The organism is Rheinheimera oceanensis, assembly GCF_018831085.1.
In the GTDB taxonomy this organism is placed as follows: domain Bacteria; phylum Pseudomonadota; class Gammaproteobacteria; order Enterobacterales; family Alteromonadaceae; genus Alishewanella; species Alishewanella oceanensis.
On record NZ_JAGPNM010000002.1, the window covers coordinates 1 to 115,343 of the forward strand.

A 115,343-nucleotide genomic window follows, 5' to 3' on the forward strand; every position below is an offset into this window, starting at 1 on the left:
AACCGATAAATTTCATTTTTGTGAAATCCATCATAAGTGCCCACACAGATGATTGATTGCGTATTGTTAAAGAGCGTGCTTTGAACTCTCAAAGCGGGAGGCGTATATTACCCTTCCCAGTTTTTAAGTCAAGCGTGACGATGATTCTTAATGCAAAAACACATCGTCACACCAGACTTTTTATCTCATTTCACCGTGTTAACCACCACCGTGAAGCGAGGGCGCCATTTTAGTGATTTAACAGAGGCTGTCAAGCGTCTTTTTAAAAGATTTTTGCGGCCCGTTTTAACTCACCCGAAGCACCGCATCAGCGCTACCCCGTGGCATGGCGCGCATTATAGGGCCTTTTGGGATACCTGCAAGCGGTTATTTGAGAAAACTTATGTTTTTAAGATCGTTCGCAGAAAAACCGTACAAAGTGGTAAAAAAGCAAACAAAACACGCTACTTTTTAGCCTCTCGAATAACTACAGCAGCCTTAAGCCGGTTTTTGCCATAACTAAAAGCTTTCATAAACACGCTGTGCTCTACCGGGATGTACTGCCGCTCTGCTGCAGACAGCCAGGGGATATCTTCAGTATCTGGATCATTAATATAGACAAAATGTTCATCTACTGCGCATACCACCACCCAATGCGGCGCTTTGCTTTTATCAAACTGCCAGGTGCTTATTAATACCAGCAACAAAGCACCATCCTGTAGTAACTGTTTTATCTTGCTGATACCGGGCTCAGAGCGATGCAACACAATGCCACTTTGTTCAACCTTTTGCCGGTATGAATCGTGTACCCGTAGCAAAATAGCTTTCTTTACTTCGCTGCGCACAGTGTCAGTAAATAAAGGCCCCTCTTTATTTAGGAAAATCTCCACCGCGAACCCACGGCTATGGGCAGCTAAAGCCAGGCCTCTGGGCCCACAACCGCCATGACCCGAGGTCATAAAAATAGTTGTAGCCTCGCGCCAGATGTCTATTTCCAACGCAGCAGGATCGAACTTACCGGGCTGAAAGTAATTAAAAGCCATTAGTAAGCAAGCCGGGCCGCAAGTAAAAGGCGTAGTTTGCGGGATATAGGGTACTTGTCGGCTTAGAGAGGCACTATCAAACTGAATAATTTGTTTTTGCATGCAAATAGCATCAGAGTGATCTTCGTAGAAGTCATGCTTAATAGCAAATTCATGATAATTCAGTTTCTGGTACAGTTTAATTGCAGCAGTGTTATCGTAGCGTACCTCTAAACGCAGTAAGACGCAGCGCCTGGCAGCTGCAGTTTTTTCTGCATTTAGCATAAGAAATTCAGCCACCCCCTGCTTACGATAAACAGGATCTACCGCCAGAGAATAAAGCCGCGCCAGGCTGGTGCCTCTTCTATATATAAGCAGAAAGTAACCCGCTAACTGGCCAGCCTGTTCGGCGATCAGCAAGTCATTGCGGTTATCAGCGATAAAACGCCTGAAACTGCGTAAACTAATACGATCAGTTGTGAAGCACTTCTGCTCTAACGTCATTAGTGCTGAAATATCTCCGGCAGTTGCATATCTGCATGTCAGACCGGATGAATCGCTGTTTAATACTGTTGTTAAAGTCATTATTGCCTTTGGCTGATTTTTAACTAAGTTTAGGATAACAACAGCTAAACGAATGAAAAGCAAACAAGAAATTTAACTGTTGTGGTGCAATTTTCTTCACTGTCTTTTTATCTGGCATCACGACATGCTTTAGCAAAATTATAGGAGTGGCAATGGCCAAACTGATTATCGTAGTTGACAAAGCTCAGGATTGGGCACCTTTTCATCAGTATGATGGCGTAATGACATTGCCAGCCTATCTGAAATGGTCGGCTAAAAATAAACAACGTACCCGGGTTATTAACTTATGCCGCCAGGCGCAATACCTGGGAAGCGGCTACTACTGTTCATTACTGGCAGAAGCGCGCGGCCACCATGTGGTACCTTCTGTCCGGGCCTTTAATAAATTTAACCGCCACGAAATAGCCGATATTGCCGAAGAAATCCCAGGCACTATTCTGACACAGCTAAACAAAGCCTTAGTTGATGAAAGCAGCACGCAGCTTATTTTTAATATTTACTTTGGTGAAACTGAGCATAAAGCACTGAAAAAGGTGGCCCGCTATCTGTTTGACGCCTTTTCAGTACCTATATTGCGCGTTGAACTGCAAAAGAAAGTTAACTGGCAGGTAAAAACGCTGAAGATAGGCAGCGTGCATAAGCTGAACGAACAGGAGCAGAGCTTATTTGGCAACACCTTAGAACGCTACAGCCATAAGATCTGGCGGGTAGAGCCGACTAACCGTAAATATAAATATGATTTGGCAGTGTTGGTTGATCCGAAAGAGAAGTTTCCGCCGTGTACACCTAGATCGTTGGAGTTGTTTAGTAAGGCGGCTAAAAAGGCTGCTATGGACACCGAGCAAATTGGCGCCAGAGATATACACCGGCTGGCAGAGTTCGACGGCTTATTTATTCGCGAAACTACCGCCGTCAATCATCATACCTTTCATATGGCATTAAAAGCTGAACGTGAAGGCCTGGCGGTAATTGATGATCCAAATTCAATATTACGTTGTGGTAATAAAGTCTATTTACAAACGTTGTTCGAACAGCATAAGGTGCCTATGCCCGATGGCATTATGCTGTTTAAGCAGGACGAAGATAACTTAGAGCGTGCAGCCGATACTTTGGGCTTACCACTGGTGCTGAAAATTCCTGATGGCAGTTTTTCCCGTGGGGTGGTAAAAGTAAAAACCCTGACCGAACTACGTTCGCAGCTTACAGCCCTGTTTGAACAAAGCGCAATTATTCTGGCTCAGCGTTATACCTTTACCGAGTACGATTGGCGTATAGGGATACTGAACGGTACGCCTATTTTTGCCTGCAAATATTTTATGGCACGCAACCACTGGCAAATCTATAAACATGGCAAAGCCAAAACGGAAAGTGGCGGCTTTAGTACCTGTGCTATTACAGAAGTGCCTGCACATGTGCTGGATGCCGCTATCCGTGCCTGCGCGCCTATCGGCGATAGTTTATATGGCGTAGATGTAAAACAAGACGGTGACAAAGTTTACGTTATAGAAGTAAACGACAACCCTAATATTGATGATGGTGTAGAGGATTTATATTTGGGTAATAAACTCTATGACATGCTGGTGGATGACTTTATCCGCCGTATAGAACTAAAACGATAGAATCTAAAGCTGGCCTGCGCAGCAGGTTTTTACCAGGAATGATAAAAACACAAAAGCGCCAGGAGCGCTTTTGGACAGCCGAAGGCTGGTCCCGAAGGGATGCCTGCATGGATTGCAGGCACAAAAAAACCGGCCTTAGCCGGTTTATTTGGTGCAGATGGAGAGACTCGAACTCTCACGCCTTGTGGGCACAAACACCTGAAGCTTGCGTGTCTACCAATTCCACCACATCTGCGTTATGTCTTCGCTACTGCGTTAACATGGCGTGCAGTATAGCGACTTTATCAAACCAGTCAACTGTGAAAATGCACATTTTGTGTCGTTTTATATCGTTCGGGCAAATACTAAGCAAGATGCCTAGTATTTAGCCTTTTTCAGCAAACCAATCTCTTCTAAACGCTGCATTAAGTAGTCGTTAGAGTTAATCGGCTCCGGGTAGCGATTAGGCCTGTCGGCACTGATACAGCTATCCAGAGTTTTTATTACGTAATCCGGGTTCGGATGCATAAAAAACGGAATTGAATAACGTGGCTCACCTGCGGCTGCACCAGCCGGGTTAACCACCCGATGCGTTGTCGATGGCAATACATGGTTGGTCAGACGTTGCAGCATATCACCGATATTCACCACTATAGTGCCTTCAATCGTAGTAACCGGCAGCCAGCTGCCATCGCGGCGCAAAATTTCCAGACCGGCCTCATTCGACCCCACCAACAGGGTGATAAGGTTAATATCTTCGTGCTGGCCCGCACGAATAGACTGGGTGCTGGTGTCTTTAATCGGTGGATAATGAATAGGCCGCAAAATAGAGTTACCGTAATTCACCTTATCGGCAAAGTAACTTTGCTCCTGCCCCAGAAACAGGGCTAACGCTTCCAGCACACGATTACCTAACTTTTCCAGTTCAGCATAGAGAGCATAAGTGGCCTGCTGAAAACCCGGCACTTCGGTTGGCCAGACATTAGGGTACAAACTCGGATGTGGCGCCGGGCCATTCAGTTCACGGCCAACATGCCAGAACTCTTTTAAATCCGGATGATTAGAGTCTTTGGCTTTTTCTACACCAAAACCGGTGTAACCACGCGCACCGCCCTGGCCAGGTTTATGGTATTTCGCTTTAACCTCATTTGGTAAAGCGAAAAATTGCTTAATCGCTTTGTAAGTATTTGCTACCACTTCATCTGAAATACCATGGCCGCTAATGCCGCAGAATCCAAACTCAGTGTAGGCCTTGCCAATTTCGGCAACAAAGTTATCTTTGTCGGTGGCAAACCGTCTTATATCTAACGTTGGAACTTGCTGTGTCATATAAAAGACCTGTTTTTAGCCTAAGGAAAAAAAGAACCCTGCAATAGCAGCGCTCATTAAGTTAGCCAATGTTGCTGCAAGCAGGGCTTTTAAACCCAGTTCAGCAATATCAGCCCGGCGCCCTGGAGCCATACCGCCCAGACCACCTAATAAAATAGCAATTGAAGAAAAGTTAGCAAAACCACACAGGGCAATAGTTACTATCACCTGCGTATGAGCGCTTAACTGCTCTTTCACCTGCACAAAATCGAGGTATGCGACAAATTCATTGATTACCAGCTTCTGACCGATAAAACTACCGGCAAGCCGTGCTTCATCCCAGGATACGCCGAGGATAAATGCCAGCGGCTGGAACACATAACCAAAAATCAGCTGCAGCGTTAAATCATCTTTACCAAACCAACCACCTATACCACCTACTAAGCCGTTAACTAATGCAATTAAACCGACAAAGGCCAGCAACATAGCACCGACATTCAGCGCCAGTTGCATACCACTGGAGGCACCCGCAGCGGCGGCATCAATAACATTAGTATGTGGCTTGTCAGCGCTGATTTCAGTTAACTCGTTTTTAGGTTGCTCTGTTTCCGGCAAAATTAACTTTGCCATTAAAAAGCCGCCCGGTGCAGCCATAAAGCTGGCTGCAATCAGATACTTTAATTCAATACCTAAACCAGCATAACCAGCCAGTACTGAGCCTGCAACAGACGCTAAACCACCAACCATCACGGCAAAGAGTTCAGAGCGGGTCATAGTAGGAATAAAAGGCCGTACTATTAACGGCGCCTCAGTTTGACCAACAAAGATATTGGCCGCCGCCGACATAGACTCCGGCCGGCTGGTACCCAGCAACTTTTGTAAGCCGCCACCAATAATGCGGATAACCCAGGTCATAATGCCAATGTGATACAGTACAGCAATTAATGACGAGAAGAAGATAATGATAGTCAGTACATGGATAGCGAAAATAAAGCCTTGCGAGAACCTGCCTAAATCACCAAACAGGAATTGAATACCGGCGTTGGCATAACCAATCACATTGGCCACTACCTGCGAAATGTTATACAGCACGTCCTGACCAAAAGGCACATACAATACAAAGGCACCTATTGCCAACTGAATAGCAAAAGCACCGCCCACGGTACGCCAGTTAATACGGTTACGATTGGCAGAAGCCGCATACGCCACCAGTAACAGGGCTACAATGCCCACTAATCCCATCATACGTTATTCCCTGATTATTATTCAGCCAGCAACTGGCGGATTTTTGCTTTTATTATATCGATAGCAATCTGATTTTTACCGCCACGGGTAACCACTAAATCGGCATGCTGCTTGGAAGGTGCAATAAATTCGAAGAACGCCGGGCGCACAGAGTTTTCATATTGCTCGGTTACCGAGCTTAAACTGCGGCCACGATCTTCTAAATCACGTTTTATACGCCGTAACAGGCAAACATCCAGCGGCGTATCCATAAATACTGTAATATCAAACTGCTCTCTTAACTGCTCATCAGTTAGCAGCAAAATACCTTCAACCAAAATCACTTTTGCAGGCTGTACTGTTATAGTTTCTTCAGTACGGGTATGGTTTTTATAACTGTATTGCGGCATTTGTATTGCTTTACCGGCACGTAGTGCGCGCAAATGTGCTGCGAGCAACTCGTGCTCAAAGGCTGCCGGGTGGTCATAATTGGTTAACGTGCGCTGCTCAAACGACAAATGGCTCTGATCGCGGTAGTAGGCATCTTCCGACAAAATTGCGATACGCTCACCGCCCAGTTCAGCCACCAGTTCCTGGTATACCGTTGAAGCAAAAAGGCTTTTGCCTGATGCAGAAGCACCGGCAATTGCGATAATAGTATTTTTTCCCACTGACACGTTCACTTTTGCAGAAATAAGCTGCTGATTATCGCTAAAAAGCGCTGATTAAGGAATAAAAAAATGCCAGTCGGGCGACTGGCATTTTAACTTTACTATTTATTAAACAGATCAGAATTTATAGTTTAAACCAACCCGAACTTCCCACAGGGAAGGTTCAATACGGCGGTTTTCAGCTGTTGGCTGGTTAAAGGTGTATACATATTGACCATTAGCGTTAATGCTGGTGGTAACAGCTGATGTCTGTGAACTACCTTCTTTGACAATACCCCAATCATCATTCAGGAAATTACCAACGTTCTCCATCACGAAGTAAACACTACCTTTATGCTCTGGAGTAAAGCCTGGGAACTGTTGCTCAACACGAATATCAAACTTATTCCACCAGCTGCCGCTAAGAGCATTTCGTGGCATTATGCTTCCGCGGTAACCTTCAAGACCTTGCTCAGCGACCCAGTTATTAAAATTGGTTTCATGTTCCGCTGAAGCAAATACTACCTTGCTATCATTTAATGTTGGAACATAAAGCAACTGACGGCTAGCATCGTTAAAACCTAGACCTGAACTTGAGCGGTCAAAGGTATAGCCATATGAATTGCTTTTCACAACCTGACCGAACAAGCTGAAACGAGTTTCGTAACCTGCAAAAAACTCATGCGCATAGGTCAGATTCAGAGTAAAACGATGTGGAATCTCATAGTCAGATGTTGCTAAAGCTAAATTTTCAGTGTCCGAAGTAGAGACAAAGTGGTAATTAGAAAATGCCACAGAACTGTTCATCGGATGCACATCTTTAGCGTCTGTGTAAGCATAGGCTAACGCAACATCTACGCCGTTATCAAAAGACTTAGAACCTGACAATGAGAACACCGTAGAACGGGCATCGTTACCTTTGCGGTTCGTCAACAGGAAATCATTATTTGAACCACGTCTGGACGTATATACTGGACGGCCATCTGGCGCAGTACCGGTTTGATCTAGCGACAGGTCTTTGATAATTGCAGAGTTTTTCTTTCTGCTATGTAATAGATCTGCTGACACTACATAACCGCTATCAAAGCTGTATGTACCGCCTAAAGCATATTTCCACTCAGATGGTATCTTGAAATCCGGGTCAGTTACGTTAGTAGTAGAGTCAGCTGTTCCGGAACCAACTGCATCATACAACGCTTGAGGTATATCATACCCAGGACGACCTTCACCAATCAGGGCAACAGCATCAGGGCCTAACAGTTGCATATTTGTCCGGTTAACCTGAATATTCCGAATACCGTCATTTGAGTAACTATTTGATATCCAAACGTTCGGATTACCACCAGAGTAAAGGCCCGCGCCACCACGAACTTCTAATTGCTCCGTGGCTACCCAGTTAATGCCTAAACGAGGCTGTAATAAACTTTTTCCATCCAGGTTTTGCTGGTTAGAATAACCGTAGCGGTTTTCAAAATTAGCATTATAGGTAGGTACGCTGTCACTGGTATACCAGTCATAGCGTAAACCCGCTGTAACAGTTACGTCTGCATTAGGTAAACGATATTTATCCTGAGCATAAACTGTATGAATGTTATATTTAAATTCACCAGCAGCATCATTCGGATTATGCGATGAAGCATTACCGTAATAGGCTCTTGCTAAACCATTTCTGAATGCGTCGATACCAGCAAAACGGTACTGACCAACACTGTTTTGAACGAATAAGTTGAAAACATCTAAGTTCTCATATTCATAACCAAAATACAGTTCATGATCGTCTAGATAATAGGTACCAGCCAGTTTGAAAGACAGGTTATCGTAATTTAAAACGTTAGACTGACGCGAATCATCCGGCCCCAGATATATAGTGGTGCCATTCACACCAAGGATTTGCACTTCACCAAAGCCACTTGCAGCATCTATTGATACCTGACGATTACGCAACTCTGAGTAGCCAATACGTACTTCGGTAGAAAAATCAGGTGTCCAGTCTGAATACAAAGACGTTACATAAGCATTAAGCTCAGCTCCACGCTCGTAAAAGTGATTGGATAAAGACAGACGATCAGAGCCCGCATCAGACTGGGCTATAGAATAACCATCATTATAGTTATAAGTGAAGTTGGCACGATGCAGGTCATTGATGTTCCAATCAACTTTCAACAGTATTTTTTCGTCTTTAACTGGCATGCTTGGAATCGCATAACCAGGATCATAATTATAAATATCTTTTGAAATTGAAATAATTTCATCTATCTGGGCTTGTGTTACACGGCCGTTCGCTAACGGTGCATAATCGAATATTTCTGAGCCCTCTAATTTTTCATAGGCAAAAAAAGCAAACAACTTATCTTGCACTATCGGGAAGCCAACATTAACACCGTAGCGCTTTTCGTTGTAAGACCCCAAGTCCTGCTTATCACCCTCTAACTTATCACCTTTCATCGAGTCATTGGTGTAATCAACAAAAACGCTACCACTAACTTTATTTGAACCCGACTTTGTAACTGCATTGATATTACAGGCGGTGAAACCACCATACTTAACATCAAACGGAGCAAGCTCAACCGCAACCTGGTCTATAGCATCAAACGAAAATGGAATACGCTCTGTTGGGTAACCACTGCTATTTAAACCAAAGTTGTCGTTCATACGAACGCCATCGACAGTCAAACTGTTAGAACGTGGACTGCCGCCAGCACATTGCACAGAGCTGGCGTTTGTCTCATTAATATAAATGCGAGGGTCAATACGGATTACATCTTTAATATCACGGTTAACTGAAGGTGCAACTTCAAGAGCATAGCTATCAAACCGCACCGCTGGACCAGTGTCACCCGTTAAACTGGAAATGGCAGTACCTGCGACCTGAATTCTTTCAATATTCGATGCTTCTAACTGGCGCTGGAATTGGAAAGTCTCACCTAATGTCAGGTATACATCATTAATTACAGTATCAGCATACACATCTGAATCGACGATAATCTGGTAAGGACCGCCGACTCTCAACCCTGAAGCATTAAAAACGCCACTGTCGTTTACAACAGCCTGACGGCTGGTACCTGATGGTACGTGTAAAATTGTTATTTTGGTACCAGCAGCAGGAGAGCCTTGCGGGCTGTTAATCACACCGCGGATTGCCGATGATGTATCAGCAAACGCAACGTTTGCCATGCCCATAGAGAGCGCGACAGCCAAAGCTATATTTTTAATTTTCATATCGTTTTTTCACCTGGTAGTTGTAGGTATTTATCTAAATCCATTTGAATACAGATGCTGCTTTCAATTTGGGAGACAATGGTAACTAAACCATATTACACTTTTCTTACGCCAATCCGATTTATGGGAACTTTTAGCTCCTCTCATTGTCTTAGGCGGTTGCCATATAAGTGTAACATAGCTGGTCTGAGTTGCGCACTATGCTGGCCGAAATTGGCTAAAAAACCGACTTACTCAGTGTTTTCATCCATTTACTGGTTTTTGTTGCGCCAGCACTTTATGCTATCAGCCTGTCTGATTTACTTACTTTCATCTAATGAAAAAACTTTTATCCTCGCTCAGTTTTAGTGCTTTAATCAGCCTTGGAGTGTCTTTAAATATGCACGCCACCGAAGTTACCTTCGCTACTTTTAATGTCAGTATGGAAGCGCAAAATTACCTGCCTGAAGGCCAGAATGGCGGCCCGGCTATATTGGCAGAATTACTGCAAACCGATAGCCAGCCGCAAATTCGTAATATTGCTAACATTATCCAGTTGGTGCGTCCGGATGTGCTGTTACTGAATGAATTTGACTACATCGCCGATAGTAATAAAGGTATTCAAGCTTTTATCAAAAACTACCTGAACAAACCGCAAGGCACAGCTGAGGCGATTAACTATCCTTACTTTTACTACAATACAGTAAATACCGGCCAACCCAGCCCTTATGATTTAGACAACGATGGCAAAACAACAGGCATAGGTGCAGACGCCTGGGGCTATGGTTTTTATCCTGGTCAGTACGGTATGGTGCTGTTATCGAAATACCCGATAGATACCGCCAGGGTCCGTACTTTTCAGCAGTTTAAATGGAAAGATATGCCGGGTTTTATGCCAACCAAAAAAGCCGATGGCAGCCCCTGGTACAGCAAAGAAGCCTGGGCCGAGTTTCCGCTTTCTTCTAAAAGCCACTGGGATATTCCGCTTAATATAAATGGCAAAACGGTGCATGTATTAGCCAGCCATCCCACACCACCGGTATTTGACGGTGAGGAAAACCGCAATGGCATTCGTAACCATGACGAAATCCGTTTATGGGCCGATTATTTAACGCCAGAAAAAGCGGGCTATATTTACGATGACAACGGCAAAAAGGGTGGACTAGCAGCAAACGCCAGCTTTGTGTTGCTGGGAGATCAAAACGCTTCGGCCGATAATGAAGGCCATGCCTTAAACAGCGGTATTAACATGCTATATCGTCACCCGCGTATCAACAATAGTATGCCACCAGCCAGCAAAGGCGGCGCAGAACATACACCAAATAACCCCAAAGCAGCCTATCACACGGCCGATTGGCGGATGCGGGCCGACTACGTATTGCCCTCCAAAGCCGGTTTTGTGTTAAAAGACAGCGGCGTATTCTGGCCGGTAAAAGCAGACCCGCTTTACCCGCTTATTGGTTCACGCGGTGCCAGTTCAGACCACCGGCTGGTATGGGTAACAGCAGAATTAAGCGCTGACTAATTCAGCGCTGCTTGTTCTGCTCAACATGGTAAAACCCGGCGCGCAAGCTTATTAGAAACGCTGCACCAGATTTTGTATGTGCACGGTAACTTCTTCCCTATCGTGGTATAAGTGCTTCACCTGCAGCCGGTATTTGATGCTGGCTTCTATCAACCGCTGTTCAAGTTGCTGCAAAATGTCTGTTACCGTCTCATAGCGCTTTTTCATTGGCAGTTTAAGGTTGAAAATGGTTTCCTGACACCAACCGTTAATTAACCAGTCGGCAATGCGCTCTGCCACTCTTTGTGGTTGCTCTATCATGTCGCATACCAGCCAGTAGTTATTCTTTTTCTGTGGCTCGTATTTAAAACCGTCCACCGTTAAATGCCGTACCTGGCCAGTTTCCATTAACGACTCAGCCATAGGGCCGTTATCAATTGCGGTTACCATCATGCTGCGTTTAACCAGCTGATAAGTCCAGCCTCCAGGGCTGGCGCCAAGATCTACCGCATTCATGCCACCAGACAAACGCTTGTCCCACTCATGTTTGGGAATAAACTGAATAAAGGCTTCTTCAAGTTTTAACGTGCTGCGACTTGGTGCTTCATTGGGGAATTTCAGCCGCATAATGCCATTTTCCAGCGGGCTGTTGTTTTCCGGATACGACAAACCGACATACCCCTGCTGACCGGTTAATAAAAACAAGTGCAGCACGGGGGCGCGTTTTAGCTCTTTAGGCAACAACACCCCGGCCTGGCGTAATGACTGGCGCAGTGGCACCGTAAGTTTACGCGCCAGAGTTGATAGTGTTTTTCCGTCATTTGTTTCCGGGTATTCCACTCTTATTTCACCACAACCGCTTAGTTCAGCACCAAGTGCGGCAGCTATTACCGGCGCTATCCGATCTGCCGGCGGCAGCTCAAGCAGGTCGGCAAGCAGCAGGCTCCACTGGCGGATAAAGATAAACTGCTCAAACGGATAATCACGATAAAACTGCGCTAAGCTGTCCGCATCATAAGCTTCAAAAATAACGTAGGCGCTGTCCGCAGTTAACTTGCAGTAACCAAATACATTATGCAAAGCGGCTGTATGCTGAATTTCAGCTGCGCACTCTTTTTCGAAACCAGCGCGGCAGTACAGTAATAGTTGTTTCATGTTAACTCCGCCGCCAGGCACTTACAGCAAATAACAGCCAGGCAGCAATAAGCAACTGGCCACCAATGGGCGCCAGCTGTGAATAATAAAACGGCAGAGCAAACACCCCTGCCAGTATAGTCCAGACAAAAAACCACAACCCCAGATGCCAGACAACAGCAACCAGCTTTACCAATTTGACATCGGTGCGCTGCAGCCCCAGCACCAGCAGCGCTAAGGCATGAAACGCCAGCATAGCTAAAGCGCTTATTAGCCTGGCGATAGCCTCAGCAGTTAACTGCCCTTGCCATAAATGCATCAGCACAGCACTTAAGCCCACTACTGCGCCGCCATACAAAGCGCTGACGCTATTACTTAGCTGCCAAAAGTATTTCATCAATGCTCCTGTTACAAAATTGCGCGGCAGCAGCAATAAGTTGCTGCTGCGTCAGGCCGCTTTTTACTCTGGGTTTAAAATCATGATCGCCATCTGCCAGCCAGTGCATGGTCACTTCAGGCCATTGCATGGCTGCTACCTCGTCTTTTGTACCAAAAACATCACGCTCGCCCTGAGCAATAAATAACGGGCTGACCAGAGTAGCAAAGTGCTCAGTACGCCAGTTAAGTTTTTTCGGTGCATGAAACGGATAGCCAAAAGCAAATATCGCCTTTACGTTACGATGCTGGCCTAGCATACTGGCTACACGCCCCCCCATCGATTTACCACCAATAAACAACGGTAAATCAGTTGGGCTGTTATTTATCTGCTGGCTGAATTCTGCCTGCAATAACGGCATTTTCGCCGGTAAGCTACGTTTGCCGGTGTCGATAAAACGCTGCATATAAGCAAAATTAAAGCGCCATACTTCTATATTAAGCTCTGCCAGTTGCTCGGCCAGCTGTTGCATAAAGCCACTGTCAGCGCCGGCGCCGGCACCATGAGCCAGCAATAAACGGGCTTTAGCCGCAGCAGCGGTATTAATTAGTACCTTAGTCAAGGGCAACGGCATTCGTGAATTGCTGCTCAGCAAAAGCGGCTTGTTCTGCTTCTACCATCGATACCATCCACTGGCGAAAAGCGGTAATTTTACCAAGCTCAGTCTGGCTTTCCCGGCACACCAAATAATAGGCATCTTTGGAGATCAGCACATGATTAAATGGCACTATTAAGCGGCCAGAGTTTATATCTGGCCGCGCTAACACATTATGCGCCAGTGCTACGCCCTGGCCATGAATGGCGGCTTGCAATACCATTGATGAGTGGCTGAAAATAGGCCCCTGATTAACATTAAAATGTTTAAAGCCCTGCGTGGTAAACCAGGCTTTCCAGGCACGGCGTGAGCCGTCATGCAATAAATTGTGGTATTGCAAATCCGTGGGTTCTGACAATGGCTTAGAGCTGTTTAACAGCAATGGCGAACACACCGGCAGTAAATATTCGGTGTGCAGTTTATCTGCATGCAAATTACGCCAGGTGCCCCGGCCATAATATATCGCCACATCAACGTCATCGGTCAGTGAGCCTTCGTCCAGATCAACAGCTTTAATGCGTACATCTATATCCGGGTGCTGTTCACTAAACTGGTTTAACCTTGGCACTAACCACTGAATAGCAAAACTCGGCTGCAGGCTTACAGTTAATGAACCTTTGGCCCCGCGCGCCAGCAGTTTTTCAGTAGATTCATGCAGTTGCAAAAAAATCTCTTTAATATCCAGAAAATAACTCTGGCCTTCTTCTGTCAGCAGCAAAGAGCGGTTTTTCCGCATAAACAGTTTCAGGCCAAGATGATCTTCCAGTGCTTTAATCTGATGGCTGATAGCAGCCTGGGTAACGTACATCTCTTCTGCAGCCTTGGTAAAACTTAAGTGCCTGGCGGCAGTTTCAAAGGCTTTTAATGCGTTAAGCGGGGGCAGGCGACGCGCCATAATGTCTCTTAGATTATTAATATCTGATGATTAAAATTTCTAATCCGAATTATAACGCTGTCGTTGTCACGACGCCAGCAGGCTGCCAAGCTAAGTTCACTTCTCTACCGGCTTGTAGCCTTCAATTTCAACGTCTTCGCCTTTAAACAAGAAGGCTTCCATTTGTGCCTCCAGAAACTGGCGATGTTCCGGATTCATCATATTCAGCTTTTTTTCATTAATAAGCATAATTTGCTTTGCCTGCCACAGTGCAAAAGCTTCTTTGCTGATACTGTTAAAAATTCTTTTACCCAAATCGCCTGGATACAGCTGAAAATCCAGCCCGGGTGCTTCTTTGTTTAAATACTCACAAAATACGGTACGGCTCATAGTGGTTTGTCCTTTTTGTCCGGAATTGCAGCTAATAACTGCTGAAACAGTTGTTTTGCCGGTGCCGACAAGCCAACCTGCGGAATGGCATGTATTGTAAACCAAGTCGGTGCAGATTGCTCCTGCACCGCAGCGGGAGCATGTTTTAGTTTTACCCGCAGTGGCTGGATCCATAAATGAAAATGGCTGAACGTATGGCGAAAGCCTGCCAGTTCCTCCCTGCTTTCAACAGCCAGTGCATTTAGCGCCAGGTATTGCTCGCGCTCTGCTGCAGATGCAAACTCAATAAAACCAAACAAGCCGCCCCAAAGGCCGGATGCCGGGCGCTGCGACAACAACACCTTATCGTCGTGCTGCAATAACAACCAGAAACTCTGTTTTTCCGGCAGAGTTTTTTTGGCTTTTTTGCCAGGGTACAAAGCCTGCTCACCGGCCAGTGCAGCTTTGCATCTTAATTTAAGCGGGCACTCTACACAGCGCGGTTTGCTGCGGCTGCACAAAGTAGCACCAAGATCCATCATTGCCTGATTAAACGCCGCTACTGTATCTTCAGGCGTTAGCTGCTCTGCCAGTTGCCATAGCTGCTGCTCAACCTTTTTATCTCCGGGCCAGCCTGATATAGCCGCAAAACGCGCAAGCACCCGCTTGCAGTTACCATCTAAAATAGCATGGTGCTGCTCCAAAGCTAAAGATAACACTGCACCGGCCGTTGAACGCCCCACGCCGGGCAATGCCAGCACCTGTGCAAACTCAGTAGGGAATTTTCCGCCATGCTGCGTGGCAACTATTTGCGCGGCTTTATGCAGGTTACGCGCTCTGGCGTAATAACCCAACCCGGTCCATAAATGCAGTACTTCATCAAGCGGCGCCTGTGCCAGGGCATTAATATCGGCAAAGCGTGCGGTAAAACGCTGAAAATAAGGAATGACAGTAGCCACCTGGGTTTGCTGCAACATAACTTCACTAAGCCAGGTTTTATACGGGCTTTTATTAAGCTGCCAAGGCAATGTTTTGCGCCCGTGCTGCTGATACCAGCTAACCAGCTGATTTGAAAACCAAACTGCATCCTGTTGCGCTAACATAAAGTCCCCTGTGTTGAAGATTGCGCGCAGTATAAGCAGCCCTGTTTGCCTTGCCAACCATAATCACGGTTGAGCAAAGCCACTAATACAAGGATAATACGCGCCGTTAATGATTATGCGGAGCAACAGATGACAGACAGTACCGGCCAGCAGCAAGACGATCAGGCTGAAAATACCACCTACATGCGCAGGATCCGTTCCTTTGTTTTGCGTGAAGGCCGGCTGACCAAAGGCCAGCAGCATGCGCTGGATACTTACTGGGCAGATTACGGTTTAAGCTATCAGCCAGATCCATTGCCATTAGCAGAAATATTTGGCCGCGATAACCACAAGGTGCTGGAAATTGGCTTTGGTATGGGTAAATCGCTGGTGCAGATGGCAAAAGAAGCACCACAAAAAGATTTTATCGGCATTGAAGTACACCGCCCCGGCGTTGGCGCCTGTTTATCTGAGGCAGTGGCACAACAGGTTAAAAACCTCAAAGTATTTGAACACGATGCAGTAGAAGTACTGGAACACAGTATTGCTGATAACAGTCTGGACACGGTGCAGCTGTTTTTTCCTGATCCCTGGCATAAAAAACGCCACCACAAACGCCGTATAGTACAAAGCGACTTTGTACAGCTGCTACGGCGTAAATTAAAACCTGGCGGCGTATTTCATATGGCCACCGATTGGGAAAACTATGCTGAGCATATGCTCGAAGTTATGCTGGCAGCAGAAGGCTTTACTAATCTATCTGCCGATAATAGCTATGTTGAGCGGCCAGAGCAGCGGCCGCTGACAAAGTTTGAACAACGTGGCCAGCGTTTGGGCCATGGCGTCTGGGATCTGATGTTTAAAAAGGAAAGCTAAATGCTAGCAACAGCCAGTCAACTGGTATTACGTAACATCAGTGATCTTAAAGGCAAGGTATTAATAGTTGAACCCATGGCTGACAGCCTGGCAACAGAGCTACGCTACCTGGCACCAGAGCTTGAGTTAAGCTGCTACAGCACCGATGCGGCAGCAGCAGCCTGTTGGGCTCATGGCAATGTAACGCTTTATACCGATGTCAGCCCGCAGTTTAGCGGCACTTTTGATACGATTGTACTGTTTTACCCGAAAAGCAAAGAGCAACTGGCTTTTACACTGGCTCAGCTGAAAAGCGTTATCAGTGCAAAAACCGAAATTTTTGTTTGCGGTGACAACAAAGGCGGCATTAAAAGCCTGACCAGCCATGCCGAAAAACTGGGGCTGGGCGCCAATAAACTGGACAATGCCAAACACTGTTTATGGTTTTCACTATTTGGTGATTTCAGCCGCTTAGCCACCGTAGCGGCCAGTAGTTTTACCATTAACGCCGCAGGTGAAACCCTTACGCTTCATTCACTGCCCGGCGTATTTAACCATGGCAAACTGGATATCGGCACTGCCTTATTGCTGGATAACCTGCCAGACATAAGCCAGGGCAAGGTGCTCGATTTTGCCTGTGGTTGTGGTGTTATTGGTGCAATGTTAAAACGTAAACATCCTGAAATAGAGCTTTTTAGTTCTGATATCAGTAGCTTAGCCGTTAAAGCAACAGAGCTCACACTGGCAGCAAATAAGCTTAGCGGCACCGTGATAGCTGCTGACGGTTTGCCTGAGTCACCAAAACAGTTCGATTGTATTGTCAGCAACCCGCCGTTTCACACAGGTATTAAAACCGACTACAGTATTGTTGATACTTTTATCCGCCAAAGCTCAGCCAGGCTTAGCGGCAATGGCAGCCTGACAATAGTAGCTAACAGCCATCTGGCGTATATGGAATTACTACAACAGGCGTTTAAAAAGGTTACGCTAAAAGCCAAAGCCAACGGTTTTGCAGTGTACCGGGCAACGAATCAAAGTTAGAGGAAGTATTATGCGCAAACTGGCTGCTGTGTTATTACTGTTCTGGTTAACACCAACAATAGCAGCAGACAGTGCGCCCTGTATTCAAAACCCGAACCGGGTAAAAGCCTGTCCTAATCTGTTGTACCGTGTAGCGCAATTACCGCAAATGTCTGTGCCTGGTGTGGTATGTATATGTGCAACAGACTTTGCGCCGCTGCTGCTGCACCCCGCTGACGATACAGAAAAAATAAGGCAAAATATGACCAGGCGTCAGATGGAGGTGATACACGGCGAGAAGCTGCAGGCTGTATTGGATATATTACAGCGACGTAATAACTAAGCAGTAAATTACTAATCAGGTAACAGCACTAAACGCTCACTAAAAGCGCCCAGGCTCTCTTCATGCTGCGGCATTAACACCGGCACCAGAAATAACTCCCCCTGCTCTACCCAGTAAATTGCATTTTGCTCAAACTGCAGCGCCAGTTGTAATGCAGTGCTTTTATCGCATAACACTATCCAGCTTTTTTCCTGAAAACTTAAATCAGGTGCACTGCCTATTACAGAGCGATAGGGTAAACGTTGCAAATTCAGACAGGCTTGTAACTCTTTGTCGCGGCGTAAATTAAGATAAGGATGTTCAGCGTTCCCGGCGGGGTTTTGTGCGCTGATAATAGCGAAGTCAACATCACATTTCAGTGCCTGATGACACAGAAAAATACTCGTTTTATAACTTTCCCACAGGCTCATAACCAGACCTAAAAGTAACAAGTGCTTCTACTATAAACGGCTTTACTAAATTTACCAGCGCAGTTTGCTAAATTCCGTTAATGTGCATAACATCAATGCAGACGTTGCTCTGCAAACTAACGCTAAATTGGTCGAGATAACTGAATGATTGCAATAGATAAAACCACTTCAATTAAAAATGCATTGATTTGGGTCATTATGCTGATTTGCAGTCTTACACTGTGCCTGGCCATGATTATCTCTGCCACCCAGGATGTAAAATTACAACGCAAAAAACTGGTATCGCAGTTGGAGGGTTATATCAGCATTATTGCGTTTAATGCCAGCAGCAGTATTTTGCAGGACAATGCGGATATTGAAGAAAACCGCTTAAGCTCTTTTGCTGCGGTTAATATTTTGCATAATGTGCATATTTATAAAAAACAGCCCGACAATCATGAACTAAGTTTTTTTGCCAGCTACAACCGGCGCGATATAGGCCCTTACCCGGTGCAATTTGATCGCATACAACAGTTTTTAACACCGGTGATCAGTAGCAACTATATAGAAATAACCAAACCAATCAGCCATCAAGGCAACTTGCTTGGCTATGTTTATATCCGTGCCAGCCAGGAAGAACTCAGTTCCTATATTCAAACCAGGGTTCTGCTTGATATTCTGATCGCACTTGCTGCCCTGATCAGCGCTTTTTTTATCAGCTCCCGCTTACAGCGCCGCTTTACCGCACCGATAGAAACCTTACTCAGTGTGGTGCAAAAAGTAGCCAAAGAGAAAAACTATCAGATCCGTGCGCCGGTGGCACCAATCAAAGAATACAATATGCTCAGCCGCGCTTTTAATACCATGCTGGACAGAATTGAACAGCAAATCAGCAAACTGCAACAGGCTGAGCAGGAGAACCGCCAGTTGACACTAAGCCTGGAGCAAAAAATCAGCCAGCGCACTGAAGCTTTAAAAACATCAAACCAGGAACTGCTAAATACTCTGGCAACATTGCATCAGTATCAGAATCAGATTGTTGAAACCGAAAAAATGGCCAGCCTTGGCCAGATGGTGGCGGGTGTTGCGCATGAAGTAAATACTCCCATTGGTTTGGGTGTTACAGCATCAACCCTGTTACAGGACAAGCTGAGCGATATTCAAAAAGCCTTTGATGAAAAAAAGCTTACCTCATCACAGCTGGCCAGATTTTTGTCTGAAAGCAAAGAAAACCTGGGCATTATTTACCGCAATATGGAGCGGGCAGCCAGCCTGATCTCCAGCTTTAAACGTGTTGCTGTCGATCAGTCCAACGAAAACCGCCGCCAGTTCAATATGCTGCAACTTATTAATGAAGTATTGCTGTCACTGCGGCCAAACCTGAAAAAAACACAACATCAGGTGCTGGTAGATTGCCCGGCAGAACTCGAACTGGATAGTAAACCCGGCCCGATCAATCAGATCCTGATTAACCTGATTATGAACAGCCTGATCCATGCATTCGAACATATAGAACAAGGCGAAATGCATATTTCGGTTCAGGTAAAAGATAACCGTTGTTTTCTCAGCTACAGTGATAATGGCGCAGGTGTGCCCGAATCAATTAAAAAGCGTATTTTCGATCCCTTTGTCACCACTAAACGCGGCGAAGGTGGTAGTGGGTTGGGTTTGCATTTGGTTTATAATCTGGTTACCCAGGCCCTTAACGGCAAAATTCAGTTAGAAAGCACCTTGGGGGCTGGTATTCAAATTCAGATAAACTTCCCCGTGATTGTAAAAAGTGCACACCCGGCGTAGGAATAAACAATAATAACTGATGCTACTTTGGTCGAATGGAACATTAGCTGCGACTAATTGTTAACAAAAGAACTTGTTAACAATTGGACAGATGGTTATAATTGCGTATTATTTGACAAATCGACGTCATCTATAACACGCTTAGGTATTATAAATTTCACAAAATTCACATAAGGTTTAACTCCAATGCAAACACCTGTGATTCTCATAGTTGAAGACGAAGAAGTAACCCGCTTAAATCTGGTTAGCCTGTTTCAGGGAGAAGGCTATGATGTTATCGAGGCGGTAAATGGCGAGGAGATGAACCAGAAGCTTACTGAAAATCAGGTAAATCTGGTCGTCATGGACATTAACCTGCCAGGTAAAAATGGTCTGATCCTGGCCCGTGAACTGCGTCAGCGCGAAAACATCGGTTTAATTTTCCTGACCGGCCGCGACAGTGAAGTAGATCGCATTCTGGGCCTTGAAATTGGTGCAGACGATTACCTGACCAAGCCATTTAACCCACGCGAGCTAACTATCCGTGCCCGTAACCTGTTAAGCCGTACTGTGGCTCAGCCGGTGGTTGAAGAGCATAAAAGCATCGTTAAATTCAATGGCTGGACCCTGGACGAAAACAGCCGCAACCTGACATCACCAAAAGGCGTTGCCCGCCGTTTGCCAAAAGGCGAATATCGTGCACTGCGTTTAATGCTGGATACACCGGGTAAAATTTTCACCCGCGAGCAGTTAATCCGCCATATGACAGGCCGTGATTTACGCCCGAATGACCGTACTGTAGATGTAACTATCCGCCGTATCCGTAAGCATTTCGAATCTGATATTGAAAGCCCTGAGTTAATCAGCACCATCCACGGTGAAGGCTACCGCTTCGTTGGCAAACTGGAAAAGTAAGCCGCTAAGCGTTTTCAATATACTCAGACAGAGCAGCCAGGTGCTGCTCTGTTTTTAGGTGGAAATCTACCAGTTGCCGCTCTAACCCCTGCCAGTTAATGTGTTCCTGTTCCATCCGTTTTGCCTGTTGCTGCACCCATAACAAACCAACCGATGCAGCGGCGCCTTTTAACTTATGTGCCGCTTCCTGAAAATCTTTTTCCTGCCGCTGTACTGCGGTTTCCATCAGTTTATTCATATAACCGGGCAATAATTGGGCAAATAGCTGGGCACTGCGTTTCATGGCATCTTTGCCCAGGGACTGAATATAATCATTCAGCGTGCCGACATCCAGTATCTGATTTTCACTACTTACACTGGCCGGTTTTACCTGCTGCAATCGTACTGCACTGGGTGAAAACAGCCGCGCCAGCATTGAATCCAGCTTGCTGGTGTTGATAGGTTTGGCCAGCGCACCATCCACCTGTACACCATCCAGTTGTTGTTCAGCTTTACGCACATTGGCACTTAGCACCACTATAGGTAAGGCTGATAAATGTTCCTCGTCGCGGATATAGCGGGCTATTTGCTCGCCGCCCATATCGGGCAGTTGCATGTCCAGCAATACCAAATCAATATCATCTTCGGTTTCCAGCAAGGCAATAGCATCCTCACCGGTTTCAGCATGAATAACGCTATGGCCACGTTGCTCCAGCAGCCCTATCGCAATTTCGGCATTCAGCGGCACATCTTCTATCAGCAGTATGGTTAGCTCGGGACAGCTTATAGCCTGTTGTTGCTCTTGTTGCAGCAGTTCTGTAGGTAATAGCACGGTAAAACTGCTGCCTTTACCCACTTCGCTGCTAACACTGATATTCCCCTGCATTGCCTCAACCAGGGCCCGCGAAACAGACAGGCCTATGCCAGAGCCAATAATACTCAGGCGGCGGCCATCATTAGATTTGTAGTACATATCAAAGATACGCTCCTGCTCCTGAGCAGCAATACCAATACCCGTGTCTTCAATAGTAAAATGCAGCCGGTTATTTAGTGCATCGAGTTTGCAATACAGGCTTACAGAGCCCGTAGCGGTAAATTTCACTGCATTATTAAGCAGGTTCCATAACACCTGACGTAACCGGGTTGGATCAATCCTTAAATAAACATCCAGCTCGCCTTCACAACTTAGTTTGAACTGCAGCCCTTTTTGCTGGCACAACAGCTCGGCAAAATTTGCGATGTCATTGATAAACTGGCGTAACGATACGCTGTGGTAAACAATGTCGAGATCCTGCCGGTCAATTTTGTCCAGATCGATAATATCGTTAAAAATATTGCCCAATGTTTCCGCACTACTGAAAATGGTATTGGCCCAGCCATATTGCTGCTTACTGAGTTTGCTTTCCAACAAGCGCCGGCTTAAACCTACAATACCGTTTAGCGGCGTTCTGAGTTCATGGCTTAACGTAGCAATAAACTTGCCTTTATCCAGATAGGCTTTTTCCAGCGCCTGCTCGGCCAGCTTACGTGAGGTAATATCCCGGCCAAAACCCAGCAAACCGATATAACGGCCATAGCGGTCATAAAACGGCACTTTGCGCATTTCAAACCACAGCACCTGACCATCATCTTTAACAAATTCAACATCTAATGTCAGTTCAGATGGCTGCCCCATCTGCCCCTCATGCTCAGTAAGAATAGCAGCATGAGCACTGTCATCTGTGTATATTTCTGCCGGGGAACGGCCAATAAGCTCACGGGCTGTTTTGCCCATAATAGCTTCAAACATTTTATTACAACTGGCAAAACGGCCGGTCTCATCGCGGTAGTAGAATAAGTCGGGCGAGCTGTCAACAATAGAGCGGATCAGCAGGCTTTGCTCTTCCAGCTCTATCTGGGCTTTTTTACGTTCAGCAATTTCTTTACGCAGCTCATCAATTGCACGGCGTTTTGCCTGAAAGGCTTTTTTACGTTCTTCAATCTCAAAATTCAGTTGGCGGATATTGTCCTGCATCCCCTCATTGAGTAAACGTTCCTGATGGGCAGAATCAATCAGATAAGACAGGGCGGCATCAAGGTGCAGTACCAGATAGAAAATAAAACTGATAAACACCGGCCCCACTGCTAAGGTAAATAACAGAGCGCCGTTTAGCAGGGTAAAATCTATTTGATTATGCAGTACCAGCTCAAGGCAAATACTAAATAACGCCGCAAGAATAAGCAGTAGCAACTGGCAAAATAATGCCAATTGCAGCTTACCCCATTTACGGATCCAGGCAGCAATAATCCTGACGTGTGGATGAACCGGACCTTGCATCAGGCTGTTACCTCATATGATGTGTTACTGCACCGGTTGAATATCAACCCTGAAATTGCGATACGAGCAGTACTGCACTTCTTTACCCTGTAGCGGGTAAATGCCCTGACGGGCGTATGACAAATGATCTTTATACAGGCTGATATGCTGGCCCTGGCCAACCTTTACCGCTTTACCTTCAGCCTGACGGCTTTGGGTTAAGCACAGTAAATGCGCCAGTTGCTTATAGTTGTCACGCTCAAATAAGTCGCCAGATGCCAACATAGGCGCTTGCATATTACTTGGCGCAAACTTCCAGGCGGCAAAACGGGTGCGTAAAACGCCGTCTTTTATCTCAATCGCATCGCCTCTGGTCAGATAATGTGTGCTGACTTGTTTTATCACTGTTGCTTTACCCTCGCCGGTGCTTTGCAGGGCCTGAGTATCCACAACAAAAACACCTGCTGCCCCCAGTACCGACATTTTCACTTGTGGCGCATTTTCAGCATCAGTAAAACCAACCAGTAATGCTGTAGCTTCGTCAATACCAAAGCCAAAACGGGTTTGGGTATCGTTCAGTAAACGGATTAACCGCCCCTGCCGCCCCTGCTCTGAAAGATGCGTATCAATGGTGCCCCAGTTAAATAACCCTAAGCCACCTTTAGCGCTAAAAGTAAGATGCTTTTCTGCCAGGCCATTACTGCAGCTTTGATCTTTATCGCAACCCGGTTGGGGTGCAGGTAAATCAAAAGCACCAAACTGCATAGCGCTGTAACTGTCGCCGTTTGAGATCATTGGAATACGTTTGCCCAAGAAGCTGCCTCCGGCCATGGCGGCAGCTCCCGCACCGGTGCCGGCAACAATTATCTGCCCTGCCGACAGCATCCGCTCAATTTGTTTTAACTCTTCAGATGCAGAACCATCCTCCAGCCGGAAAGCTTTTAACATCAGGCTTTGATCATCACCATTAAAGAAAATAGCATCCGCTTTGCGGATCTGCTCAACAGCGGCTGCAGTACCAGCCTGACAAAAACGCTGCAACTGCTGCATTAAATCCGGATACACTCGGCTGCGCTGATAAGTGCGATGCTCTGTAGCTAAATATTGTGGTAAAGCATCACACGAAGATTTATTACCGCTTTTAGCCTGCTGAGCACTCTGGTATGCCGCATTAACCGGCAGCCAGCTCACCTCAGCACCGGCCTCTGTAAACAAGTTAGTATAAAAATCTACCTCAGCAAACGGATCTCTTGCAGACGCTGTAACAACGAGCAGCCGGGGCTTACGTTGGCTACCTGCAACCTGCTGCGCCAGCTCAACTATTTTGCGGTAAATCTCTACGCTGAACTCACCTTTGGTTTTCGCCAGATCGGCAAATTCTTTTAGCCGGGTATTAGTACGCCTGCTATTTTTTACCTGCTCTGCCGTTACCATTACCTGTAACTGATCACGCACAAAATTAAGCTCACGCTCGGTAAGTTCATTGTAATTTACCCGGCCAGACACCCAAATACCGTCCATTTCTGTTTCGGCAGAGCGCCATAACCGCGCCAGTTCACGCTCTGATATCAGTTCGCTGTCAAGGCGGCTGCGGATAAATTCAAGCAATGCAAGTGTACGTTGTTGTTCAATAACCCGCTCGGCCCCCCAAAACTCGGCATTGGCAATGTTTGCGATATTTTCTGACGACAATGCAAACAAATCTGCTGATTTCGCTGCAGCAGAAAAGGTGTCAGCAACAGAACAATACCGCGTATTGACAGAACTGCAAGCTTGCAGCCCGCCACCTATCAGCAACATGGAATATTCCGGCAAGCTGGTTTCGCGCCCGGTATTTGCTGCCGATACTGAGCAAGCCAGCAAAGTGGCTGATAGATAAAAACCAAATGATTTCATTATTCTCTTTCTTATATTAAACGCAGAGGTTTTAAGCTGCCGGGGCAGTAACCAGAATAAGGCTTAATTAATCATAAATCTGGCTTACCATAGATTATCCTTTATTGACTTCTTTGCCAATTAGCCTTACCGCCATTGGTTCTTTTTATTCACAGCCATATGCATTTTTTGTTACCTAAACAAACACATGAAAGCCGCATAAATATGGCGTCTTTACAGGCAAGTTTTACCAAAAAAATAGGCCTTATACGGCTGTTACCCCCACCCCTGGCAGACATAAGTGGCAAAAATATCGCCAATTCATGTAATTAATTTTCAGTTTTACAGGGGGACTTTCTGCGCCGGACGGCTAGCATTGCACTACAAAGTTAACTTGCAATTTGCCATATTTCACGGTATACCTGTAGCCGCTTTACACGTTTAGATGGCTAAACATTTTTAGAGCAAATACACTACAACGCATTGACCTCTGAAAGAGTAACCGTTATTTTCTTTCAGCAGCAGCAAAAACCAAAAACAAGAATAATAATTCAAAAATAATAAATATTTATTTAAATATCAGGACAAGTGTGGAGGTTAGTCATGGCGTTGTATCAGCACAGTCAGGCAAGAGAGAACTGTGGCTTCGGTCTGATCGCACATCTGGAGGGCGCGGCCAGCCACCGGATCGTCAGAACCGCAATAAACGGCCTTGACCGTATGCAGCACCGCGGCGGTATTTCTGCCGACGGTAAAACCGGCGATGGGTGTGGTTTATTAATGCAAAAACCAGACAGTTTCTTCCGTGCTATTGCCGAAGAAAACGGCTGGAACCTGGCAAAGAAATACGGCGTCGGCATGATTTTTTTCAGCCAGGACCCGGTAAAAGCCGCTTTAGCAAAAAAAATTATCGAGCAGGAAATTGCCCGCGAAACGCTAACCTTAGTGGCCTGGCGCACCGTGCCGGTAGACAGCAGCGTACTGGGCCCGTTAGCACTAAGCTCAATGCCCGGTATTGAGCAGGTTATTGTTAATGCGCCGCACGGCTGGGGCGATCATGACTTAGAGCGCCGGCTGTATATGCTGCGCCGGCGTATTGAAAAACAACTAAGCGACGATGCCGATTTTTATATCCCCAGCTTCTCGTCGCTGGTTACCGTATTTAAAGGCCTGATGATGCCGGCAGACTTGCCGCGTTATTATCTGGATTTAGCCGATATTCGCATGGAAACCGCCATTTGCGTGTTCCACCAGCGTTTTTCTACCAATACCATGCCACGCTGGCAGTTGGCACAGCCGTTTCGCTTTTTAGCCCATAACGGCGAGATTAATACCATTACCGGTAACCGCCAGTGGGCGCGTGCGCGCCAGTACAAGTTTGCTTCGCCTTTATTGCCGGATCTGCAAGACGCCGCGCCCTTTGTTAGCCAAAGCGGCTCCGACTCCAGCTCACTGGATAATATGCTGGAGCTGCTATTAGCCGGTGGCATGGACTTATTCCGTGCCATGCGTTTATTGGTGCCGCCAGCCTGGCAAGGCAACCGGGTAATGGATGACAACCTAAAAGCCTTCTACGAATTTAACTCTATGCATATGGAACCGTGGGACGGCCCGGCCGGTATCGTAATGACCAATGGCCAGCACGTAGCCTGTAACCTGGATCGCAACGGCCTGCGCCCTGCCCGCTTTGTTATTACCCGCGATAAATTAATTACACTGGCCTCTGAAGTGGGTATTTGGGATTACACCCCTGATGAAGTGGTAGAAAAAGGCCGTGTTGGCCCCGGCGAAATGCTGGCGGTAGATACCACCACCGGCAAAATCTGGCGCTCCAACGAAATAGACAGCGATTTAATGGCGCGTCATACCTACCGTGACTGGTTAAATGCCAACGTGCAGCGGCTGGTGCCGTACGAGAAATACGAAACCGATTTAATCGGCAAGCGGGTATTTTCTGATGATGACATGCTGGTGTATCACAAGCTGTTTAACTATAGCTATGAAGAAATCGATCAGGTAATGACAGTACTGGCCAAAGACGGCCAGGAAGCGGTCGGCTCTATGGGTGATGATACGCCGATGGCGGTATTATCGCGCAAGCCGCGCACCTTATACGATTACTTCCGCCAGCAGTTTGCTCAGGTCACCAATCCGCCCATCGATCCGCTGCGTGAATCCCATGTAATGTCGCTGGCCACCAGTATCGGCCGCGAGCATAACGTATTTAAAGAAACCGCCGGCTATGCGCGGCGCATTCAGTTTGAATCGCCGGTAATGATGTACTCCGACTTAAAGCAGTTAAAACAAGCGGATGAGAAGTACTACAAGCACCAGATATTTTCGCTGAACTTCGACCCGGCACAGCACAGCCTGCAACAAGCGGTAGAGCAATTGTGCGCCGACGTGATCAGCGCCGTGCGCGATAACAACGTCGTGCTGGTAATGCTCACCGACCGGCGTATTGAGCAAGGTAAACTGCCGATCCCTGCCGCTATGGCGGTAGGCGCGGTGCAACATGCCTTAGTTAATGCGCAGCTGCGCTGCGACTCCAACATTATTGTTGAAACCGCCTCAGCGCGTGACTCACACCATTTCGCGGTACTCATTGGTTTAGGTGCCACCGGCATTTACCCCTTTATGGCCTATGAAACGGTAGAGCAGTTGGTGGAAAAAGGCGTGATTAACTTAACTGCCCGCCAGGCGGTGCTGAACTATCGTAAAGGCATTAATAAAGGCCTGTACAAAATCATGTCGAAAATGGGCATTTCAACAGTGGCCAGCTATCGCTGCTCTAACCTGTTTGAAGCCGTCGGCATTGATAAAACCGTAATGCAGCTGTGTTTTGCCGATATCCCGTCACGTTTGGGCGGTGCCGGCTTTAGCGACTTTGAACAGGATGTACAGCAACTGGCCAAAATAGCCTGGTTAAAACGTAAACCGCTAAACCACGGTGGTTTATTAAAGTATGTGCACGATGGCGAATACCACGCCTACAACCCGGATGTAGTGCAAACCCTGCAAAAAGCCGTGCGCTCCGGTAAGTATGAAGATTACCGGCAGTACAGCAGCATAGTGAACCTGCGGCCGGTGGCGCATTTGCGCGATCTATTTAAACTGGCCGACAGCACACCGGTGCCACTGGAGCAGGTAGAGAGCGAGCAAAACCTGTATCCGCGCTTTGACAGCGCCGCTATGTCAATCGGTGCCTTAAGCCCGGAAGCGCATGAGGCGTTGGCCATAGCAATGAACCGCTTAGGCGGACGGTCTAACTCGGGTGAAGGCGGCGAAGATCCGCGCCGCTTTGGCACCGAGAAAAACTCGAAAATTAAGCAGGTTGCCTCCGGCCGCTTTGGTGTCACGCCGCATTACCTGGTAAATGCCGAAGTTATTCAAATCAAGGTAGCCCAGGGCGCTAAGCCTGGCGAAGGTGGCCAGTTACCCGGTGAAAAAGTGACTGCCGAAATTGCCCGGCTGCGCTACTCGGTGCCCGGCGTAACGCTGATATCACCACCGCCGCACCATGATATTTACTCGATTGAAGATTTAGCCCAGCTGATTTTCGATTTAAAGCAGGTGAATCCGCAGGCGCTGATTTCAGTGAAATTAGTGTCTGAGCCCGGCATCGGTACCATCGCCGCCGGCGTGGCCAAAGCCTATGCTGACCTGATCACCGTATCCGGTTATGACGGCGGCACCGGCGCCAGCCCGTTAACCTCGGTGAAATACGCCGGTAGCCCGTGGGAGTTAGGTCTGGCCGAAGTGCACCAGGCCTTAGTGGAAAACGGCCTGCGTGACCGTGTACGGCTGCAGGTAGACGGCGGCTTAAAAACCGGCTTAGACGTAATTAAAGCCGCTATTTTAGGCGCCGAAAGCTTTGGCTTTGGTACCGGCCCTATGGTGGCGCTGGGCTGTAAGTTTTTACGTATTTGCCATTTAAACAACTGTGCCACCGGCGTTGCCACGCAAGATGCCACGCTACGCCGTGATCACTTTACCGGCTTGCCGGAAATGGTAATGAACTACTTTAAGTTCTTAGCCTATGAAGTGCGCGAGCTGATGGCACAACTGGGTGTAACAGAACTGACGCAACTGATTGGCCGCACTGATTTACTGGCCATAAAAGACAGCGAAACGCAAAAACAAGCCAAACTGGATTTAACACCTATACTGCAGGCCAGCGGTGTTAAATCAGACAAGGCACTGTTTTGTGTGCAAAACAATACACCGTTTGATGAAGGCAGGTTAAATCAGGAACTGGTAAAACGTTGCGAACAAATGGTACTGCATAAAAGCGGCGGCCGGTTAAACCTGAGTATCCGCAATACTGACCGCTCAGTCGGCGCGGCCTTGTCGGGTTTTATCGCCCGCCAGCATGGTAATCAGGGTATGGCAACCGACCCTATCCGCATCCGCTTTACCGGTACCGCCGGCCAGAGCTTTGGCGTATGGAATGCCGGAGGCCTGCATATGTCACTGCAGGGCGATGCCAACGATTACGTTGGTAAAGGCATGACCGGCGGCCAGTTGGCTATTTTCCCGGCCAAGGGCGCCAGCTTTGCCAAAAACGGCTTTACCATTGCCGGTAATACCTGCCTGTACGGCGCTACCGGCGGCCGGCTGTATGCCGCAGGCCAGGTCGGCGAGCGTTTTGCTGTACGAAATTCGGGCGCGTTAGCGGTGGTTGAAGGCACCGGCGATAACTGCTGCGAATATATGACCGGCGGCGTAGTGGTAGTGCTGGGCTGCACCGGGGTGAACTTTGGTGCCGGTATGACAGGCGGCTTTGCTTATTTACTTGATGAGCAAAACGATTTGGAGCTTAGGTTAAACCCCGAGCTGGTAGAGGCGCTGGAAGTTAGCACGCCAATACTGCAGGAGCACCTGCGCAGCCTGTTGCACCAGCATGTGGAAGAAACCGGCAGCGACAAAGCACAGAAAATCTTAAACGACTTTAACCGTTATTTAAGCCAATTTAAGCTGGTTAAACCAAAAACCAGCGATGTAAACACCTTGCTGGGACACCGCGCACGCTCGTCAGCCGAGCTGCGGGTTCAGGCGATGTAGGGAGGCGTTATGGCACAGAATGTATACCAGTTTATTGACGTAAAACGGATTGATCCGCCAAAACGCTCACACCACGAACGCACTATAGAGTTCGTCGAAATTTATCAGCCAATGACCAACACTCAGGTGGAAGGCCAGGCTGATCGCTGCCTCGATTGTGGCAACCCCTACTGCGAATGGAAGTGCCCGGTGCACAACTATATTCCGCAGTGGTTAAAGCTGGCCAACGAAGGCAAAATTATTGAAGCCGCCGAGCTGGCGCACAAAACCAACAGCCTGCCGGAAGTATGCGGCCGGGTGTGCCCGCAGGATCGCTTATGCGAAGGCGCCTGTACGCTAAATGAAGGTTTTGGCGCCGTTACCATCGGCAGTATTGAAAAATACATTACCGATAAAGCCTTTGAGATGGGCTGGCGGCCGGATCTTTCTGCCGTGGTTAAAACCGAACGCCGCGTGGCAGTAATAGGCGCAGGCCCGGCCGGTTTAGCCTGTGCCGATGTGCTGGTGCGTAACGGCGTAACGCCAGTGGTATTTGACCGTTACCCGGAGATCGGCGGCCTGCTTACCTTTGGTATTCCGCCGTTTAAACTGGAAAAAGACGTACTAAAACTACGCCGGCAAATCTTCAGTGAGATGGGTATTGAGTTTCGCTTAAACACCAATGTCGGTGTTGACGTTAGCTTCGACAGCCTGTTAAACGAATACGACGCAGTGTTTTTAGCACTGGGCACTTATACACCAATGAAAGGCGGCCTGGTAAATGAAGATGCGCCCGGCGTTTTTGAGGCGCTGCCGTTTTTAATTGGTAATATCAATAACCTGATGGGCTGGCAAACTGAGCACCCGTATGTCAGCTTAAAAGATAAAACCGTGGTGGTATTAGGCGGTGGCGACACGGCGATGGACTGCGTACGCACCTCTATCCGCCAGGGCGCAACCAGGGTAAGCTGTGCCTACCGGCGCGACGAAGCCAATATGCCAGGCTCACGTAAAGAAGTACAAAACGCGCGCGAAGAAGGTGTGGAGTTTTTGTTTAACCTGCAACCACTGGGCATTGAAGTAGACAGCAACGGCAAGGTCTGTGGCGTTAAAGTAGTGACTACCGAGATGGGCGCCCCCGATGCCAAAGGCCGCAGAAGCCCACAGCCGGTAGCAGGCTCCGAGCAAATACTGCCGGCCGATGCCGTGGTGATCGCTTTTGGTTTTCAGCCCAGCCCGCCGCAGTGGTTAGTGGATATGGGTGTAGAGCTGGACAACAAAGGCCGCGTTATCGCCAGCGAACAAAGTACCTATGCTATGCAAACCAATCAGCAGAAAATTTTTGCCGGTGGCGATATGGTATTAGGCTCAGATCTGGTAGTAACCGCTATTGCCCAGGGCCGTAAGGCTGCCGAGGGTATACTGGACTATTTACAGGTGTAATAAGCCAAAGCAGCAGGTGTATTGGCCTGCTGCTTTAAAAGCTATTTTGCGGTTAAAAAATATAGTCCCAGCTTTTGGTGGTAAAGGCGTTGATATCAAAATACTCACCGCCCCAGGCCTGAAACTTTAAGGTGCCATTAAAATCGGGATAAACCGTCTGCTGTTCATTCAGCAGCCACAGCTGTACATTTTCAATCGGCTTTGACGTCACCGTTAAATGACCTGATACCGGCGCCATATGTGGCAAAGAGTACACAGCTCGCTTTAACTGGCCACGATAGCGATAAATCATTGGGCTACGGTAGTCTTGTGTTTTTGGCCGGAAGTATTGGTTATAACCAACAATACTGACTTCATTGCCACTAAAACTAACAAACATAAAGTTTGGTGTATCGCTGTTAATCAGGCTGTTATCTGCCAGCATTTTTTGCGCATCTTCGCGGCTTAACAGGCTGTTATCCCGCGTATCGACACCGGTGTAAACATGAAAGCCATGCAAATCTGTCATGGCTTTTAGCAGCAGTTCCTTTGATGGCGTCGGGTGCTTCCAGCGTACTTGCCGGGAACAGCCACAAACCACCAACAACACCATCAGGCAAACAACTAACCGGCCAGCACCGGTGGTTAAATATGACAGCTTTAGCAAAGCACCAGCCCCCGTTGCTGCAGTTGCAGATTCAGTTGTTCAATTCTGGCGTTATCAGCTGTGACACAGATAAAACGTGGGTTTTCATGCAAATAAATTTTCCCATCACGCTGCAGTATGCCAACTTCCAGCAGCTTTAATCCCACCTGCTGTAGTTGTTGCTGTAATACCGGCAGGAAAAAACTGCCAGCATCATACATAAATGCTTCATGGCTGATGCTCTGAACAGGTAAGCCCTGTTCATCATAAAGGCTGTCTGTCGATAAGGTAACTCCAGCCTGTTTAACCGGAACTAATGCATTTAATCCATCCACTCCCCACGGGTCAAACTCCTTCCATTCCACATAACAGAGGAAGTTTTCTCCCAATAACTGATCCAGCCAATAGATATGTTTATACTCTCCCTGCCGTTCATCTACAGCGGGCGCAGCAATCTCTTTTGCCGAAAACCCTGGTACGGCTTGCTCCAGTGCAGCAAAAAGTGCTTCATTACTCATGTTTTATCCTTTTTAGCAAATTATCTTATGTAGAAACCCAGTTTTGATTTTTTAAACTGCGCAGGCATTGTGGCGGAGTAACCAGCTCAACTGCCAGATAAGGCCTGGGCGTTAACTTAAAGCCATGATACCGGCCAACGCAAAGGCTGGTTTCATTGTGTAAATCTGAAACTGCCCTATCCAGCGCCCAAAGCAGCGACTCCTGCTCTACAGACAGCAGCCGGTACCCCCGGCTCAATTCAACCAGATACCAGGGTGTTAACATAACTTGCTGTACAGCAGCCGTATCATGCCACTGGCTTTCAGGCAGCGGGAACTGGATCAGGCGGAAAAAAGCTTCACGTTCATTTGCCTGCATTCTTAACGGAAAGCTGAGCAATAACGGTACATCCAGGCCGTAATTTTGATAGTTATTTTGCTGCAAAGTCAGCAGCTCATAAATATCCAAACTTAATGGCAAGCTAAAATCAATATGGCCACCGGCACGCAGGTACTCCAACAGCAGCCGTTTAGGGTTCAGGCTGTCCAGCAAAAGCTGCGGGCTGTTTTCACCATAGTCAGCCAGCAGCTTCTGCCGCAGTAAATCCAGATAATAGCCGCTTTCAACCAGATCATAACTGTCGGTTTTAATCCGGTAAGCACGATACAGCACCGCCTGCGGTACCGCTTCACCTGCAGCATGCGCTTTAATCACTATAGTGCTGGCAGCCCAATTAATTGTCCACCAATTGGTATCACCGGCATATGTATGCTGCCGGAAGGTGTAACGTTCTCCCGCCAGATAACCGATAGCAGCGGATAAGTCCTGTTTCTCAATAATATCGTGCTTTGCCCGCATATGGCTGCCAATACTGCCAAGGGTGGCGGGCGCCTCTATCGTTGCCTTGCTCACCGTTGCCAGGGCCGTGCAACCCGCCAGTATTACGGCACCGGCAACAACGGCTATTATGCCGGGTATCACAGCAGTAAATCGCTGCCTCATCTTAATTAGCCTTATCGTTTCAGTTTTTGCAATATAAGGGGCATAGACAACTTGTCAGCCCGGCATCGTGCAGTTCGTCCGGTGTGAGAAATTGGCTCTTCGCATAAGGCCAAAAGCAAAAATAACTTGCTCATCAGCGCGGCAAAGTTTTCATATTTAGCCGGTTCCAGTCTGGTGTTGGTTGCTTTTGCAGGTGACGCAGGAAAAAGTCAAACTGGCGGCGCTGCACATAGCGGATTGGGCCGCTGGAGCGGCCAACAGAATGTTCACCACCGGGTACTACCAGCAAGTCAAAATCTTTATCAGCTTTGATCAGGGCATTAACCAGCTGCATGGTTGATGCCGGATCGACATTGCTGTCTTGTTCGCCGTTAATAATAAGCAATTGTCCCTGCAATAACGCAGCATGTTCAGTTACCGACGACGCAGCATATTGCTCACCAACCGGATAGCCCATCCATTGCTCATTCCAGCTGATTTTATCCATACGGTTATCGTAACAACCGGCAAAGGCCACCCCTACCCGGTATATTTCCGGGTGAAACAGTAATGCCGCCACGGTACTTTGCCCACCGGCAGAGGCACCATAAATGCCGACACCATTGCTGATATCATACCAGCGGAAGCGCTTGGCAGCAGCCTTATGCCACAGAATACGGTCCGGAAAACCGGAGTCAGCCAAATTCTGCCAGGCAACATCATGAAACGCCTTAGAACGGTTGGCAGTACCCATGCCATCTATTTGCACCACAATAAAACCAAGATCGGCCAGCGCCTGCATACCAATAACTTTATCGCCGCCGGAATGAAAACCAAACGGCCAGAAACTTTTAGGCACAAAGCTGTCATGCGGCCCGGCATAGATATTTTCGATAACAGGGTAACGTTTTTTTGCGTCATAGTTGCGTGGTGTAACAATAAGCCCCCAGATATCGGTTTTACCATCACGGCCTTTGGCAACAAAAGGTTCAGGGGATTTAAAGCCTGCTTTACTCAGGCGGCTGATATCGGCCTGCGCCAGTTTACGTACCAGCTTGCCGTCACTGCTGCGACGCAACTCCGCCACGTTGGGTAAATTTACTCTGGAATACAGATCTATGTAGTACTGCATATCTGCCGAAAAGCTAACCTGATGCTGTGCATCTGCGCTGGTTAGTGCGGTTAAGCCGCTGCCATCAAAGTTAATGCGGTAGTAATGCTCAAAATACGGGTCTTGTCCGGCGTTGATGCCGCTGGCGGCAAACCAAAGCTGTTTGTTGGCTTCATCAATATGCACTACCCGGCGTACCCGCCAGTCGCCTTTGGTGATCTGGTTTTTCAGTGTGCCATCGGCAGCGTACAGGTAAAGATGCGCCCAGCCATCGCGCTCAGATAACCAGATAAAACCTTCGCCGGTACCTTGTAATGGCTGAAAAAACGCGCCCCACTGGTTAATAAAGGTTTCGGTACGCTCTGTCAGTAAGGCGTTGGCTTTAGCCGTTTTGGCATTTACTGCAATAATCCGTACCAGTTGGTGCCCGCGCTCAGTATAACGAAACACAAAACCGCTGCTGTCTGGCTGCCAGCGCACACTGTCCAGCATATATGGCTGGCTGAACAGCTGGTTATCGATGACATGGGCCTGGGCGGTATCAAGCTGCACAAGTACCGGCTGGTCAATATCAACAGCGTCACCGGGTTTTGGGTAAAGCTGGGTAAGGGTTTTGGGTTCTAACTGATCATCCGGCGCTGCCAGTACCCGATTTACCAAACGTGCTTCACCCGGTATCACTTTCATTACCAGCAACGCCGAACTATCCGGTGCCCACTGCACCGATTCGGGGTCGTAAAAATGCTCTGCTTTGCCATCGCGGGTATGAAAATACAGCTTGCCACTAGCATCGGTAATGATCAGATTATGCTCAACAACCTGCACGGTGTAACGGCCATCCGGTGATTTACGTTCAGGGTTATAGGCATCAACCCGTAAGTCTCTTACCACGCCAAAGGCTTTAGGCCGTGTATTACGCGCTAAAGCTTCACATAACCGGCCATCGGTCTGGCATTGCCAGCGCTCACCGTTATAAAAAAAGCGGATCTGCTGTTCGTTTTCGCTGTAACTAAAACTATCAAAGGGTAATTGCAGCGCGCTATATGTGTGGCCGGTAGCCTGGCTTAATGCAGCGCTAATACGCTGATGATCAAACGCAGCTTCAGGGCTGGCGGCTTCAACGCTGTCTTTAAAAAACATAAAGCCGCCTTCTACACTTAGTTTGTAATGGAAGCTGTGCCCCTGCGCTGCCCATTGCGGCTCCAGCATCAGGTCACGGGTAAGGTGCATCCAGTTATCACGTAACGACAATGATTGCTCAATCAGTTCCGGCTTAACTGCAGCCTGCAGGCCTACGTTTGCCAGTAGTAGCAAACCACTGCAATAACCACTTAATTTCATAGAGGGTAAGTCCTTTGCCATAATGGAAGTTACTGTAAGCTATAGAAAAAGCACGGTAAAGAAAAAGGTTCGCGGGGTTAAAGCCGACTAAGGCCGGTAAATACACTCCCCCGGCCAGTTGGTTTATGTGGGTAGTAATGGGGTTTGAGTGGTGGCTAAAGCCCTGCTGTAATCTTAAAGTTCAATTCTGGCTAACTATACTTTCAGCAAAAAGTTGGCAAACCGATTCCGCTTGCACATTTGTCTCTTGGTAGCCCCCTGAAAATGCGTTTTTATGCACAAAAATCAGACTTTTTCCCCGTGATACCCGTGAAATAACTTGAGGATTGTCGCACGCTACATACCCTGCGTTGTCCAACCGATGTTGCATTACAAGCGGAATACAAAACGCCAGTGCCAAGGTGGTAATAAACCAACCAACGACAAGCTGGTTTGCATAACGCCGAAGCCACAAGAGTTTGCTTGTTGCCCCGGAATACTCAATTGCACTAAACAGAAAAAAAACCGACATCAGCAACATATAACTGGTGCCGGTGACATACCTTACTGTTGGTTGCAGATGCTCTATAGCAGTGTTAACCGCTATCAGGTCATAGACAACGTATCCAACCACCATTACGGCAATAAGATTAAACGCAATAAATGCCCATAGTTTGGCAGTGTTAGACATTAGTAGCCTTGAACGCCGAAACAAGGCCCGAACAGACAGCGAATTAAGTGCGGGTTCCGTTCCAGATAATTTAAGTTCTTACTGGTTTCATGCTTAATTTCATCCAGTCGGATACCGATCTTTTTGTAAGCTCTGATTAAAGCCTGAGTTGCTCCAAGCCTCTCATCTATTTCATCAAGCACTAAGCCTGTAATAACACCTACAGCTATAGCTGCAATAAATGGTGCTGCAGCGACTGTACCTATCGTTACCATGGAACCAACGACCAAACCTGCTACTGCCCCTGCAATACTGCTCAAGCCAATCTTAATAAGATCTGTCGTTATTACGCCCAACAATTCAGATAACAAGGCAGTATCTCTTATCACATAGTCAAAAATATCTATGCTTACGGATAACACAGCTGTGAGAACAAAACCGCCTTTGGCTGACTTAACAATGCCCTTCGGCCCCACCGCCATCCTGACAACCGTAGGGTTATCTGCCAGATATTTAGTACCTTTCAGCACGCGCCTCTCACCAGCCATGCCTTTGAAAATAACATACTGCTTATTGCCATACCTTTTTACGACAACTTGATCAGGTTTAAAACCACCAACTTCGTGTATTAACTTTGCTGCTTTTATGGCATCTAACGCAGGAGCAATTTGCTGAGCTGCAAACTTAATATTTGCCTTTAATTCAAAGTATTCCTTTTGCAGATCTTCTGATGACACTACGTGCACTACATGTTCGTTGTGTTGTAATTCGCGTACCAGATCCTGTTGTCTGTTTGTCATAGTAAATATCCTTATTAATCACAAGATGTTGAATAACCGCTGGCCTCTACCCAAGCGTTGGCCTGTTCCGGATTGCGCGGTACGGCAATGCCGCGACAATAAAAGTAGCTGACAAGTTGAGCCGCTTTAACGTGCCCGTCTTTGGCTGCGCTAAGGTACCAGTTAAACGCCTGCGGCAAATTTGCTGCAATGACTACTCCGGTATCATAAATTTTCGCCAGTGCAAACTTTGCATCAGTGCGTCCGCTCTGTGCTTGCTGAGTTAAATACTCAAGGTACTGCGACACTGACACTTCATTCAGCTCACCGGTGTGATCGTTAACATAGAAGCTATCCGGCACTACAGTGCCGCCGGCCAATTCTGATTTTCGAAACCAATCCAGCGCAATAAACTGATTTTGTTCAACCCCTTCACCATTTTCGTATAACACACCCAACTCCCACATGGCCTGAGCATGATTAAGCTGTGCCGCATTGGTGAAGTGAGACTTAGCAGCCAGGTAATCAGCACTGTCTACGTCATTTTTTGCTATCAAGCCTAAAAAATACTCTGCCTCAGCAGAGCCTTGTTCTGCGGCCTGCAAAAAAACTGTCTTGGCAGTTCTATAATCGCCACTGTAAAAAGCTTGCTGCGCGGCACTAAACTTCTCACCATCCTCAGCTACTGCTAAGTTAGCTATAAACAGGCTCAAGATAAAAAAGACAGATCTAATCATTAGTTTTTGCCTAAACATACCCAACCCAAAAAATTAAACTAATTATAAACATATTTTTACCTTAAAAAGTATAAAAACTCATCTTAGTGAAGATTGCTTCGCCTGCTAAATGTTTTGAAGATAACTCCAAAGTTAAATAACTGGTAGCAACACTGGGCAATGGTAAGGTGATGGTGATAGACGGTGTGGAGCCGAGCGTAACTTTTTCCGGAGTAAATTTTATCCCCGGCCAGTTGGTTTATGTGGGTAATAATGGGGTTTTGTTGGAGCCCCCCCCCGGCACAGCATCAAGCGCGCAAACTGTCGCAAATTTACAATACTGTACTGCTTTAAGCGGCTATGTTCTGCTAAACCCATTTCAGGAGAGGCCTTAATGCGCAACTTTTATTTTACCCTGCTACTGGCATGTGCTGCGCTGGCGCCGCTGTATTCAGCAAGTGCCGCAGCAAATAACACTATTAATTATCAACAGGTTAACTTAACCAGCTTCCCGACGCTTACCCCTACTTCGTTGGCAAACCTGGATGCCGATAAACCGCTGTATGTAAAAATGTGGGCCAGTTGGTGCCAGCCCTGTATGGAGCAAATGCCGCATTTTCAGGCGCTGTATCAACAGTATGGCGACAAGGTGAACTTTGTTGCAGTAAACATTGATATTAATGAAAAAAGTGAGGAAATAGCAGCAGTGATATCGCGCTTTAAGCTAAGCATGCCGGTATGGCTGGACGTTGAAGGCAAGCTGGCAGTAGCTCTGGGCCTGGTAGGTACACCCTACTCTGTACTTATTAACAGTAACGGTGCACAAGTATATAGCAGCCATGAATCTGATGCGGTGTTAGATGGCTTTTTACAGCGTTTAGCGAAAGGCCAGCAGTTACCTGCGGCTAACACCAGCGCGATAACCGCAGCGGCGCAGCAGCAACTGCTACAGCCGTATTTAACCTGCGAACACTCACTGTTTTTTACTGCTACCTGGTGCGACTGGTATCTGGCCGACTCGCGCCCTGAAATGTCTAAAGCCTGCAGCGATGCACAAAAAGGTTTAAACCAGCTGGCCGCAAAACTCCCCGGGCCGCCGCTTAAGGTTATTGTTAATCACTTATGGACCGACGATAAAGCGGTAACCGAGTTTAAAGATAAGTACCAGCTTAACCTGCCGGTAAGTATTGACGAGCATGGCGTACTGTTTCACCAGTTTAATGTGCGCAGCTTACCGATATTGCTGCAGATTAAAGACGGCAAAGTACTGACAACAGTTACCGATTTCAAGCAATAAAGTGCCGTCGGAAATTAGCCGGGGTGGATTTTATTCCCGGCCAGTTTGTTTATATGGGTAATAATGGCGTATTGGTAACAACTAAGCAGTTGGTGTAGGCAGCAGGTTTATTTTTAAAGCGATTCTAGAATGGCTGGCTCGGTGTGCCTTGGTGAAAAACCATCTGCCATTCTCCACCATCAGAACGCCAGATTGAACTGCGCACTGAGTAACTTGGGCTTTGGTTTTCTGCACGCTGTATCGTGGCGCGGTAAGTCAGCTGCGCCAGTCCTACAGCTAAAACTCTGCAGTCAAAATCTTGCTGGGTAATCACCGGCGGGGTTTCAGTCGGCAGGCGCTCAAGCACATCGGCTTTACCAAAACAGCGGCCGGTAGCGGCAATCTCATAAAAATCATCGGCCAGATGGCGGTTTAGCAGTTCAACTGACAACCGGGTAGCAGGTTGTACCAGTAGTTGTTCAAGTTCAATTAAATGCTGTGTAAGTAGCTTGCAGTCCATGGTATTCCCGAATCTATGGGTCAAAAAAATAATTAACACGGACTATAGATATAAAAGAGGCCGCGTTTGGCTTTCTCATACAACTATAGGAATTCTAATATATACGACGACCTTACTCTGCTAACGATACATCTTTCCACCGCTATCGCGCACGCAATGGCCGAATATTTTAAACTGAAGCAGCTACACAAAGGTTAGTTAACACTGGGCCTACTGATTTCGCCGGGGTAATTTTATCCCCGGCCTTCTTACTTTTGAGGTTTATCACGCAAACCCACACGCAAAGGTTGAAAAAATATTTACCTTGTTTATATTTGGTTAACTTAAAAATTAAGGAACCAATAATATGGATATTAAACGCGCGGAGCTGAAAGTAACAATAGCCAAGTTAATCGAGTTGGCATATTCAACAGACAATGAGCTTACTGTGAAACTGATGGCTAAATCAGGCAATACCAAGCTAACCGTAGATCAGAACGGCAAAGCTACGTTATCGGGTGCAGCAGGCAATCTGACATTTAGTGGCTCACCAGCGCTCGAGCAGATTGGTGCAAAAATTAAACGGGTAAGCATAAGTTTCACGCGTGGCAACGACAATAACGTTAAATACACCGCTACATTCAGCCTGGAAATTATAAGCATGTCAGTATCAGGCGAATTTGATATAGAGGCGCTTATTTTATCCTGCTCAGGCTTGCTGTGCCGTGCAGCAAGGGCAATGAAAGGCCGAAACCAAGCTCTTGAGCACCAGTACCAGCAAATAATGGGGAACTAGGGATGAGATATATTGTTAGTGCCGCAGCCCTATTGGCTTTGATCGGTTGCGCGGCGACAAAGCCGGTTTCTTTGTATAAAACCTACACTGATTACAGCAGCCAGATGAATTCCGAAAACGTTGAACAACTGGCACCGGTTTATTTTAGTTCCAACCTGTTACCCCAGTCTTTTAGCGACACTAGCGTCACACAGCAATTGCTGTTTAAAAACATGATGGCTAAGCCATTACAGCATCAAGAGTTAATCACTGGGAACAGTGGCTGTGTGGCTGTAGTCGGCCAGGACAATGAACAACAGCCACTGCAGTTTAACTTGGCGTACCGTGCTGAGAACGACAGCTGGTTAATTGATCAGGTTCATGTGGTGTTTCTGGAACAATTCACTGAGCTTAAGCCGATAACCAATTGCGCAGAGTTATTTCCCGGCTAATTTGAGCAATCAAAGCGCCGTTGCCATGCTCTAGTCAGGTTATATACAACGGCCAGGTTTGTGATTACCGCTGAACAAATCAAACAGCTTTCTACTGCCGAAAAACTGCAGGTGATGGAAACCTTGTGGCAAGAGCTAACCGCTGAAGGTGCCGACAAACTGGCCTCCCGCCTGGCATCAACAGGCGTTACAGCAGACCGAGTATGCCGCCAGAGAAGGTGATGAAGTCACCCATGATTGGGAGCTGGCGAAGCAGAGTTTGCATAATAAATTCCGATGAAAATGCAGTTTCTTACTTCGGCAGTAGACGATCTGGAAAACGGTCATCTACTGTGTCAGTACCCAGAAGAGTCAATAAAAGACAGCTGAGAACTATAAATCCCAACCCAACAGATAGCACAAAATGCCTGACTTAAAGGGAGGCAATTATAATGTGCCAACTATCTAACAAAATCGAGCTTTCTAATCAAAGCGAAACCAACAATAATGAACATTACCAGCAAAGCGGACTGAGTAATAATAAGCACGGGTGCCGATTGCGTTGGTGCAACGGCGTGAAGGACCGGCACTTTTAAGAAAGCTTGCACGACTCCGACAAAAGCATTGAAGTAAAAGCCTGATAAAGCAGTCACTGCATAAACAATGCGCCAAACACCATATCTACCTTTAACATACCAACTGAAGATTGAGATTAATAACGAGATTGTGGTAATCCCTCCAATGATATGTGATGGCAGCACTCTGTCTGCCGGAAGGATAAAACCGGTCAGCGCAGAGGCTAAAGTTGAGAACAAAAATATTACAGTCAGATGCTTAGCTTGCTTTGCAGACAACATGGTCAATACCATGAAAAAACCGGCAAAAATGCCAACTAAGCTTAGTGTTACATGTAGTGATAGCATTACATTTATTGCTGCCTCCGATTAAAGGCCGGTAGCAGCCGGCCTGTTACTATTAGTTATGTTTCACCAGATTCAGTGCAGGTAAGGGCCCACCCGGAAATTGTGCTAGCCGGCCTTGCTCCAAATTGCCAAGGTCAATACCGAAGAACCCCAACTGCTCTATTAACGCCGCCACTGTCTGCTTGGCAGCCTGGTGCTCACTTGAGTAAAACAGCACCCTTTTGCCACCTTCTGCTGCCGGATTGGCCAGCAACGACGGAGGTAAATGGTTGAACGCCTTAACCAGTTGTGCGCCCGGCAGCATATCCGCCACTACCTGACTGGATGCTTTGCCCGCCAAGTCAAAAGGCTTGAACAACGGCGCTTCTATCGGATTGTTCGTGTCTACCACAATCCGCCCCTGCCAGGGCGCCAATGTGGCCACAGCCTGCGGTAGCTTTGACCAGTTCACCGCCAGAAAGACGATGTCGGCGCGGCTCGCTTCCTGCACAGTTACAGCCCTGGCATTTTCCCCTAAGGCGACGACCAGCGCGGCCAGACTTTCCGGCCCGCGGCGGTTGGCAATGCCAACCTTAATACCGTTTTGCGTCAACAGTTTTGCAATGGCTGACCCGATAGCACCGGCGCCGATAATACCGATATTCATCATCAGCTCCTTAAGCGGTAAAGCCGCCATCCACCATCAGTTCAGCACCGGAGATAAAACCCGCTTCCGCACTAGCCAGGTAGGCAACAGCGCTGGCAATATCTTTGCCTTCGCCATAGCGGCCTACTGCAATTTTCGGCCTTACGAAATCAGCTACCGGGCCATCCGCCGGGTTCATATCACTGTCTGTAGGGCCTGGATGTACAGTATTAACAGTAATACCGCGCGGACCTAAATCGCGTACCAGCCCACGGGTAAAACCGGTCACCGCGCCTTTAGTTAACGTATAAGCCGACGCTGTGCCAAAAGCTGCGTGTTGCACCATTGAGCTACCAATATGAATAATACGGCCGCCTTCACTCATGTGCTTCAAGGCTTCTTGCGTAGCAACAAAAACACCGGTGACGTTAACAGCCAGAATACGTTCAAAATCGGCAAAGGCGATTTCTTCCGGCTGGCCCAGCACACTGATACCTGCGTTGTTTACCAGAATATCGACTTTGCCAAAACTGCCAGCGACCTGCTTGATAGCATTGCGTACTGCCTGCGGGTTACCCGCATCAGCCTGGATGGCCAGAGCCTTACCACCTGCAGCCTGAATTTCAGCAACCAAGGCTTCTGCCCGCTCGGGGGAAGCATTGTAAGTTAAGGCTACAGTAGCGCCATCTGCGGCCAGGCGGCGAACAATAGCGGCACCTATACTGCGTGAGCCGCCGGTAACAACGGCAATTTTATTGCTCAGTGATTTAGTGTGTGACATGGTTATTTCCTCATTTCGGGTTAAGTTCAACGTCGTTTTCTATCTGGCATACAGCCTAAGATTCGTGCTAACTATAGAGCGCACGACTTTGCCCCGGTAGCTGGTAATAGCTATAATCACTTTCAACTAAACATTGAAAATAGCCCTATGGAAACCTTGTCGAATATTGAGTCTTTTGTCCGCAGCGCCGAGCAGGGCAGCTTTTCTGCAGCCGCCCGGCAGCTGGCGCTGACACCGGCTGCTGTATCACGCAATGTAGCGCAACTGGAACGTAACCTAGGTGTGCTATTATTTCAGCGCAGTACCCGTAAGCTCACACTGACTGAAGCCGGCGAGCAGTTTCTTGCCGGTGTGGCAGAACATCTGAATACCATTCAAGCAGCTATTTCTGATGTTACGCAAAACGCCGGTCAGCCGGCCGGAAGCTTGCGCATGAGCCTGAGCCCGGCTTTTGGTGTTGAGCATATCTTGCCGTTAATGCCCGGTTTTTTGCAGCGTTATCCGGCCGTAACACTGGACTGGCAGTTATCTAACCGGCAGGTGAACCTGATTGCCGACGGTTTTGATGTAGCCATTGGTGGTGGTATTGAGCTCACGCCCGGCGTAGTTGCCAGGCGGCTGGCGCCAGTGCATATGATCGTGGTCGCAGCGCCGCAGTTGCTGGCAGGCAGAGGTAAACTGCAACACCCCAACCAACTGCGCGATTTACCGGGCATAGTGATGCGCTCGCCGCAAAGCGGCAAGCTGCATCATTATCATTTCCGCGGGCCTGACGGTGAAGATTGTGCGCCGGACTTTAGCACCCGCTTTATCGCTGATGACCCTGACGCGCTGACCCGTGCTGCAGTTATGGGCATGGGGGTTGCCGCAGTAGCGATGCCGCACGCAAAAGTACATTTACACAGCGGCGCTTTAGTGCGGTTATTACCGCAATGGTATGCTGATCTTGGCAATATCAATTTGTATTTTGCCAGCAACCGGCTGATGCCGGCGAAAACACGGGCTTTAATCGACTACCTCACATCAGAATTCGATTCCAAACAGTTGGCAATGAAATTTAACGCGAAGCAAGCACTATGACATTAGTTCAATAGGAACTGAAATATGTTGCAAATCCACTCACCTTACTTAACTGCCACCAAACCCGCCAGAAAACTATTTTCTTGATTGCTCAACACACCTTAAAAAGTTACTATTTTTTAACTTTTATTTACAAAAATGAAGCATGAAACAAGCAAGCCACCAACGTGCAGACCGCACATATGCCCAGTTAAGAGAGCAAAGCCGGATATTGATTACTGAGGAATTACCGGTGCGGTATCGCGACTCGGTTACTTTTGATGACATTAACGGCCGCGCTATGGCGCAGTTATCCCGTTGGGAAGCGCATCCTGATCGCCGGGTAATGTGGTCGTGGCCCGCATGGGCAAGCCGTTACGCCGCGATTTACCCTAAGCGGTTTGAACTGACAATTTGGTTTCATAGTAAGTTGTGTAGCGTATCTTTAGGACGACCAACCTGGGGCGCAGGTAAATTGCGACTAGATATGATTGAATCTTCGCCGGAGAGAACCCCTCTAAGCGGAAATACCGTAAACTTAACGGTCACAGCGGCACGAGCCTATGCTCGTATGATTGGTGCAAGCCAAATCAGAATTATGAACCCGATTAACAGCAAAGTGCGTTCACATTATGAGTCACTGGGATTTACTTATGTTGGTGGCAAAAGTGATTATTGCACTATGGATTTAGTATGAAAAAACATACCGACAGACCAAAGCCGGGGACGCCGGAATTTGATCTATGGCTGCGTGAAAAAATACGCGAAGACTTCAAAAAAATGGATAATGCGCCTGAACTTGATCAATTGGGCGTATCGTCTGGCAGACCGGAAAATCTAACCCAAACCGATGCTGAAGCTTTTCCTGATGAACCGGAAGAGTATAAGCCGCATGAACGGGTTAAAATTGTGGTCGACAACACCGGTAAAAAGAAGTCTTAACAGACATTGTTAAAAAAACTATAACTTTCAAAACTTTAAAAGTTAGCCTTACGCTCACAGCTAAGATGAGAAAAAGGGGCGATAAGCCCCTTTCGAGTACCTAATCGCTGTAATTTAAGCCACTGATTTGGCAATATTCTGCGCCACAACATAGGCTTTGTACTGGGCGTCAATTTTAAAAAACACCTCTACCGGCGCGTAATACACCCGCTTTATCTTGGTTACCAGGTCAATGCTTAACTCACTTTCGCCATTGATAAAATGGGTGATGGTAGATTTGGCGACGTTAAGATCACGGGCAGCATCGGCTGCTGTCAGGTTTTTACGCTGCAGGTAGCGTTTAAAATGCGCACCAGCGGCTTTTGGTGGGCCAATCAGGCCCATCTCACGCAGGTTTTCACTGCTTAGCAATTCAGTATTGTTTGTCATTTTATCTATTACCTTAACGTTGAAACGCGCGTTAAAATTGCACGGCGAACCTTATGTCAATGCAGCTTAGTCCTTGAGCCAACTGTTGAAAAGCGTTGACGCCAGCGCCTTGCCAAACAGCTAACCTCTGGCCTCAAACAATTCCGTTTGCTGTAGCCCGAATCAAAAGGGTCAGGTTCGTTTGATTTTAGGCTTTTCGCAAAAAATAGGATCACACTGCCCCTTTTGATTCCGTAACTACGACACTAAGGTACTGGTATCTGCCGATGCTCAAGCGCAATCAAATACTTATCTAAATAGACTAACTGCCCTTCAACAGCTTACCTATTTCCGTGAGACCTTTGTCTAATGCGCTTTTGAAACCGATCAGTCTATTATTTTTGCCATGACACATTAATTACCAAACCTCGCACAGGCATTGCGCCTGAAGCCGCTGCACCACACTGCTTTAGCTGGGAGACACTTATGTTTAAAGGCATATTAATTGAAAAAGACGACAGCGGTTATCGAGCCGCGCTTAACGATTTAGACGACTCGGTGCTGATGGACGGCGACACTCTGGTGAGCGTGGCATACAGCACGCTGAATTATAAAGATGCGCTGGCCATTACCGGAAAATCCCCCGTGGTGCGTAAATTCCCGCTGATCCCAGGCATTGATTTGGTAGGCAGCGTGATCAGCTGTACGTCGGGTAAATTTAAAGCCGGTGATCAGGTGCTGCTAAACGGCTTTGGTGTCGGCGAAACACACTGCGGCGGGTTAGCGCAAAAAGCACAGCTTAATAGTGACTGGTTAATCGCACTTCCAAAAGCGTTATCAGCCAAACAGGCAATGGCAATTGGTACCGCAGGCTACACCGCCATGCTGTGCATAATGGCGCTGGAAAAACATGGTGTAATGCCCAATTGCGGCGAAATACTGGTGACTGGTGCTAATGGCGGCGTGGGCAGCTACGCTATCGCGCTTCTGGCTAAACTAGGCTACAAAGTTGTCGCGGCCACCGGCCGGGTTGCAGAAGCTGAGTACTTAAAAGCACTTGGCGCCAGCGAGATTATTGACCGGCATACACTTTCTGAACCCGGACGGGCGCTGGCGAAAGAGCGCTGGGCAGGCGTGATTGACTCCGTCGGCAGCCATACACTGGTCAATGCCTGTGCCAGCACTAAGTATGGTGGTATTGTAGCCGCTTGTGGCTTAGCACAGGGTATGGATCTACCGGGTAGCGTAGCACCCTTTATCTTGCGCGGTATTACCCTGGCCGGCATAGATAGTGTCATGCGCCCCGTAAAAGACCGCACTGAGGCCTGGGATAGATTGGCTAAGCTACTTGATAGCAAAACGCTGGAAGATGTAGCCACCGAGATAGGCTTAGCGCAGGTGTGTGATACTGCACAACATTTACTCGACGGCAAAGTGCGCGGCCGCATCGTGGTAAATGTTAATCAGCTTTAAAACGAATATTCAGCAAAGGCGATAATGACTTAACCAAAAGGTGCATTTGCACTGCACCGGCAATATCGAAATCTTAGTACTTTGCCGACTTTAATATCAGCAGCAACTGATGTAGCTTCTGCTGGTACCCCACTTTATTAAATGCCTTAGACGCCGGGTTCATAAACCCATGCCCATACGGCGTGCTAATGGCACTCACACCCTGCTGCTGTAACTGCTGGCAGATATCGGCCACCGCAAAATGTGGCTCGCTATGGCCAAAAATAATCTGGGTGGGTACTTGCGGCTTCAGCGCTAAATGCTGATGGATCTGGCCGGGGTAAAATAGTATCGCCTGCTTAAGCCGGCTACTATTAATCTGTGCCAGCACCCGCCATAAGGCAGTGGCGCCGGCACTAAAACCAAGAGCAAGATCAAATTGCTGTGTGGTGCTGGCAAATACCTGTGCGGCAATAGCCGCATAAGCATCATGGCCGCAGCGCTCAATGTAAGCCGCATAAGCTTCTGGCTCATCAGCAAACTGCTGCTGTACGCCCTGATAGGGGTCTGCAAGCTGCACTACAGCGCCGCCCAGACGTAAATTAGCCAGCAGGGGCTCAAGGCCGGGGCAGCGGCCAAAAATATCAGTTAACACTAAAACAGCTGGGCTGTTAGACGTTAAGGTCAACACGTTACTCCCCCGGGTACTGCAGTTGCCGCTGCGAACTGGCGCCCGGCTATCACTTGCAGCGATCGTTGCATTTGGACATTCATCCTCAGCATTAATCAAACTGCTTAAAATTCGTTCATATCGCTGTAACTTTGTTACGCCACGATGCTGCTAGTTTAACAACGCGAGCATCAACATGAAAACCAAAACCTATAATATCACCGTTACCCTGACAGCACTGCTGTTTGCCGCTGCAGCTAACGCTGCTAATTGTGTTTATAGCTGCCCAACCGGTAAAACCGGCCAGACTATTGAAAGACCTATTTACACGCTGCATAACAACAGCAGCACTAAATTTGCCAATTGGGTAGCCTACAAAGTCACCCAAAATACCATTGATGGTCCAAGCCGCACCCGGACGTGGAAAGCAGACCCCAATATTAACTCTGCCCATACGCTTGAACCGGCAGACTATACCGATGCCTCTGCCGTGCTTGGCACAGACCGTGGCCATCAGGTGCCATTGGCTGCGTTTAGCAACACGGCGTATTGGGAGATGACAAACTATTTATCCAATATCACACCACAAACAGCTAACCTGAATCAGGGAGCCTGGGCACAGTTGGAAACTGCCGTTCGTAATTTGGCTCGCACCGGCCAGGATGTTTATGTCGTAACCGGCCCACTTTATGAATGGTACTTTGGTACTTTGCCCCGCGCCGACGAAAGCCATACTATCCCGTCTGGCTATTTTAAAGTGGTGATTACTGATAACGCCGGTTGGGTTGAAGCGTCGGCTTACATTATGGAACAAAACCTTAGCCGCTCAGCCAGTTTTTGCCCGCGTGAGGTCACCATTAATGAGGTAGAAAACCGCAGTGGCCTTAATATCATGCCATCTCTGCCTTCTTACAAAGAGAGCGCAGTTGAAGGCCAGGTTGGTGGGCTAAAAACAAGGTTAGGTTGTTAACATGCAACGCCCGGTGTTACACCGGGCCACAGCCAAAGCCAAAAACGTAACTGCCCCGAGCCTACGCTTATTACGCTTCAGGCCAGGAGTCATTGCAGGTGTCTGTGCGGTATAACACCTTGTGCTTTAGCTCCGCTATCCGCTAAGCTGCTTTACACCCTTTCACCACTGCCGGACAGACCATGCGTATGTTGCTTACGCTAACAGGCTATGTACTGGCGGGCTATGGCCTGCTGTGTTTATTGCTGTATCTGCTGCAGCGGCAGTTAATTTATTTCCCGGTGGCAGCGCAATTACCGCCAACCAATCCGCTGACTTTGCAGCAAGCCAATGCCACTGTGCTGGTAAGCAGTAAAGCGCGCGAAACTAGCCGGGCGCTGCTGTATTTTGGCGGCAATGCCGAGGATGTTAGTGTGTATTTGCCGGAGTTTGCTGCGGCTTTTCCCAACCATGCCATTTATCTTATGCACTATCGCGGTTATGGCGGTAGTTCCGGCAATCCTTCCGAGCAGGCATTGGTAGCCGATGCGCTGGCGCTGTTTGATCAGCTGCAAACTAAACATAGTGACATTACCGTGCTGGGGCGTAGCTTAGGCTCCGGTGTAGCGGTGCAACTGGCGGCACAGCGTAAGGTAGCGCAACTGGTGCTGATAACGCCGTTTGACAGCCTGAGCGCGCTGGCCCGACAGCAGTTTCCGTTCTTTCCGGTTAAGTGGTTGCTAAAAGATACTTACAACTCTGTTGCCTATGCGCCAGCCATTAACAGCCCCACGCTGATTTTACTGGCAGAGCAGGATGAAATTATCGGCCGTGCCCACAGCGAGGCGCTATACCACGCATTTACGCCCGGTATTGCCACATTGAAAAGCTATAGCGGCAGCCACAATAGTTACCTGGCCGCCAGCCAGCTTGCCGCCTGGCTTGCTACTGCAACTCCTTCAGCCGCATTATCAAATTAGCCAGCCGCAAAACAACTACCACTTTTACCTTAAACCTAAACACCGTAAAGTAGTTAAATCGGCTTGGGTATTTTCTGCGTTAAGCCTTTGCGGTAAAACCACCTTATACAGGTTTTGCTGACCCGGTACGGTATTTGCGCCAACCTGCTAGCACAGTTGCAATGACAAAACGGCTAAGCCAGGACAACAGTGCTAACACGGCAGCTATCATCAGCGGCAGTATGCCACCGAAGGTAAAGGTCATTGCTACGACAAAGCCGCTGATATAGTGCAGCCGGTAAAGCGGAAACAACACGGCACAGGGCAGTAAACCGAAAAATAACAGCGTTGTTATTGTCATCTGGCCCAGTGCAAAACTGGCGGCAAAGACCCCGCCATAACAGGCAGCGCCGATAAGCCCCGGCAATAAGCTGACCGGTACTGTCGCCAGGCGCGCTATATGCGCAGGTTGCAACACAACATACTTTGCCAACGCTAAGCCCAGCAACGGTAAAGTGATAAGTTCGAACCAGTTTGAAATAGCCGGTAGCGTGGCGTCATTCAATAAATGATGGCTTTGTACCCCACCTGAAAAGTATTCAATCGTCAGATGAATAGCTGCCAACAACAAGGCTAGCAGAGGCAACCACAGTGAAAAGCGGTAAGCGCTCATTGTGCCAGCCTCTTAACGTTTGTGCCTTTTACTATCATCCACAGGCTAAGCGATAACTCCCCGACTAACACCGGCAGCATGATCCAAGGGAACAGCGTGGCAGCAAAATCAGGTGCCAGTAGCAGTGCCAGTGTATTTATCAGATAGCAGACACCGGCCAGGCCCAACATCAGGCCGAGTATTTTGGGGAACAGCTGCGATTTAATAATCAGATAGCCGCGGATAACACAAGCCAGCGCAAAAAACAGTAAGCCAATAGCGAAACCGTAGCCGTGTAGCTGTATCGCCACATAAGCTAAGGCGTCGAGCTGCTCTGCAGAAAACGCGGTTAAATACACGCCACTGCCAGCCAGCAACAGTGGCACTACTAAGGTAAGTTTATTGGCGACCAGTACGGCGGTTTGGATCAGATTAAAACCGGTGGCGGTTAAATTAAGCGCGGCATTCACCCGCTTAAATAACAGATAAAACAGCACAATAATCGGGATGTCTAACAGCTGCATACAGAGATCAGCTACGATGCCGCTGCGCCAAAGCTGTGCTGACGCGCCAATTTGCGAGGCGGTAGTGGCGGCATCGCCAGCAGCAATCAGGCTGCCACGCACTAGTGTTTCAGAAAACAGACCTAAACCTATTATCAATAAATAACAGCAGCCGGCCAAACGCACATAGCGCTGCGACACCACAGCAGTATCTGAGTTCATCTTTTACGCATCCTTGTAACTGGAGTAATTGGGTGCCGCTCTGGCGGCGGCTGACATGATGCTGCGCGGAAAAACCGTTTTTGCCTACTGCCTTATTGTTACAAGGTATTTCTGCCGTAACGCATCGCACATAGATTACTGATAATGATGTCGCTGCAAAAAACAAAAAACCAGCATTATGCTGGTTTAAAGTGGCACAGTGGACGGGACTCGAACCCGCGCACTTTATGGCTTCTGGCATGACAGGCCGGCCATGCTTCTAATAGAAAGCAACCGACTGAACTACCGCTTAGGCTAGAAAACAAAAAACCAGCATTATGCTGGTTTAAAGTGGCACAGCGGACGGGACTCGAACCCGCGCACTTTATGGCTTCTGGCATGACAGGCCGGCCATGCTTCTAATAGAAAGCAACCGACTGAACTACCGCTTAGGCTAGAAAACAAAAAACCAGCATTATGCTGGTTTAAAGTGGCACAGCGGACGGGACTCGAACCCGCGCACTTTATGGCTTCTGGCATGACAGGCCGGCCATGCTTCTAATAGAAAGCAACCGACTGAACTACCGCTTAGGCTAGAAAACAAAAAACCAGCATTATGCTGGTTTAAAGTGGCGGAGCGGACGGGACTCGAACCCGCGACCCCCGGCGTGACAGGCCGGTATTCTAACCGACTGAACTACCGCTCCGAAGAAGCTTTACATAAATTGGCGGAGCGGACGGGACTCGAACCCGCGACCCCCGGCGTGACAGGCCGGTATTCTAACCGACTGAACTACCGCTCCGAAGAAGCTTTACATAAATTGGCGGAGCGGACGGGACTCGAACCCGCGACCCCCGGCGTGACAGGCCGGTATTCTAACCGACTGAACTACCGCTCCGAAGAAGCTTTACATAAATTGGCGGAGCGGACGGGACTCGAACCCGCGACCCCCGGCGTGACAGGCCGGTATTCTAACCGACTGAACTACCGCTCCGAAGAAGCTTTACATAAATTGGCGGAGCGGACGGGACTCGAACCCGCGACCCCCGGCGTGACAGGCCGGTATTCTAACCGACTGAACTACCGCTCCGCACCAATTGCGCTGCAGAATTTCATTTGGGTATCCTGCAGTGCGGCGGGAATGATACGGATTAGCCGAAAGGCCGTCAACACCTTTTTTGCCGCTTTTGCCTAATCCTTAATCATCCGGCAAGGTCAGATCCAGAATGTCATCCATATCGTTGTTTTTTTGCGCATTGCTGCTGTTTTTATCTGTTGCAGGCTTATTTTTTTCTACTGTTGTCGCAACAGGCGCGGCCTTCGCTTCTTTTTTACGCCAGAACAGTAAATCGGCTAATTTCTTGTCTGTCATAACGAACCAGATCGCGAAACCGCCGCCGAACAGGATAAATAAATTAGCACCAATCACTAAGCCCCAGGGAAACTCAGGTACAGGTTCTGCTTGCTCGGCAGCTATTTCATCTTTCACTTTTTGGGGTAAATCTGCCAGTACCGGAGCCTCTTGCACCGGCCGGTTAACCACAAAACTCACCTCGGGCAGATTAAGCATAAATTCGCGGCCATCTTTCATTTCACCAAAAGCTGCCACTTCCAGAATATAGCTGCCATGGCCACGGTTATGCAATTTAAGCTCCCTTGGGGTATTACCCGGTTCATTCAAAGCAAAATGCTCTATCTCGCCGCTGGGGTAACGCACCCTGCCCTGCAGTAATACCGAAGCGGCATTAACGCTGTCATCTGTTACCCGAAACAACACCTGATGCGGTATGGCCTGTTGCTGTGGCTTGCCCTCTACAGGCGCTGCCGCTGCAGCAATATCTGCCACTATTGGTGCCGGTTTTAATACCACCGGGGCCTGTTCTACTTCACGGGTGTATAGCGGTGTACGCACTATATATTTAGGCGTCCATTCACCGGCAACAAACTTTAACTGAAACTCGCCGGTAAAAATGCCGTCACGGGCCCGTTCGTCGTAGCCTTTACCGTCGTCACGAAAGTGCGCTACCTGCACTACGCCACGGCCAAAGTTGTCGTAGTCAGCATTATTGGTGCTGACAAAAATGACTTCCAGCGCCAGTACTTCGTTAAAGTCTTTCGCTGTTATCGGCTGATCGCCATTGGTTAAACGTGCGGTGATCTTAACGGTTTCACCTACCATCAGGTTGGCAGGTAACGGCTCTACGTTCAGTTTAATGTCGCTTAGCAACATAATACGGCTTTCAGGCAGCAGGCGGCCAATGGCCTGCCAGGGCCCCGGCATCGGATTTTTTATCTGGATTAAATCGTAGCTGCTGGCATCATGCCAACGAACTTGCTGAGCTTCAGCGGTATTAAAATGAATTTTGCTGCCGTCCGGCTTTACCAGCACTACCGATGCTGAACCACGGCGACGAAACAACAACAGGGTAATTTCGTCTACTTTGTCATCAATACGAAACCGGTTATCAAACAGCGAAATCTGGTTTTTTGTAGGTAAGTCACTTAATAGTGTAAAACCACTTTCGTGCAGTGTTTTTTCATCAACAGCTTCTGTTACCTCTGCCGCAGGGTTTGCTGCTGTATCAAGCGACGTAGCCTGCCAGGCACTCAAAGGCAGGCTGCAAAGCCATAAACCTAAAGCTGTTATCAGTTTCGCCACAGGCAACTGCCTCCTTTTTTCTGTACCAGATCAAGCCGTTGTTCATGCGCAACAAGCTCTTCTGCCGTTGCCTGCAGCACTTTTAACCTGCCACTGCGTTGTATTGCTACCGGGCCGTTATCGCCGTTAGCACCATCTTGCTCATTTGCCAGGTTTAAACTTACCTGGCCGCCGGTCATCAGCAGATAAACATCGGCTAAAATTTCGGCATCCAGTAAAGCGCCATGTAATGTACGGTGGCTGTTATTAATATCATAGCGGCGGCACAGTGCATCAAGGTTGTTCTTTTGGCCGGGGTGCAGTTCCCGCGCCATTAATAAGGTATCCAGAATAGCGCAGTAGTTAGCAACCGGCGGCAGTTGCGGATGCAACATAGCAAATTCGTGGTCAATAAAGCCGACGTCAAACGCAGCGTTATGGATCACCAGCTCTGCGCCGTGAATATAGTCATAAAAGCTTTTGGCGATATCGCGGAATTTTGGCTCGTGTTTTAACCGCTCGTTAGTAATACCGTGTACGGCCACCGCTTCAGCGTCAATAATCCGCTCGGGGTTAATGTAAACATGAAAATTATTGCCGGTAAAACGCCGGTTAATCAGCTCTACACAGCCTATTTCAATAATACGGTGGCCGTCTTTGGGGTTTATGCCAGTGGTTTCGGTGTCGAGAATTATTTGTCTTTTGGCCATGGTCATTTCGTTTTTTACTACGTTTGGGTTAGATTATACGCCGTTTTGGTTTGAGGAAAGGCTTTATGCGCAAAACAGTTGCGATCTATACCGATGGCTCCTGCCTGGGTAACCCCGGCCCGGGGGGCTACGGTGCTGTGCTGATCTATAAACAGCATCGCAAAGAGTTAAGCGGCGGCTATAAACTTACCACCAATAACCGGATGGAATTGTTAGCTGCGATTGTGGCACTGGAGAGTTTAAAAGACAGCTGCAATGTAGATTTAACTACCGACAGCCAGTATGTGCGCTTGGGCATTACCCAGTGGCTAACAGGCTGGAAGCGCAATAACTGGAAAACCAGCCAGAAGCAACCGGTGAAAAACCAGGATTTATGGCAACGGCTGGATGCTGCAGCGTCTGCGCACAACATTAACTGGCACTGGGTAAAAGGCCATGCCGGCCACCCGGAAAATGAGCGCTGTGATGTGTTAGCCCGCAGTGCGGCTGAAGCCAAACCTACTAATGTGGATACGGCGTTTGAGTTGAGTGCTAAAACTTAATCAAATCGGCAGCTGCTTAAGATGCCGATGAAACCTGCCGTCAACTGCTTGCGCTGCAACGATATACGCCAGTCAACTGCGGCTGGAACCTCGATTTGGTTATCACAGAGTGTTTGAGTGAACGCGCCAGCGTGAGCGAGTTGCTGTGATAAGCCAAAGCGAGTGTTGCAGCAAAAGCAGTTGACCTACAACTTACTCGCCAGTTTTTATCGGTGCTTCAGCCCCAACATTAGCCGCCAGCATTTTTTCCAGTTCAGCGATAAAAGCTTTATCGTCCGGTGCGGTACGGCTGCCAAAATGTTTTACCGTTTGCTCGTCGCTGCTTACCAGATACTTATTAAAATTCCAGCTCGGTGCTTCCCCGGTTTTGGCAATCAGCGCTTTAAATACCGGGTTGGCGTCATCGCCTTTTACTTTAGAGCTGGCAAACATCGGGAATTTTACGCCGTAAGTTAAATAACATACCTCTGCGGTTTTTTCGGCATCGTCATATTCCTGCATAAAACTGTCTGACGGAAACCCCAGGATCACCAGGCCTTTGTCCTGATACTTTTGATACAACGCCTCAAGGCCTTCAAACTGCTTGGTAAAACCACATTTACTGGCCGTATTCACCACCAGCAGGGTTTTGCCTTTGTAGCTGTCGCATAAATCTACGCTTTCACGCGTATTTAACTGTTGCATAGAATGGCCGAGAATTTCACCACACTGGTTAGCCATGGCAGGCATGGCCAGTAAACCGCAAGCTAAGGCTACGGCGCTTAGTAATGTTTTCATGTTTATCTCCTGTAGGGTTCTTACTTAAAGCAAACAACTGTTACGCAGCATAACCTAAAGCCGATCTGTTTGCGCAAAGCGATAAAAATTCACGTGTGTTTTTTTGACTATCCGCTATCATCCGCTTCCTTTTTTTGGCGGCTCTCGTATGCTTAGCCAGAACTGCTTATACAAGGATTGCTATGCGCATTTGTTTTTTAATGTACCCGTGGGACAAAGTTTACCCCGAAGGCGACAGCACCATCCGGATGATCCACGAAGCGGTCAGCCGCGGCCACACGGTAGCCATTACCCATGCAACTAACTTAACCGTACGTGACAGTATCGCCCAGGCATTTTGCAAAGTGTTTGTTAAAGGCCAGAAAGTGTCCAGCAATATTGCCAGTTTTTACCGCAACGCACAGTTTAACCAGCAAAAATTACCGCTGGCAGCCTTTGATGCTATTTTTATCCGGTTAAACCCACCGCTGGACCCGATAGTGCTCAACTTTTTAGATTCAGTGCGCGAAGACACCTTTATTATGAACGATTTAGATGGTGTGCGGATTGCCAATAATAAAATGTACACCGCGTCTTTGCATGACCCGGACAACGAGTTTATTCCGGTAACCCATGTGTCAAAAAACAAAGATTACCTGGCACGGGTACTGGCAGAGTCACCCAACGATAAAATGATTTTAAAACCCCTGAATGGCTATGGCGGCAAGGGTGTTATTTTGCTGGAAAAATCTGCCGCGCAAAGCGCCCGCTCGTTGCTGGATTTTTATATTGGCGATACCGAGCGCGGCAACTACGTTATTTTGCAGGAATATGTAGCAGGCGCTGAGCTGGGCGACATTCGCATTTTAATGCTAAACGGTAAACCTATCGGTGCTATGCGCCGTATTCCGCCAGCAGATGATGTGCGCTCTAACGTGCATGCCGGAGGCACTGTGGTTAAACACCAGCTAACCGAACAGGAAAAGCGCCTGTGTGCACATATAGGCCCCAAGCTTGCCCGTGACGGTTTATTTTTTGCCGGCATAGACGTAATTAACGGCAAACTGATTGAAGTAAACGTAATGAGCCCCGGCGGCATAGCCCGGATTAACCGGTTAAATAACGTGCGCTTGCAAGAAAAAGTAATTGATTTTATTGAGCATATGGTAAGCAAGAAAACTCAGTTATCGCCACGTAAGCAGGTGTTCAGGCCACTGCTGACTGAAGCTGAAACTGTTATTTGAAAAATTTTTATCGTCGGTAAAAAAATAATTCACTGTTTAAAACCGGTAAATCTCGGTAAATAAGCAAAAAAAAAATCTGAGGTGCGCTTATGTCACAGGTAGAAAGCAACGATTTTGAACTGGATGACTTAACGGATGACGTTGAGATCGTCAAAGATTTATCGCCAAAAGACAACAAAACAAAACAAAAACTGGAAGCCCGGCGCCGTATAGATGATCTGCTGGAGCAAAAGCGTTTGCGTCAGTTGCTGGACGACTGGGATCTGGATGATACCGAAGCATAAAAACAGCTGGACATAAAAAACGGGCGCCTCAGGCGCCCGTTCTGCTATTTGTATTGGCAGCAGTGGCTATTAGCCACGATACTTTTGCATCACTAATGTAGCGTTAGTACCACCAAAACCAAAGCTGTTCGACATTACGGTATTAAGCTCAGCCGGAGTGGCTTTAGTAACAATATTCAGCCCCTTAGCGGCTTCGTCCAGCTCGCCGATATTAATTGAAGGCGCAATAAAGTTGTGCTTCATCATCAGCAGTGAATATATGGCCTCATGCACGCCTGCAGCACCCAGCGCATGGCCGGTCATCGCTTTAGTCGCACTGATTGCCGGTGATTTACCGGCAAATACTTCCTGAATAGCGCCCAGCTCTTTTACATCACCTACCGGCGTGCTGGTACCATGCGTATTAACGTAATCAACCTGAGCAGTGACATTTTGCATTGCCATTTGCATACAACGCACAGCACCTTCACCGCTTGGTGCTACCATGTCATAACCGTCAGACGTTGCGCCATAACCTGTTACTTCTGCATAAATAGTGGCACCACGGGCTAAGGCATGCTCCAGCTCTTCAACCACCACCATACCGCCGCCGCCGCTGATCACAAAACCATCGCGGTTGGCATCATAAGTGCGCGATGCCAGCTCAGGGGAGTCGTTGTACTTGGTAGACAGCGCGCCCATGGCATCAAACTCCATTGCCAGCGTCCAGTGCACTTCCTCACCGCCACCAGCAAATACCACGTCTTGCTTGCCCAGTTGAATAAGCTCTACCGCATGGCCGATACAGTGCGCACTGGTGGCACAGGCCGAACTGATAGAGTAGTTAACGCCTTTAATTTTAAACGGTGTTGCCAGACAGGCCGAACAGGTGCTGGACATAGTTTTTGGCACCGCATAAGGGCCGACCCGCTTTACGCCTTTTTCACGCAGAATGTCTGCGGCTTCTACCTGTACTTTAGACGACGCACCACCAGAGCCTGCCACCAGGCCAATACGCGGATGCGAAATTTGTTCTTCAGTAAAACCGGCGTCGGTTATGGCTTCCTGCATCGCAAGGTAAGCATAGGCTGCGGCATCACCCATAAAGCGCATAGCTTTACGATCAATCAGCTCGCTGGGTTCCAGTTTGATATTACCCCATACCTGTGAGCGCAGGCCCAGCTCAGCAAATTCTTCTGATCGGGTAATACCTGAACGCCCGGCCTGTAACGAGGCCAGTACTTCGTCTTTGTTATTACCAATACTGGACACAATACCAATACCTGTGATTACCGCTCTTTTCATGCTTTCTCCATCGACCGGCCAATTGCCGGCAAGGTTAAAATAATACTGTGCGCTATTGTACGGACTTTGTTCTGTAAAGTGGTCAGCTTTCAGCGCACACTTGTACTCTGTTTTCAATTTTGCGATAGCTTAGGGTAAACTACAAGCCGAATATTGTGGTGGACCCGCCTTACTTATGTCTCAGCTTACACACGCCAAAATACATTTTAATGAACAAGGCACACCTGTGGCGTCAGATTTTGATGATGTCTATTTTTCCAATGACGGCGGTATGGCAGAAACCGATTACGTTTTTTTGCAGCAAAATGGCTTACCAGAGCGCTGGCTAAACCATCCGGCAGCCGCTTTTCATATTATTGAAACCGGTTTTGGCACCGGCGCTAACTTTCTGCTGAGCTGGCTGCGCTTTCGTCAATACCGCCAGCAGTTTCCTGACGCTGTCTGCCAGCGTCTGTATTTCAGCAGTTTTGAAAAATTCCCGTTAAGCCATACCGATTTAACCCAGGCACTGGCAGTACATACCGAGCTTAAACAGCAGTGCGAGCAGTTGCTGCAAGCCTATCCGCCGTGCGTTGGCGGTTGTCACCGGCTTAGCTTTGATAACGGCAGCGTAATACTGGATTTGTGGCTTGGTGATGTAAATACTCTGTTACCAGAGCTTAATGCCAAAACAGATGCCATATACCTGGATGGTTTTGCCCCCAGTAAAAACCCGGATATGTGGCAGCAGCAGCTGTTTACCGGCCTGGCCAGGCTAAGTGGCAATGGCAGCACCGTAGCAACCTTTACCTCTGCCGGCCTGGTAAAGCGTGGCCTGCAGCAGGCTGGTTTTACGGTCAGTAAAATTAAAGGCTTTGGCCGCAAGCGTGAAATGCTAACTGCTAGTATGCTAACGGATACCTCCCTCCCTGTAACCGCTCCAGCCCCGTTAGCAGCACCGACACCGTCAGAGCATGAAGTCACTATTATCGGTGGCGGTATCGCATCACTTTGCACCGCTTTGGCACTTACACAGCGCGGTGTTGCCGTGCATCTTATTTGCGAAGATGACATGGTGGCACGCCAGGCATCACAAAACCGCCAGGGTGCTGTGTACCCTAACCTGCATGCCAACCTGACCGATGACAGCCAGTTACATGCCCAGGCTTTTTTGTTTGCCCGGCGCTTTTATCAGCACTGGCAACAACAAGGGTTAGATTTTGCCATGGATTGGTGCGGCCTGTTGCATCTGGCCAGCAATACACAGTTGCAACAGCGCCAGCACAAGCTGATTGATAAAGCGCTATGGCCATCTGAACTGGTACAGGCCGTTAATGCCAGCGAAGCCTCTGCTATTGCCGGGCTTAAACTACCCCACAGCGGCATTTATTTGCCGTTGGCTGGCTGGTTAAGCCCACAGCAGTTTTGTTTACAGGCACTGCAATACTTGCAACAGCAAAGGTTATTTCGCTTTAGCGCTGATTGCAAAGTCCGGGCAATAAAGCAATACAACAGCGGATGGCATTTAGATACCACAGCCGGAGCATTACAGGCCGCCATTTTAGTACTGGCCTGTGGCAGCAAACTGGCAGAATTTACCCCTACGGCACAGTTGCCGCTGAATAAAATCCGCGGCCAGGTCAGCTATGTGCACGCCAGTACAATGGCCCCCCTTAAAACGGTATTGTGCCACAAAGGTTATATTACGCCGCAGTGGCAAAGCCTGCACAGTGTTGGCGCCACTTTTGACCGCAATGCAACAGAGGCTTTTATCAGTGAGCAGGACAACAGCGAAAACCTGGCACTGGTGCAGCAGCAATTGCAACAGCCAGCCTGGTTTGCTGAAGCTAAAGTAAGCAGTGCAACAGCGGCATTTCGTGCCACTTTGCCGGATCATCTGCCTGTGGTTGGCCCGCTGGCTAATCAGCAAAACCTTTACCTGATTGGTGCCATGGGCGCCAGAGGCATTATGTTGTCGCCACTGCTGGCCGAGCTTTTGGCCTGCCAGATTTGTGCTGAACCACTGCCGCTAACACAGCAATTGGGTAAGCGGCTGGCCTCTGAGCGCTTTTCAGGTTGAAAGCTACAATACAGCCCTGCAGCAGAGGGCTGTATATTACTGGGCAAAGGCAATAAAAGTTTGCTAAGGTAGCGCTGAGTCATCAATAAAAGTAAGGACAAAACATGCGTCTAGCCGTTTTATTATGTCTGGCGTTATTGAGTTACGGGCAGAGCGTTGCCGCTAAAGATTTTTACCAGATCCCACTGCCGGAAGATGCCCGTGAATTTGCCCGGCTTGACAATAAATTGCCAGCGGTGCTCAGTTACTTCAGCCAGCAAAGCAACACCGCACTGCGTGATTTTTATATTCAGCAACTGGGGCAACCCAACTCAAGCCAAACCCGGTATGGCCGTGACCATTTATACTTTACCCTGAATGGCAACCAGGTACGGGTACTGATTTCAAGCCGCGATAACTGGCGCCAGGTTGATGTGATGGTGCAAAACTAAGCCGGTTAAGGCTTGGTTAGCTGCAGCACTACCCTGCGGTTTTGTTTACGGTCCAGCGCAGTATCGTTTGGCGCTACGTGACGGCGCTCACCAAAGCCTTCTACCTGAACTTTGTCTGCACTTAGCCCGGCTGCAACAAAGAAGCTTTTTACTTTCTCTGCCCGTTTTACCGATAACTGCTCGTTCATCCAGCGCCCGCCATAACTATCGGTGTACCCCTGAATTTCAACATAATCGATATCCTGATCATACTTCAGGTATTCAGCTATCTGTGCCAGCCTGCGCTCAGATTCTCGGGTTAACTGGTCACCACCGCTTTCATAGCTCAGTACAGTAAAAGCAATATCATCGAAGCCATACGGCAATAAACGTGACACACACTGATTAAACTGATGGTAATTTGCCGGGAACTGCACCGGGTTCATCGCTGCCACCACTTTGTCGTAAGGGCTGTACCAGTCACTGAAGTAAAACGTCGGGCTAAAGCCCTGTTCCAGTTCAGTCAGTAAAGTCCAGGCTGTTTTTTTCGGCAGATCACCATTGTATTGCTTTAACAACTTCATACTGGCCACTGCTTTAGCCGGAATGCCCGGCCGCCAGGCAGGTGGCACTGAAAGCACCTCAGCTAAACCATAGTTATCAGGCAGACGTAGCATTTGTAACTCAAAATCTAAGTTCAGCCCTTTGCTGGCCACACTGCGAAATACCGCCTGGCCAAACTGTGGAATTTCGTGCTGCAGCTGACACTCCAGCGGGGTATTTTTACTTAACTGCCACGCTGATTGCTCAATACTGGCAGAATATTGACGCAGTTGTGGCTGTGCCAATACGCTGACACTACACAACAGGCTACTGATCACTAATAAGGTTCGCATTTTCTGGCTTTCCACCACTGTCGGTAAGCAATTTATGACAATTTGGCTTTATGTTAAGCAAACACTATGCCGCAACAAGACGCTGAAGCAATTCTTTGGCATAATAGCCGCTGATTGGCAAACTGGCGACGTTATGACACAACCAAGATCACAGCTGGCACAGCGCTTCCGCGGTTACTACCCTGTAGTTATCGACGTGGAAACCGCAGGCTTTAATGCAAAAACAGATGCTTTACTGGAAATAGCCGCCACTTTGCTGGATATGGACGACAACGGCAATTTAGTTCCGCTGCAAACACTGCATTTTCACGTTGAACCCTTCGAGGGCGCAAATCTGGATGCCAGCTCATTGGCCTTTAACGGTATAGACCCGTTTAATCCGCTACGTGGCGCTGTGTCAGAGCGTGAAGCTATTACAGAAATATGTAAAGCCGTGCGCAAAGCGCAAAAAGACGCCGACTGCCAGCGCAGTGTTATCGTGGCGCACAACGCCGCCTTTGATCAGAGCTTTTTTAACGCTGCCGTAGAAAGGCTGAACTTTAAACGCTCGCCTTTTCATGCTTTTGTGTCATTCGACACCACCAGTTTGTCGGCATTAGCGTTGGGGCAAACGGTGCTTGCCAAAGCCTGCCAGGCTGCAGGTATTGAATTTAACAACAAAGAAGCGCACAGCGCTTTATACGACACTGAACGTACTGCCGAGCTGTTTTGTTATATTGTTAATAGCTGGAAACAGCTTGGTGGCTGGCCGCTGGCGCAGGCATTGGAAGAAACCAGCGAAGAGACATCTGAGCAGGTGTAAAACTTAAGCTGCACAGAGCGCAGCATAGCCAGCAAAATATAAAGGCCGCAATAAGCGGCCTTTATATTTACTACCACAAGAGTTTACTCTGCTGGGGTATCGGTTTTATGTTTAGCGGCAGTTTCTTTGATCAGCGGCTGCAGCTCACCACGCTGAAACATCTCCAGCACGATATCACAACCACCAATCAGTTCACCCTCTACCCACAACTGCGGAAAAGTAGGCCAGTTGGCATATTTGGGTAATTCAGCACGGATATCCGGGTTTTGCAGAATGTCTACAAAAGCAAACTGCTCACCACAGGCAATCAGGGCCTGTGAAGCCTGAGCCGAAAAACCACAGCTTGGGAATTTAGGCGAACCTTTCATAAATAACAGAATTGGGTTCTCAGCAATTTGCTGCTTAATTTTATCTAACGTTTCCATTAACACCTCACACCATAAGCATTTTCAGATTGGCAGACATTTTACGCTGTTCTGTCGTAACTGGCACTTGAGATCTGAGAAAAAATCCCCACCTCTGTTGCTACGACCTTAAGCGCTGATTATCACAGCCGACTACACTGGATCAGCCAATAAGCAATACTGTAAAACTTGAGTATTTTAGTCAGGTTTTGTAGTCTACGCCATGCAGACATCATAAACAACGCCAACGGAGAACGACAATGGCCTTTGAATTACCAGCATTACCTTATGCAAAAGACGCGTTAGCGCCACACATTTCCGCAGAAACTCTGGAGTACCATTACGGCAAGCACCACAATACTTACGTGGTAAAACTAAATGGCTTGATTGAAGGCACGCCTTTTGCCGGTAAATCACTGGAAGATATCGTTCGTACCTCTGAAGGTGGCATTTTCAATAACGCCGCTCAGGTATGGAACCACACTTTCTACTGGCACTGCTTATCACCAAACGGTGGTGGCGAGCCAACAGGTGCGCTGGCCGACGCTATCAATGCCAAATGGGGCTCTTTTGCTGCATTTAAAACCGCCTTTAACGACAAAGCCGTAAACAACTTTGGTTCAAGCTGGACCTGGTTAGTGAAAAAAGCTGATGGCAGCCTGGATATCGTTAATACCAGCAATGCTGCTACACCATTAACAGATACCAGCGTAACGCCGGTAATGACTGTAGATTTATGGGAACACGCCTACTACATTGACTACCGCAATGCCCGCCCTACTTATCTGGATGCATTCTGGGCACTGGTTAACTGGAAATTTGCCAGCGAAAACTTTGCCAAGTAATACTTAGCTGTATTAAACGAACCCGGCTTATGCCGGGTTTTTTGTCCACCCAGCTTTACATTTTCCTGCAGTATGCCAACTAAACCTTTTTGCCGTCAGCCACTATAGCATGAAGAAATTTATAGATTTTTCTGTCAATTAGTCAGGCGGGAATCCGCTTTACTGTCTAACCTTAAGATAACAGCTTGGCTGCCACCCTTTTCCGATGTTTAAAAGCTGGAGGTGCATATGAGTATTTTCGAGCACTATAAATCACGCTACGAAGCTGCGAAAGAAGAAGAATATAGCATCCAGGAATTCCTGGCGTTATGCAAAAACGACAAAAGCTGCTACGCCAGTGCAGCAGAGCGTTTATTGCTGGCTATAGGTAAACCTGAACTGACCGATACTGCGCAAGACCCACAGTTAAGCAGGCTGTTCTCTAACCGGGTAATAGCGCGCTATCCGGCATTTTCTGAATTTTATGGTATGGAAGATGCCATCGAACAAATTGTGTCTTACCTGAAGCATTCAGCGCAGGGGCTGGAAGAGCGCAAACAAATTCTGTATTTACTTGGCCCGGTGGGCGGCGGCAAGTCGTCACTGGCTGAAAAGCTGAAACATTTAATGCAGCAAATTCCGATTTATTACTTAAAAGGCTCGCCGGTGTACGACCATCCGTTATGCCTGTTCGACGTTAACGAAGATGGCAATATTCTGCAGCAGGAATATGGCATTCCCAAACGTTACCTGCGCAATATTATGTCGCCCTGGGCCAGTAAAAGGCTACACGAATATAACGGCGATATCAGCCAGTTTAAGGTGGTAAAAAAGTATCCGTCTATATTGGATCAGCTGGCCATTGCCAAAACCGAGCCCGGCGATGAAAACAATCAGGATATTGCCTCACTGGTAGGTAAAGTGGATATCCGCCAGTTGGAACACTTCGCCCAGAATGACCCCGATGCTTACAGCTACTCTGGTGCACTTTGTCGCGCTAATCAGGGCATGATGGAGTTCGTTGAGATGTTCAAAGCGCCGATTAAGGTGCTACACCCTTTACTGACAGCAACGCAGGAAGGTAACTACAATGGTACCGAAGGCTTAGCGGCTTTGCCGTTTGACGGCATTATACTGGCGCACAGCAATGAATCTGAGTGGCAAACCTTTCGTAATAACAAGAATAATGAAGCCTTTCTTGATCGGGTTTACATTGTAAAAGTACCTTACTGCCTGCGGGTTAGCGAAGAAAAGCGTATTTATCAGAAACTACTGGAACACAGCGAGCTGAATACCGCCCCCTGTGCACCGGGCACCTTAAGCTCCCTGGCACAGTTTGCGGTGTTGTCCCGGTTGAAAAACCCGGATAACTCCAGCATTTACTCCAAAATGCGGGTTTATGACGGTGAAAGCTTAAAAGACACCGATCCTAAGGCAAAATCGTATCAGGAATACCGTGACTACGCCGGTGTTGATGAGGGCATGACAGGCTTATCAACCCGTTTTGCTTTTAAAATTTTATCGCGGGTATTTAACTTTGACAGCACAGAAGTGGCTGCCAACCCGGTACACCTGTTCTATGTGCTGGAACAGCAGATAGAGCGTGAGCAATTCCCTGCTGATGTAGCAGAACGCTATCTGGAGCATTTAAAAGGCTATTTGATCCCCAAATATATCGAGTTTATCGGTAAAGAAATTCAAACCGCATATTTAGAATCCTATTCCGAGTATGGGCAGAATATCTTTGATCGTTACGTGATTTATGCCGATTTCTGGATCCAGGATCAGGAGTACCGTGATCCGGAAACCGGCCAGCTATTTGACCGCTCAGCATTGAACGCCGAGCTGGAAAAAATTGAAAAACCTGCGGGTATCAGTAACCCGAAAGATTTCCGCAATGAAATAGTTAACTTTGTACTAAGAGCCAAAGCGAAAAACAACGGCAAAAACCCAACCTGGACCAGCTACGAGAAGCTGCGCACTGTGATAGAGAAAAAAATGTTCTCCAGTACAGAAGAGTTGTTGCCGGTTATTTCATTTAATGCCAAAACCTCAACCGATGATCAGAAAAAACACGATGATTTTGTCAACCGGATGATGGAAAAAGGCTATACCCGTAAGCAGGTAAGGTTGCTGTCAGAGTGGTATCTGCGCGTACGTAAATCGCAGTAACGTAAGCCGGAGGTAGTATGGCGCACTTTATAGACAGACGGCTCAATGGCAAGAATAAAAGCGCGGTAAACCGCCAGCGCTTTATTCGCCGCTATAAGCAACAAATTAAAAAAGCGGTGTCGGATGCCATCAGCAAGCGTAGCGTTACCGACATTAGCAGCGGTGAAAGTGTCACTATACCCAGTAAAGACATTACTGAGCCGTTTTTTCATCAGGGTAAAGGCGGCCGCAGGCAAATAGTGCACCCGGGTAATGATCAGTTCAGCCCGGGCGATCGCATTAAGCGGCCACAAGGCGGTGCTGGCCAGGGCAGTGGTACGGGCGATCCAGCCAATGACGGTGAAGGCACTGATGATTTTGTGTTTTCTATATCCAAAGATGAATATCTGGATCTACTATTTGAAGATTTAGAATTGCCCAACCTGAGAAAAAACCAGTTAGATAAACTGGTGCAATATAAAAATGTACGGGCCGGTTACCGCTCTGAAGGTGTGCCAAGCAACATCGATATAGTGCGCTCGTTACGGGGTTCTCTGGCCCGGCGTGTTGCTATGACAGCCGATAAAAAGGCCCGGCTGCGTGAACTGGAGCAACAACTTAGTGCGTTGGAGCGCGAACCGGTACCGGATCAGCAAATGCTGCGCAGCATTATTGACGATATTGACACACTAAAACAGCGCATTGCAGCTGTGCCTTTTATTGACAGCTTTGATTTACGCTTTCGTAATTTTCAAAAACGGCCGGAGCCAACCAGCAAAGCAGTAATGTTTTGTCTGATGGATGTGTCAGGCTCTATGGACCAGGCCACCAAAGATATGGCCAAGCGTTTTTATATTCTGCTGTATCTGTTTTTAAGCCGCAGCTACAAAAATGTCGAGGTGGTTTATATCCGCCATCATACCCAGGCTAAAGAAGTAGACGAACAGGAGTTCTTTTATTCGCAGGAAACCGGCGGCACCATAGTGTCCAGCGCGGTAAAACTGATGTATGACATAGTACAGGAGCGCTACAACCCGGTAGAGTGGAATATATATGCCGCCCAGGCATCTGATGGCGATAACTGGACTGACGACAGCGCTCCCTGTGCCGAGCTGCTGGCGAACAAGCTACTGCCGCTGCTGCGCTACTATGCATACATTGAAATTACGCCCAGAGCTCACCAAAGCCTGTGGCAGGAATATGAAAAGCTGCTACCGGTGTATGACAATTTTGCCATTCAGCATATTAAAGAAGTCAGTGATATTTACCCGGTGTTTCGCGAGCTGTTTAAGAAACAAGCCGCTTAAACGCAATTGACTTTGCAGTGAGGTTTTTATGGCCAAAGCAAAAACGAAAATAAACACTTGTTTACCAGACGGCCCGGACTGGACCTTCGATCTGCTCGATGCCTATCATCAGGAAATTGCCCGGGTTGCAGCGCACTATCAGCTTGATACTTACCCTAACCAGATTGAAGTGATTACCGCAGAGCAAATGATGGATGCTTACTCCAGTGTCGGTATGCCGCTGGGTTATCATCACTGGTCTTATGGTAAGAAATTTATCCAGACCGAGCAAAACTATAAGCGCGGCTATATGGGCCTGGCCTATGAAATTGTTATCAACTCTAACCCGTGTATTGCCTACCTGATGGAAGAAAACACTATTACCATGCAGGCGCTGGTGATGGCCCATGCCAGTTACGGCCATAACTCTTTTTTTAAAAATAATTACCTGTTTAAAACCTGGACCGATGCCGGTTCTATTATCGATTATCTGGTGTTTGCCAAAAACTATATCAGCCAGTGTGAAGAAAAGTACGGTATCAGCGACGTTGAAGATATGCTCGACTCCTGCCATGCGCTAATGAACTACGGTGTAGACCGCTATAAAAGGCCGCAAAAGATCTCTCTGGATGAAGAGCAAAAACGCCAGCACGAACGCGAAACCTATCTGCAGTCTCAGGTAAACGATTTATGGCGCACCATACCGGTAAAAACTGCCAGTACAACACAGCACAAAAGCCGCTTTCCGTCAGAGCCGCAGGAGAATATCCTCTACTTTATTGAAAAAAATGCCCCGCTGCTAAAACCCTGGCAACGTGAAATTGTGCGGATAGTACGTAAAATTTCGCAGTATTTTTATCCGCAAAAACAAACGCAAGTAATGAACGAGGGCTGGGCCACATTTTGGCATTACACTATTTTGCAGCACCTGTATGATGAAGGTAAAGTCAGTGACCGTTTTATGCTGGAGGTTCTGCACAGCCATACCAATGTGGTAGCGCAGCCGGAATACAACAGCAAATATTACTCCGGCATTAACCCGTATGCGCTGGGCTTTGCTATGTTTACTGATATCCGCCGAATGTGTGAGGCGCCCACTGCCGAAGATAAAGAGTGGTTTCCGGACCTTGCGGGCAGTAACTGGCTGGAAACACTGCACTTTGCTATGCAAAATTTTAAAGATGAGAGCTTTATCAGCCAGTATCTGTCACCTAAGGTGATCCGTGATTTTCACTTATTTGCTATTGTCGATGATGACGAAGAAGGCAGTTTAGAAGTGGCTGCCATTCACAATGCTGAGGGTTATCAGCGCATACGGCAAATGTTATCGCAGCAATATAACCTGAGCCAGATAGAACCGAATATTCAGGTGCATAATGTCGACTTAAACGGCGACCGCTCACTAACACTACATTATGTGCCACAAAACCGTATCCCTTTGGCAGGCAGTATGCCGCATGTACTTAAACACTTACACCGCTTATGGGGGTTTACTGTTTATCTGGAACAACAAAACGTTGATGGCAGTACTGAGTTACTGCACAGTTGCCCTGAACCTGCACTGCTTGGCGGTTAGTCTAACGGGCTGTAACAGGTAACTCTGTTGCGCCCGCCAGCTTTAGAGCGGTACAACGCTTTATCTGCCGCTTCCAGCCATTGGCGGTAGTTTGTCATGTCTTTGTTGTGCTCAGCCAGGCCAATGCTAAGCGTTACCTTTAATATCTGGCTGTTGTATTTAATCGACAGCTGCTCAACTGATTTACGCAGCCTTTCAGCCAGGTGAGCTGCCTGCTGCAGATTGGTTTCCACTAATAAAATGGCATATTCTTCGCCGCCGTAACGGCCGGCAATATCAGTAGCTCTGAGTGTTTTGCGAACGGCATCTGCAATTTGCTGGATCACTAAATCGCCGGCAGAATGCCCATAAGTATCATTAACACGTTTAAAATGATCAATATCGCACATCAGTAAAGTGCTTTGGTGCGGGTAACGCTGCAAACGTTTATATTCCTGGTTAAGGCTTTCTTCCCAGTGACCACGGTTAAACAGTTGGGTAAGGAAATCGGTTTTTGACAGTTGCTGTAAACGGCCGTTCATCGACTCTAACTCTATGCGGCTTACTGCCACATCAGTGACATCATAAATGATAAAACACAGGTGAGTTACCTGGCCGCGCGCATCTGACAGCGGAAAAATAGTACAATTCTGATACATATATTCAGCACTACCGGTAATAGGCCGGTAATTACGGAATTTAAAAATATAAGGCCGTTGCTCCCAAATCGTAAAAGCACGGTTTTTCAGCAGGATAACCGGATCGCATTTACGCCGTAACCAGTCTTCATCAATTTCAGAGAATAAGTCAAACAGGTAACTGTCCCGCACCTGGCGTGGCGTTAAACCGCTATGATTTTCCATAAAACCATTCCACACCTGAATACGATAGTCGCAATTTAACACGACAAGCCCGACATCAACGGTCTGGAACATATCCATCAGCCAATGGATCTCAGATACCTCAATCGCAGTTTCTGACATCACTACTCCTCCAGCAAGAAAGCAACTTTATAATTCAGGGTTTTCAGGCTGTCCTCCGTAAAAAGTAATAATAAATCGCAATTGATATTATAGTTTTCAATACCATAACTTACTTCTATTGCCAGCGTTTTACGCCAGCGCTTGGCATTGGCTCTGATCAACTCGCTAACCGGTGCATGCTGCCCCAGCACTACCGGGTGCCCCTGGCTGAAACTCATATCAATTTGTTCTGCTAGCCCTTTGAGTACGGCGCCAATCAGAATATTGGCAATATCCATCAGCAATTCCAGCTCAACTTTTACTGTCAGCGCGCCGTGATAATTCATTAGCCGGGCAATATCTTTAAAGCTGGAGTCATTCAGTATCAGCAACGCCTCACCCGACACACCACCACCGATAAACCCCTGGCACACAGCTGAAGTAGAAGACTCCTGCTCTACTGATGCCAGCGCCATATGCAATTCACTGACTTCGATTAAATTCACATTCGGAATAGGTAGTTTTACAAATACATTTAACAACCGTGCCAGCAAATTACCCGCTTGCCCCATTGCCACGTTGGTCAGCTCTTGCAATACATCACGCATTTCCGCACTAAGCTCTGCAGTAACCGGGCCAGCCTTTTTACTGCTGCCGGTTTCTGCGGGTACAGTATGAGTAATAGCATGTTGCTGCATAAGCTGCCGGATCTTCTCAGCGTCTACCGGTTTGCGGATAAAATCGAGAGCGCCCAGGCTTTTAACCCGTTCAAATGCTTCAGGTTGCACATCGCCGGACACCACGACAACCCTGACATTCAACTGACGTTTTTTCAGTTCAGCCAACACTTCGTAGCCATCCATCACCGGCATGTTTAAATCAAGGAAAAACCAGTCAATATTGTGTTGCTGCAAGGTATCCAGGGCTTCAGCGCCATGGCCGGCAAAAAATAAGTTCGCTTGCCACTCTTGTGGTAGTATTCTGGCTAATTGCTTACGGGCCAGATTAGAATCGTCACAAATTAATACCGCAGTGGTCATCGGCTTCTCACTTCGTACAGGCTTCATTTCAGTCTAGACTGAAATACTCGGTTCGTGCATCAGGCACGGAAATATGTTGTGTTCCAGCTGATTACTATTACACCAATTATATTAACAGGAGCTATATCATGTCTGCATTATCTTTTACCAGCCGTAAATTAGTCATAGCAGGCTGCTTACTTAGTTTAAGCACTCTGGCTGGTGCGGTAGATCTCCAGGAAAGACTGCCCGAACGCCTGAGTAAAGTTAAAGCCGGAGATCAGCAGATTGTCTTACTGGGTAAAAAAGCCGAAGTAGGAAAAAAAGCTCCCGCCTTTAAAGTCGTTGACGCTGGTTTTAAACAAACAGAGCTGAAAGACTTTAAAGGCAAAACTGTGCTGATAAGTGTAGTACCCAGTGTGGATACAGGCATTTGCTCTTTGCAAACTAAACGCTTTAACACAGAGGTAGCTAAACTGCCTGAAGATGTTGTACTGCTAACTATTAGTACCGACCTGCCCTTTGCCCAAAAACGCTATTGCCAGCAAGAACAAATTGACAAACTGGTGGTGTTGTCTGATGCCGTATGGCGCGATTTCGGTAGTAACTATGGTTTGCTGATTAAAGATATGGGCTTGCTGACACGTACGGTACTTATTATCGACAACGAAGGCAAACTGGTATACCAGCAAATGGTAGATGAACTGGCAAAAGAGCCTGACTATGACGCAGCGTTAAATGCGCTGCAGCAGATAATAAGCAAAAGCTGACAAAGCCCCGGGCCGGCAGTAAAAAATGTCCGGCCCAAAACTTGAAATTTTACTGACCGACCTTATTAACAGTGCAGGTGGCCGGATACGGCACCTGAAAGCGACCAGCCGCTATGCTGGTTAAGTTAATGCCCGTTCACCCGAAGGGCAACACAACACCTGTTTGCTAATGAGGAATTGGTTATGACAAATATTGATTTAACTCCGTTTTACCGCTCATTTATTGGTTTTGATCACCTGGCTAACTTGATGGATGCTGCGGCACGCAATGAAAAGCAGCCTGCTTATCCACCATACAATATCGAAGTAACCGGCGAGGATCAGTACCGTATTACCATGGCTGTTGCCGGCTTTGACGAGCAGGAACTCAGCATTGAAACTGAACACAATACTTTGCTGGTTAAAGGCCAGAAAGCCGGTAAAGACGATGGTCGCCGTTTTGTGCATCAGGGTATAGCAGAGCGTAACTTTGAGCGCAAATTCCAGTTATCTGACTACATCAAAGTTACCGGTGCCCATATGGCTAATGGCCTGTTGCATATAGAGCTGGTACGTGAAGTACCTGAAGCATTAAAACCACGCAAAATCAGCATTGGCGGCAGTACGGCACAAACGCCTACGCAATTATTAAATGCTGAAAAAGTTGCTTAACTGCAGCCTTGCTAACGGCACAAAAAAAGCCCTGATTAATCAGGGCTTTTTGCTGTATGGTACCGTTTGTGTATTAGCTTAGTAAGCTGGCCAGCTCGCTGGTAACAGCCTCAACGGCTTTAGTACCATCAATATGATGATAACGGGTGTTGCCCGCTTCAGCCTCGGCGCGGTAATAACCAACCAATGGCTCTGTTTGTTCGTGATAAATAGCCAGGCGCTTACGCACGGTTTCTTCTACGTCATCAGCACGGATCACCAGCTCTTCACCGGTGACATCGTCTTTACCTGCCGTTTTTGGCGGGTTGTAGCGAATATGGTAAACACGGCCTGATGCCGGGTGTACACGCCGGCCACTCATACGCTCAACAATGACTTCATCCGGTACATCAAACTCAATAACATGATCAATCACAATGCCTTTTTCTTTCATAGCATCGGCTTGCGGAATAGTACGTGGGAAGCCATCCAGCAAAAAGCCTTTGCTGCAATCCGGTTCGGCGATGCGCTCTTTTACTAAACCGATAATGATATCGTCTGATACCAGCTGGCCAGCATCCATCACCTGCTTAGCCGCCAAACCAAGTTCAGTACCGGCTTTAATAGCAGAGCGCAGCATATCACCGGTAGAAATTTGTGGAATGCCATATTTACTCATTAAAAACTGAGCCTGAGTTCCTTTTCCGGCACCAGGGGCACCCAACAAAATTATGCGCATAGCAACACCCTCATGTTCTGGGATTGATCCATTAATAATAAAGGCTGGATCTTTACATAATGTGCTGCCTGAAACAAGAAGTTTGTCTTGTCATGCCAACTGGTCCGGCTATTTCATTGGCTTTTAGTCGTACAGCTGTGTAAAGACGGCTCTCTCTGCATTTTTTCTGTTCAAACTTCAGAAAATAGCAGTTTTTCTGCCAGATACGCCCCACTTATATCGACTAAAGTTGTAATAGGCTAAACCCGGAACTGCGCCACTAATCCTTTTAGTTGCTCGGCCAAACCGGCCAGTGACTCACTGGCTTGTGTAGACTGCGTAACATTGTCAGCCGTTTGGTAAGCAACGTCGCTTATGCGGTGTAAATTCTTATTCAGATCGCGTGACACCGTAGTTTGTTGCTCGGTTGCACTGGCAATTTGTTGGGCGGTGTCATTAATCAGTGATACCGCACTACTAATGCAGGTTAACGCCTCTCCAGCCTTACCTGCCTGCTCGGCTGTTTTACGGGTTGCTTGCTCGCTTTTGTTAGTGGCCTGCACGGCGTTATCAGTGCCGCGTTGCAGTTTCTCAATCATTTGCTGTATTTCAGTGGTGGAATCTTTGGTGCGGCTGGCCAGCGTACGTACTTCATCGGCTACTACGGCAAAGCCCCGGCCGGTTTCACCTGCACGCGCTGCTTCAATAGCAGCATTTAATGCCAGCAGATTTGTTTGCTCAGCTATGCTTTCTATTACCTGTAAGATACTACCGATGCGGTCGCTGTCTTGTTTCAGGTGGTTAATAATATCAGCCGCCCGGCTTACCTCCTGCGATAACAACGACAAATCCTGCACTGTTTGGCTAACGACCTGTTGCCCCTGCTGCGTTTCTTTTTCTGCCGCATCAGCAGCTCCCGCAGCCTGCTGGGTATTGCGCGAAACTTCCTCCAATGAGGCTGTCATCTGGTTCATTGCCACTGCTGAGCTGCTAATTTCGCTGTTCTGTAGTTCAATACCTTGCTGGGTTTGTTCATTAATTTGTGAGAGCTCGGTGGCCGCAGCAGCGACCTGATCAGAGTAATCACGAATTTGCAGCAACATAGTGCGCAAATTCTGCTGCATCAGATGGATAGAGGCCAGTAAACTTGAGCTGTCGCCAGCTTTAAGCTCGACATCTGCTGTAAGATCGCCATTGGCGACCTTATGTACAATATTAGCGGTGTAATCTGGCTCGCCGCCCAAAGTACGGGTAATACTGCGCACCAGGCTGATACACACCACCACCGCAATAATCAGTACCACTGATGAAATCAGCACCAGTGTCCAGAGCATTTTCTGTACTTCGCTGAGCGCTTCCTGCTCACGGCTTTCTAATACCAGGCCCCAGCCCAACATCGGAATATAGCTGTAACTACCGATCACAGCGACTTCTGCCGCATTGCGGTATTGGCCAACATTGCTTTGTTTTTGCCGTATCGCATCTGCCGCTACCGTTTGCAGTGCCTGCTCAGTATCGCGGATTGAGGCTGCAGGTGTAATTGCTTTGCCCTCACCGTCCAGCAGATAAACCTCGGTATAATCGTTACGGCTCAATTCATTCACTTTGGTAAACACCGTGCTTAGCTGCACCGCCCCGCGCATTACTGCAACGATCTCATTATTAAGCCGTACAGGAATAGCAATTGTGCTAATACGGTTACCGGTAGCCCGCGATACTATCGGTTGTGAAAATGTATCTTGCCCGCTTACAGCCTGCTTAAACCAGTCACGATCTGCCACATTAAAATCATTTGCCTCAGTACTGCTAAGTAGCCTGGCCTGGCCATTGACAAAGCTTACGCCTGCCATACCTCTACCTGCAGGCGATACCAGAAAGATCGTATCGTAATAGCCTTGGGCCTGGGCCAGTTGCAGCATCAGCGTGCTGACATCGTCCAGTTGCAATTGCTGGCTTTGTGGCAGGTTAGCCAGATAACGCATTTCATCCTGACGCGCCAGCAGCCAGTCAGTAAATGCCTCAGCATTAAGTTCGCTGGTGGTTTGTAAGGTATTCACCACGGCACGGGTTTGTGAGTTACGGTATTCAACAAATACCAGACTGGTTAAAACCAGAATAGACACAAGCAGTAAGCTAACCATGATAACAGTAAGCCGGCTGCCAAAACCCATATTACGCCAGAAATCAAACATACTCTGCTCCTTGCTAACTTATAGGTAAGCTGTTGAAAGTATAGAAGCAGATTAAAATATAGATAGGATAAAAGCGGAAGAAACGATGTTTGCTGATAAGCACCTTTGCTGCAGCCCTACGGCCGCAGCAAAGGTGCTAGCTGTTACTTCGCTAAAGACAATAGCAGGGTGTTGAGCCTGGCAACAAAGGCAGCAGGATCTTTCAAATTACCACGCTCTGCCAACAACGCCTGATCCAGCAACACTTCGGCCCATTGTTTAAAGCGGTCTTCATCTTGCTCATCCGCAATACGCTTAACCAACTGATGCTCCGGATTAAGCTCAAAAATCGGCTTCACTTCCGGCACTTTCTGACCAACTGACTCCATTAACTTGATCATCTGCGTGCTCATATCAAACTCGTCAGTTACCACACAGGCCGGGCTTTGGGTTAAACGATGGCTGACTTTTACATCTTTAACCTGCTCACCCAGAGCTGTTTTAAAGCGGCTTAGCACATCAGCAAAAGCTTTTTCGGTTTCTTGCTGTGCTTGTTTAGTTTCGTCATCATCCAGCTTGGATAAATCCAGGCCACCTTTGGCAACTGAGCGCAATTTCTTACCATCAAACTCTGTCAGATGCTGCACCAGCCACTCGTCTATGCGATCGGATAACAGTAATACTTCCAGGCCTTTTTGAAGTAATACTTCTAAGTGCGGGCTGTGCTTGGCGGCAGCAAAGCTGTCGGCAACGATATAATAGATTTCGTCCTGACCTTCTTTCATACGGCTGACATAATCCGCCAGCGCTACATTTTGCTCGCTGCCTTCATTATGGGTAGAGGCAAAACGCAGCAGAGCGGCAATCTGCTCTTTGTTAGCCATATCTTCAGCCGGGCCCTCTTTTAACACCTGACCAAATTCAGCCCAGAATGCCTGATATTGCTCAGCATCTTTGCTCAACTTTTCCAGCATCTTCAATGCCCTGCTGCTGCAGCCTTTACGCAATGCCTGCGTTACTTTGGTGTCTTGCAGAATTTCGCGTGATACGTTCAGCGGTAAGTCGCTTGAATCCAGCACCCCTTTGATAAAACGCAGGTAACTGGGCATAAACTGCTCAGCGTCATCCATAATAAACACGCGCTGTACATAAAGCTTCAAGCCATGGCGCGCATCGCGGTTCCACATATCAAACGGCGCTTTTTTCGGCACATATAGCAGGCTGGTGTAATTATTATTACCTTCAACCTTATTGTGGCTCCAACTTAACGGCTCGTTCCAGTCGTGCGAAATATGCTTGTAAAACTCCTGGTACTCTTCGTCTTTAATATCGGACTTATCTCGCGTCCATAAAGCAGTAGCTTTATTTACAGCCTGCCAGTGGCCCGGCACCGCAGCAATTTTCTCACCTTCAGCACCATCACGCTCTGGTTGTTCTTCCTGCCATAATTCAACCGGAATACTAATGTGGTCAGAATATTTGGTAACGATACTTTCAACTTTCCAGCGGCTTAAGAACTCATCTTCGCCCTCACGCAGGTGCAGCACAATATCAGTACCGCGCGTTTCTTTACTTATCGGCGTAATACTGTAATCACCTTCACCTGCTGATTCCCATTCAATGGCTTCAGTGGTAGCAGCACCGGCTTTGCGGGTACGCACAGTAACTTTATCCGCCACGATAAAAGCAGAATAAAATCCCACACCAAACTGGCCGATTAGCTTGGAGTCTTTACCCTGGTCGCCGGATAATTGTGAGAAAAATTCTTTAGTACCTGATTTGGCAATAGTACCCAGATGGCTGATTACTTCCTCCTGGGTCATACCTATACCATTATCACTGACTGTTAAAGTACGGGCTTTTTCGTCTAAGCTGATGCGAACACGTAACTCGCCATCATCGCCGTACAGGCTGCTATCTGACAACGCCAGAAAACGCAGCTTGTCGGCTGCGTCAGAGGCGTTTGACACCAGCTCACGCAGAAAAATTTCCTTATTGGAATACAGTGAATGGATCATCAACTGTAATAGCTGTTTCACTTCTGCCTGAAAGCCGTGGGTTTGCTTTTGGCCGGTTGAAGTGGCTGTGGTATCACTCATTGTGGTTATCCTCGAACATCACATTTTGACAGTTATAACGCAGGCTGCAGCGGCAGCCAGACACTGACAACTAATATGGGGAGAATTAACCGGATTTCAAGCAGGGTTATAGCAGATTAAAATACTTTACGGCCACTAAAAGCATGTGACAGCGTAGTACCGTCAACAAACTCCAGCTCACCACCAACCGGAATACCCTGGGCAATACGTGACACGCTTACCTGATACTTGTGGCATAGCTCTGCAATATAAAACGCCGTGGCATCGCCTTCTACTGTGGGATTTGTTGCCAGAATAAGCTCGGTAATGCCTCCGGCTGCTAACAGTGTACTAAGTTTATCCAACCCCAGATCCTGCGGCCCTATGCCGTCCAAAGGTGATAAATAGCCCTGCAACACAAAATAGCGGCCTTTAAACTGGCCGGTTTGCTCTATTGCCAGTTGGTCGGCAGCAGAGCCAACAACACAGATAATACCATCCAGCGCACGGGCAGGATCAGTACATATATGGCATAGCGCTGTTTCACAAAACGTGCGGCATTGCTGGCAATGCCCTACCTTTGTCATGGCGGCACTTAATGCAGCCCCTAACTGCAAACCCGCTTCGCGGTTGCGCTCCAGCAATGAAAATGCCATGCGCTGCGCAGATTTAGGCCCTACTCCGGGCAAAATGCGCAGTGCATCAATCAACTGCTGTACCAGCGGGGTATAACGGCTCATCAGAATGGCATTTTCATACCAGGCGGTAACTGCAAGCCACCGGTGACAGCAGCCATTTTTTCTTTACTGGCTTCTTCAACACGGCGCACAGCATCGTTAATGGCTGCGGCAATTAAATCTTCCAGCATGTCTTTGTCATCCTGCATCAGGCTGTCATCAATACTGACACGGCGCACATTATGGTTGCCCAGCATGGTTACTTTAACCAAACCGGCACCGGCTTCACCGGTTACTTCCATTGCCGCAACTTCAGCCTGCATTTTCTGCATTTTTTCCTGCATGGCTTGCGCCTGCTTCATGATGTTGCCCATACCGCCTTTAAACATAATGTTGTACCTGCTGTAAAATTAAATTGAGCTAGCAGTGCATAGGGCACTGACCTTTACCGGCGACAAGATAATAACTTCGCCGCTAAATTACAAGTTGTAAGCGCTTGACGCACTGGTTAAACCGCTAGTTGACTACTATTGTATCGGGTAGCAACTGTGCATCAAACAGCTGTTGCAGTTGTTGTACTTTGTCATCTTCATGCAGCAGGCGGCTAACATAACCAAACCGCTCCTGCACAATCTTCTGCTGGATTGCTAAAGGGCTGGCTGCCACTTCAGCCTGATAGCTGATGTCAATTTCCAGCGGCTGGTTAAAACTCTGCTGCAGCACCTGCTGCAGCTTAGTACGAAAGCCCGGACTATCCAGATGTTGCTGGCTTTGCGCTACCGTTAACATAAGCTTATTGCCAGCCAACTGCATAGCTGCATTGAGCAAAAACAGCCGGCTTAAGCCACCGGTATCCAGAGTTTCAACCCGTGCGGCCCAGGCATCTACCTGAGCGGCAAAACGAACAGAGAAATTTTGCTCGTTGATACTACCATCAAAATTTTCCAGTGTTGGCGAAGCTGTTGCTGGGTCAGGCTTTTGGCCGTTTTGTTGTGCATCCTGTTCATACTGCTGCCATAGCGCATCTGTGGCGGCTGCATCATACTGTGGCATATCAGCATCGTCAGGCTCATCATAGTGACTATTATCAGCCGGCGGATAAACTGACCGGGTGATAGCTGCAGCAGGCTGCTCAGGTGCAGAAGTTGTTATTGTTGTACTGCCCTTTATTGGCTCAGAGCGCTGAGCCACTGCCGTATTTACCGCTTCAGGCACTTTTTGCAAGGGCGCCTGCAGGCGCTCAGACTTTTTTGCTTCAGGCGCTGCAGTTACTGCTACCCCACGACGCGCCATAATACGGGCAGTAACAGGGTCAATGCCTGTTACATCAGCAACTGCATTTTGCCCTGACGGGGTACCCGCTTGCGTTTGTGTTAGCGTTTCTGCTGCTGTAGCAGAATAGCTGGCCGTGTCTTTTATTACTTCTTCAGCTGCTGGCTGCGGCTCAGGCTTCTGTACTGTTGCTTCTGCCACTGCAACAACCGGCATTGCAGCAGTTTTAACCAGTGCGATACTTTTGCTTTGTGTCTCAGGCACAAAAGCCATAGCACGCAATAGCGCCATTTCCAGCCCGGTTAATGCATCAGGCGCATATGGCAGCTCTTTTTTTCCGCTAATAAGTAACTGGTAATAAAGCTGTACCTGGGCAGGCGCTAAAGTATCGGCCAGTTGTTGTACAAAGGCTTGCTGCGCCGAAAAACCGGCTGCGTTCTGGCTGAATTGGGTAAGTGCGGTAAGGTGCAGTATGGACAACATATCGTCCAATACCTGACTGAAGTTGCTTTGCTGTTGTACCAACGCTGCCAATTGTATTTGCAACTGCGCGGCATCCTGGGCCAAAATTGCCTGTAATAGCTGTTGCGCCCAGCTTTGATCCAGAAAACCCAGCATAGTGCGTACGATATCAAGCGTTATATTAGCGTTACTTTGTGCAATAGCTTGATCAGTAAGGCTTAACGAATCACGCAAACTGCCTTTGGCGGCCCGGGCCAGCAAGGTTAATGCGCTTTGTTCAAAGGGGATCTGCTCTTCACCCAACACAAACGCCAGATGCTGCTCAATTTGCAGCGGGCTTAATGCCAGCAAGTTAAATTGCAAACAACGCGATAAAACAGTAACCGGCAGTTTTTGCGGATCAGTGGTTGCAAGCAAAAATTTAACATGTGGCGGTGGCTCTTCCAGCGTTTTTAGCAGTGCATTAAAGCTGTGTTTTGACAACATATGCACTTCATCTATCAGATAGACTTTAAAACGGCCACGACTGGGTGCATACTGCACGTTGTCGAGTAAATCCCGGGTATCTTCTACTTTGGTACGCGATGCGGCATCTATTTCCAGCAAATCAACAAAGTTGCCTGCATCAATTTCCTGGCAGGCCGAGCACTGGCCACAGGGCGTAGCAGTAATACCCTGTTCGCAATTTAAGCTTTTGGCAAAAATACGCGCTATGGTGGTTTTACCGACACCACGGGTGCCGGTAAATAAATAAGCATGATGCAACCGGTTAGTATTCAGGGCATTGCCTAGTGCGCTTTTAACATGCTCCTGCCCAACTAACTGGGCAAAATGTTGTGGACGCCACTTGCGTGCTAATACCTGATAACTCATAACGATTGCTGATATCTTGTGGTAATTGGGATCTTTGACAGACTAAACTTATTCGCCACTATACTCAACCAGACTGAGGATATTTAATCCGGCTTGCTGCAAGCGTTTAACGCCGCCGAGTTCGGGCAACGCAATAACAAAAGCCGCGTCATCGACAATACCACCAAGCTGGCGTACCAACTTAGCTGTCGCATCAATTGTACCGCCAGTAGCCAGTAAATCGTCAACCAGTAATACTTTGTCACCCGCAGCTATAGCGTCAGCATGCAGCTCTAACGCATCTTCACCATATTCCAGTTGGTAGCTTTGCGATATGCGCTGACGTGGCAGCTTGCCTGGTTTACGCACCGGTACAAAAGAAATACCCATGGCATAAGCCAGTGGCGCACCGAAAATAAAGCCGCGTGACTCGGTACCGACAATTTTGGTAATGCCCTTATCAGCATAAAAATGACAAAAAGCGTCGATTACTTTTTTGAAACTCGGACCATCCTGCATCAGGCTGGTTACATCGCGAAATACTATGCCCGGCTTTGGATAATCAACAACCGTTTTAATAACCTGTTTTAATTCAAGCTCTAATGCCTGTTTGTCCATGTTAGAAAACCTTTTATTAAGCGCCCCAGCTGGGACAAAAAAGCCGCCCTCAGGCGGCCTTCAACTATGATGGTGCATTATGCCAGAATCTGAAACCAACGCACTATGGGCGCCAAACACAGTAAAGACACAAACACTGCAACCAGGGCAAGAAACTGCCACAGGTTAAACGACTCTTTAAACTTTTCGTCTGCCATTGCACTACTCTTCTGTAATCAGCGAATTTAAGGCCGGTTATGGTAATGAATTTTGCTCTGCTTGAAAAGACACCAGCACACCTTTTGCGGCAAAGTCCTGCAATAAAGCTGTGGCGCCCTGCATTAACTGCTGGGCACTAAATTGTGGCAGGAGCGGCAGTAATTGCTGTACTACAACTGCCAAAGTACTGCCGGCAGATTGCTGCAACGTTTGCAGCAAAGCTGCAGTAAGCTGATTAATAAGCACAAACTTAACTTCATCTGCGGTGTTACGGTACAACAGATAATACTGTACTTCGCCAGGTTCCTCAGGCTGATAAGCAGGACTTATTTGATGTACCTTGTAAGGGTAAGCTAATACCATTGCAAGCGATGACAAATACAGCGGCGTCTGTGCGATTTGCTCAGCGCGTAGCAGCGTTTCAGCGTGCGGCAACTGCTTTGTTGCCAGATAAAGTTCGGCCCATTCATAATGCGCCAGTTCAAGCATAAACACCGGATCGTGCTCAGTAGCAATATAATCTTGCTGCAAGTAATGCAGAAAATGTTCTGCAATATGCAAAAAATAAGGGCTGGAGCACTGATACTGTATAAAAAATTGCCGTACCAGTACCTTCCAGGCTGTGTCTTTATATAGTGATTTTAGTACAGGGTATGCACTGGCGATAAAACCCTCCACATTATTAAAAAACAGCTCGCGGTATATCGCCATGCGCCGATCTTCAATACCCTCGGGCGCACTCTGATGCTCAGGATCTTTAATATGAGCAATAAAAGCCTGCTGAATTTGCTGAAACTGCATCTGTCAGGCCCTTAATATCTGGCTATGGGCCAAAGCGAGCTGCTGTAACGCTTTAATTTGCTGCAGCTCTTCACTTAACACACTTAGCTGCGGAATATTAAAATCGCGCTCCAGCAATGTCGGTTTAACACCATGATACTGATAAGCCTGCTGCAATAATTGCCAAACGGGGTCGATCACTGCCGAGCCATGAGTATCGACCAGTAAATCTTCCGCCTCTTTAAAATGGCCTGCTATATGATAGTAAGCTATACGCTCAGATGGCATAGCCTGCAAAAACTCGCTGGCGTTATAGCCATGATTAACTGAATTAACATAAATATTATTTATATCCAGCAATAACTGACAGTCAGCCTCTTGCAATACCGCCCTGGTAAAGTCTGCTTCAGACATCTGCTGGCCGGGTGCAGCATAATAAGACACGTTCTCCAGAACTAACGGCTGCTCCAAAATATCCTGTACCTGCCGCACACGCCTGGCCACATAGCTCACAGCTTCATCAGTAAAGGGTATAGGCATTAAATCGTACAGGTGGCCATCGCCGGAGCAATAGCTCAGGTGCTCACTATACAGGCTGATATTGTATTGGCGTAAAAACTGCTTTACCTGCTTAATGAAAACAATGTCCAGAGGTGCAGGACTGCCAATCGACAATGATAAACCATGACAAATAAAGCGATGCTGCTCAGTTAGTTGCTGAAACTTCTTTTGTAGCTTACCACCAAACGGGATCCAGTTTTCCGGCGCTACCTCAAAAAAATCAATCTCTGGCGGTGTAGCAGTTATCAGCTCATCCAGCATTTCACGGCGCAGCCCAAGCCCCACCCCTGATACAGGGGGCAGCATCATTGTGTGCATATACCTGGCTCCTGTAAAACAAAGGCCTGCACTATCAATACAACGAAGTAGTACAACTATGCAGGCCTCAACCGGCTTAATTAAACGCTACCGCCGCATTTACCCTCGCCACATTTCCCCTCGCCACACTTGCCTTCTTTGGCTTTAGCTTTGTCTTTTGCCTCTTTGGCTTTATCAGCACCGCATTTTCCTTCACCACACTTGCCTTCGCCACATTTACCCTCTTTGGCTTTGCTGGCTTTAGCCTTCATTTTATCTTCGCCGCATTTACCCTCGCCGCACTTGGCTTCTTTCACCTTATCCTTGGCTTTTTTTGCTTTATCTTCACCACATTTGCCTTCACCGCATTTACCTTCACCAGCCACCATCTCATAGCCCGAGGCCAGTTCCATCGCTGTAAAAGGGTTAGCATTTGCTGTAGTAGTTACCGTAGCCAGTGAGCCGAAAACTAAAGCACCTACAGCCATAGCGACATTTGATTGTTTCATTGTTTTCACCTGTTGTTGTTAGTTACAAAAGAGTAGACCGAGACATTGCTAATATTATTTCAAAGCTTTGAACTGCAAATCCATGACCAAATTAGCTAATATCTTCCCCTCCGCTAACAGCTCTGCTAGCCTGAGCTAATTGCGAAACAAAATCAGGGTAGTGCTGCGATAAACCTATATTTCCCTGATGCAAAGGCTGATGCACCTGACCAATACTAGAAGTAAATACCGGACTACTACTCTTGTAAAAAGACAGCATGGCTGGTTCATATTGTAACCCTAGGTGCTGGCATATTTTGGTGAGCACCTCTTGAGGTCTAGCTACCAGATCTTCGTAGCGAATATGCAAAATTCGATTAGCATACAACTTTTGCCAATGCTGCAATAAACGCCTTTCGTTCTTTATGTACGCAGCTATGTGAGATACCGACCAACTCCAACCAGCTTGAGATCTAAAATTGCTTTTAAAACATGACCATGCTGTATCTTCATCGTTACGACTAATATAAATAGCTTTCCCCAAAGGCATTACTTGAGCCCATATACCAAAGTGCCTGTTCAAATTAAGAGATTTATCAATAATATAACCTTGACCAGAGTATCGTTGTTCCGCGACCTGCTGATAAATATTAGCTATATGCTCAAGAGCCGCTACTGAATGACCATGTCGTGCAATAAAAGACGGAAAGTCAGTAAAGTTGTCCCGCAAGTGCATGCAGGCTGCACCTATAGCATTAAATTCACCAGCTCCTTTTACCTTACTGTGTGCGCAAAGCATTTGACCTAATAAAGTGGTACCGCTACGAGGCAATCCCAAAACAGCAACCCCCTTATTATATGTACTTCTGGATTGCGGCAATTGTTGCAATGATGTGTTATTAAAACCAGCAATAAGTCGGTTTATTTCACGTGTATTATCGTCAACAGAGTATTCGCTAATGTTAGCCATGATTTGTGCACCGGCTTTGTAGAACTCCCAAGCTTTGGCATATTCGCGTAGATCATTAAAAGCTTTTGCTAACGCATACATAAATTGTTGGACGTTGCGTTGGTCGTCAGCCTGAAGCTGACTAAATGCGAACTCCATCTTTTGCAACAAGCCAGGATGCTGGTTAAAATCAACAATACTTGCAAGGGTATACCAGCTAATCCCTAGATGAGGCGCTAACGCCAATGCTTGTAATAAGTTTAGTCTGGCTCCTTGTAACATCCCCTGCTGCGCTTGCACTGTGCCAGCCAAATGGTATACCGAAGGCAAAGCAACTTTGCGAGCTATATAAGGAGAGACAACTCTCAAAGCTTTATTTAAGTCACCAATCTCTGCACATAACCCAGCGTAATGAATGTCTGTTTCTGCACTTTTAACACAAGATTGATGGAAAAAATCCGCGGCCTGTCTAGCAAGTTTAATATCTCCAATACGCTGAGCCAAAGCAGCGACTTTACTCCAGTCTGTTTTGAGATCAGGTTCGGTTTCAATAAAATATGTTATTAGAGCTTGTGCTTCAGTTCTTTTCCCTTCTCGTACTGCACTGAGAATATCGTTTAAACTATATTGACTACTCACGTTCACTTGTATGATCCCCAGTAAAAAACCGGAAAATGTTGCCATTTCCCGGTTTTATGTTTAGCTCTACAATAAAGCAGGCAAAAGTTGCAGCCCACTATCAGAACTTAATTTCGGCACTCAGACGAACATAACGTGGTGTCTGATATGCATCTGGTAGTCCATATAACAAACTGCTAGCTGCGGAGTCAGTTCCATTAGGATTCGAGCCGCCATCCCAGTACTCATTAACTTCGTTACGTTCAGTAACACGATTATTGTTAAATATGTTAAATATATCAGCTCGGAATATAATATCAGTACCACGGAAATCCATTTCGTAACGCGCCGTTAAATCCAAAGTCCAATTACTGGAAGTACGCCCTTCTGAACCCCGGTTTACCAATTGCCCATCCTTGACAAATGATTCAGCACCATAATATGAAGCGAAAACGTCTGTTGGATGCAGGCCGAAGGAACTCAATGGCCGACCAGATTCCCAACGGAAATTAGCGCCTAAGCTAAAGTCTTCGGTTAAAGAATATGCTCCTTGCACTTTTACCATATGACGACGGTCATTTGGCAGATCACCATATGCACCATCAACTAAGCCTGGCTGATCAAAATTTGTTGTCAAACCTGAATCGTCTTGCCCGTTATCAGAACGAACAAACCCCTCATTATTACCCCAACTATGAGACCACGTATAAGTTGCATCCAACATCCACAAACCGTCAAAAGCACGACGTAGATTAATATCTATAGCTCCGTACTGCCGCTTAGCCTCCGGATAACCTAAATATTCTGCAGGTATAGTGTACTGTTGATTTGCTAGCGGTCCATCACCGTCAGGATCGGTAGTAATCGTAACGCCCTTGCCTGGATTTGTCAGAACATAATAGTGAAAACCAGAACAAATAGTGCAGCTTGAGCCAAACTCCTGCTCCAAATACTCATTAAAACCGTAATCAATTGCTACATCTTCCAATGAGCTTTTCAGTTCACGATAAGTACCTTTGATACCGACTGACCAGCTATCTCCCAACATACGCTCATAGCCCAAAATAAATTCGTCTTGATACATCGGGTCCAGATTAGCATTTACAGTTTCCAAGGTACCTTTCAAAGTGCCATCAGCATAAACTGCACCGCCTAAAATGGCCTCAGGATCAACCACTGGCGTTAAATCAGGATTAATACTCAGTACATCATAAATAAAAATGGTATACAGCTCATCGCCAGCCAACCGTATATTGGTGTTAGTAGCTACAGGAAGGAAATACCTACCGTAGTTAGCAAATACTTTACTTCTACCATCCCCATTTATATCCCAGCTGACACCCACCCGTGGTGCCCATTGGTCGCTCACATCAACGAACTTTTCTCCGGCCTTGTTATAATTTTCAAATTTCTCATTACGTAAACCTATTCGAGCTACAATATTATCTGTTACTTGCCAAGTATCTTGGATGTAAAAAGCACTAGATTTAGTTTGGAATGACCCGTCATTCATATAAGTATTAAAACGTACTCGAGCACAATCAGCGTCTAACAAATTGCCTGCGGCTACGGCTTCCGCATTTGCACAGTTCTGATACTGATATAAAGTCCCCCCTACACGACTGGTTTGTTCAAATGCCTTCATATCTTCATAATCGATACCAAACCGTAAAGTATGATCTTCGTGCACATACCAATCCACATCGAAACGATAAGCTGTACGCTCATCTTCTTGTATTGAAGGTGAATTCAAACCAAACTGAGTAAACTGACGCCCTGATGGGTAATGCACAGCGCCTACTACGGTATCACCGGCGTTAACATTACTATATGTAGCCTCATTAACACCATACAATGCACTAATAGTAATATCTTCGCTCAGAATCCCTGTATATTGCAAAGAATAAGATTTTCCTCCTCGCTTCTGTATAAAGTCACCAAACAATTCTCCGCGCGTATCAGTGGCATAACTGTAGTCATACTTGCTAGTATCAAGATCGCTACTACTATCCCATCCTGTAAACTCTAGGATGTGATTTTGAGTAATATACCAATCTAATTTAGCTGCATATAATACGTCACCTGCATCACGCTTATAGAATAAAGTATCTGTAGAATAATCTCTGACACGGTCTTTATAATTTAGCAAGCCGAAAAAAAACAACTTATCTTGAATAAGTGCACCGCTAGCCCATAAATTGAGATTTGTTTCACCAGTTTTATCATTACTATTAACCAGATAATAAGGCGTTGCATTCTCTTCGATAGCACCTTCGTCAGTCAAAATCACATCTGGACTGTGAGCACGTAAAGACGAGGGTTCAAAGTAAGCACTAGCACCAGCTTTAAACTCATTCGATCCTGATTTAGTTCTTGCGTTAATTACACCACCGGTAGAACGACCAAATTCAGCTGAGTAGCCGCCAGTTTTAACCTCAAATGTTTCATACATTTCGAAAGGTAATTCAGCCCCCCCCAAACCATTACGGAAGTTAGTAACATTTAAGCCATTGACATAATAAGCATTTTCACCAACAGATGAACCACCAAATGATGCGTGATTACCGAAAGCAGAATCACCTTTTGTTGTGCCTGGAGCCAAAAGAGCAACTGAAGCTAGATCTCGAGGAACCGGAATTTTAGACAAAAACTCTTGACTTACTATTAGCTGAGATTCAGATGAAATAGTGTCAAGCATTGCTATGCGAGAACCGCGAACTTCAATAGACTCTACAGCCCCCTCTGCCAACAGAACGATATTCATATTGGTATTGCCGCCAACGCGAACATTTACAGTCTCTTCAGCCATAACACCATAGCCTGCTTTAGTAGCCTGTAGTGAATAAGCACCCGGGGGCAACAGAGGAAACCGAAAACTACCACTGTCGTTTGAGGTGACGGTTCTTATTAAACCTGTTTCTAGATTAGTAATAATAATTTCAACGCCACTAATAACTTGGCCACTTTGATCTTGTGCTTGGCCGATCAGGTTTCCGCGCGATGCATCTTGAGCAGCAGCAGGGAGGACAATCCCCAATGATGTAGCGACGGCAACGGCTGTTAATGTGTTCCTAAAAAATTTGGTTTTCATTTATTATTCTCCTGAATTTTTATTGTGTATGTTACATCTAGTTACACATCATATCTTTAACAGATATATCTATAGACTACAACCAGCCGACAAAAAAAACTGGACTTTTGCGAACTTCGCCCTGATGGCTTTATGACCCAAGCTGTAAACTTCAACCGTCGTTAAATCTCGTTACCTTTTTTACAATTGTCACCAACAGAGACCCCACATGAGCATTAGTAATCAGTATAAAGCTGATCTCAGTACTTAGTCATTTTCTGTTTTTTACACAGCAAAGACTAATACACTCCGATGGAATATCTGTTACTTGCTATCAAGGACACCTACTTTAGTAACAAAGTCGGTAATTGCGCAGCATTCAGCATCTGTCAGGAAGGGGTTCCAGATATCGGCCAAAAGAACATAACGGCTTTGCTCACTTCGATTCCAAGCTTCGTGTAAATAGTTATCATCAAAAGCAAAGACTTTACCGGGCTGCCAATGAAGCTCTTCAATATCAACAACATTTAAAGCACAATCAGCAGGGATCTGCAGTCCCATGTGTAACACTGAACGACTGTTAGTCACCCCCCGGTGAGGTAATAAATGAGCGCCAGGCCTTAAAACAGAGAAACACACTTCAGGGCTATGATCCTGGATATGGACTAAAGGAAGGTGAGTTAATATTTCCGAAGTTAGAGGGCATAATGCATGAGTGTCATCATACCGTTTGCCGTGACGGAAGAAAAACTTCGCATCCCAGTCTCCCCCCGTTGTCAAACCATGCTTATCAGTATCGCGATAATTCTCAATATAGACATTCTGTAGAATAAGATTATCAAGTTCAGTCTTAATATTATTAAATTGGGATTCATAGTAATCTATAAAATCAAGATCTTTTCTTTCAAACACAGGCTTAACAGGTAACCCTGGAATATACAGAAAACCTGGCTTCTGTCGTGGGTCATCATATACAGTTGCAATTTCTCCGCTGTACATAAGAATTCCCTGAACTACCCGTTTTATTTCATTCTCACCGTAGGTTTGTTGTAATTCATCTACCCAACCCCCTATCACATTCCGGCGGTGTTTATCACAGAAGTTCAATGCCTGAACAACATATTGATGAACCCAGGGTGCAGTAGAACCCGGATCCAGCCAAAAACCACTATTATTCGCTGTACGCAAAGCAGTCACATAATGCTTAAAGGTCTTCTCAATATCCCCTTTCCTGTGATAACAGCGCCCCAGCATCAAATGAGTATTATAAGCAGCAGGAATCGCATTTATTATTTTTTCATAAACACTTTTAGAATCTGTAGTTTGCTCAATAAGTTCGTACAAGCGACCTAGCATTAGCAAGTATCGCTCATCTGAAGGTGTTATGATGAGCAAATTCTCCGTCACCATTAAGGCCTCAGAGTAATTTTTTATTGTAAGAAGCTCCTTTAACCGGGTTTCACTTATAGCAAATTGTTCTTTCTCTACCATTAATGATACCTTCAAAGGCCGTATGTCAGCCATTATTTAGGGACAATATCCAGAGCGATGCTCAAGCGGGGCTTATTGCCCTTGAAAACGCTTGTACCATGCCACATATATGATGGAAACAAAACGAGATGACCAACTTCGGGTTTTACCCAATGCTCAATATCCAATTCAGGTTGGGTTGGGAACATCGGCTGCCCTAACTTTAGCCATCCGGCCCGTTCATTTTCATCAGCAATAACATCTGGTAATTCTATATAGCATGCAGACGACAACCACCCTTGAGGGTGAATATGATTTTCATGGTACCCGCCTGGCGATAGCCATACAGACCAGATACCGGAGCATTCCCAAGCGCCACTATTATATTTTGCCAAAGGATTCTCATCATTGCCCAACGTCGATAAATATCGGTTTATCGGCCCTTCAATAGCATCTCTAAAAGTATTAACAAGAGGATTATTTAAACTAAGAAGGTTTGGCAGCTGACTCCCTGCACGCACAGATTGTCCAAATGGATGAGTTTTGAACGGATGTAAACGTTTTAATTCATGGGCTAAATCCGCAAAAAAAGCTTCTCGTGTATCCCAACCAACCGGAACATCAACTGGTATCTTAGCCAAATAGCGATTGTAGTCACACAGTGACTTATACTTTTCAAAGTATGTATTATCACCTGTCGTTTTATAAAGCAATCGCAGGGATGTAGCCTTGCACGCTAGCGCTTCTTGGTTTCTCGGTTCGATACGCTCTGCTTCGCAAGCATGCAGCAAAGCAGCTTCCCCATCCCCAGCTGATGCATATACATAACTAGCAGTAACTCTTACAAAGAACGCGGCAGGGGAAATTTCAAGTGCCCGCTTTATACTTTTTAATGCTATATCAGTGCTTCCAATACGCATTGAGACATAACTTAATGCCTGAAAAACTTGTACAACTGGCCATTTTTCTGCAGCGTTATGTAACAACTGCTGACTACGTTGCAATTCACCAGCATACTCAAATATCTGTGCTTTTAACAAAACCAAAGCAGCTACCTCACCCTGCTGTAACACTGTATTAAGCAATTCCAGAGATTTTTCTAAATCATTGGTCATCATCCAGAGTAACTGAGCATATTCTCGGTGTGCATCATATGATTCCGGATTACGAAGAACAGATCTCTGATATGCATAAGCGGCTTCATTATATAACTGCAGCCCCATTAACGCTCTTGCGTACACCAGCCATGTTGCGGAAGCGCCTTCCCCTTTGCGTAAGGCATTTAGAGCATGTTGATACGATTCAGTAAATCGGTGTAAATCGCCAAGAATTGCAGCTAAGTTATGTTCAGCACTAATACTATTTGGAAATTTATTATATGCTTGCTGATATAAATTCAAAGCTAAGCTATAATTTCCAGCCAATTGAGCCTTTTTTGCTTCAAGGGTAAGTTCTTTTAATATATTCATATAAAACCGTTAATTACTCTACTTAAATATAATAATTATAAAAGCATTGAGCAAATTTCTATACCACAAAATGAAGCTTAAAATAAAAAGCCAGCTAAGTGATACTTAACTGGCTTTCTACAATCATGACACTTTAAACATTAGAAACGGTATGCTAACCGAGCATACAAATACTGACCAGCAGTATCATAAGAGCTGTTAAGAGTATTCATATCATTATTGTTTGTAACATATGGCGGTTGTTTATCAAACAAATTACGCACACCTGCAGTTAATGACAGATTATTCTGGAACGTATAGCTGCCTTGTACATCGTGGTAAATATACGAACCAACGCTACTAGACAAAGCTGTTGCTCTATAGTTAATGTCGTCAACGCTCGATTGATAACGCGCAACCCATAATACATTCCAGTTATCAACACTATAAGATAAACCTAAGTTAGAACGTAGTTTAGAGAATGCAGCAGGTCTGCCTCCAAAGTTTGGATCAGCACCAAACTTACCAGCCATTTCAAGTATCGGCGTACCGGCTAAAGACTGATAATCATAGCTTCTAAGGTAGGTACCATCCAGACGTACGTTAAACCGACCACCCAATAGGTCCGCATGCCAATTTACATCAAAGTCAATACCTGACGTTTCAAACGTGGCAATATTCTGAGTTGTCGCCATAATACCTGAAACGATAGGATTGGCTGCCAAGGCTCGGTAATCTGACCCTGGAAGAGCTGGGCGATTGACGATTGGGTGAGTTGGTCCCTTAATGTAGTCACACGCTGGAGCAGAGAAATTCTCACTTCCATAACATTGCGCAACAAGCGCTGTTACGCTTGGAGCACCAAGACCATTAGTAATCTCAATATTGTAGTAATCTATCGCTATACTTAGATTCTGAACGAAGTTTGGCGAATAAACAAAACCTACGGTATAACTTTCAGACTCTTCAGGTCCCAAGTCCGGATTACCGCCTATAATAGATGCAGATTGTAAGTTAGTCAGTTGGATATTAGGTGATAAACCTTCAGATGCGCAGTTATCTTTTGTAATTTGACTTGCTGTACTTGTGCCCCACTGATGACATGGGTCAACGTAGCTAATATTGGATTCTGTTTGAGGTCCATACAGGTTAGTAATGCTCGGAGCACGGAAACCATCAGAGAGAGTAGCACGGATTAATAACCCCTGAATCGGAACATATTCCACGCCAAACTTAGCGGTTGTATGCGAGCTTAAGAAGTCATAATCTGACATACGTACTGCCGCAGATACATCCAAACGGTCAGCACCTGTTACACCAGCTAACAACGGGATATTTACCTCTGCAAACATTTCATCGACAGAGTAACTTCCTTCTGTAGGTGAAGCTGTTACCCCATAAATTTCGCCGACAACAGCACCGCCATCTGGCGTATTAACCAGGCTTTCATCACGCCTCTCATAGCCTATTGCCCAGCCAATTGAACCTGCGTCAAAACTGAAATCACCTGTATCACCAGTCAAGTTGGCCATAAATTGTTTAGTTACACCTACAGACAACGGTGAATTTGGAACAGAAGCATAGGCAACTTGCTCTGGGGTCAGAGAGTTAGCTTCTAATGGGTTCCATATCCCAACTGCAGCACATGCAGGATCAGCATTACATGCTACTGGATTCAACATTTTGTTATAACGACCTGGGTTAGCCCGGCCAATATCTAAGCTGGCATTTGTAAAACGTGCATAGTTATAAGATATATCCCACGCCCAGCCATTATCAAAACTACCTTCCAACCCCGTAACCATGCGATAAGCATAGTAATCTTGGCGGAAACTACGGCCTCCTGTTTCCTCAAGACGGCGGCTAACCGAAATATCTTCTCCAATAGGGTTGTTTGGGTGGTCAGCTGTCATACGAGCCCCCCAGAATGTTCCATCGGCAGCCATCAACTGATCAGATTGCCGGTTAGTAAATCCCGCTTCCAGAAATGCAGTAACATCTTTTGTCAATTCATAGTTAGCCGTTGCATTCGCTGAAAATACTTTTTGCGGTGTTACCAAGTAACTTGCTGGGGCAAAGTTATAAGAATCAATTGTCTGATCATAGCGGCGAAGAGCGCCGGTTTGCGGATCAACTACCCAAGCACCTTGACCAAAATACGGAGAGGTCGGATCATCATTACTACCAAAATAAGGTGAGGTTGGATCATATGGCGTCCAGGTACCAAAAGAATTGGCACCAGAACCCGCCATTACCCGCTCACCATTGCGTTCCCCCCAAGGGATAGCAGAAAATTCCCGATCTCCTTGCCAAATTGCCTTACGATCACTGTATTCAAGTGACAACACTGCGTTACCGCGATTGCTTGAATTGCCTAAGGTCACAGACAAACTGCGGCCTTCACCATCACTTTCGCCGGTAATATCGTACTGAGCAATAACCTCAGCACCTTCGAAGTTACGTTTGGTAATAAAGTTAATAACACCCGCGATAGCATCAGAACCATAGATTGTTGATGCACCATCACGCAGAACTTCAACCCGCTCAATAAAGCCCATAGGAATAGTATTTAGGTCACCAGTTGCTGTACGACGACCATTAATTAAGATCAAAGTACGCGCAGAACCTAAACCTCGCATTGAAGCAGAAGCTGCTCCAGCAGAACCGTTATTTGTCTGACGACCGTTCATACCACCATTCATTGAAGGGATGCTCTGAATAAAGCCTTCGATAGTAACATGGCCAGATGCGGCCAAATCTTCTGCGCTAAATACTGTGATAGGACTCGCAGATTCGATATCAGCCCGCTGAATACGCGAACCTGTTACCTGAATCTTTTCTACTTTGGCTTCTTCTTCTTCAGCAGCTGCCACAGAAGCAGTGAAAGCAGTTGCCGAAGCCGCGCCGAATGCGATGGCTAAGCGCACAGCTTTGCTTAATTTATTGTTTGTATACATGTATTTCTCCCTGGACCACTATCTAGTGATTCTATTTTTTTAACAGTTACCAACCTTTTACGGCGTCTGGCACTCCGCTTATCTCGGATAACCTCCGATTTATCGCCTAGTGATAATAAACGCAATTTTTCAGCAGGGTCAACAGCTTTTACGGAACAATTTGTAATTTACATTGTCACTCACTGCACGAAACCCTCCTTCACTGGTTTTTTCTTCTCTATCTGTAGTTGTCAATCCTTTAGTTATCAAAAATCAAGTTCATATAGTCAATAACTTAGATAAAAATTAGCTTTATCAGACGCAAGTACTCTGTTACCAAAGCAGAAGTCAACACAACAATTAATGTAAACTTTTCCATACGATACTATTAGTATCCACCGGACTTTTATAACCAGCGCCAGAACTAATTCAGTTAGGCTGATGGCAGTGCAAAAATTTTGCCTGCCTGCACCATTACGTATACAATCAAACAACTGTATATAAATACACATTAAACATGTTAAGTGACCAGCTAAAAAGCCAAATCCGCGCTATACATACGCGCATTAAAACTACCCTGCCTAATTACCAACCCAGGCAGGGGCAGAACCAGTTAGTAGCTGAAATGGCTAAAATCGTCTCAGGCACTTATCACCGGCATGAACGTATTGGTTTAATTGAAGCTGGCACGGGTACCGGTAAATCGCTGGCTTATATGCTGGCAGTTATTCCTTATGCATTAGCGCAGAAGAAAAAAGTGGTGATTGCCACGGCGACGGTGGCACTACAAGAACAGTTGGTAAACAAAGACCTGCCGTTTTTTCAGCAGCATAGTAAGCTGTTATTTGAGTTCAGCCTGGTAAAGGGGCGGCAGCGTTATGCTTGCATTGAACGTGTACGCCAGCAGCAAAAACATCCGGAGTTATTTGCCACGGCTAACGATGCAGCTTTTGACTGGCAGCAGTTACTGGATAACTGGCAGCAGCGCACATGGCTGGGCGACAGGGATACGCTGACTACACCCTTAGCTGAAGATTTGTGGCAGCGTATTGTGGCGGATCCGTTGCATTGCAGTAAAACAGACCGCCGCCATATGAATTGCCCGTTTCATCTTGCCCGTGCCGAGGTAAGTAACGCCGATGTACTGGTGGTAAACCATGCATTGTTGCTGGCAGATTTGTCCAGTGGTAACAGTATACTACCACCTCCCGGAGAAACACTTTATATAATAGACGAGGCCCACCATTTGCCCGACAGTGCGCGGGAGTTTTTTGCTGCCCAGGCCCAGCTTACTCACAACAGCATTTGGCTGGAAAAAGCTGCTAAAATCATTCAACAGTTAATTACCCTTTTACCCGCCTCCGTCATGAAAGAGTTACTGCGCCTCGATGACAGTTGCAGTGAACTCAATAGCTTACTAAAACCGATAGAACGCAGCGTGGCAGAATTTAAGCCACGCTGGTTTGGTGAGAAAACAGAGTTTCGCTTTACAGACGCTGCTCTGCCTAAGCTGTTTCAGCAGCAAGCCGAGCAACTGGCGCAGGTAAGCCAGAAAGCCCTGACACAACTGGAGAAAATTCAACAACACTTGCAGGAAAACATCTCTGAGCAGCAATTACCGCTGAAGCAAAGCCTGGGCCTGCTGCAGGATCTTGCTTATCTGCGCCAGAAAATTGAGCAGCAGCAAGCACTGTGGCAATTATATGCCTCAGAGCAGGAAAAAAATGTTTATCAGGCACGCTGGGTTGAACTGCAAAATCAAAGCCAGTACGTTATTGGCCACGCCTGCCCACTTGGCGTTGCAAATAAGCTGGAGCAGTTACTATTTACTGATGCCTTCGCGGTTATCCTCTGCTCTGCAACACTTACTGCGTTAAATTCGTTTCAGTACATTAAGTACGATCTGGGCTTAACACAATTTGAAGGTGTACAAACATTGCAGGTTGCATCGCCTTTTGCCTACGCAGAAAAAGGCCGGATTATTATTCCGAAAATGCAGACAGAACCAACAGAGCAAGCCTATACCGACGAGTTGGCCACTCTGCTGCCGGCTTACTTGCCCGACGATCAGGCCAGCCTGGTGTTGTTTGCTTCTTACTGGCAAATGCAGCAAGTCGCCGAGGCGCTGCGTAAAAAGAAATTTTCACTGCTGGTTCAAGGCGAAGCTTCACGCCAGGCGTTACTGCAGTTACATGGCGAAAACTGCAAACATAACCGCACCAGTATTTTATTTGGCACACAGAGCTTTTCTGAAGGGCTGGATTTACCCGGCAAATTGCTAACCAACCTGGTTATTACCAAACTGCCTTTTGCTGTACCTACTTCGCCTCTGGAAGAAGCCTTAGCAGAGGCGATAAGCAAAAAAGGCGGCAATGCCTTTTTACAACTGACTATTCCTGCTACCTCAAAGAAACTGGTGCAAGCCTGTGGTAGACTGCTGCGTCAGGAGCAAGATGAAGGCCAGATAGTGATCCTGGACCGGCGTCTGGTAACTAAAGCTTACGGCAGTGCCATGTTAAACGCCCTGCCGCCATTTCGTCGTCAGATAGAGTATTAACAGGACATCACCTTGTTTGCTGAGTTAGCTATAGAACCTTCCGTGTTACTGATCCTCTGTGCCGTGGCATTCAGCGCCGGCTTTATCGACGCTATTGCCGGCGGTGGTGGCCTGCTGACAGTACCGGCCCTGCTTACTGCGGGCCTGCCTCCGCATGTGGTGCTGGGCACCAATAAGCTGGCTGCCACTTTCGGCTCCTTTACAGCATCCGTGACCTATTACCGTAAAAAACTGTTTAATCCGGTTTTTTGGCGCCGCAGTTTATTCTACACCGCTATAGGTGCAGTATTGGGCACGCTGGTTGTAGACATGATCAGTAAAGAAGCACTGGAAAAAATACTGCCGCTGCTTATTTTGCTGGCGGCCATTTATACCCTGTTTAACCGTATGCAACCGGACGATGCTTTAAAGCTGCCGCCACAAAACGCTAAGTTATTCTGGCAACAAAGGGCTCAGGGCCTGACCCTGGGTTTTTATGACGGTATTGCCGGTCCAGGTGCAGGGGCATTCTGGATGGTGTCTACTATGGCGCTGTACAAAATCAACCTGCTGCTAACCTGCGGCGTGGCGCGCACCATGAATTTTGTCAGCAATGGTTTTTCGCTGGTGGCTTTTATTGCACTGGGCCATGTTAATTTTACCCTTGGCATTGCTATGGGCTTATGTTTAATGCTTGGCGCCTGGCTGGGTGCACATTCTGCTATAAAATTTGGCAGCCGCTTTATCCGGCCGGTATTTATCTGCGTTGTTATTGCAATTGCTTTACGTTTGGCCTGGCAGGCCTGGAGTAACTAAATGGATTTACTGGCTACTTTAAACCATCAGTTGCAACAACTACGACAACAGGCTGAAACGATTGATCAGCAACAGGTAGCTGGCCGGCCACAAAACTGGTTTGATAGTGCGCTGTTCAGTTGCCGCTCACCACAGCTGACAGACTACGTTGCTGAAGCCCAGCGTAATTTACGCCACTTACAGCAAAGCAATCTTAGCAATATGGCTAAACAACGTCTGGTTCAACGGTTGGGCGAACAAACCTCAGCACTAACCAGAGCTTTTCGCAATGTAGATACCCGCCGCAAGCCCACCACTAAAAACAAATTAAAAGCAGTGGTGCAACAAATAAACGCCAGCAGCCAACAGTTGTACCAGCAACTCAGTGATACCCAGGAGTTTGAGCGCCGCTTGCAGGATATGATTAGCCTGGCCAGCCGGGAAAACTCAGCAGAGGCCATACAGCGCACTTTGGCTTTGCATGCCCGTTTAGGCCGCTGTCGCAAAGCATTATCAGATATAGAGCGGCAAATTCAGGATTTGGAACGGCGGAGCTGATCTGATGTTAGTCGCCAAACCCATGCTAAGTGCGCTCCCAGCTATGTTATACCACCCTTGTTACAGTGAGCTTAACCTGCCTGACAGGCACCGTTATCCCATTACAAAATACCGCACTTTATACCAGTACCTGTTGAATATGGGGCTGCCCGAAAACGCCTTTACCCGGTCAATACCTGTAACTGCAGAGCAATTGGCAGAAGTGCATTGCCCGGCTTATATTCAAAGCCTGGCTGATGGCACGATTGCGGCCAAAGCTATGCGCCGTATAGGCTTTCCGTGGTCAGAACAGCTTTTTCAGCGTTCGTTGTATTCGTTAGGCGGCACGCTGCAAACAGCTCAGACGGCACTTAACAATGGTATAGCGCTGCATTTAAGTGGCGGCTATCACCACGCCTTTTATGCAGAAGGCTCGGGGTTTTGTTTGTTTAATGATCTGGTATTTGCGGCTAAAACGCTGTTACACCAGGGGCTGGATAAAATACTGATTGTAGATTTAGATGTTCATCAGGGCGATGGCAGTGCGCTGCTGCTGGCCGACGAGCCGCGTATTATCAGTTGCTCTGTGCATTGTGAAAAAAACTTCCCATCCCGTAAACAATCTTCAGATTGGGATATAGGGCTGGCAAAAGATTGCTCCGACACTGACTATTTACAGGCAGTACAGCAAAGCCTGCAAACCTTACTTAACTGGCACCGGCCGGATTTGGTTATTTACGATGCCGGTGTAGATATTCACCAACAGGATGAGCTTGGCTTGCTGAATATTTCTACCGGCGCTTTATATCAACGCGATTTACTCGTACTGCAAAGCTGTGTTGAACAGAATATACCGGTTGCCGCCGTAATTGGTGGCGGTTACCAGCGCAATGTAGATGCGCTGGTACAACTGCACCTGCAGCTGTTTAAAGCCGCTTTTACCCTACACGGCTCAAACTTCGCCGGCAAAATAGAAACCTAAACGCCGTTTTACCTGAGCAGGCAACACCGGTAAATCTGATTTCGGCAGCAAAAAGGTGGCCATATTAAACAGATCGGTAAAAATACGGTTTTTCTCTGTGGTGCGTTTTAAATAATCATGCCCCGACGAGCCACCGGTGCCAATTTTGGTACCCAACATACGTTGTACCATCATGGCATGTTTGTAGCGCCATATTGTCAACAACTCGTCTATTTCCGTTAAACAGGTCAGTAACTGAAACGGCAGATTAAAAACCGGCTCTTCCTGATACAGGCTGATAAACAGCGCCGACAACATCGCCCGCTGGCTTAACCGGAAAGCGCCGGATTGCTGTAATTGCGCATACTTATCTTTATTCAGCAGAGCTGCAAATTTTTCAGCAGTGCGGGCAATTTCGGCCAGCTGCAATTCGCGCTCGTGTTCAGCAATCTGTTCAATTGCCTGAACAGTGCTTTTATCTTCTGCCAGCATAGCGTCGGTGGCTTGCTGATACATCTGCCAGAAGCTAAAATTTTCCAGTTCAAGAAACGGCATCCGTTCCAGCCATTTTTCTATGCGCTCAAACAGGCTGGGCTCATGCTCCAGTTGTTGTAAAAAGTTGCGGTCTTTTTCATTTAACCGGCTGTAAAACGAGTTTTTATCAAAGTCGATACGAAAATCGCTTTTCAGGCCCAGGCCAATTTCCAGCATTTTAAACTGAATACTTTGAAACCCGGATGCCGGCACCAGATAATCACGAAATGACATAAAATCCTGCGGTGTCATCGTTTCAATCACACCAATCTGCTGGTTTAGCAGTTGCTGAATGGTGATCACCCGTTTTAACTTGTGCACTATGCCGGTAAGCTGTTCATCTTTAACTTCTTCGCCGGCAAATACGTCCATCACGGCCTTTAGTTCGTGCAAAATCTGCTTGAACCACAATTCGTAAACCTGATGCACAATAATAAATAACGTTTCATCGTGGGCCTCAACGGCGTATTTAGCGCTTTCCGGCGCTTGGGCTGTCAGTATTTTGTCCAGTTGCAGGTAATCGCCGTAGTAGCAGGGTATGGTATTTTTTTGCATTGCAGTTCTTCTGTCATGATCCTGTCGCGCATTGTAGCAGCCAAGTGCGCTAACTCAATCTTTCAGTGGTCTTTTGCCACAAAGCTGATTATGCTTGAGCTGACTGTAAACAAGATTGAGGCAAGTATGAAACTGGACGACGATATTCACAACTATTATGAAAAACTGACCCTGGATCATATTGTTGAGTTGGGGCTGGATCAGCAGAAAGATACTGAGTATCTGGCCGATTTATGTTGTATTTCGTTAAACCTGCTGCCGCCACGTTATATCCGTTACGAAGTAGATATGGCATTTTATCTGCCACAAAGCGAGCGTTTTGAAATGCGGATGAAGGTAAAAGAAGCCGTTGCCAGAGCCCGGCAGTTTTTGGACAATAATGCGTGAGTACTGAGCTGGCTCAAGCACCGGCACATGTGCAACTGGCCGTGGATTTAATTATGTTGCTGGAGCAACATCAGATAGACGCCAGTACCGCGCTTTTAGCCTTAGAAATAGTAAAAAAAGATTTTGAACAAAAGCGGGATTTGGGTGGCAACCCCACCAGCCACATCCCGGCACATACGTCATAAACTGTGGCTGCTTCCTTCCGGACCTGACCAGGTTCGCTTACTAGTATTGCGAGAGGACCAATGGGGTTACCATTGAACTGCTGAATCCTCAACAGGCGCGCATTATGCGCAAAAGCAGGCGTTGTTGCAAGCCTGCTTTTGGCAAAATTGGCTACTGCAGCAATTGTTTGTAGCGCTGTAATACCGCTTTAAAGCGTTGCTGGTTATCTGGCCCCAACCGCAGCATTTGTTTTTGCGCCGCTGGCAATTGCTCTATTGCCGGATCAGCAAACACATAGACAACTGAGGGCCGCTCCAGTGCCAGCGGGTAACTTACCTCTGGTGTTGCCAGCAGTACATCAATAGCCGCTATCAGCTTGTTTTTAAATAACTCGTCGGGGTATCCCAGCTCAGCATAAGCCTGCTGTAATAACGGCTCGTAGCGGTTAAACAGGGCCAGCACCTGCTCAGCCGGTACGCTTTCAATCAGCTGAATATATGGCTGGTAACGGGCAAAACTGCTTTCATCCAGTTGCATAGCGCTATCTTCGCCGAGAGCAAATTTTTGCTCCAGCGGCCGTAATAACGGATGTCCGGCAGCAAGCTGCCCTTGCGCGACATTGTCGGTTTGTACAACAAAATTACGCAACATCTCTTCGGTAACAAAAAGGCCCGCCAGGCCAGAGCGCCAGTTTAATGCCAGCAAACGTTGTTTAACCTCAGCATCAGACTCATCCAGCGCTGGCAACATGGGCTCAGACTCTGCTACAGGCTCTGTAACTTCAGGCTCAGTTACCGGCTCGGGTATGGGTTCAGTCGTGTCGGGTTCTGATGTATCCTGCTCAGGGTCTGCTTCAGGCACTGGCGGTACCGGTTCAGTGATTGCAGGTGGCAATAAATTAATTGCCGGTTCCGGCTTATCATCTTTGGCCAGCAACAACCATAGGGCAATCAGTACCACTATGACAATAGCGGCTATGCCTGCGTAATATAACTGCTGATTATTGTTCGGTTTTTGTTCTGCCATAACAACCTCGGTAGCGATCTGACGGTGTAACGCGATTAAGCGTTGCATTCTTTAACGATTCCAGCAATATACTAAGCAATGAGCCTGTTGTCTGGAAAAAGTTCAACTTCTGTTATGTCTGAACACGATGTAAAAGCCGCCAAAAAGACGGCATTATTATTAACCGGCGGCGGTGCCCGGGCGGCTTATCAGGTCGGGGTGCTAAAAGCGATTGCACAGCAGTACCCGCGTAGCAGCAAATTACCGTTTCAAATCATCAGTGGCACATCGGCCGGAGCCATGAATGGTGCCGCCATGGCATGTTATGCTTCGTGCTTTCATCTTGGTGTTAAAAAACTGGAATGGATTTGGCGTAACTTTCATACTGATCAGGTGTATTACTCTGACTACCCCAGAGTATTCCGGCAAATACTACGCGGTATTTTCAGCGCATTTCAGGCCGACTATGCCAATAAAACTGCTGTCAGCTTGTTTGACAATAAACCACTACGGCAAATGCTGACCAAAGTGCTGGATCTAAAGCGGATTGACCGCAACATTATGGGCGGTTATCTGTCCAGCGTTTCCGTTACCGCGTCATGTTATAACAATGGCGACTCCATCACGTTTTTTCAGTCAGATCAGGCGCAGGAATGGCGCCGTGCTAAGCGCTGTGGCCAGCGTACTTTGCTTGGTGTACATCATTTAATGGCTTCGGCGGCAATTCCGCTGGTATTTCCGTCGGTACGTATTCATCAGCAGTATTTTGGTGACGGTTCGGTAAATCAGCTGGCACCGCTTAGCGCCCCTATCCACCTTGGTGCAGATAAAATACTGATTATCGGCGTGGCCGATCCGCGTAAAAATGATCACAACCAGCGAATGATGCATCATCCGGGGCTGGCAACCATTGCCGGGCATTTGCTTGATACTGTGTTCACCGACAGTTTAAACTCAGATCTTGAACGTATGCAGCGGGTTAATAACACTATTCAGACCATGCAACAGCACGGCATAAAAACTGATCTTAAGCCGGTACAAAGCCTGTTTATCAACCCCAGCCAGAACTTTAGCCAGATTGCCAGCGAGCATTTTTTATCTTTGCCGATGGCGGTACGTATCATTTTACGTATGACCGGCATTCGCCAGCATTCAGACTCCAGCCTGGCCAGCTATTTATTGTTTGAACAGCGCTATACCCGCCGGCTCATTACTCTGGGCTATGAAGATGCCACAGCCCAAATGGATACTATTTTGCAGTTTCTTGCCGATGACAACGGCTAATTAGCTGTCAAAGCTTTGGCATATGTGCCACAACCTGGTTTAGCAACTTTGCTATCATACTGATAATTATTACTATAATAATTCTGGCCTGTTATTTGCTTTATTAGAAAAAAAGCATCAACGGATCCTCAAATGGAATACCTGTTAGTACACGAGGTTGCGCTAAGTAACGCCCCCAGCTACGCAGCTATGACCAAATTACAGCACTGGCCAGAGCTGGCAGAATGCGCTGAACAAAGCCTGATCAGCCAACTGCAAACCACGCTGGATATTCAGCAGCAGCTGAATATTATTTCTATGGCAGTAGGCAAAGTTTTGCCGGTATCAGCATTAAAGCTGAAAACCGCTGTTGGTGATTTTGAGGCCATGGGGTCACGGCCTGCTGATATTGAGCATCGCAGTGTGTTGGTGTTAAACCAGCAATGCCTGGCCGAACTGATTTACCAGAGTGAGCAAGCGTTTACTCCTATGATTCAACGTGAGCTGCTACTGCTTGAAAGCGAATGGCTGTTTGCGCTGCGAAATGCTCTGGTTGTTTGCCGGTTGCAGCAAATGGCGTTAAAAGACACATTAACCGGTCTTGGCAACCGGCGCTTTTTTGATGACAGTTTTGATAAAGCCGTACAACTGGCTAAGCGCCATGCTGAGCCTTGCGCTTTATTGTTACTGGATTTAGATAACTTTAAACAGGTTAATGACGTTGCCGGCCACAGCGCGGGCGACGACGTATTGTTAGCTGTGGCGGATTGTCTGCGTGATACCTTGCGCGCAACAGACAGCCTATTCCGCTTCGGCGGGGATGAATTTGCAGTGATTTTATCAGCACAGGATGCTAACTGCGCCGAGTTGGTTGCCCGAAGGCTACTGCGTGCAATAAATCAGCATCATTTATGCAAACAATATGAGGTCAGTGCCAGCGCTGGCCTGGCTCTACTTAGCGCGCCGGAGCAAAGCAGCAAGCAATTGTTTACTGCTGCTGACAACGCTTTGTATTCAGCCAAAGAGGCGGGTAAAAGCACGGTACGGGTGGCCTAATCCTGCTTTTGCCAGCTTACCCAGCACTTTGCCTGCTGCGGCTCAGCGCTGGAAGAGAAACCTGCTACGGCAACCAGTTCACCGTTAACCAACAACAGCGGCACCTGCAGCCGCTGCCATGGCGGCACCTGCCACAACTTAAACCACTGCTTTAACGGTTTGCTCATAGCACTGCCGGCAGGTTTAAAACGCAAGCTTAACCGGCCAAATACAATCTGCGCAGACATTGCTGCCAACGGCAATGCATCAGCCTGTTGCTGCGCAGTAAAATACAACTTGCTACCACAGGGCAACTGCAGTTTTGGTTCGCCCTGCCAGTTTAAACTTTGCTCCTGTACCGCGACCTGTGCATCTGTCAGCAGATAAAGCTTGCCGGCAAAACGGCGTAATTGATAGTTACCGCATACCAACACTGGGGTCGCATCGCTACGCGCAGCAATAACCTGCTGTTTTAGTGTGGTAAGCCACTGGGTTTCCGGGTTTAGCGCATAACTTTTTAGCCAATGGCGGATCACTAAATCCTGCTGCAATGGTATCAGTTTTGCCAGTTCTGCCAGGAGCAAGGTATTGCTACGTACACAACGCTCTGCTGCCTGTATGGTGTAATAATCAGCCAGCTGCTGCAAATCTGCCAGATGCTGCATACTACGCCGTGCAGTAGCACTAAATTGCGGCCAGCGCTGCAACAGTACCGGTGTTATATGCCGACGGATAAAGTTACGCTCAAAACGGGTATCGTCGTTGCTGTCATCATTAACCCAGCTCAGTTGCTGTTGTGAGGCATAAGCCGTAAGTTCGGTGCGGCTGAACGGTAACAAAGGCCGGCATAATGCTCCGGCTGCAAAATTGCATCGTGCGGCTATGCCACTTAAGCCAGCCGGCCCTGAGCCGCGTTTTAAAGCTAATATCAGGCTTTCCAGTTGATCATCACTGTGATGTGCCGTTAGCAACAGGTGTTTATCTGAACGGATAAACTCGGCCAGCGCCTGATAACGTGCTGTACGGGCTTTTAACTCAAGGTTGTCGCGGCCGGTTAACACGACATTACGCTGCACAAATGCTACCCCCCGCTCAGCACACTGCCTGGCACAGAAATCTCCCCACTGAGCGGCAAAAGCACTTATACCATGATTAATATAAACAGCCTGTAGTGCAAATGGCTGTAGTTGCCGGGCGGTGGCCAATAAATCCAGCAACACCATGGAATCCAGCCCGCCACTGAGTGCCAGTACCAGATGACTGTCCGGCTGCAGTTGCAAAGTCTGAAGTAAACTATCGGGGCTAAGATCTGACATCGGCAACAATAACCGGTTGCATAAAAGAGGCTAAGGCTAACACAAAACAAAAAGCCAGTGCAGAGGCACTGGCTTATCAGCTGCAAATTACAGTCTAGCAGTAACCGTAAGACATCAGACGTTTGTAGCGAACGTCTAACAATTCTTTGCTGCTCATTTGCTGCAGTTTCTGTAAATCGCGCAGCAATGCCTGTTTCAAGGTTTGTGCCATCTGATCCGGTGCACGGTGCGCGCCACCCAAAGGTTCAGGTAACACTTCGTCAATCAGCTTCAGCTCTTTAATCCGCTCGGCGGTAATACCCATAGCATCAGCCGCCAGCGGCGCTTTTTCAGCACTTTTCCACAATATTGAGGCACAGCCTTCCGGCGAAATAACCGAATAAGTGCTGTACTGCAGCATATTCACTTTATCACCCACACCAATTGCCAAAGCACCACCGGAGCCGCCCTCACCGATCACGGTGCAAATTACCGGTACTTTAAGCCCTGCCATTACCTTTAAATTACGGGCGATGGCTTCAGACTGGCCACGCTCTTCAGCACCGATCCCGGGATACGCGCCCGGTGTGTCAATAAAGGTAACAATCGGCATTTTGAACCGCTCTGCCATTTCCATTAAGCGTAGTGCTTTACGGTAACCTTCCGGACGTGGCATACCAAAATTGCGTTTGATCTTCTCACGGGTATCACGGCCCTTTTGGTGACCAATCACCATCACCGGAATATCGCCAAGGCGTGCAGTACCGCCAACAATAGCCTGATCATTGGCAAAAGTGCGGTCACCGGCTAAATCATCAAAATCGGTAAAAATATGCTGAATATAATCCAGTGTATAAGGCCTAAGCGGATGACGCGCCAACTGAGCAACCTGCCATGCACCCAGCTCGGAAAAGATCTTTTTCGTCAGCCCCTGGCTTTTTTCTTTTAGTTTGTTGATCTCTTCTTCTAAACCCAAATCGTAGTCACCATTGCGGCTGACGTTACGTAATTCGTCTATTTTTGCTTCAAGTTCAGCAATAGGTTGCTCAAACTCTAAATAATTCAGCATCATCGACTGTCACTACCTAATTAATTAAATTCCAGTTCTATTGTCGCCAATTGCTTTAACTGGTGCAACAAAGCGTCGGCTGGCGTTATCCACCATTGTGTTCCAAGCTGTAACATCACCTCGCCTTCCTGGCGTTGATAGCGGAGTTTAACCGGCACCGTACCTGCTTTAAACTCACCCAGTACCTGCTGCAATCTTTGCAGGTAATTGTGGTCTATTTGTGCCGATTGTACAGTGATATTCAACGATCTCAGAGATTTTTCCCTTACCTGAGTGATCTCGCTGACATCGCGGCCGGTCATTGTAAGGCCACCGTTAAAATCATCAAAGCTGACCTGTCCCGTTATTACCAGGATCCGGTCTTTTTGTAGCTGTTGTTCGAAGTTTTCCAGTAAATCAGGGAAAAACCGCACATCCAGCCTGGCTGATTTGTCATCCAGCGTGACTATAGCCCAGCGCCGGCCTTTTTTGTTGATCATCACCCGCACTGATACGACTAAGCCGGCAACGGTAACACTTTGATCTTTCCTGGTTGGCTGCAGTTCCACCAACCGGCAATTAATATAGCGCGGAATTTCTTCCAGATAACGGTTTATCGGATGGCCGGTTAAATATAAGCCTAAGGTTTCACGCTCGCCCTCCAGCCAAACTTCATCTGCCCAGGGCTCTACCTGTTTAAACGCCGCGGCAGCGTGTTCCGGTTCGGGGCTTAACAAACCAAATAAATCGTCCTGCCCTACAGCCTGTGCTTTGGCGTGCTGCTCTGCAGCTTTCATAGCTTCTTCCAGCGTGGCAGACAACGCAGCACGGTGCGGGCCTAAACGGTCCATAGCACCGGATAAAATTAGCTTTTCTATAACGCGCCGGTTTAGCTTTTTCAGATCAACCTTGGCGCAAAAATCAAATAAGTCGCTAAAGCTGCCATGTTTGTTACGCGCTTCAAGAATCGCTTCTATCGGGCCTTCACCCACACCTTTAATGGCGCCTATGCCATAAACAATATGGCCTTGCTCATTCACGGTAAACTTATACACCCCGGTGTTAACATCAGGCGGAATAAGCTTTAATTTCATACGCTCGCATTCATCTACCAGCGTCACTATTTTGTCGGTGTTGTCCATATCGGCCGACATGACCGCAGCCATAAACTCGGCCGGGTAGTGCGCTTTCATCCACAACGTTTGGTATGATACCAGCGCATAAGCAGCTGAGTGTGATTTGTTAAAGCCGTAACCGGCAAATTTCTCTACCAGATCGAAGATCTTAATTGCCAGCTCAGGGTCAATGCCATTTTTTGCCGCACCTTCCTGAAAGGTATCACGCTGTTTAGCCATCTCCTCGGGCTTTTTCTTACCCATAGCCCGGCGTAATAAGTCGGCGCCACCGAGCGAGTAACCCGATAACACCTGAGCTATCTGCATTACCTGCTCCTGATACAGGATAATGCCGTAGGTTGGTTCCAGAATAGGTTTTAACGATTCGTGCTGCCAGGTTGCATCAGGGTAAGATATTGCTTCGCGCCCCCGCTTACGGTCGATAAAGTTATCTACCATGCCTGACTGCAGCGGCCCCGGCCTGAATAATGCTACCAGGGCTATCATATCTTCAAAGCAGTCTGGCTGCAGGCGGCGGATTAAGTCTTTCATGCCACGCGATTCAAGCTGGAATACCGCCGTGGTATCGGCTTTTTGTAATAGATCAAAACTTCGTTTGTCTACCAGCGGAATAGTATTGATGTCTATTGCGTCGCGGCCTTCTTTCTTTAACCGCGCGTTAGCCATATTCACGGCCCACTGCAAAATAGTAAGCGTGCGCAGACCTAAGAAATCGAATTTTACCAGGCCGGCATATTCAACATCGTTTTTATCAAACTGGGTAACCGGGTTATTGCCTTCATCATCGCAGTACAGTGGGGAAAAATCGGTAATTTTAGTTGGTGCTATTACCACACCACCGGCGTGTTTACCGGCATTACGGGTTACACCTTCAAGCTGTCGCGCCATATCAATCAGGTCTTTAACCTCCTGATCCTGCTCGTACAGCTCTGGTAAGCGTGGTTCTTCTTTAAACGCCTGCTCCAGTGTCATACCGGGTGTGGGCGGAATAAGCTTAGAGATGCGATCAACAAAACCATAGGGATGGCCAAGCACCCGGCCAACATCGCGTATTACAGCCTTGGCCGCCATGGTGCCAAAGGTAATAATTTGCGATACCGCCTCGCGGCCATACATGTCGGCCACATGCTCAATAACTTCGTCGCGCCTGTCCATGCAAAAGTCAACGTCGAAGTCAGGCATTGACACCCGCTCGGGGTTTAAAAAACGCTCGAACAGCAGATCAAATTCCAGCGGGTCTAAATCAGTAATTTTCAGTGCATAAGCCACTAATGAACCGGCACCTGAGCCGCGCCCGGGCCCTACCGGAATATCATTGTCTTTACTCCACTGGATAAACTCCATTACCACCAGGAAGTACCCCGGAAAGCCCATCTGGTTAATAACGTCCAGCTCTATTTGCAAACGCTCATCGTATTCGGCACGTTTTTGCGAACGCTCACTGGCGTCAGGGAATAACTGTAGCAAACGTTCTTCCAGACCTTCGCGCGATTTCATTACCAGAAAATCGGCGTCGGTCATACCACCGGTAGGAAACGCCGGCAGGAAATATTCCCCAAGGCGGATCGTGACGTTACAACGTTTGGCAATCTCAACAGAGTTTTGCAGCGCTTCCGGTAAATCAGCAAACAGTTGCTGCATTTCCGGCTCAGACTTCAGGTATTGCTGCTCTGAATACAGTTTAGGCCGGCGTTTGTCGTCCAGCGTAAAGCCATCGTGGATAGCAACCCGGATCTCGTGAGCGGCAAAATCCTCCGGTTGCAAAAACACCACTTCATTAGTGGCTACCAGCGGTAAATCGTGCTGCTCTGCTAATGTCACGGCTTTTTGAATATACAACTCTTCATCAGCCCGCCCGGTGCGGATAATTTCCAGATAAAACCGCTGCGGAAAATACTGCTGATAAAACTGCAGTAGCTGGCTCAGGCTTTGGCCATTTTCTTTTAACAGTGCTTTACCAACCAGGCCATCTTTAGCACCGGATAAAATAATTACACCCTGGGCAAATTCAGCCAGCCAGTCATGTTCAATTTGTGGTTTGCCATCAATATGGCCACGCAGGTAGGCTTTGGAAATCAATTGGCTGAGGTTCTGATAACCGGTGTTATCTGCCGCCAGCAGTAGCATACGGCTGCTTTCACTGCCAAATAACGGATGCCGAACCCAGCAATCAACGCCGATAATGGGTTTAATACCCGCTTCATGTGCTGTGCTGTAAAACCGCACCTGACCACAAAAATTCATTTGATCTGTCAGCGCCAGTGCTGGCATTGCCAGCTTCTGTGCCGCTTTAACGATGGGCTTAACTTTGGCGACACCGTCGATCATGGAAAAATCGCTGTGTACACGCAGATGGACAAATGCCGGAGAACTCATAACCCCTGTTGCTCCAGAACCAACCGCACCGGTTTAAAACTACGCCGGTGCTCGCTTAATACTCCATGCGCACTAATAGCTGCCAGATGGGCTGCTGTGGGGTAACCTTTGTGCGCATCAAAGCCGTAATGCGGGTACGCCTGATGTAAGGTGTGCATTTCAGTATCACGCGCCACTTTAGCTAAAATAGAAGCAGCGCTGATCTCCGGTACCAGTAAATCACCCTTAACTACTGCACTGGCGGGCACGCCAAAATCTGTGGTGCGATTGCCATCTACCAGCACCCATTCAGGTTTAATACTCAGCGCAGCCACGGCACGGCGCATTGCCAGCATAGTAGCGTGCAATATATTCAGTTGATCAATTTCAGCAGGCTCAGCCCGGCCAAGCGCCCAGCACAAAGCATTTTGCTTAATGAGTTCAGCCAGTTCGGTGCGGCGCTTTTCAGACAATTTTTTTGAGTCGGTCAGCCCGGCTATGGGTTTATTGGGGTCTAACACAACTGCAGCAGTTACCACAGCACCAATTAACGGGCCGCGGCCAACTTCATCCACACCGCAAATCAGTTGTACGTCAGGTCGTTGGTACAACATTATCTGCTACCTGTAAAATGGCTTCTGCCGCTTTGACGCTGGCATTGCATTTGATGCTTTGATGAATAACCCGGTACTGTTGCAACAAGGCTGAACGCTCTGAGCTTAGCAAAGGTACCATGGCATTAACCAGAGCCTGCGGCGTAACCTGGTGCTGCAATAGTTCCGTTACCATACCACGGCCAGCCAGCAAATTGGGTAAACTAAAATGCGACAGTTTCACCAACCGCTTACCAAGCTGGTAAGTAAGCCAGTTAGCACGGTACGATACCACCATCAGGCACTTGGCTAACATAGCTTCAAGCGTGGCAGTACCCGAAGTAATAAAAGTTGCATCAGACGCCAGCAATACCTGACGGGCCTGGCCGGTAAATCCAGTGATGTTCAGCTCTGGCGCTATCTGCTGTTTAATGGCATTAAACTGCGCGGCCTTTGCCGATGTAACCATATTGGTAACAAACTGTATATCAGGGAACTGTTGTTGTAGCAGTAGCGCAGCTTGCAGGAAATCACCCGCCAGCAGTTTAATTTCGTTGGTTCGGCTGCCTGGCATAATTGCCAGTACCAGCTTATCCGGCTGTAACCCCAATGCGGCTTTTGCGGCGGCTTTATCAACGTCCAGCGGCATCGTGTCGGCCATAGTGTGGCCGACAAAAGTACAGGGTACCTGGTATTTATCGTAAAAGGCTTTTTCAAATGGCAGCAAGGACAATACCATATTGGTAGCAGCAGCAATTTTAAAAATACGTTTATGCCGCCACGCCCAAACCGACGGGCTAACATAATGCACAGTTTTAATACCCGCTTGTTTGAGCTTAAGCTCAACCGGTAAATTAAAATCGGGCGCGTCGATGCCAACAAATACATCGGGTTTGTCAGCCAGCAGAGCAGCAAGAATTTCGCGTTTAACCTGCAGTAAACGTGGTAAACGGCCAAGCACCTCAACAATGCCCATTACCGCCAGCTCTTCCATATCAAACAACGCATTAAAACCCAGTGCCTGCATACGCGGCCCGCCAATACCGTAAAACACCGCATCCGGGTGTATAGCTTTAAGCGCACTGATCAGATCGGCACCTAAAATATCGCCGGAGTGTTCCCCGGCGATAATGGCGATTTTTAATGGCTTATCAGCAACGGGCATTAGCGTACTATGCCCCGGCTGGCATTGGCGATAAAGTCGGTAAACAGTTTTAACTCCGGCACTTGTGCGGCTTTATCCTGCAGTGCTGCCAGAGCTTCCGCTACTGTCTGGCCTTTGCGGTACACTTCTTTATAGGCCCGGCGTATTTCCAATAAAGCTTCGCTGCTGTAGCCACGGCGTTTTAAACCTTCGGTATTAATACCGCCAGGCACGCACGGAGCACCGTGTACCATCAGGTACGGAGGGACATCTTTTAATACAATAGAACCGCCACCACAAAAACTGTGCGCACCGATGTGTACAAACTGATGCACGCCGGTCATACCGCCTAAAATAGCCCAATCGCCAACATGCACATGGCCAGCCGCCTGAGCACCACTGGCAAAAATGGTGTGGTTACCTATCACGCAGTCGTGGGCAATATGTGTAGTGTTCATAAACAGGTTATGGTTACCAATAATGGTTTTACCCTGATCCTGTATCGTGCCACGGTGTACAGAGCAGCCTTCACGAAATACGTTGTAGTCACCAACAATCAGTTCGGTGGCTTCACCTTTATACTTTTTGTCCTGACACGCTTCACCAATACTGGCAAACTGAAAAAAGTGATTACCCTTACCGATCGTACTGGGGCCTCGAATCGCTACATGCGATTCGAGTATGCAGTCATCTCCAAGCACAACGTTGTGGCCGATATAACAAAATGGGCCAACTTTAACGTTATTACCAAGCTTAGCACTGGCTTCAATTACAGCAGTTGGATGGATCACGTTATAACTCTCTTCTGGCGCACATCAGCTCAGCCGAGCAGACAATCTGGCCTTCAACTTTGGCTTCGCCGTAAAACTTCCACATGTTGCGGCGTTCTTTTAAAAATTTCACTTCCAGTATCATCGTATCACCTGGTAATACCGGCTTTTTAAAACGTGCTTCATCTATAGCGGCAAACAGGTAAAGTTCATTTTCTGCACGCTCGGTAACAGTTTTAAAACCCAGAATACCTGTAGCCTGAGCCAGTGCTTCAAGGATCAGCACACCAGGAAAAATAGGCATTCCCGGAAAGTGGCCGGTAAAAATAGGCTCATTAATGGTGACATTTTTAAGCGCCGTCAGGCTTTCGCCCGGCGTAAAATCCAATACACGATCAATTAGCAGAAACGGGTAACGATGTGGCAATAATGCCATAATTTCCTGAATTTGCAGGCTATTAAGTTGGTTAGCCAAAGCTATTCCTCTGTCTAGTGGTCAGCATCCTGTGCTTTTTGCACAGTAGCAAGCTGGTTTTCCAGTTGCTTTACCCGCTGATAAAGTTGGTCTATTTGCCGCAGCTTAACGGTGTTTTTTCGCCATTCAGCATTGGTTGTTGCCGGAATACCTGAAGTATATACGCCTTTCTCTGTGATCGGCTTCATTACCATTGCCATGCCGGAAATATGGGCACCGTCACAAATCTCAATATGGCCATTGAGTACCGCGGCACCACCGATAATACAGTAACGGCCAATTTTGGTGCTACCAGCAACCACAGTACAACCGGCAATTGCCGTATGATCGCCAATGCGGACGTTATGCGCAATCTGGCACTGATTGTCGATAATAACGTTGTTGCCGATAATGGTATCTTCAATCGCACCGCGATCTATAGTGGCATTGGCCCCTATTTCACAATCGTCGCCAATAGTCACCGTACCGGTTTGTGGTATTTTAACCCAATTGCCACGTTCATTAGCAAAACCAAAACCGTCTGCGCCTAATACTGCGCCGCTGTGCACTATACAACGTTTGCCAATAGTGACCCGGTGATACACGGTAACGTTAGCCCATAACCGGCTATCATCGGCAATCACAGCTTGTTCACCGATAAAACAACCGGCACCAATCTGCACAGCATTACCAATAACAGCACCGGCAGCAATAATAGCATTGGCGCCAACGGATACACCTGCGCCCAATGTCGCACTGGCATCTATCACTGCTGTAGGATGAATACCCTTTGCTGCAACTGGTGTTGAATCCAACAGCTGTGCCACCCGGGCAAAAGCAACATAAGGATCTTTAACCACTAAAGCATTGACGCCTGGCGCAAGAAACGGTGCATCATCTGCCGTGATAAGTACAGCAGAGGCAGATGTTTCAGTTAAGAATTTGCGGTATTTGCTGTTAGACAGAAAGCTGATCTGGCCGCTGCCAGCATTTTCCAACGTTGCAATTGAAACGATGCTGCAAGCAGCATCGCCAATCAGCTGAGCATCTACCTGCTCAGCCAGTTCTGTTAAGGTATAACCTGCCATTATTTTGCTTTACTTGCCTGAGCAACAACAGCTTCAGAGATATCATATTCTGGTTTGGCATACACAGCCGCCCCTGAATTCAGTACCATATCAAACTTTTCGCGCTCTGCTACCACATCGATAGCCGCTTTAATCAATGCCAACACTTTATTACGCTCTTCTGCCTGACGGTTACGGATTTCTTCATCCAGTGGCCGGGCTAATTGCTCATATTGCTGACGCTGGTTGGTTAATGCTGTTTTCAACTCCTCTTGCTGCTTCTCGCTCATGGTAGGGCCATCACGACGCAGCTTTTCAATGTTGAAATTAATATCTTTTTCCAGCTTTCCAACCGCTTCAATACGCTTGGCAAACTCATTTTTGATGGTTTCCTGCATTGCAGCCGACTGAGGAATTTGTGCGGCAACAGCTTGTACATCAACAAAAGCAATTTTCATCTCTTTCGCAGCCACATTACCCGCCAGCACCAAACCAGCAAGCAGCAACACAGCAGATTTTACAATTTTACGGTTAAACATCTTATATTCCCTATTATTCTAATCTAGAAAGTTGTACCAATATTAAAACTAAAGTTTTCTTGTAGGTCACCATCATATTTTTTGATGATTTTTGCCAGACTGAACGTTAATGGTCCCATCGGCGAAATCCACTGTAAAGATACACCAGCTGTTGCCCGAATCAAACTGGCATCTGAGTAATCGATCAGTTCCGGTTGATTTTGATTGGTCACCAACTTTGTTAAACCGGCATAACGGTTAATATCAAACTCGGTATCCCAGACATTACCGGCATCGACAAATATACTGGTGCGCACTGAATTACGATAGTCATCACTTAAAAACGGTGTTGGAGTAATCAGTTCCAGCGTGGCCACTGCTTTGGCATTACCACCGATCGAGCGCTGCGATACCTGATAACTGTCATTCTCCGGGCCGCTTGGGAAACCACCAGAGCCATAATTAGGATCCGGCAAGCCTGGTACGGTTTGGGCATAACGGAAGATAGCGTGCGGGCCTATAATACGGCTTTCGAAGCCACGCATATTATCACCGCCAGCATAGAAGTTTTCCGTAAAGGGTAAAGTATAGTCATAACCGTTTTTCGAGCCATAACCATTGCCATAACCTGTTTCCAGCTTGCTAAGGAACGACCAGGCATGATCGTTACTAAGCGGAATATAGTTACGCGCTTCAAACATCACTTTATAGTACGTCAGATCTGAGTTGGGTGTAGTTGCCCGTATTGTAGCGCCCAGATATAGCCCGGCTGTCGGGAATAAACCGCGGTTAAGCGTACTTCTTACCCAACCGGCCGATAATTCATAGTTGGTAAAACGGTAACCGCCATCCGGGTTTTGCGCATCTAACAATACACCGCGGAAATGGCGTAACTGATCATACTCATTAATAGAGTTAATCTTATTCACCACATAGTTGGCGCCAAAATTTAACCGGTTATATTCGTTAATCGGGTAGCCAACATTTGCGCCAAAACCATAGC

102 protein-coding genes, 6 tRNA genes, 1 other RNA gene and 1 pseudogene (1 of these 110 running past the window's edge) are annotated in these 115,343 nt (G+C 47.3%); 39 read left to right on the forward strand and 71 right to left on the reverse strand.

The window, feature by feature from the left end; translation table 11 throughout:
* Positions 1 to 443 precede the first annotated feature (443 nt).
* Complete coding sequence (locus tag J3B89_RS04590; RefSeq protein WP_251372251.1) at positions 444 to 1,505, reverse strand: GNAT family N-acetyltransferase/peptidase C39 family protein; 1,062 nt, start codon at positions 1,503 to 1,505, stop codon at positions 444 to 446.
* Between the two features lie 233 nt (positions 1,506 to 1,738).
* Here J3B89_RS04590 and J3B89_RS04595 point away from each other — a divergent pair, with 233 nt between their 5' ends.
* Positions 1,739 to 3,205 (forward strand): RimK family ATP-grasp domain-containing protein, encoded by a 1,467-nt coding sequence (locus tag J3B89_RS04595; RefSeq protein ID WP_215396355.1) that lies wholly within the window; start codon positions 1,739 to 1,741, stop codon positions 3,203 to 3,205.
* Between the two features lie 149 nt (positions 3,206 to 3,354).
* Here J3B89_RS04595 and J3B89_RS04600 read toward each other — a convergent pair.
* The 5 genes from J3B89_RS04600 to J3B89_RS04620 all read right to left on the reverse strand — a co-directional run bounded on the left by J3B89_RS04600 (position 3,355) and on the right by J3B89_RS04620 (position 9,585).
* A tRNA-Leu gene (locus tag J3B89_RS04600) sits at positions 3,355 to 3,440 on the reverse strand.
* A gap of 122 nt (positions 3,441 to 3,562) precedes the next feature.
* Positions 3,563 to 4,513, reverse strand: coding sequence for an isopenicillin N synthase family dioxygenase (locus tag J3B89_RS04605; RefSeq protein WP_215396356.1), 951 nt, complete (start codon positions 4,511 to 4,513; stop codon positions 3,563 to 3,565).
* 15 nt (positions 4,514 to 4,528) lie between these two features.
* On the reverse strand, positions 4,529 to 5,737 hold the full coding sequence (locus tag J3B89_RS04610) for a NupC/NupG family nucleoside CNT transporter (RefSeq protein WP_215396357.1): 1,209 nt from the start codon (positions 5,735 to 5,737) through the stop codon (positions 4,529 to 4,531).
* Between the two features lie 17 nt (positions 5,738 to 5,754).
* Positions 5,755 to 6,387 (reverse strand): uridine kinase, encoded by a 633-nt coding sequence (udk, locus tag J3B89_RS04615; protein ID WP_215396358.1) that lies wholly within the window; start codon positions 6,385 to 6,387, stop codon positions 5,755 to 5,757.
* A gap of 117 nt (positions 6,388 to 6,504) precedes the next feature.
* Positions 6,505 to 9,585, reverse strand: a complete 3,081-nt coding sequence (locus J3B89_RS04620; protein WP_215396359.1) for a TonB-dependent receptor — start codon at positions 9,583 to 9,585, stop codon at positions 6,505 to 6,507.
* Positions 9,586 to 9,964: 379 nt separating this feature from the next.
* On the opposite strand from J3B89_RS04620, the gene J3B89_RS04625 reads away from it, so the two are divergent.
* Positions 9,965 to 11,089 carry an endonuclease/exonuclease/phosphatase family protein gene (locus tag J3B89_RS04625; protein WP_215396360.1) on the forward strand — a complete coding sequence of 375 codons (1,125 nt, stop codon included), beginning with the start codon at positions 9,965 to 9,967 and terminating at the stop codon, positions 11,087 to 11,089.
* A 51-nt stretch (positions 11,090 to 11,140) separates the two neighbouring features.
* Here J3B89_RS04625 and rlmM read toward each other — a convergent pair whose 3' ends face one another.
* The 6 genes from rlmM to mutY form a co-directional block, all read right to left on the reverse strand.
* On the reverse strand, positions 11,141 to 12,223 hold the full coding sequence (rlmM, locus tag J3B89_RS04630; protein WP_215396361.1) for a 23S rRNA (cytidine(2498)-2'-O)-methyltransferase RlmM: 1,083 nt from the start codon (positions 12,221 to 12,223) through the stop codon (positions 11,141 to 11,143).
* A 1-nt stretch (position 12,224) separates the two neighbouring features.
* Complete coding sequence (locus J3B89_RS04635) at positions 12,225 to 12,599, reverse strand: DUF423 domain-containing protein (protein ID WP_215396362.1); 375 nt, start codon at positions 12,597 to 12,599, stop codon at positions 12,225 to 12,227.
* The gene (locus J3B89_RS04640; RefSeq protein WP_215396363.1) at positions 12,574 to 13,212 is read right to left on the reverse strand and encodes an alpha/beta family hydrolase; all 639 of its coding nucleotides are present in this window, start codon (positions 13,210 to 13,212) and stop codon (positions 12,574 to 12,576) included. Before J3B89_RS04640 ends, J3B89_RS04635 begins: the two co-directional genes overlap by 26 nt.
* Positions 13,193 to 14,128, reverse strand: coding sequence for a transcriptional regulator GcvA (locus J3B89_RS04645; protein ID WP_215396364.1), 936 nt, complete (start codon positions 14,126 to 14,128; stop codon positions 13,193 to 13,195). Before J3B89_RS04645 ends, J3B89_RS04640 begins: the two co-directional genes overlap by 20 nt.
* A gap of 96 nt (positions 14,129 to 14,224) precedes the next feature.
* The gene (locus J3B89_RS04650; RefSeq protein WP_215396365.1) at positions 14,225 to 14,497 is read right to left on the reverse strand and encodes an oxidative damage protection protein; all 273 of its coding nucleotides are present in this window, start codon (positions 14,495 to 14,497) and stop codon (positions 14,225 to 14,227) included.
* On the reverse strand, positions 14,494 to 15,579 hold the full coding sequence (mutY, locus tag J3B89_RS04655; RefSeq protein ID WP_215396366.1) for an A/G-specific adenine glycosylase: 1,086 nt from the start codon (positions 15,577 to 15,579) through the stop codon (positions 14,494 to 14,496). The genes J3B89_RS04650 and mutY overlap by 4 nt, the downstream gene beginning before the upstream one ends.
* Before the next feature lie 129 nt (positions 15,580 to 15,708).
* On the opposite strand from mutY, the gene trmB reads away from it, so the two are divergent.
* From trmB to J3B89_RS04670, 3 genes are read left to right on the forward strand one after another with little or no spacing between them, the layout of a single operon-like run.
* Positions 15,709 to 16,434 carry a tRNA (guanosine(46)-N7)-methyltransferase TrmB gene (gene trmB, locus J3B89_RS04660; protein ID WP_215396367.1) on the forward strand — a complete coding sequence of 242 codons (726 nt, stop codon included), beginning with the start codon at positions 15,709 to 15,711 and terminating at the stop codon, positions 16,432 to 16,434.
* Positions 16,435 to 17,454 carry a methyltransferase gene (locus J3B89_RS04665; RefSeq protein ID WP_215396368.1) on the forward strand — a complete coding sequence of 340 codons (1,020 nt, stop codon included), beginning with the start codon at positions 16,435 to 16,437 and terminating at the stop codon, positions 17,452 to 17,454.
* 10 nt (positions 17,455 to 17,464) lie between these two features.
* A complete protein-coding gene (locus tag J3B89_RS04670) occupies positions 17,465 to 17,776 on the forward strand; it encodes a hypothetical protein (RefSeq protein ID WP_215396369.1) in 312 nt (103 codons plus the stop codon).
* 11 nt (positions 17,777 to 17,787) lie between these two features.
* On the opposite strand, the gene J3B89_RS04675 is transcribed toward J3B89_RS04670, so the two are convergent.
* Entirely contained in the window at positions 17,788 to 18,186 is a 399-nt protein-coding gene (locus J3B89_RS04675; protein ID WP_215396370.1) for a DUF3293 domain-containing protein, read from the reverse strand.
* Positions 18,187 to 18,330: 144 nt separating this feature from the next.
* Here J3B89_RS04675 and J3B89_RS04680 point away from each other — a divergent pair, with 144 nt between their 5' ends.
* Positions 18,331 to 19,962 carry an ATP-binding protein gene (locus tag J3B89_RS04680; RefSeq protein ID WP_215396371.1) on the forward strand — a complete coding sequence of 544 codons (1,632 nt, stop codon included), beginning with the start codon at positions 18,331 to 18,333 and terminating at the stop codon, positions 19,960 to 19,962.
* Positions 19,963 to 20,148: 186 nt separating this feature from the next.
* A complete protein-coding gene (gene arcA, locus J3B89_RS04685) occupies positions 20,149 to 20,856 on the forward strand; it encodes a two-component system response regulator ArcA (protein ID WP_068232166.1) in 708 nt (235 codons plus the stop codon).
* Positions 20,857 to 20,860: 4 nt separating this feature from the next.
* Here the strand turns inward: arcA and J3B89_RS04690 are convergent, their stop codons facing one another.
* Together J3B89_RS04690 and J3B89_RS04695 are read right to left on the reverse strand one after the other, a co-directional pair.
* A complete protein-coding gene (locus tag J3B89_RS04690; protein ID WP_215396372.1) occupies positions 20,861 to 23,152 on the reverse strand; it encodes an ATP-binding protein in 2,292 nt (763 codons plus the stop codon).
* Positions 23,153 to 23,176: 24 nt separating this feature from the next.
* Complete coding sequence (locus J3B89_RS04695) at positions 23,177 to 25,027, reverse strand: cyanophycinase (RefSeq protein ID WP_251372253.1); 1,851 nt, start codon at positions 25,025 to 25,027, stop codon at positions 23,177 to 23,179.
* A gap of 582 nt (positions 25,028 to 25,609) precedes the next feature.
* Between J3B89_RS04695 and gltB the strand changes: the two genes are divergently transcribed.
* Complete coding sequence (gene gltB, locus J3B89_RS04700; RefSeq protein WP_215396373.1) at positions 25,610 to 30,070, forward strand: glutamate synthase large subunit; 4,461 nt, start codon at positions 25,610 to 25,612, stop codon at positions 30,068 to 30,070.
* 9 nt (positions 30,071 to 30,079) lie between these two features.
* The gene (locus tag J3B89_RS04705; RefSeq protein WP_215396374.1) at positions 30,080 to 31,492 is read left to right on the forward strand and encodes an FAD-dependent oxidoreductase; all 1,413 of its coding nucleotides are present in this window, start codon (positions 30,080 to 30,082) and stop codon (positions 31,490 to 31,492) included.
* 52 nt (positions 31,493 to 31,544) lie between these two features.
* Here the strand turns inward: J3B89_RS04705 and J3B89_RS04710 are convergent, their stop codons facing one another.
* From J3B89_RS04710 to J3B89_RS04740, 7 genes are all read right to left on the reverse strand, one after another.
* A complete protein-coding gene (locus J3B89_RS04710; RefSeq protein WP_215396375.1) occupies positions 31,545 to 32,138 on the reverse strand; it encodes a hypothetical protein in 594 nt (197 codons plus the stop codon).
* Positions 32,132 to 32,635 carry a hypothetical protein gene (locus J3B89_RS04715; protein ID WP_215396376.1) on the reverse strand — a complete coding sequence of 168 codons (504 nt, stop codon included), beginning with the start codon at positions 32,633 to 32,635 and terminating at the stop codon, positions 32,132 to 32,134. Before J3B89_RS04715 ends, J3B89_RS04710 begins: the two co-directional genes overlap by 7 nt.
* Positions 32,636 to 32,660: 25 nt before the next feature.
* Complete coding sequence (locus J3B89_RS04720; protein WP_215396377.1) at positions 32,661 to 33,617, reverse strand: hypothetical protein; 957 nt, start codon at positions 33,615 to 33,617, stop codon at positions 32,661 to 32,663.
* A gap of 133 nt (positions 33,618 to 33,750) precedes the next feature.
* The gene (locus J3B89_RS04725) at positions 33,751 to 36,048 is read right to left on the reverse strand and encodes a S9 family peptidase (protein ID WP_215396378.1); all 2,298 of its coding nucleotides are present in this window, start codon (positions 36,046 to 36,048) and stop codon (positions 33,751 to 33,753) included.
* Between the two features lie 181 nt (positions 36,049 to 36,229).
* The gene (locus J3B89_RS04730; protein ID WP_215396379.1) at positions 36,230 to 36,718 is read right to left on the reverse strand and encodes a hypothetical protein; all 489 of its coding nucleotides are present in this window, start codon (positions 36,716 to 36,718) and stop codon (positions 36,230 to 36,232) included.
* Complete coding sequence (locus J3B89_RS04735) at positions 36,718 to 37,497, reverse strand: hypothetical protein (protein ID WP_215396380.1); 780 nt, start codon at positions 37,495 to 37,497, stop codon at positions 36,718 to 36,720. Before J3B89_RS04735 ends, J3B89_RS04730 begins: the two co-directional genes overlap by 1 nt.
* 14 nt (positions 37,498 to 37,511) lie before the next feature.
* Positions 37,512 to 38,213, reverse strand: coding sequence for a tetratricopeptide repeat protein (locus J3B89_RS04740; RefSeq protein WP_215396381.1), 702 nt, complete (start codon positions 38,211 to 38,213; stop codon positions 37,512 to 37,514).
* Between the two features lie 373 nt (positions 38,214 to 38,586).
* Here J3B89_RS04740 and J3B89_RS04745 point away from each other — a divergent pair, with 373 nt between their 5' ends.
* The gene (locus tag J3B89_RS04745) at positions 38,587 to 39,489 is read left to right on the forward strand and encodes a TlpA family protein disulfide reductase (protein WP_215396382.1); all 903 of its coding nucleotides are present in this window, start codon (positions 38,587 to 38,589) and stop codon (positions 39,487 to 39,489) included.
* 124 nt (positions 39,490 to 39,613) lie between these two features.
* Here J3B89_RS04745 and J3B89_RS04750 read toward each other — a convergent pair whose 3' ends face one another.
* The gene (locus tag J3B89_RS04750; RefSeq protein WP_215396383.1) at positions 39,614 to 39,988 is read right to left on the reverse strand and encodes a nuclear transport factor 2 family protein; all 375 of its coding nucleotides are present in this window, start codon (positions 39,986 to 39,988) and stop codon (positions 39,614 to 39,616) included.
* Between the two features lie 346 nt (positions 39,989 to 40,334).
* On the opposite strand from J3B89_RS04750, the gene J3B89_RS04755 reads away from it, so the two are divergent.
* From J3B89_RS04755 to J3B89_RS04765, 3 genes are all read left to right on the forward strand, one after another.
* Positions 40,335 to 40,763 (forward strand): hypothetical protein, encoded by a 429-nt coding sequence (locus tag J3B89_RS04755; protein WP_215396384.1) that lies wholly within the window; start codon positions 40,335 to 40,337, stop codon positions 40,761 to 40,763.
* A gap of 104 nt (positions 40,764 to 40,867) precedes the next feature.
* Positions 40,868 to 41,194, forward strand: a complete 327-nt coding sequence (locus J3B89_RS04760; RefSeq protein ID WP_215396385.1) for a hypothetical protein — start codon at positions 40,868 to 40,870, stop codon at positions 41,192 to 41,194.
* Between the two features lie 60 nt (positions 41,195 to 41,254).
* Positions 41,255 to 41,416 carry a hypothetical protein gene (locus tag J3B89_RS04765; protein ID WP_215396386.1) on the forward strand — a complete coding sequence of 54 codons (162 nt, stop codon included), beginning with the start codon at positions 41,255 to 41,257 and terminating at the stop codon, positions 41,414 to 41,416.
* Between the two features lie 218 nt (positions 41,417 to 41,634).
* On the opposite strand, the gene J3B89_RS04770 is transcribed toward J3B89_RS04765, so the two are convergent.
* From J3B89_RS04770 to J3B89_RS04780, 3 genes are read right to left on the reverse strand one after another with little or no spacing between them, the layout of a single operon-like run.
* The gene (locus J3B89_RS04770) at positions 41,635 to 42,096 is read right to left on the reverse strand and encodes a hypothetical protein (protein WP_215396387.1); all 462 of its coding nucleotides are present in this window, start codon (positions 42,094 to 42,096) and stop codon (positions 41,635 to 41,637) included.
* 52 nt (positions 42,097 to 42,148) lie between these two features.
* The gene (locus J3B89_RS04775; RefSeq protein WP_215768296.1) at positions 42,149 to 42,772 is read right to left on the reverse strand and encodes an NADPH-dependent F420 reductase; all 624 of its coding nucleotides are present in this window, start codon (positions 42,770 to 42,772) and stop codon (positions 42,149 to 42,151) included.
* Positions 42,753 to 43,502 carry a 3-oxoacyl-ACP reductase family protein gene (locus J3B89_RS04780; protein WP_215396389.1) on the reverse strand — a complete coding sequence of 250 codons (750 nt, stop codon included), beginning with the start codon at positions 43,500 to 43,502 and terminating at the stop codon, positions 42,753 to 42,755. Before J3B89_RS04780 ends, J3B89_RS04775 begins: the two co-directional genes overlap by 20 nt.
* Before the next feature lie 147 nt (positions 43,503 to 43,649).
* Between J3B89_RS04780 and J3B89_RS04785 the strand changes: the two genes are divergently transcribed.
* The 3 genes from J3B89_RS04785 to J3B89_RS04795 all read left to right on the forward strand — a co-directional run bounded on the left by J3B89_RS04785 (position 43,650) and on the right by J3B89_RS04795 (position 45,503).
* Positions 43,650 to 44,582, forward strand: a complete 933-nt coding sequence (locus J3B89_RS04785; RefSeq protein ID WP_215396390.1) for a LysR family transcriptional regulator — start codon at positions 43,650 to 43,652, stop codon at positions 44,580 to 44,582.
* Positions 44,583 to 44,727: 145 nt separating this feature from the next.
* The gene (locus tag J3B89_RS04790) at positions 44,728 to 45,258 is read left to right on the forward strand and encodes a hypothetical protein (RefSeq protein ID WP_215396391.1); all 531 of its coding nucleotides are present in this window, start codon (positions 44,728 to 44,730) and stop codon (positions 45,256 to 45,258) included.
* A complete protein-coding gene (locus J3B89_RS04795) occupies positions 45,255 to 45,503 on the forward strand; it encodes a hypothetical protein (RefSeq protein WP_215396392.1) in 249 nt (82 codons plus the stop codon). Before J3B89_RS04790 ends, J3B89_RS04795 begins: the two co-directional genes overlap by 4 nt.
* A gap of 114 nt (positions 45,504 to 45,617) precedes the next feature.
* Here J3B89_RS04795 and J3B89_RS04800 read toward each other — a convergent pair whose 3' ends face one another.
* Positions 45,618 to 45,932 (reverse strand): helix-turn-helix transcriptional regulator, encoded by a 315-nt coding sequence (locus J3B89_RS04800; protein ID WP_215396393.1) that lies wholly within the window; start codon positions 45,930 to 45,932, stop codon positions 45,618 to 45,620.
* Between the two features lie 465 nt (positions 45,933 to 46,397).
* Here J3B89_RS04800 and acuI point away from each other — a divergent pair, with 465 nt between their 5' ends.
* Positions 46,398 to 47,384 (forward strand): acrylyl-CoA reductase (NADPH), encoded by a 987-nt coding sequence (gene acuI / locus J3B89_RS04805; RefSeq protein ID WP_215396394.1) that lies wholly within the window; start codon positions 46,398 to 46,400, stop codon positions 47,382 to 47,384.
* Positions 47,385 to 47,457: 73 nt separating this feature from the next.
* On the opposite strand, the gene J3B89_RS04810 is transcribed toward acuI, so the two are convergent.
* Positions 47,458 to 48,054 carry a dienelactone hydrolase family protein gene (locus J3B89_RS04810; RefSeq protein WP_349814189.1) on the reverse strand — a complete coding sequence of 199 codons (597 nt, stop codon included), beginning with the start codon at positions 48,052 to 48,054 and terminating at the stop codon, positions 47,458 to 47,460.
* 175 nt (positions 48,055 to 48,229) lie between these two features.
* On the opposite strand from J3B89_RS04810, the gene J3B89_RS04815 reads away from it, so the two are divergent.
* Complete coding sequence (locus J3B89_RS04815; RefSeq protein WP_215396395.1) at positions 48,230 to 49,003, forward strand: DNA/RNA non-specific endonuclease; 774 nt, start codon at positions 48,230 to 48,232, stop codon at positions 49,001 to 49,003.
* Between the two features lie 182 nt (positions 49,004 to 49,185).
* Positions 49,186 to 49,962 (forward strand): alpha/beta hydrolase, encoded by a 777-nt coding sequence (locus J3B89_RS04820; RefSeq protein ID WP_215396396.1) that lies wholly within the window; start codon positions 49,186 to 49,188, stop codon positions 49,960 to 49,962.
* A 103-nt stretch (positions 49,963 to 50,065) separates the two neighbouring features.
* Here J3B89_RS04820 and J3B89_RS04825 read toward each other — a convergent pair whose 3' ends face one another.
* The 9 genes from J3B89_RS04825 to dnaQ form a co-directional block, all read right to left on the reverse strand.
* The gene (locus tag J3B89_RS04825; RefSeq protein ID WP_215396397.1) at positions 50,066 to 50,614 is read right to left on the reverse strand and encodes a hypothetical protein; all 549 of its coding nucleotides are present in this window, start codon (positions 50,612 to 50,614) and stop codon (positions 50,066 to 50,068) included.
* Positions 50,611 to 51,318 (reverse strand): DUF4386 domain-containing protein, encoded by a 708-nt coding sequence (locus tag J3B89_RS04830; RefSeq protein ID WP_215396398.1) that lies wholly within the window; start codon positions 51,316 to 51,318, stop codon positions 50,611 to 50,613. Before J3B89_RS04830 ends, J3B89_RS04825 begins: the two co-directional genes overlap by 4 nt.
* A gap of 609 nt (positions 51,319 to 51,927) precedes the next feature.
* A tRNA-Asp gene (locus tag J3B89_RS04835) sits at positions 51,928 to 52,004 on the reverse strand.
* 19 nt (positions 52,005 to 52,023) lie between these two features.
* Positions 52,024 to 52,100 (reverse strand) — tRNA-Asp (locus J3B89_RS04840).
* Positions 52,101 to 52,119: 19 nt separating this feature from the next.
* Positions 52,120 to 52,196 (reverse strand) — tRNA-Asp (locus J3B89_RS04845).
* 19 nt (positions 52,197 to 52,215) lie between these two features.
* Positions 52,216 to 52,292: transfer RNA gene (locus tag J3B89_RS04850), tRNA-Asp, on the reverse strand.
* 19 nt (positions 52,293 to 52,311) lie between these two features.
* Positions 52,312 to 52,388: transfer RNA gene (locus J3B89_RS04855), tRNA-Asp, on the reverse strand.
* Positions 52,389 to 52,496: 108 nt separating this feature from the next.
* Positions 52,497 to 53,957 carry a TIGR03503 family protein gene (locus tag J3B89_RS04860; RefSeq protein ID WP_349814190.1) on the reverse strand — a complete coding sequence of 487 codons (1,461 nt, stop codon included), beginning with the start codon at positions 53,955 to 53,957 and terminating at the stop codon, positions 52,497 to 52,499.
* Positions 53,945 to 54,646: a DNA polymerase III subunit epsilon gene (gene dnaQ / locus J3B89_RS04865; RefSeq protein ID WP_215396399.1), complete on the reverse strand. Its 702-nt coding sequence runs from the start codon at positions 54,644 to 54,646 to the stop codon at positions 53,945 to 53,947. Before dnaQ ends, J3B89_RS04860 begins: the two co-directional genes overlap by 13 nt.
* Before the next feature lie 65 nt (positions 54,647 to 54,711).
* Here dnaQ and rnhA point away from each other — a divergent pair, with 65 nt between their 5' ends.
* Complete coding sequence (rnhA, locus tag J3B89_RS04870; RefSeq protein WP_215396400.1) at positions 54,712 to 55,188, forward strand: ribonuclease HI; 477 nt, start codon at positions 54,712 to 54,714, stop codon at positions 55,186 to 55,188.
* A gap of 192 nt (positions 55,189 to 55,380) precedes the next feature.
* Here the strand turns inward: rnhA and J3B89_RS04875 are convergent, their stop codons facing one another.
* On the reverse strand, positions 55,381 to 55,965 hold the full coding sequence (locus J3B89_RS04875) for a glutathione peroxidase (RefSeq protein WP_215396401.1): 585 nt from the start codon (positions 55,963 to 55,965) through the stop codon (positions 55,381 to 55,383).
* A 182-nt stretch (positions 55,966 to 56,147) separates the two neighbouring features.
* Here J3B89_RS04875 and J3B89_RS04880 point away from each other — a divergent pair, with 182 nt between their 5' ends.
* Positions 56,148 to 57,188: a glutathione synthetase gene (locus J3B89_RS04880; RefSeq protein WP_215396402.1), complete on the forward strand. Its 1,041-nt coding sequence runs from the start codon at positions 56,148 to 56,150 to the stop codon at positions 57,186 to 57,188.
* A gap of 89 nt (positions 57,189 to 57,277) precedes the next feature.
* On the forward strand, positions 57,278 to 57,472 hold the full coding sequence (locus J3B89_RS04885) for a PA3496 family putative envelope integrity protein (protein WP_215396403.1): 195 nt from the start codon (positions 57,278 to 57,280) through the stop codon (positions 57,470 to 57,472).
* A gap of 69 nt (positions 57,473 to 57,541) precedes the next feature.
* Here J3B89_RS04885 and fabB read toward each other — a convergent pair whose 3' ends face one another.
* A complete protein-coding gene (gene fabB, locus J3B89_RS04890) occupies positions 57,542 to 58,756 on the reverse strand; it encodes a beta-ketoacyl-ACP synthase I (protein WP_215396404.1) in 1,215 nt (404 codons plus the stop codon).
* A gap of 175 nt (positions 58,757 to 58,931) precedes the next feature.
* Between fabB and mnmC the strand changes: the two genes are divergently transcribed.
* The gene (gene mnmC, locus J3B89_RS04895; protein WP_215396405.1) at positions 58,932 to 60,815 is read left to right on the forward strand and encodes a bifunctional tRNA (5-methylaminomethyl-2-thiouridine)(34)-methyltransferase MnmC2/FAD-dependent 5-carboxymethylaminomethyl-2-thiouridine(34) oxidoreductase MnmC1; all 1,884 of its coding nucleotides are present in this window, start codon (positions 58,932 to 58,934) and stop codon (positions 60,813 to 60,815) included.
* 104 nt (positions 60,816 to 60,919) lie between these two features.
* Positions 60,920 to 61,246: a hypothetical protein gene (locus tag J3B89_RS04900; protein WP_215396406.1), complete on the forward strand. Its 327-nt coding sequence runs from the start codon at positions 60,920 to 60,922 to the stop codon at positions 61,244 to 61,246.
* Between the two features lie 5 nt (positions 61,247 to 61,251).
* Here J3B89_RS04900 and J3B89_RS04905 read toward each other — a convergent pair whose 3' ends face one another.
* Positions 61,252 to 62,121 (reverse strand): flagellar protein MotY, encoded by an 870-nt coding sequence (locus J3B89_RS04905; protein WP_215396407.1) that lies wholly within the window; start codon positions 62,119 to 62,121, stop codon positions 61,252 to 61,254.
* Positions 62,122 to 62,254: 133 nt separating this feature from the next.
* Between J3B89_RS04905 and rnt the strand changes: the two genes are divergently transcribed.
* Positions 62,255 to 62,923 carry a ribonuclease T gene (rnt, locus tag J3B89_RS04910; protein WP_215396408.1) on the forward strand — a complete coding sequence of 223 codons (669 nt, stop codon included), beginning with the start codon at positions 62,255 to 62,257 and terminating at the stop codon, positions 62,921 to 62,923.
* A gap of 83 nt (positions 62,924 to 63,006) precedes the next feature.
* Here rnt and J3B89_RS04915 read toward each other — a convergent pair whose 3' ends face one another.
* Positions 63,007 to 63,348 (reverse strand): Grx4 family monothiol glutaredoxin, encoded by a 342-nt coding sequence (locus J3B89_RS04915; RefSeq protein ID WP_215396409.1) that lies wholly within the window; start codon positions 63,346 to 63,348, stop codon positions 63,007 to 63,009.
* 239 nt (positions 63,349 to 63,587) lie between these two features.
* Here J3B89_RS04915 and sodB point away from each other — a divergent pair, with 239 nt between their 5' ends.
* From sodB to J3B89_RS04935, 4 genes are all read left to right on the forward strand, one after another.
* On the forward strand, positions 63,588 to 64,172 hold the full coding sequence (gene sodB / locus J3B89_RS04920; protein WP_068232260.1) for a superoxide dismutase [Fe]: 585 nt from the start codon (positions 63,588 to 63,590) through the stop codon (positions 64,170 to 64,172).
* 228 nt (positions 64,173 to 64,400) lie between these two features.
* Complete coding sequence (locus tag J3B89_RS04925) at positions 64,401 to 66,323, forward strand: PrkA family serine protein kinase (RefSeq protein ID WP_215396410.1); 1,923 nt, start codon at positions 64,401 to 64,403, stop codon at positions 66,321 to 66,323.
* A gap of 17 nt (positions 66,324 to 66,340) precedes the next feature.
* Positions 66,341 to 67,609 (forward strand): YeaH/YhbH family protein, encoded by a 1,269-nt coding sequence (locus J3B89_RS04930; RefSeq protein ID WP_215396411.1) that lies wholly within the window; start codon positions 66,341 to 66,343, stop codon positions 67,607 to 67,609.
* 28 nt (positions 67,610 to 67,637) lie between these two features.
* Complete coding sequence (locus J3B89_RS04935; RefSeq protein ID WP_215396412.1) at positions 67,638 to 69,164, forward strand: SpoVR family protein; 1,527 nt, start codon at positions 67,638 to 67,640, stop codon at positions 69,162 to 69,164.
* Here J3B89_RS04935 and J3B89_RS04940 read toward each other — a convergent pair.
* Together J3B89_RS04940 and J3B89_RS04945 are read right to left on the reverse strand one after the other, a co-directional pair.
* Positions 69,161 to 70,126, reverse strand: coding sequence for a sensor domain-containing diguanylate cyclase (locus tag J3B89_RS04940; protein ID WP_215396413.1), 966 nt, complete (start codon positions 70,124 to 70,126; stop codon positions 69,161 to 69,163). The genes J3B89_RS04935 and J3B89_RS04940 overlap by 4 nt on opposite strands.
* A gap of 2 nt (positions 70,127 to 70,128) precedes the next feature.
* Positions 70,129 to 71,145, reverse strand: coding sequence for a response regulator (locus tag J3B89_RS04945; RefSeq protein ID WP_215397004.1), 1,017 nt, complete (start codon positions 71,143 to 71,145; stop codon positions 70,129 to 70,131).
* 128 nt (positions 71,146 to 71,273) lie between these two features.
* Here J3B89_RS04945 and tpx point away from each other — a divergent pair, with 128 nt between their 5' ends.
* Positions 71,274 to 71,894, forward strand: a complete 621-nt coding sequence (tpx, locus tag J3B89_RS04950) for a thiol peroxidase (RefSeq protein WP_215396414.1) — start codon at positions 71,274 to 71,276, stop codon at positions 71,892 to 71,894.
* 183 nt (positions 71,895 to 72,077) lie between these two features.
* Positions 72,078 to 72,545: an Hsp20 family protein gene (locus J3B89_RS04955; RefSeq protein ID WP_068232280.1), complete on the forward strand. Its 468-nt coding sequence runs from the start codon at positions 72,078 to 72,080 to the stop codon at positions 72,543 to 72,545.
* A 73-nt stretch (positions 72,546 to 72,618) separates the two neighbouring features.
* Here J3B89_RS04955 and adk read toward each other — a convergent pair whose 3' ends face one another.
* From adk to J3B89_RS05030, 15 genes are all read right to left on the reverse strand, one after another.
* Positions 72,619 to 73,263, reverse strand: coding sequence for an adenylate kinase (adk, locus tag J3B89_RS04960; RefSeq protein ID WP_215396415.1), 645 nt, complete (start codon positions 73,261 to 73,263; stop codon positions 72,619 to 72,621).
* 239 nt (positions 73,264 to 73,502) lie between these two features.
* Positions 73,503 to 75,434 (reverse strand): methyl-accepting chemotaxis protein, encoded by a 1,932-nt coding sequence (locus tag J3B89_RS04965; RefSeq protein ID WP_215396416.1) that lies wholly within the window; start codon positions 75,432 to 75,434, stop codon positions 73,503 to 73,505.
* Positions 75,435 to 75,577: 143 nt separating this feature from the next.
* Positions 75,578 to 77,512 carry a molecular chaperone HtpG gene (htpG, locus tag J3B89_RS04970; protein ID WP_215396417.1) on the reverse strand — a complete coding sequence of 645 codons (1,935 nt, stop codon included), beginning with the start codon at positions 77,510 to 77,512 and terminating at the stop codon, positions 75,578 to 75,580.
* A gap of 116 nt (positions 77,513 to 77,628) precedes the next feature.
* Positions 77,629 to 78,231 (reverse strand): recombination mediator RecR, encoded by a 603-nt coding sequence (gene recR, locus J3B89_RS04975; protein WP_215396418.1) that lies wholly within the window; start codon positions 78,229 to 78,231, stop codon positions 77,629 to 77,631.
* The gene (locus J3B89_RS04980) at positions 78,231 to 78,557 is read right to left on the reverse strand and encodes a YbaB/EbfC family nucleoid-associated protein (protein WP_215396419.1); all 327 of its coding nucleotides are present in this window, start codon (positions 78,555 to 78,557) and stop codon (positions 78,231 to 78,233) included. The genes recR and J3B89_RS04980 overlap by 1 nt, the downstream gene beginning before the upstream one ends.
* Positions 78,558 to 78,684: 127 nt before the next feature.
* Positions 78,685 to 80,775 (reverse strand): DNA polymerase III subunit gamma/tau, encoded by a 2,091-nt coding sequence (gene dnaX, locus J3B89_RS04985; protein ID WP_215396420.1) that lies wholly within the window; start codon positions 80,773 to 80,775, stop codon positions 78,685 to 78,687.
* A 48-nt stretch (positions 80,776 to 80,823) separates the two neighbouring features.
* Positions 80,824 to 81,372, reverse strand: coding sequence for an adenine phosphoribosyltransferase (gene apt, locus J3B89_RS04990; protein ID WP_215396421.1), 549 nt, complete (start codon positions 81,370 to 81,372; stop codon positions 80,824 to 80,826).
* Between the two features lie 234 nt (positions 81,373 to 81,606).
* Entirely contained in the window at positions 81,607 to 82,371 is a 765-nt protein-coding gene (locus tag J3B89_RS04995) for an HvfC family RiPP maturation protein (protein WP_215396422.1), read from the reverse strand.
* Positions 82,372 to 82,374: 3 nt separating this feature from the next.
* Positions 82,375 to 83,229 (reverse strand): HvfB family MNIO-type RiPP peptide maturase, encoded by an 855-nt coding sequence (locus tag J3B89_RS05000; RefSeq protein WP_215396423.1) that lies wholly within the window; start codon positions 83,227 to 83,229, stop codon positions 82,375 to 82,377.
* A gap of 80 nt (positions 83,230 to 83,309) precedes the next feature.
* A complete protein-coding gene (locus J3B89_RS05005) occupies positions 83,310 to 83,717 on the reverse strand; it encodes an HvfA family oxazolone/thioamide-modified RiPP metallophore (RefSeq protein ID WP_251372255.1) in 408 nt (135 codons plus the stop codon).
* A 91-nt stretch (positions 83,718 to 83,808) separates the two neighbouring features.
* Entirely contained in the window at positions 83,809 to 85,329 is a 1,521-nt protein-coding gene (locus J3B89_RS05010; protein WP_215396425.1) for a sulfotransferase family protein, read from the reverse strand.
* Between the two features lie 55 nt (positions 85,330 to 85,384).
* Entirely contained in the window at positions 85,385 to 88,354 is a 2,970-nt protein-coding gene (locus J3B89_RS05015) for a TonB-dependent receptor (protein ID WP_215396426.1), read from the reverse strand.
* Between the two features lie 303 nt (positions 88,355 to 88,657).
* Positions 88,658 to 89,824 carry an aspartyl/asparaginyl beta-hydroxylase domain-containing protein gene (locus J3B89_RS05020; protein WP_215396427.1) on the reverse strand — a complete coding sequence of 389 codons (1,167 nt, stop codon included), beginning with the start codon at positions 89,822 to 89,824 and terminating at the stop codon, positions 88,658 to 88,660.
* Between the two features lie 32 nt (positions 89,825 to 89,856).
* Positions 89,857 to 91,272 carry a putative 2OG-Fe(II) oxygenase gene (locus tag J3B89_RS05025; protein ID WP_215396428.1) on the reverse strand — a complete coding sequence of 472 codons (1,416 nt, stop codon included), beginning with the start codon at positions 91,270 to 91,272 and terminating at the stop codon, positions 89,857 to 89,859.
* A 140-nt stretch (positions 91,273 to 91,412) separates the two neighbouring features.
* Positions 91,413 to 94,208 carry a TonB-dependent receptor domain-containing protein gene (locus J3B89_RS05030; protein ID WP_215396429.1) on the reverse strand — a complete coding sequence of 932 codons (2,796 nt, stop codon included), beginning with the start codon at positions 94,206 to 94,208 and terminating at the stop codon, positions 91,413 to 91,415.
* Positions 94,209 to 94,704: 496 nt separating this feature from the next.
* Between J3B89_RS05030 and dinG the strand changes: the two genes are divergently transcribed.
* Genes dinG through J3B89_RS05050 form a run of 4 tightly spaced genes read left to right on the forward strand, consistent with a single transcriptional unit; the run spans position 94,705 to position 99,037 of the window.
* A complete protein-coding gene (dinG, locus tag J3B89_RS05035) occupies positions 94,705 to 96,744 on the forward strand; it encodes an ATP-dependent DNA helicase DinG (protein WP_215396430.1) in 2,040 nt (679 codons plus the stop codon).
* 12 nt (positions 96,745 to 96,756) lie between these two features.
* Positions 96,757 to 97,539, forward strand: a complete 783-nt coding sequence (locus tag J3B89_RS05040) for a sulfite exporter TauE/SafE family protein (RefSeq protein WP_215396431.1) — start codon at positions 96,757 to 96,759, stop codon at positions 97,537 to 97,539.
* Positions 97,540 to 98,076 (forward strand): primosomal replication protein PriC, encoded by a 537-nt coding sequence (gene priC / locus J3B89_RS05045; RefSeq protein ID WP_215396432.1) that lies wholly within the window; start codon positions 97,540 to 97,542, stop codon positions 98,074 to 98,076.
* Positions 98,077 to 98,080: 4 nt separating this feature from the next.
* The gene (locus tag J3B89_RS05050; protein ID WP_251372256.1) at positions 98,081 to 99,037 is read left to right on the forward strand and encodes a histone deacetylase family protein; all 957 of its coding nucleotides are present in this window, start codon (positions 98,081 to 98,083) and stop codon (positions 99,035 to 99,037) included.
* On the opposite strand, the gene J3B89_RS05055 is transcribed toward J3B89_RS05050, so the two are convergent.
* Positions 99,008 to 100,105, reverse strand: coding sequence for a tryptophan 2,3-dioxygenase family protein (locus J3B89_RS05055; RefSeq protein WP_215396433.1), 1,098 nt, complete (start codon positions 100,103 to 100,105; stop codon positions 99,008 to 99,010). The two genes, J3B89_RS05050 and J3B89_RS05055, sit on opposite strands and share 30 nt — an antisense overlap.
* A gap of 126 nt (positions 100,106 to 100,231) precedes the next feature.
* Between J3B89_RS05055 and J3B89_RS05060 the strand changes: the two genes are divergently transcribed.
* Both J3B89_RS05060 and J3B89_RS21360 read left to right on the forward strand, forming a co-directional pair.
* Positions 100,232 to 100,492 (forward strand): late competence development ComFB family protein, encoded by a 261-nt coding sequence (locus J3B89_RS05060; RefSeq protein WP_215396434.1) that lies wholly within the window; start codon positions 100,232 to 100,234, stop codon positions 100,490 to 100,492.
* Positions 100,489 to 100,614: pseudogene (locus tag J3B89_RS21360) on the forward strand (DUF2496 domain-containing protein); the annotation flags it as partial. The gene J3B89_RS05060 and the pseudogene J3B89_RS21360, both read left to right, overlap by 4 nt.
* Before the next feature lie 29 nt (positions 100,615 to 100,643).
* Here the strand turns inward: J3B89_RS21360 and ffs are convergent.
* Both ffs and J3B89_RS05075 read right to left on the reverse strand, forming a co-directional pair.
* Positions 100,644 to 100,740: signal recognition particle sRNA small type (ffs, locus tag J3B89_RS05070), an RNA gene on the reverse strand.
* 88 nt (positions 100,741 to 100,828) lie between these two features.
* Entirely contained in the window at positions 100,829 to 101,731 is a 903-nt protein-coding gene (locus J3B89_RS05075; RefSeq protein WP_215396435.1) for a DUF3014 domain-containing protein, read from the reverse strand.
* 66 nt (positions 101,732 to 101,797) lie between these two features.
* Here J3B89_RS05075 and J3B89_RS05080 point away from each other — a divergent pair, with 66 nt between their 5' ends.
* A complete protein-coding gene (locus J3B89_RS05080) occupies positions 101,798 to 102,946 on the forward strand; it encodes a patatin-like phospholipase family protein (RefSeq protein ID WP_251372257.1) in 1,149 nt (382 codons plus the stop codon).
* A gap of 132 nt (positions 102,947 to 103,078) precedes the next feature.
* Positions 103,079 to 103,981 (forward strand): GGDEF domain-containing protein, encoded by a 903-nt coding sequence (locus J3B89_RS05085; RefSeq protein ID WP_215396437.1) that lies wholly within the window; start codon positions 103,079 to 103,081, stop codon positions 103,979 to 103,981.
* On the opposite strand, the gene tilS is transcribed toward J3B89_RS05085, so the two are convergent.
* The 10 genes from tilS to bamA all read right to left on the reverse strand — a co-directional run.
* Positions 103,978 to 105,276 carry a tRNA lysidine(34) synthetase TilS gene (gene tilS / locus J3B89_RS05090; protein ID WP_215396438.1) on the reverse strand — a complete coding sequence of 433 codons (1,299 nt, stop codon included), beginning with the start codon at positions 105,274 to 105,276 and terminating at the stop codon, positions 103,978 to 103,980. The two genes, J3B89_RS05085 and tilS, sit on opposite strands and share 4 nt — an antisense overlap.
* A gap of 94 nt (positions 105,277 to 105,370) precedes the next feature.
* On the reverse strand, positions 105,371 to 106,327 hold the full coding sequence (gene accA / locus J3B89_RS05095; protein ID WP_215396439.1) for an acetyl-CoA carboxylase carboxyl transferase subunit alpha: 957 nt from the start codon (positions 106,325 to 106,327) through the stop codon (positions 105,371 to 105,373).
* A gap of 17 nt (positions 106,328 to 106,344) precedes the next feature.
* Entirely contained in the window at positions 106,345 to 109,815 is a 3,471-nt protein-coding gene (dnaE, locus tag J3B89_RS05100) for a DNA polymerase III subunit alpha (protein WP_215396440.1), read from the reverse strand.
* Positions 109,812 to 110,408 (reverse strand): ribonuclease HII, encoded by a 597-nt coding sequence (gene rnhB, locus J3B89_RS05105; protein WP_215396441.1) that lies wholly within the window; start codon positions 110,406 to 110,408, stop codon positions 109,812 to 109,814. Before rnhB ends, dnaE begins: the two co-directional genes overlap by 4 nt.
* Positions 110,389 to 111,552 (reverse strand): lipid-A-disaccharide synthase, encoded by a 1,164-nt coding sequence (gene lpxB / locus J3B89_RS05110; protein ID WP_215396442.1) that lies wholly within the window; start codon positions 111,550 to 111,552, stop codon positions 110,389 to 110,391. The genes rnhB and lpxB overlap by 20 nt, the downstream gene beginning before the upstream one ends.
* Complete coding sequence (gene lpxA / locus J3B89_RS05115; RefSeq protein ID WP_215396443.1) at positions 111,552 to 112,322, reverse strand: acyl-ACP--UDP-N-acetylglucosamine O-acyltransferase; 771 nt, start codon at positions 112,320 to 112,322, stop codon at positions 111,552 to 111,554. Before lpxA ends, lpxB begins: the two co-directional genes overlap by 1 nt.
* Before the next feature lies 1 nt (position 112,323).
* Positions 112,324 to 112,776 (reverse strand): 3-hydroxyacyl-ACP dehydratase FabZ, encoded by a 453-nt coding sequence (gene fabZ / locus J3B89_RS05120; protein ID WP_215396444.1) that lies wholly within the window; start codon positions 112,774 to 112,776, stop codon positions 112,324 to 112,326.
* Positions 112,777 to 112,790: 14 nt separating this feature from the next.
* Positions 112,791 to 113,843, reverse strand: coding sequence for a UDP-3-O-(3-hydroxymyristoyl)glucosamine N-acyltransferase (lpxD, locus tag J3B89_RS05125; protein WP_215396445.1), 1,053 nt, complete (start codon positions 113,841 to 113,843; stop codon positions 112,791 to 112,793).
* The gene (locus J3B89_RS05130) at positions 113,843 to 114,361 is read right to left on the reverse strand and encodes an OmpH/Skp family outer membrane protein (RefSeq protein WP_215396446.1); all 519 of its coding nucleotides are present in this window, start codon (positions 114,359 to 114,361) and stop codon (positions 113,843 to 113,845) included. The genes lpxD and J3B89_RS05130 overlap by 1 nt, the downstream gene beginning before the upstream one ends.
* Positions 114,362 to 114,384: 23 nt before the next feature.
* Positions 114,385 to 115,343, reverse strand: partial view of an outer membrane protein assembly factor BamA gene (gene bamA, locus J3B89_RS05135; protein ID WP_251372258.1) — the 3' end only. The gene runs 1,531 nt beyond the window's last position; 959 of the gene's 2,490 nt are visible here — the last part of the coding sequence; its start codon lies off the right edge, out of view — the gene reads right to left on this strand; the stop codon is at positions 114,385 to 114,387.

Coding starts and splice junctions, on each gene's coding strand:
- J3B89_RS04925 (WP_215396410.1), top strand. CDS start 64,401: ATGAGTATTTTCGAGCACTATAAATCACGCTACGAAGCTGCGAAAGAA.
- J3B89_RS04690 (WP_215396372.1), bottom strand. CDS start 23,152: ATGCAAGGTCCGGTTCATCCACACGTCAGGATTATTGCTGCCTGGATC.
- J3B89_RS04780 (WP_215396389.1), bottom strand. CDS start 43,502: ATGTCACACACTAAATCACTGAGCAATAAAATTGCCGTTGTTACCGGC.
- apt (WP_215396421.1), bottom strand. CDS start 81,372: ATGGACAAACAGGCATTAGAGCTTGAATTAAAACAGGTTATTAAAACG.
- J3B89_RS04620 (WP_215396359.1), bottom strand. CDS start 9,585: ATGAAAATTAAAAATATAGCTTTGGCTGTCGCGCTCTCTATGGGCATG.
- J3B89_RS04995 (WP_215396422.1), bottom strand. CDS start 82,371: ATGCAGTTTCAGCAAATTCAGCAGGCTTTTATTGCTCATATTAAAGAT.
- J3B89_RS04650 (WP_215396365.1), bottom strand. CDS start 14,497: ATGAGCCGTACCGTATTTTGTGAGTATTTAAACAAAGAAGCACCCGGG.
- J3B89_RS04745 (WP_215396382.1), top strand. CDS start 38,587: ATGCGCAACTTTTATTTTACCCTGCTACTGGCATGTGCTGCGCTGGCG.
- J3B89_RS05060 (WP_215396434.1), top strand. CDS start 100,232: ATGAAACTGGACGACGATATTCACAACTATTATGAAAAACTGACCCTG.
- accA (WP_215396439.1), bottom strand. CDS start 106,327: ATGATGCTGAATTATTTAGAGTTTGAGCAACCTATTGCTGAACTTGAA.
- J3B89_RS04610 (WP_215396357.1), bottom strand. CDS start 5,737: ATGATGGGATTAGTGGGCATTGTAGCCCTGTTACTGGTGGCGTATGCG.
- J3B89_RS05075 (WP_215396435.1), bottom strand. CDS start 101,731: ATGCAACGCTTAATCGCGTTACACCGTCAGATCGCTACCGAGGTTGTT.
- J3B89_RS04955 (WP_068232280.1), top strand. CDS start 72,078: ATGACAAATATTGATTTAACTCCGTTTTACCGCTCATTTATTGGTTTT.
- fabB (WP_215396404.1), bottom strand. CDS start 58,756: ATGAAAAGAGCGGTAATCACAGGTATTGGTATTGTGTCCAGTATTGGT.
- J3B89_RS05025 (WP_215396428.1), bottom strand. CDS start 91,272: ATGAATATATTAAAAGAACTTACCCTTGAAGCAAAAAAGGCTCAATTG.
- J3B89_RS04675 (WP_215396370.1), bottom strand. CDS start 18,186: ATGAGCCTGTGGGAAAGTTATAAAACGAGTATTTTTCTGTGTCATCAG.
- J3B89_RS04680 (WP_215396371.1), top strand. CDS start 18,331: ATGATTGCAATAGATAAAACCACTTCAATTAAAAATGCATTGATTTGG.
- J3B89_RS04790 (WP_215396391.1), top strand. CDS start 44,728: ATGAAACAAGCAAGCCACCAACGTGCAGACCGCACATATGCCCAGTTA.
- J3B89_RS04590 (WP_251372251.1), bottom strand. CDS start 1,505: ATGACGTTAGAGCAGAAGTGCTTCACAACTGATCGTATTAGTTTACGC.
- J3B89_RS04965 (WP_215396416.1), bottom strand. CDS start 75,434: ATGTTTGATTTCTGGCGTAATATGGGTTTTGGCAGCCGGCTTACTGTT.
- J3B89_RS04595 (WP_215396355.1), top strand. CDS start 1,739: ATGGCCAAACTGATTATCGTAGTTGACAAAGCTCAGGATTGGGCACCT.
- J3B89_RS04705 (WP_215396374.1), top strand. CDS start 30,080: ATGGCACAGAATGTATACCAGTTTATTGACGTAAAACGGATTGATCCG.
- J3B89_RS05055 (WP_215396433.1), bottom strand. CDS start 100,105: ATGCAAAAAAATACCATACCCTGCTACTACGGCGATTACCTGCAACTG.
- priC (WP_215396432.1), top strand. CDS start 97,540: ATGGATTTACTGGCTACTTTAAACCATCAGTTGCAACAACTACGACAA.
- J3B89_RS04755 (WP_215396384.1), top strand. CDS start 40,335: ATGGATATTAAACGCGCGGAGCTGAAAGTAACAATAGCCAAGTTAATC.
- dnaX (WP_215396420.1), bottom strand. CDS start 80,775: ATGAGTTATCAGGTATTAGCACGCAAGTGGCGTCCACAACATTTTGCC.
- J3B89_RS05030 (WP_215396429.1), bottom strand. CDS start 94,208: ATGTATACAAACAATAAATTAAGCAAAGCTGTGCGCTTAGCCATCGCA.
- J3B89_RS04760 (WP_215396385.1), top strand. CDS start 40,868: ATGAATTCCGAAAACGTTGAACAACTGGCACCGGTTTATTTTAGTTCC.
- rlmM (WP_215396361.1), bottom strand. CDS start 12,223: ATGAAACAACTATTACTGTACTGCCGCGCTGGTTTCGAAAAAGAGTGC.
- J3B89_RS04930 (WP_215396411.1), top strand. CDS start 66,341: ATGGCGCACTTTATAGACAGACGGCTCAATGGCAAGAATAAAAGCGCG.
- acuI (WP_215396394.1), top strand. CDS start 46,398: ATGTTTAAAGGCATATTAATTGAAAAAGACGACAGCGGTTATCGAGCC.
- J3B89_RS04980 (WP_215396419.1), bottom strand. CDS start 78,557: ATGTTTAAAGGCGGTATGGGCAACATCATGAAGCAGGCGCAAGCCATG.
- adk (WP_215396415.1), bottom strand. CDS start 73,263: ATGCGCATAATTTTGTTGGGTGCCCCTGGTGCCGGAAAAGGAACTCAG.
- J3B89_RS04795 (WP_215396392.1), top strand. CDS start 45,255: ATGAAAAAACATACCGACAGACCAAAGCCGGGGACGCCGGAATTTGAT.
- J3B89_RS04770 (WP_215396387.1), bottom strand. CDS start 42,096: ATGCTATCACTACATGTAACACTAAGCTTAGTTGGCATTTTTGCCGGT.
- J3B89_RS04720 (WP_215396377.1), bottom strand. CDS start 33,617: ATGAGGCAGCGATTTACTGCTGTGATACCCGGCATAATAGCCGTTGTT.
- J3B89_RS04815 (WP_215396395.1), top strand. CDS start 48,230: ATGAAAACCAAAACCTATAATATCACCGTTACCCTGACAGCACTGCTG.
- J3B89_RS04665 (WP_215396368.1), top strand. CDS start 16,435: ATGCTAGCAACAGCCAGTCAACTGGTATTACGTAACATCAGTGATCTT.
- J3B89_RS04935 (WP_215396412.1), top strand. CDS start 67,638: ATGGCCAAAGCAAAAACGAAAATAAACACTTGTTTACCAGACGGCCCG.
- J3B89_RS05010 (WP_215396425.1), bottom strand. CDS start 85,329: ATGGCAACATTTTCCGGTTTTTTACTGGGGATCATACAAGTGAACGTG.
- dnaE (WP_215396440.1), bottom strand. CDS start 109,815: ATGAGTTCTCCGGCATTTGTCCATCTGCGTGTACACAGCGATTTTTCC.
- J3B89_RS04915 (WP_215396409.1), bottom strand. CDS start 63,348: ATGGAAACGTTAGATAAAATTAAGCAGCAAATTGCTGAGAACCCAATT.
- J3B89_RS04695 (WP_251372253.1), bottom strand. CDS start 25,027: ATGAAATCATTTGGTTTTTATCTATCAGCCACTTTGCTGGCTTGCTCA.
- htpG (WP_215396417.1), bottom strand. CDS start 77,512: ATGAGTGATACCACAGCCACTTCAACCGGCCAAAAGCAAACCCACGGC.
- sodB (WP_068232260.1), top strand. CDS start 63,588: ATGGCCTTTGAATTACCAGCATTACCTTATGCAAAAGACGCGTTAGCG.
- mutY (WP_215396366.1), bottom strand. CDS start 15,579: ATGTTAGCGCAACAGGATGCAGTTTGGTTTTCAAATCAGCTGGTTAGC.
- arcA (WP_068232166.1), top strand. CDS start 20,149: ATGCAAACACCTGTGATTCTCATAGTTGAAGACGAAGAAGTAACCCGC.
- J3B89_RS04900 (WP_215396406.1), top strand. CDS start 60,920: ATGCGTCTAGCCGTTTTATTATGTCTGGCGTTATTGAGTTACGGGCAG.
- J3B89_RS04875 (WP_215396401.1), bottom strand. CDS start 55,965: ATGAAAACATTACTAAGCGCCGTAGCCTTAGCTTGCGGTTTACTGGCC.
- J3B89_RS04625 (WP_215396360.1), top strand. CDS start 9,965: ATGCACGCCACCGAAGTTACCTTCGCTACTTTTAATGTCAGTATGGAA.
- J3B89_RS04640 (WP_215396363.1), bottom strand. CDS start 13,212: ATGCCGTTGCCCTTGACTAAGGTACTAATTAATACCGCTGCTGCGGCT.
- tilS (WP_215396438.1), bottom strand. CDS start 105,276: ATGTCAGATCTTAGCCCCGATAGTTTACTTCAGACTTTGCAACTGCAG.
- J3B89_RS04880 (WP_215396402.1), top strand. CDS start 56,148: ATGCGCATTTGTTTTTTAATGTACCCGTGGGACAAAGTTTACCCCGAA.
- J3B89_RS05080 (WP_251372257.1), top strand. CDS start 101,798: ATGTCTGAACACGATGTAAAAGCCGCCAAAAAGACGGCATTATTATTA.
- recR (WP_215396418.1), bottom strand. CDS start 78,231: ATGAGCCGTTATACCCCGCTGGTACAGCAGTTGATTGATGCACTGCGC.
- J3B89_RS05000 (WP_215396423.1), bottom strand. CDS start 83,229: ATGCACACAATGATGCTGCCCCCTGTATCAGGGGTGGGGCTTGGGCTG.
- J3B89_RS04750 (WP_215396383.1), bottom strand. CDS start 39,988: ATGGACTGCAAGCTACTTACACAGCATTTAATTGAACTTGAACAACTA.
- J3B89_RS04775 (WP_215768296.1), bottom strand. CDS start 42,772: ATGGCGGCTTTACCGCTTAAGGAGCTGATGATGAATATCGGTATTATC.
- J3B89_RS05015 (WP_215396426.1), bottom strand. CDS start 88,354: ATGAAAACCAAATTTTTTAGGAACACATTAACAGCCGTTGCCGTCGCT.
- dinG (WP_215396430.1), top strand. CDS start 94,705: ATGTTAAGTGACCAGCTAAAAAGCCAAATCCGCGCTATACATACGCGC.
- J3B89_RS04670 (WP_215396369.1), top strand. CDS start 17,465: ATGCGCAAACTGGCTGCTGTGTTATTACTGTTCTGGTTAACACCAACA.
- J3B89_RS04905 (WP_215396407.1), bottom strand. CDS start 62,121: ATGCGAACCTTATTAGTGATCAGTAGCCTGTTGTGTAGTGTCAGCGTA.
- J3B89_RS04940 (WP_215396413.1), bottom strand. CDS start 70,126: ATGTCAGAAACTGCGATTGAGGTATCTGAGATCCATTGGCTGATGGAT.
- J3B89_RS04800 (WP_215396393.1), bottom strand. CDS start 45,932: ATGACAAACAATACTGAATTGCTAAGCAGTGAAAACCTGCGTGAGATG.
- dnaQ (WP_215396399.1), bottom strand. CDS start 54,646: ATGGCCAAAAGACAAATAATTCTCGACACCGAAACCACTGGCATAAAC.
- lpxB (WP_215396442.1), bottom strand. CDS start 111,552: ATGCCCGTTGCTGATAAGCCATTAAAAATCGCCATTATCGCCGGGGAA.
- J3B89_RS04785 (WP_215396390.1), top strand. CDS start 43,650: ATGGAAACCTTGTCGAATATTGAGTCTTTTGTCCGCAGCGCCGAGCAG.
- J3B89_RS04715 (WP_215396376.1), bottom strand. CDS start 32,635: ATGAGTAATGAAGCACTTTTTGCTGCACTGGAGCAAGCCGTACCAGGG.
- J3B89_RS04730 (WP_215396379.1), bottom strand. CDS start 36,718: ATGTCTAACACTGCCAAACTATGGGCATTTATTGCGTTTAATCTTATT.
- J3B89_RS04740 (WP_215396381.1), bottom strand. CDS start 38,213: ATGATTAGATCTGTCTTTTTTATCTTGAGCCTGTTTATAGCTAACTTA.
- J3B89_RS05085 (WP_215396437.1), top strand. CDS start 103,079: ATGGAATACCTGTTAGTACACGAGGTTGCGCTAAGTAACGCCCCCAGC.
- J3B89_RS04605 (WP_215396356.1), bottom strand. CDS start 4,513: ATGACACAGCAAGTTCCAACGTTAGATATAAGACGGTTTGCCACCGAC.
- J3B89_RS05050 (WP_251372256.1), top strand. CDS start 98,081: ATGTTAGTCGCCAAACCCATGCTAAGTGCGCTCCCAGCTATGTTATAC.
- J3B89_RS04945 (WP_215397004.1), bottom strand. CDS start 71,145: ATGACCACTGCGGTATTAATTTGTGACGATTCTAATCTGGCCCGTAAG.
- lpxD (WP_215396445.1), bottom strand. CDS start 113,843: ATGGCAGGTTATACCTTAACAGAACTGGCTGAGCAGGTAGATGCTCAG.
- J3B89_RS04725 (WP_215396378.1), bottom strand. CDS start 36,048: ATGAAATTAAGTGGTTATTGCAGTGGTTTGCTACTACTGGCAAACGTA.
- J3B89_RS04830 (WP_215396398.1), bottom strand. CDS start 51,318: ATGAACTCAGATACTGCTGTGGTGTCGCAGCGCTATGTGCGTTTGGCC.
- rnhA (WP_215396400.1), top strand. CDS start 54,712: ATGCGCAAAACAGTTGCGATCTATACCGATGGCTCCTGCCTGGGTAAC.
- trmB (WP_215396367.1), top strand. CDS start 15,709: ATGACAGACAGTACCGGCCAGCAGCAAGACGATCAGGCTGAAAATACC.
- J3B89_RS04825 (WP_215396397.1), bottom strand. CDS start 50,614: ATGAGCGCTTACCGCTTTTCACTGTGGTTGCCTCTGCTAGCCTTGTTG.
- rnhB (WP_215396441.1), bottom strand. CDS start 110,408: ATGTTGTACCAACGACCTGACGTACAACTGATTTGCGGTGTGGATGAA.
- J3B89_RS04645 (WP_215396364.1), bottom strand. CDS start 14,128: ATGGCGCGTCGCCTGCCCCCGCTTAACGCATTAAAAGCCTTTGAAACT.
- tpx (WP_215396414.1), top strand. CDS start 71,274: ATGTCTGCATTATCTTTTACCAGCCGTAAATTAGTCATAGCAGGCTGC.
- gltB (WP_215396373.1), top strand. CDS start 25,610: ATGGCGTTGTATCAGCACAGTCAGGCAAGAGAGAACTGTGGCTTCGGT.
- J3B89_RS04885 (WP_215396403.1), top strand. CDS start 57,278: ATGTCACAGGTAGAAAGCAACGATTTTGAACTGGATGACTTAACGGAT.
- mnmC (WP_215396405.1), top strand. CDS start 58,932: ATGTCTCAGCTTACACACGCCAAAATACATTTTAATGAACAAGGCACA.
- J3B89_RS04820 (WP_215396396.1), top strand. CDS start 49,186: ATGCGTATGTTGCTTACGCTAACAGGCTATGTACTGGCGGGCTATGGC.
- J3B89_RS04735 (WP_215396380.1), bottom strand. CDS start 37,497: ATGACAAACAGACAACAGGATCTGGTACGCGAATTACAACACAACGAA.
- J3B89_RS05005 (WP_251372255.1), bottom strand. CDS start 83,717: ATGAAACAATCAAATGTCGCTATGGCTGTAGGTGCTTTAGTTTTCGGC.
- rnt (WP_215396408.1), top strand. CDS start 62,255: ATGACACAACCAAGATCACAGCTGGCACAGCGCTTCCGCGGTTACTAC.
- J3B89_RS04635 (WP_215396362.1), bottom strand. CDS start 12,599: ATGAAATACTTTTGGCAGCTAAGTAATAGCGTCAGCGCTTTGTATGGC.
- J3B89_RS05130 (WP_215396446.1), bottom strand. CDS start 114,361: ATGTTTAACCGTAAAATTGTAAAATCTGCTGTGTTGCTGCTTGCTGGT.
- J3B89_RS05020 (WP_215396427.1), bottom strand. CDS start 89,824: ATGGTAGAGAAAGAACAATTTGCTATAAGTGAAACCCGGTTAAAGGAG.